The sequence below is a fragment of the Flavobacterium sp. 9 genome, from assembly GCF_002754195.1.
Lineage (GTDB): Bacteria > Bacteroidota > Bacteroidia > Flavobacteriales > Flavobacteriaceae > Flavobacterium.
The window spans coordinates 5,188,446-5,303,788 of record NZ_PEEU01000001.1; the positions used below are offsets into that span (position 1 = coordinate 5,188,446).

106 protein-coding genes and 1 pseudogene (1 of these 107 only partly in view) are annotated in these 115,343 nt (G+C 32.6%); 39 read left to right on the forward strand and 68 right to left on the reverse strand.

Annotated elements, in window-relative coordinates; genetic code table 11:
• Positions 1-73: 73 nt before the first annotated feature.
• The 14 genes from CLU81_RS21660 to rsfS form a co-directional block, all read right to left on the reverse strand.
• The gene (locus tag CLU81_RS21660) at positions 74-1,786 is read right to left on the reverse strand and encodes a hypothetical protein (protein WP_099711714.1); all 1,713 of its coding nucleotides are present in this window, start codon (positions 1,784-1,786) and stop codon (positions 74-76) included.
• A gap of 14 nt (positions 1,787-1,800) precedes the next feature.
• Entirely contained in the window at positions 1,801-3,087 is a 1,287-nt protein-coding gene (locus CLU81_RS21665) for an MFS transporter (protein WP_099712830.1), read from the reverse strand.
• Positions 3,087-4,145 carry a glycoside hydrolase family 130 protein gene (locus tag CLU81_RS21670; protein WP_099711715.1) on the reverse strand — a complete coding sequence of 353 codons (1,059 nt, stop codon included), beginning with the start codon at positions 4,143-4,145 and terminating at the stop codon, positions 3,087-3,089. The genes CLU81_RS21665 and CLU81_RS21670 overlap by 1 nt, the downstream gene beginning before the upstream one ends.
• A gap of 74 nt (positions 4,146-4,219) precedes the next feature.
• Positions 4,220-5,770, reverse strand: coding sequence for a RagB/SusD family nutrient uptake outer membrane protein (locus tag CLU81_RS21675; RefSeq protein WP_199174586.1), 1,551 nt, complete (start codon positions 5,768-5,770; stop codon positions 4,220-4,222).
• Between the two features lie 10 nt (positions 5,771-5,780).
• A complete protein-coding gene (locus CLU81_RS21680; protein ID WP_369804820.1) occupies positions 5,781-8,657 on the reverse strand; it encodes a SusC/RagA family TonB-linked outer membrane protein in 2,877 nt (958 codons plus the stop codon).
• On the reverse strand, positions 8,594-8,818 hold the full coding sequence (locus CLU81_RS27175) for a carboxypeptidase-like regulatory domain-containing protein (protein ID WP_233209748.1): 225 nt from the start codon (positions 8,816-8,818) through the stop codon (positions 8,594-8,596). The genes CLU81_RS21680 and CLU81_RS27175 overlap by 64 nt, the downstream gene beginning before the upstream one ends.
• Positions 8,819-9,068: 250 nt before the next feature.
• Positions 9,069-13,286, reverse strand: coding sequence for a hybrid sensor histidine kinase/response regulator transcription factor (locus CLU81_RS21685; protein ID WP_099711716.1), 4,218 nt, complete (start codon positions 13,284-13,286; stop codon positions 9,069-9,071).
• A gap of 218 nt (positions 13,287-13,504) precedes the next feature.
• A complete protein-coding gene (locus CLU81_RS21690; protein ID WP_099711717.1) occupies positions 13,505-14,287 on the reverse strand; it encodes a superoxide dismutase in 783 nt (260 codons plus the stop codon).
• Between the two features lie 8 nt (positions 14,288-14,295).
• The gene (locus CLU81_RS21695; protein ID WP_099711718.1) at positions 14,296-14,565 is read right to left on the reverse strand and encodes an acyl-CoA-binding protein; all 270 of its coding nucleotides are present in this window, start codon (positions 14,563-14,565) and stop codon (positions 14,296-14,298) included.
• Complete coding sequence (locus CLU81_RS21700) at positions 14,566-15,219, reverse strand: phosphatidylserine decarboxylase family protein (RefSeq protein WP_099711719.1); 654 nt, start codon at positions 15,217-15,219, stop codon at positions 14,566-14,568.
• The gene (locus CLU81_RS21705; protein WP_099711720.1) at positions 15,209-16,096 is read right to left on the reverse strand and encodes a phosphatidate cytidylyltransferase; all 888 of its coding nucleotides are present in this window, start codon (positions 16,094-16,096) and stop codon (positions 15,209-15,211) included. Before CLU81_RS21705 ends, CLU81_RS21700 begins: the two co-directional genes overlap by 11 nt.
• A 1-nt stretch (position 16,097) precedes the next feature.
• Complete coding sequence (locus CLU81_RS21710) at positions 16,098-16,703, reverse strand: lactate utilization protein B/C (protein ID WP_099711721.1); 606 nt, start codon at positions 16,701-16,703, stop codon at positions 16,098-16,100.
• Between the two features lie 114 nt (positions 16,704-16,817).
• The gene (ftsH, locus tag CLU81_RS21715; RefSeq protein WP_099711722.1) at positions 16,818-18,743 is read right to left on the reverse strand and encodes an ATP-dependent zinc metalloprotease FtsH; all 1,926 of its coding nucleotides are present in this window, start codon (positions 18,741-18,743) and stop codon (positions 16,818-16,820) included.
• 15 nt (positions 18,744-18,758) lie between these two features.
• On the reverse strand, positions 18,759-19,130 hold the full coding sequence (rsfS, locus tag CLU81_RS21720; protein WP_007809313.1) for a ribosome silencing factor: 372 nt from the start codon (positions 19,128-19,130) through the stop codon (positions 18,759-18,761).
• Positions 19,131-19,223: 93 nt separating this feature from the next.
• Between rsfS and CLU81_RS21725 the strand changes: the two genes are divergently transcribed.
• A complete protein-coding gene (locus CLU81_RS21725; protein ID WP_099711723.1) occupies positions 19,224-19,964 on the forward strand; it encodes a biotin--[acetyl-CoA-carboxylase] ligase in 741 nt (246 codons plus the stop codon).
• A gap of 194 nt (positions 19,965-20,158) precedes the next feature.
• Here the strand turns inward: CLU81_RS21725 and CLU81_RS21730 are convergent, their stop codons facing one another.
• The 3 genes from CLU81_RS21730 to pyrE all read right to left on the reverse strand — a co-directional run bounded on the left by CLU81_RS21730 (position 20,159) and on the right by pyrE (position 22,327).
• A complete protein-coding gene (locus CLU81_RS21730) occupies positions 20,159-20,815 on the reverse strand; it encodes a hypothetical protein (RefSeq protein ID WP_099711724.1) in 657 nt (218 codons plus the stop codon).
• A 341-nt stretch (positions 20,816-21,156) separates the two neighbouring features.
• The gene (locus CLU81_RS21735) at positions 21,157-21,549 is read right to left on the reverse strand and encodes an orotate phosphoribosyltransferase (protein WP_099711725.1); all 393 of its coding nucleotides are present in this window, start codon (positions 21,547-21,549) and stop codon (positions 21,157-21,159) included.
• Positions 21,550-21,679: 130 nt separating this feature from the next.
• On the reverse strand, positions 21,680-22,327 hold the full coding sequence (gene pyrE / locus CLU81_RS21740; RefSeq protein ID WP_099711726.1) for an orotate phosphoribosyltransferase: 648 nt from the start codon (positions 22,325-22,327) through the stop codon (positions 21,680-21,682).
• Positions 22,328-22,334: 7 nt separating this feature from the next.
• Between pyrE and CLU81_RS21745 the strand changes: the two genes are divergently transcribed.
• Entirely contained in the window at positions 22,335-22,943 is a 609-nt protein-coding gene (locus tag CLU81_RS21745; RefSeq protein WP_099711727.1) for an NUDIX hydrolase, read from the forward strand.
• Positions 22,944-23,082: 139 nt separating this feature from the next.
• On the opposite strand, the gene CLU81_RS21750 is transcribed toward CLU81_RS21745, so the two are convergent.
• Positions 23,083-23,766: a Crp/Fnr family transcriptional regulator gene (locus CLU81_RS21750; RefSeq protein ID WP_099711728.1), complete on the reverse strand. Its 684-nt coding sequence runs from the start codon at positions 23,764-23,766 to the stop codon at positions 23,083-23,085.
• A gap of 176 nt (positions 23,767-23,942) precedes the next feature.
• On the opposite strand from CLU81_RS21750, the gene CLU81_RS21755 reads away from it, so the two are divergent.
• From CLU81_RS21755 to CLU81_RS21780, 6 genes are all read left to right on the forward strand, one after another.
• Positions 23,943-24,323: a glycine cleavage system protein H gene (locus tag CLU81_RS21755; RefSeq protein ID WP_099711729.1), complete on the forward strand. Its 381-nt coding sequence runs from the start codon at positions 23,943-23,945 to the stop codon at positions 24,321-24,323.
• Positions 24,313-24,909, forward strand: coding sequence for a methyltransferase domain-containing protein (locus tag CLU81_RS21760; protein WP_099711730.1), 597 nt, complete (start codon positions 24,313-24,315; stop codon positions 24,907-24,909). Before CLU81_RS21755 ends, CLU81_RS21760 begins: the two co-directional genes overlap by 11 nt.
• Before the next feature lie 249 nt (positions 24,910-25,158).
• The gene (locus CLU81_RS21765; protein WP_099711731.1) at positions 25,159-25,389 is read left to right on the forward strand and encodes a DUF4287 domain-containing protein; all 231 of its coding nucleotides are present in this window, start codon (positions 25,159-25,161) and stop codon (positions 25,387-25,389) included.
• A gap of 405 nt (positions 25,390-25,794) precedes the next feature.
• Positions 25,795-27,372, forward strand: a complete 1,578-nt coding sequence (locus tag CLU81_RS21770; RefSeq protein ID WP_099711732.1) for a GLUG motif-containing protein — start codon at positions 25,795-25,797, stop codon at positions 27,370-27,372.
• A 398-nt stretch (positions 27,373-27,770) separates the two neighbouring features.
• Positions 27,771-28,190, forward strand: a complete 420-nt coding sequence (locus CLU81_RS21775; protein WP_099711733.1) for a helix-turn-helix domain-containing protein — start codon at positions 27,771-27,773, stop codon at positions 28,188-28,190.
• Between the two features lie 179 nt (positions 28,191-28,369).
• Positions 28,370-29,302 carry a hypothetical protein gene (locus CLU81_RS21780; RefSeq protein WP_144444539.1) on the forward strand — a complete coding sequence of 311 codons (933 nt, stop codon included), beginning with the start codon at positions 28,370-28,372 and terminating at the stop codon, positions 29,300-29,302.
• 180 nt (positions 29,303-29,482) lie between these two features.
• Here CLU81_RS21780 and CLU81_RS21785 read toward each other — a convergent pair whose 3' ends face one another.
• The 6 genes from CLU81_RS21785 to CLU81_RS21810 all read right to left on the reverse strand — a co-directional run bounded on the left by CLU81_RS21785 (position 29,483) and on the right by CLU81_RS21810 (position 36,380).
• A complete protein-coding gene (locus tag CLU81_RS21785) occupies positions 29,483-29,860 on the reverse strand; it encodes a hypothetical protein (protein ID WP_099711735.1) in 378 nt (125 codons plus the stop codon).
• A 15-nt stretch (positions 29,861-29,875) separates the two neighbouring features.
• On the reverse strand, positions 29,876-30,220 hold the full coding sequence (locus CLU81_RS21790; RefSeq protein WP_099711736.1) for a cyclic-phosphate processing receiver domain-containing protein: 345 nt from the start codon (positions 30,218-30,220) through the stop codon (positions 29,876-29,878).
• 172 nt (positions 30,221-30,392) lie between these two features.
• A complete protein-coding gene (locus tag CLU81_RS21795; protein WP_099711737.1) occupies positions 30,393-30,896 on the reverse strand; it encodes a hypothetical protein in 504 nt (167 codons plus the stop codon).
• A gap of 87 nt (positions 30,897-30,983) precedes the next feature.
• Complete coding sequence (locus tag CLU81_RS21800) at positions 30,984-32,432, reverse strand: hypothetical protein (protein WP_099711738.1); 1,449 nt, start codon at positions 32,430-32,432, stop codon at positions 30,984-30,986.
• 525 nt (positions 32,433-32,957) lie between these two features.
• A complete protein-coding gene (locus CLU81_RS21805; protein ID WP_099711739.1) occupies positions 32,958-34,685 on the reverse strand; it encodes a M14 family metallopeptidase in 1,728 nt (575 codons plus the stop codon).
• Positions 34,686-34,967: 282 nt separating this feature from the next.
• Positions 34,968-36,380: a PLP-dependent aminotransferase family protein gene (locus CLU81_RS21810; protein WP_099711740.1), complete on the reverse strand. Its 1,413-nt coding sequence runs from the start codon at positions 36,378-36,380 to the stop codon at positions 34,968-34,970.
• A 100-nt stretch (positions 36,381-36,480) separates the two neighbouring features.
• Here CLU81_RS21810 and CLU81_RS21815 point away from each other — a divergent pair, with 100 nt between their 5' ends.
• The 4 genes from CLU81_RS21815 (at position 36,481) to CLU81_RS21830 (ending at position 40,188) form a co-directional block, all read left to right on the forward strand.
• Positions 36,481-36,939, forward strand: coding sequence for a cupin domain-containing protein (locus CLU81_RS21815; protein ID WP_099711741.1), 459 nt, complete (start codon positions 36,481-36,483; stop codon positions 36,937-36,939).
• Between the two features lie 17 nt (positions 36,940-36,956).
• Complete coding sequence (locus CLU81_RS21820; protein ID WP_099711742.1) at positions 36,957-37,838, forward strand: dihydrodipicolinate synthase family protein; 882 nt, start codon at positions 36,957-36,959, stop codon at positions 37,836-37,838.
• A gap of 206 nt (positions 37,839-38,044) precedes the next feature.
• Positions 38,045-39,394 (forward strand): DEAD/DEAH box helicase, encoded by a 1,350-nt coding sequence (locus tag CLU81_RS21825; RefSeq protein WP_099711743.1) that lies wholly within the window; start codon positions 38,045-38,047, stop codon positions 39,392-39,394.
• 347 nt (positions 39,395-39,741) lie between these two features.
• Positions 39,742-40,188, forward strand: coding sequence for a hypothetical protein (locus tag CLU81_RS21830; protein WP_099711744.1), 447 nt, complete (start codon positions 39,742-39,744; stop codon positions 40,186-40,188).
• Between the two features lie 230 nt (positions 40,189-40,418).
• Here the strand turns inward: CLU81_RS21830 and CLU81_RS21835 are convergent, their stop codons facing one another.
• From CLU81_RS21835 to CLU81_RS21845, 3 genes are all read right to left on the reverse strand, one after another.
• Positions 40,419-40,997 carry an alkylphosphonate utilization protein gene (locus tag CLU81_RS21835; protein ID WP_099711745.1) on the reverse strand — a complete coding sequence of 193 codons (579 nt, stop codon included), beginning with the start codon at positions 40,995-40,997 and terminating at the stop codon, positions 40,419-40,421.
• A gap of 219 nt (positions 40,998-41,216) precedes the next feature.
• Positions 41,217-41,675, reverse strand: a complete 459-nt coding sequence (gene coaD / locus CLU81_RS21840; protein WP_099711746.1) for a pantetheine-phosphate adenylyltransferase — start codon at positions 41,673-41,675, stop codon at positions 41,217-41,219.
• 166 nt (positions 41,676-41,841) lie between these two features.
• Complete coding sequence (locus CLU81_RS21845) at positions 41,842-42,813, reverse strand: D-alanine--D-alanine ligase (protein ID WP_099711747.1); 972 nt, start codon at positions 42,811-42,813, stop codon at positions 41,842-41,844.
• A gap of 419 nt (positions 42,814-43,232) precedes the next feature.
• Here CLU81_RS21845 and CLU81_RS21855 point away from each other — a divergent pair, with 419 nt between their 5' ends.
• Positions 43,233-43,856: a PASTA domain-containing protein gene (locus CLU81_RS21855; protein ID WP_099711749.1), complete on the forward strand. Its 624-nt coding sequence runs from the start codon at positions 43,233-43,235 to the stop codon at positions 43,854-43,856.
• Positions 43,846-44,889 carry an RluA family pseudouridine synthase gene (locus CLU81_RS21860; RefSeq protein WP_099711750.1) on the forward strand — a complete coding sequence of 348 codons (1,044 nt, stop codon included), beginning with the start codon at positions 43,846-43,848 and terminating at the stop codon, positions 44,887-44,889. The genes CLU81_RS21855 and CLU81_RS21860 overlap by 11 nt, the downstream gene beginning before the upstream one ends.
• A 353-nt stretch (positions 44,890-45,242) precedes the next feature.
• On the opposite strand, the gene CLU81_RS21865 is transcribed toward CLU81_RS21860, so the two are convergent.
• The 7 genes from CLU81_RS21865 to CLU81_RS21895 form a co-directional block, all read right to left on the reverse strand.
• A complete protein-coding gene (locus CLU81_RS21865) occupies positions 45,243-45,857 on the reverse strand; it encodes a hypothetical protein (protein WP_099711751.1) in 615 nt (204 codons plus the stop codon).
• Between the two features lie 9 nt (positions 45,858-45,866).
• The gene (locus tag CLU81_RS21870; RefSeq protein ID WP_099711752.1) at positions 45,867-47,108 is read right to left on the reverse strand and encodes an ATP-binding cassette domain-containing protein; all 1,242 of its coding nucleotides are present in this window, start codon (positions 47,106-47,108) and stop codon (positions 45,867-45,869) included.
• A 132-nt stretch (positions 47,109-47,240) separates the two neighbouring features.
• On the reverse strand, positions 47,241-48,098 hold the full coding sequence (locus CLU81_RS21875; RefSeq protein ID WP_099711753.1) for a sulfurtransferase: 858 nt from the start codon (positions 48,096-48,098) through the stop codon (positions 47,241-47,243).
• A gap of 43 nt (positions 48,099-48,141) precedes the next feature.
• On the reverse strand, positions 48,142-48,948 hold the full coding sequence (locus CLU81_RS21880; RefSeq protein WP_144444540.1) for a hypothetical protein: 807 nt from the start codon (positions 48,946-48,948) through the stop codon (positions 48,142-48,144).
• A gap of 78 nt (positions 48,949-49,026) precedes the next feature.
• Positions 49,027-49,881, reverse strand: coding sequence for a ThuA domain-containing protein (locus CLU81_RS21885; protein ID WP_099711755.1), 855 nt, complete (start codon positions 49,879-49,881; stop codon positions 49,027-49,029).
• Positions 49,882-49,915: 34 nt separating this feature from the next.
• Complete coding sequence (locus CLU81_RS21890; RefSeq protein WP_099711756.1) at positions 49,916-50,305, reverse strand: DUF1398 domain-containing protein; 390 nt, start codon at positions 50,303-50,305, stop codon at positions 49,916-49,918.
• Positions 50,306-50,442: 137 nt separating this feature from the next.
• Entirely contained in the window at positions 50,443-51,432 is a 990-nt protein-coding gene (locus tag CLU81_RS21895; protein WP_099711757.1) for an alpha/beta fold hydrolase, read from the reverse strand.
• A 305-nt stretch (positions 51,433-51,737) separates the two neighbouring features.
• Here CLU81_RS21895 and CLU81_RS21900 point away from each other — a divergent pair, with 305 nt between their 5' ends.
• Positions 51,738-52,430 (forward strand): hypothetical protein, encoded by a 693-nt coding sequence (locus CLU81_RS21900; protein WP_099712832.1) that lies wholly within the window; start codon positions 51,738-51,740, stop codon positions 52,428-52,430.
• A gap of 262 nt (positions 52,431-52,692) precedes the next feature.
• Here CLU81_RS21900 and CLU81_RS21905 read toward each other — a convergent pair whose 3' ends face one another.
• From CLU81_RS21905 to CLU81_RS21935, 7 genes are all read right to left on the reverse strand, one after another.
• Positions 52,693-53,538: a mechanosensitive ion channel family protein gene (locus tag CLU81_RS21905; protein WP_099711758.1), complete on the reverse strand. Its 846-nt coding sequence runs from the start codon at positions 53,536-53,538 to the stop codon at positions 52,693-52,695.
• An 88-nt stretch (positions 53,539-53,626) separates the two neighbouring features.
• On the reverse strand, positions 53,627-54,064 hold the full coding sequence (locus CLU81_RS21910; RefSeq protein WP_099711759.1) for a thioesterase family protein: 438 nt from the start codon (positions 54,062-54,064) through the stop codon (positions 53,627-53,629).
• Between the two features lie 185 nt (positions 54,065-54,249).
• Complete coding sequence (locus CLU81_RS21915) at positions 54,250-54,636, reverse strand: RDD family protein (protein WP_099711760.1); 387 nt, start codon at positions 54,634-54,636, stop codon at positions 54,250-54,252.
• A 359-nt stretch (positions 54,637-54,995) separates the two neighbouring features.
• Positions 54,996-56,225, reverse strand: coding sequence for an RNA polymerase sigma factor (locus CLU81_RS21920; RefSeq protein ID WP_099711761.1), 1,230 nt, complete (start codon positions 56,223-56,225; stop codon positions 54,996-54,998).
• Between the two features lie 67 nt (positions 56,226-56,292).
• Positions 56,293-56,637 (reverse strand): YciI family protein, encoded by a 345-nt coding sequence (locus tag CLU81_RS21925; protein ID WP_099711762.1) that lies wholly within the window; start codon positions 56,635-56,637, stop codon positions 56,293-56,295.
• A gap of 110 nt (positions 56,638-56,747) precedes the next feature.
• Positions 56,748-57,200 (reverse strand): carboxymuconolactone decarboxylase family protein, encoded by a 453-nt coding sequence (locus CLU81_RS21930; RefSeq protein ID WP_099711763.1) that lies wholly within the window; start codon positions 57,198-57,200, stop codon positions 56,748-56,750.
• 170 nt (positions 57,201-57,370) lie between these two features.
• Positions 57,371-58,639, reverse strand: coding sequence for a Na+/H+ antiporter (locus tag CLU81_RS21935; protein WP_099711764.1), 1,269 nt, complete (start codon positions 58,637-58,639; stop codon positions 57,371-57,373).
• A gap of 380 nt (positions 58,640-59,019) precedes the next feature.
• Between CLU81_RS21935 and dnaK the strand changes: the two genes are divergently transcribed.
• Both dnaK and CLU81_RS21945 read left to right on the forward strand, forming a co-directional pair.
• On the forward strand, positions 59,020-60,903 hold the full coding sequence (gene dnaK, locus CLU81_RS21940) for a molecular chaperone DnaK (protein ID WP_099711765.1): 1,884 nt from the start codon (positions 59,020-59,022) through the stop codon (positions 60,901-60,903).
• Between the two features lie 306 nt (positions 60,904-61,209).
• Entirely contained in the window at positions 61,210-61,782 is a 573-nt protein-coding gene (locus CLU81_RS21945; protein WP_099711766.1) for a DUF6252 family protein, read from the forward strand.
• Positions 61,783-61,851: 69 nt separating this feature from the next.
• On the opposite strand, the gene CLU81_RS21950 is transcribed toward CLU81_RS21945, so the two are convergent.
• Positions 61,852-62,496, reverse strand: a complete 645-nt coding sequence (locus tag CLU81_RS21950) for a carboxypeptidase-like regulatory domain-containing protein (protein ID WP_099711767.1) — start codon at positions 62,494-62,496, stop codon at positions 61,852-61,854.
• A 32-nt stretch (positions 62,497-62,528) separates the two neighbouring features.
• Positions 62,529-63,119, reverse strand: a complete 591-nt coding sequence (locus CLU81_RS21955; protein WP_158235356.1) for a carboxypeptidase-like regulatory domain-containing protein — start codon at positions 63,117-63,119, stop codon at positions 62,529-62,531.
• A gap of 214 nt (positions 63,120-63,333) precedes the next feature.
• Between CLU81_RS21955 and corA the strand changes: the two genes are divergently transcribed.
• The 13 genes from corA to CLU81_RS22020 all read left to right on the forward strand — a co-directional run bounded on the left by corA (position 63,334) and on the right by CLU81_RS22020 (position 84,733).
• Positions 63,334-64,404, forward strand: a complete 1,071-nt coding sequence (corA, locus tag CLU81_RS21960; protein ID WP_099711769.1) for a magnesium/cobalt transporter CorA — start codon at positions 63,334-63,336, stop codon at positions 64,402-64,404.
• 46 nt (positions 64,405-64,450) lie between these two features.
• Positions 64,451-66,544 carry a phosphate acetyltransferase gene (pta, locus tag CLU81_RS21965; RefSeq protein ID WP_099711770.1) on the forward strand — a complete coding sequence of 698 codons (2,094 nt, stop codon included), beginning with the start codon at positions 64,451-64,453 and terminating at the stop codon, positions 66,542-66,544.
• Between the two features lie 92 nt (positions 66,545-66,636).
• Positions 66,637-67,821 carry an acetate/propionate family kinase gene (locus CLU81_RS21970; protein WP_099711771.1) on the forward strand — a complete coding sequence of 395 codons (1,185 nt, stop codon included), beginning with the start codon at positions 66,637-66,639 and terminating at the stop codon, positions 67,819-67,821.
• A 46-nt stretch (positions 67,822-67,867) separates the two neighbouring features.
• The gene (locus tag CLU81_RS21975) at positions 67,868-68,365 is read left to right on the forward strand and encodes a hypothetical protein (RefSeq protein ID WP_099711772.1); all 498 of its coding nucleotides are present in this window, start codon (positions 67,868-67,870) and stop codon (positions 68,363-68,365) included.
• A 129-nt stretch (positions 68,366-68,494) separates the two neighbouring features.
• Positions 68,495-71,239, forward strand: coding sequence for a histidine kinase (locus CLU81_RS21980; RefSeq protein WP_099712833.1), 2,745 nt, complete (start codon positions 68,495-68,497; stop codon positions 71,237-71,239).
• A gap of 243 nt (positions 71,240-71,482) precedes the next feature.
• Entirely contained in the window at positions 71,483-74,485 is a 3,003-nt protein-coding gene (locus CLU81_RS21985) for a SusC/RagA family TonB-linked outer membrane protein (RefSeq protein ID WP_099711773.1), read from the forward strand.
• 4 nt (positions 74,486-74,489) lie between these two features.
• A complete protein-coding gene (locus CLU81_RS21990; protein WP_099711774.1) occupies positions 74,490-75,953 on the forward strand; it encodes a RagB/SusD family nutrient uptake outer membrane protein in 1,464 nt (487 codons plus the stop codon).
• Between the two features lie 74 nt (positions 75,954-76,027).
• Positions 76,028-77,395, forward strand: coding sequence for a glucoamylase family protein (locus CLU81_RS21995; RefSeq protein ID WP_099712834.1), 1,368 nt, complete (start codon positions 76,028-76,030; stop codon positions 77,393-77,395).
• Position 77,396: 1 nt separating this feature from the next.
• Positions 77,397-78,110 carry a prolyl oligopeptidase family serine peptidase gene (locus CLU81_RS22000; protein WP_099712835.1) on the forward strand — a complete coding sequence of 238 codons (714 nt, stop codon included), beginning with the start codon at positions 77,397-77,399 and terminating at the stop codon, positions 78,108-78,110.
• 10 nt (positions 78,111-78,120) lie between these two features.
• Positions 78,121-80,421 carry a beta-glucosidase BglX gene (gene bglX / locus CLU81_RS22005; RefSeq protein WP_099711775.1) on the forward strand — a complete coding sequence of 767 codons (2,301 nt, stop codon included), beginning with the start codon at positions 78,121-78,123 and terminating at the stop codon, positions 80,419-80,421.
• 98 nt (positions 80,422-80,519) lie between these two features.
• The gene (locus CLU81_RS22010; protein WP_099711776.1) at positions 80,520-81,305 is read left to right on the forward strand and encodes a glycerophosphodiester phosphodiesterase family protein; all 786 of its coding nucleotides are present in this window, start codon (positions 80,520-80,522) and stop codon (positions 81,303-81,305) included.
• Positions 81,306-81,329: 24 nt separating this feature from the next.
• Complete coding sequence (locus CLU81_RS22015) at positions 81,330-83,249, forward strand: discoidin domain-containing protein (protein ID WP_099711777.1); 1,920 nt, start codon at positions 81,330-81,332, stop codon at positions 83,247-83,249.
• Positions 83,250-83,344: 95 nt separating this feature from the next.
• Positions 83,345-84,733, forward strand: coding sequence for a M20/M25/M40 family metallo-hydrolase (locus CLU81_RS22020; protein ID WP_099711778.1), 1,389 nt, complete (start codon positions 83,345-83,347; stop codon positions 84,731-84,733).
• 58 nt (positions 84,734-84,791) lie between these two features.
• On the opposite strand, the gene CLU81_RS22025 is transcribed toward CLU81_RS22020, so the two are convergent.
• The 11 genes and pseudogenes from CLU81_RS22025 to prmA all read right to left on the reverse strand — a co-directional run bounded on the left by CLU81_RS22025 (position 84,792) and on the right by prmA (position 93,324).
• Entirely contained in the window at positions 84,792-85,097 is a 306-nt protein-coding gene (locus tag CLU81_RS22025) for a hypothetical protein (protein WP_099711779.1), read from the reverse strand.
• A 4-nt stretch (positions 85,098-85,101) separates the two neighbouring features.
• Positions 85,102-85,554, reverse strand: coding sequence for a hypothetical protein (locus tag CLU81_RS22030; RefSeq protein WP_099711780.1), 453 nt, complete (start codon positions 85,552-85,554; stop codon positions 85,102-85,104).
• A gap of 95 nt (positions 85,555-85,649) precedes the next feature.
• Positions 85,650-86,336, reverse strand: a complete 687-nt coding sequence (locus CLU81_RS22035; protein ID WP_099712836.1) for a YiiX family permuted papain-like enzyme — start codon at positions 86,334-86,336, stop codon at positions 85,650-85,652.
• Between the two features lie 165 nt (positions 86,337-86,501).
• Positions 86,502-87,407, reverse strand: a complete 906-nt coding sequence (locus CLU81_RS22040) for a hypothetical protein (protein WP_099712837.1) — start codon at positions 87,405-87,407, stop codon at positions 86,502-86,504.
• Between the two features lie 19 nt (positions 87,408-87,426).
• The gene (gene kdsA / locus CLU81_RS22045; RefSeq protein ID WP_026982277.1) at positions 87,427-88,245 is read right to left on the reverse strand and encodes a 3-deoxy-8-phosphooctulonate synthase; all 819 of its coding nucleotides are present in this window, start codon (positions 88,243-88,245) and stop codon (positions 87,427-87,429) included.
• Positions 88,246-89,124: 879 nt separating this feature from the next.
• Positions 89,125-89,439 (reverse strand): hypothetical protein, encoded by a 315-nt coding sequence (locus tag CLU81_RS22055; protein ID WP_099711782.1) that lies wholly within the window; start codon positions 89,437-89,439, stop codon positions 89,125-89,127.
• Positions 89,440-89,484: 45 nt separating this feature from the next.
• The gene (locus CLU81_RS22060; RefSeq protein WP_099711783.1) at positions 89,485-89,937 is read right to left on the reverse strand and encodes a 2-dehydro-3-deoxyphosphooctonate aldolase; all 453 of its coding nucleotides are present in this window, start codon (positions 89,935-89,937) and stop codon (positions 89,485-89,487) included.
• 128 nt (positions 89,938-90,065) lie between these two features.
• Entirely contained in the window at positions 90,066-90,743 is a 678-nt protein-coding gene (locus CLU81_RS22065; protein WP_099711784.1) for a lysoplasmalogenase, read from the reverse strand.
• A gap of 7 nt (positions 90,744-90,750) precedes the next feature.
• Positions 90,751-92,015 (reverse strand): annotated as a pseudogene (locus tag CLU81_RS22070) (sterol desaturase family protein).
• A 64-nt stretch (positions 92,016-92,079) separates the two neighbouring features.
• Positions 92,080-92,355, reverse strand: coding sequence for an ATP-dependent Clp protease adaptor ClpS (locus tag CLU81_RS22075; protein WP_099711786.1), 276 nt, complete (start codon positions 92,353-92,355; stop codon positions 92,080-92,082).
• A 135-nt stretch (positions 92,356-92,490) separates the two neighbouring features.
• Positions 92,491-93,324, reverse strand: coding sequence for a 50S ribosomal protein L11 methyltransferase (gene prmA / locus CLU81_RS22080; protein WP_099711787.1), 834 nt, complete (start codon positions 93,322-93,324; stop codon positions 92,491-92,493).
• Positions 93,325-93,437: 113 nt separating this feature from the next.
• On the opposite strand from prmA, the gene CLU81_RS22085 reads away from it, so the two are divergent.
• Both CLU81_RS22085 and CLU81_RS22090 read left to right on the forward strand, forming a co-directional pair.
• Positions 93,438-94,574, forward strand: coding sequence for a hypothetical protein (locus tag CLU81_RS22085; RefSeq protein WP_099711788.1), 1,137 nt, complete (start codon positions 93,438-93,440; stop codon positions 94,572-94,574).
• On the forward strand, positions 94,534-96,870 hold the full coding sequence (locus CLU81_RS22090; RefSeq protein ID WP_099711789.1) for a hypothetical protein: 2,337 nt from the start codon (positions 94,534-94,536) through the stop codon (positions 96,868-96,870). Before CLU81_RS22085 ends, CLU81_RS22090 begins: the two co-directional genes overlap by 41 nt.
• Before the next feature lie 142 nt (positions 96,871-97,012).
• Here CLU81_RS22090 and tpiA read toward each other — a convergent pair whose 3' ends face one another.
• From tpiA to CLU81_RS22120, 6 genes are all read right to left on the reverse strand, one after another.
• Positions 97,013-97,765 carry a triose-phosphate isomerase gene (gene tpiA, locus CLU81_RS22095; protein WP_099711790.1) on the reverse strand — a complete coding sequence of 251 codons (753 nt, stop codon included), beginning with the start codon at positions 97,763-97,765 and terminating at the stop codon, positions 97,013-97,015.
• An 83-nt stretch (positions 97,766-97,848) separates the two neighbouring features.
• Positions 97,849-98,343, reverse strand: coding sequence for a TlpA disulfide reductase family protein (locus CLU81_RS22100; protein ID WP_099711791.1), 495 nt, complete (start codon positions 98,341-98,343; stop codon positions 97,849-97,851).
• A gap of 403 nt (positions 98,344-98,746) precedes the next feature.
• On the reverse strand, positions 98,747-99,415 hold the full coding sequence (locus tag CLU81_RS22105; protein WP_099711792.1) for a DUF2974 domain-containing protein: 669 nt from the start codon (positions 99,413-99,415) through the stop codon (positions 98,747-98,749).
• Positions 99,416-99,501: 86 nt separating this feature from the next.
• A complete protein-coding gene (locus tag CLU81_RS22110; RefSeq protein ID WP_099711793.1) occupies positions 99,502-99,957 on the reverse strand; it encodes a DUF2750 domain-containing protein in 456 nt (151 codons plus the stop codon).
• A gap of 79 nt (positions 99,958-100,036) precedes the next feature.
• Positions 100,037-101,158: a BT_3928 family protein gene (locus CLU81_RS22115; protein ID WP_099711794.1), complete on the reverse strand. Its 1,122-nt coding sequence runs from the start codon at positions 101,156-101,158 to the stop codon at positions 100,037-100,039.
• 70 nt (positions 101,159-101,228) lie between these two features.
• Entirely contained in the window at positions 101,229-101,768 is a 540-nt protein-coding gene (locus tag CLU81_RS22120; protein ID WP_099711795.1) for a DUF1599 domain-containing protein, read from the reverse strand.
• A gap of 229 nt (positions 101,769-101,997) precedes the next feature.
• Here CLU81_RS22120 and folP point away from each other — a divergent pair, with 229 nt between their 5' ends.
• Both folP and CLU81_RS22130 read left to right on the forward strand, forming a co-directional pair.
• Positions 101,998-102,822 (forward strand): dihydropteroate synthase, encoded by an 825-nt coding sequence (gene folP, locus CLU81_RS22125; RefSeq protein WP_099712838.1) that lies wholly within the window; start codon positions 101,998-102,000, stop codon positions 102,820-102,822.
• 147 nt (positions 102,823-102,969) lie between these two features.
• On the forward strand, positions 102,970-103,602 hold the full coding sequence (locus CLU81_RS22130; protein ID WP_099712839.1) for a hypothetical protein: 633 nt from the start codon (positions 102,970-102,972) through the stop codon (positions 103,600-103,602).
• Positions 103,603-103,645: 43 nt separating this feature from the next.
• Here CLU81_RS22130 and rlmH read toward each other — a convergent pair whose 3' ends face one another.
• From rlmH to CLU81_RS22170, 8 genes are all read right to left on the reverse strand, one after another.
• Positions 103,646-104,119, reverse strand: coding sequence for a 23S rRNA (pseudouridine(1915)-N(3))-methyltransferase RlmH (rlmH, locus tag CLU81_RS22135; RefSeq protein ID WP_029269532.1), 474 nt, complete (start codon positions 104,117-104,119; stop codon positions 103,646-103,648).
• Between the two features lie 90 nt (positions 104,120-104,209).
• Positions 104,210-104,833, reverse strand: a complete 624-nt coding sequence (locus CLU81_RS22140) for a hypothetical protein (RefSeq protein ID WP_099711796.1) — start codon at positions 104,831-104,833, stop codon at positions 104,210-104,212.
• Between the two features lie 63 nt (positions 104,834-104,896).
• Positions 104,897-105,199 (reverse strand): antibiotic biosynthesis monooxygenase, encoded by a 303-nt coding sequence (locus CLU81_RS22145; RefSeq protein ID WP_099711797.1) that lies wholly within the window; start codon positions 105,197-105,199, stop codon positions 104,897-104,899.
• Between the two features lie 166 nt (positions 105,200-105,365).
• Complete coding sequence (locus tag CLU81_RS22150; RefSeq protein ID WP_099711798.1) at positions 105,366-106,781, reverse strand: adenosine deaminase; 1,416 nt, start codon at positions 106,779-106,781, stop codon at positions 105,366-105,368.
• Positions 106,782-107,026: 245 nt separating this feature from the next.
• Positions 107,027-107,311: a GNAT family N-acetyltransferase gene (locus CLU81_RS22155; protein ID WP_099711799.1), complete on the reverse strand. Its 285-nt coding sequence runs from the start codon at positions 107,309-107,311 to the stop codon at positions 107,027-107,029.
• 6 nt (positions 107,312-107,317) lie between these two features.
• Positions 107,318-107,713: an OsmC family protein gene (locus tag CLU81_RS22160; RefSeq protein ID WP_099711800.1), complete on the reverse strand. Its 396-nt coding sequence runs from the start codon at positions 107,711-107,713 to the stop codon at positions 107,318-107,320.
• 2 nt (positions 107,714-107,715) lie between these two features.
• Positions 107,716-108,597 carry a pirin family protein gene (locus CLU81_RS22165; protein WP_099711801.1) on the reverse strand — a complete coding sequence of 294 codons (882 nt, stop codon included), beginning with the start codon at positions 108,595-108,597 and terminating at the stop codon, positions 107,716-107,718.
• Positions 108,598-108,949: 352 nt separating this feature from the next.
• Positions 108,950-110,050: a DNA alkylation repair protein gene (locus CLU81_RS22170; protein ID WP_099711802.1), complete on the reverse strand. Its 1,101-nt coding sequence runs from the start codon at positions 110,048-110,050 to the stop codon at positions 108,950-108,952.
• A gap of 350 nt (positions 110,051-110,400) precedes the next feature.
• Here CLU81_RS22170 and nadC point away from each other — a divergent pair, with 350 nt between their 5' ends.
• The 5 genes from nadC to priA form a co-directional block, all read left to right on the forward strand.
• Positions 110,401-111,258, forward strand: a complete 858-nt coding sequence (gene nadC / locus CLU81_RS22175) for a carboxylating nicotinate-nucleotide diphosphorylase (protein WP_099711803.1) — start codon at positions 110,401-110,403, stop codon at positions 111,256-111,258.
• A 70-nt stretch (positions 111,259-111,328) separates the two neighbouring features.
• Entirely contained in the window at positions 111,329-112,252 is a 924-nt protein-coding gene (locus CLU81_RS22180; RefSeq protein ID WP_099711804.1) for a YihY/virulence factor BrkB family protein, read from the forward strand.
• A 1-nt stretch (position 112,253) separates the two neighbouring features.
• Positions 112,254-112,685, forward strand: a complete 432-nt coding sequence (locus tag CLU81_RS22185) for a DUF2147 domain-containing protein (protein ID WP_099711805.1) — start codon at positions 112,254-112,256, stop codon at positions 112,683-112,685.
• 17 nt (positions 112,686-112,702) lie between these two features.
• A complete protein-coding gene (gene bla-B1-FLAV, locus CLU81_RS22190) occupies positions 112,703-113,449 on the forward strand; it encodes a subclass B1 metallo-beta-lactamase (protein ID WP_099711806.1) in 747 nt (248 codons plus the stop codon).
• Positions 113,450-113,476: 27 nt separating this feature from the next.
• A protein-coding gene (gene priA, locus CLU81_RS22195; protein ID WP_099711807.1) for a primosomal protein N' crosses the window boundary here: on the forward strand, positions 113,477-115,343 show its 5' portion. 584 nt of this gene lie beyond the right edge of the window; the window shows 1,867 of its 2,451 coding nt (coding positions 1-1,867); it begins with the start codon at positions 113,477-113,479; its stop codon lies off the right edge, out of view.

Sequence of the window (115,343 nt, forward strand, 5' to 3'; positions counted from 1 at the left end):
GAGGCGCAAAGAAAAAAGTTTATAAAACCTGACTTTACAACTCTGCGTTTTTGTATGAGAATTTAGAAATAAGCTACTTTTTTTGTTGTGATTTATAATCTACGATAATACCATCAACTAGCATTTTTTCACCTTCATATGTTATTTTTCCGCTTGACGGAACAATTACAATTATTGCTGCATTTAATGGATCAATTTTTATTTTAGAGGAAGAAGAAACATTTCTTGCTATAAAAGTTCCGGAAACGGTATTGTATAAATCTACTTTTTTGCCTTTTTCAGTTTTTATAGTAACAGTTTTACTTGTTGTATATGGATTATAATATAAGTATGATGGATAAGCTTTATCGTGATAAAAATCTGTGGCTAATAAATCAAGTTGCAATATTCCTGTTACGTTTGTAGCCTGAATAATACTTCCGAAAATCCCAACATGACCACTTCCATAAACGCTAAATTGAGATTCTTTTGGATTTTCTCCCAATACCCAAAGCGGACCGTCGCCTTGTGCTACGGGACCTTTTAAGTTTTCGTATTCTTTATAACTTGATTGTTTTATAATTCCTTCATAACCAATTACTCCTTTGGTAACTTCGGCAAGTTCAGGAATAGTCTGATGTTCTTTTGGCATATATTGCGGATAAAAAAAGCGTGAAGCATTTGCAGCGTTCAACATCCATTTGCCAATTGCAGTTGCATAGGATTGATCGTATCTCACCATTGGTACTAATGGCCAGGCAGCATCATAAGTATTCATTAAAAAGCCATATCCGCCATGATCTACAGTGCTTCCAAAAGTTCCTGAAATGTCAATTCCGTTCCAGTTTCCAACTAAAGCTCCCCAGCCTTCACGACAGATTGGTGTTCCGTCAAATGTCCAGTCAAGCATTTTGTTAGTGTTGTATTTAGTTCCATTTTCGGCATTAATTCTGGCGGCTAAATAAGCTCCAAAAGGCATTAAAACTTCATAAGTTGGATTTTTTGATTGTGATTCTAAAGCTGCTAAAGCACTTTTTGCTCCCTTTAAATATTTAGCATCTCCAAACTTTTTATACGCCATATACAAAACCCAAGCATGTCCTGCTGCTGCGTCAGGTTGTGTACAAATATGATTTGTCATTGGCGTCATTTTGTTGTAATCAAAATAGGAATATTCATAATTGCCATTTAAAATTACATCGGCTTCATAAAACTTGTCTGCAATACTTTTAGCGATTTCGGTAAAACCGGGTTCGTTAGGATATTTATCATAAACGGCAAAGAATAATAGATTCGGATATACATCATACCACCAGTCACGACCGTAACCACCGCCCAAAAGTGCAACTTCTGGACAGGTATTATTCATCATAATATTCCAATTCGTTTCCTTGTTGAAATAGTTCTTAAGCATTCCAACATAGTTTAGGTTTGGCTGGTTTTTGTCGATTCCAACCAAAGTTGCGCCTAAAGTTGCTCCCATTGTTGCAAGCGCTTCATGAAACATTCCGTTGTTATGATCAGGTCCTTGTCTTACATCGGCCACAGCCGTATATAATCCTACAACTTTTTGCGGGAAATTTTTCTGGGTATCATCCATCCAGACCATTGGCCAAAATTTACCTTTGGCATTAAAATCATAAACGGTTTTATCAAAATCTAAAGCCAGTTTTTTATAATCAATTATTTTTAATGGTTGTGGTAGATTTGGCATTTGATCTACACGAGGAATTTTTTGTTGTTTTACCTGAGCTGTGAGGCCTAAAGTAAACAAACAACAGACAGTAATTTTTATAAATGTATTCATTTTATGTTTTTATTTTAAAGTAGTTCTGCAGCTACTTTTTCTAGTACTTTTTTGTTTGTTTCAATTTCCGGAGAAAGTTCCAGTCCTTGTTTTATAATTTTTTTGCTGATAAAAATCGAGCATAATTGTAATAGTGCGATGATTCCTATGGCGTATCTTAAAGCAAAATCTTCTGAAACTACATAATATAAGGTTAGGAAAGTTCCGGCTCCAAAAAGTCTTCCAATATATAAACCTGCTTCATGATTTAAGATATAGGTAAACTCACCTCTTTTTTCGATGCGGGATACAATATCAATTACTTTTAACTGAATAGGGAAGTAGGCTAAATCCATCAAAGGTTTTGCAATAAGCAGCAATAATAGAAAGAGTATTACGCCGGTTTTATCAAAGAATAATCCGTTTATACAAGCTCCTAAAGCAAATAGAATTAGTCCTGCTGAAAAGATTTTGATTCGATCTGATGGTTTTGAAAAACGTCCGATAAAATAAATGATGATGGCGGCTAGTATTGCACCTATTGATTGTGCTTTGCCTAATGCGCCTTCTTCTCCTAATATTTTAAAAATAAGCATTGCAGGAGCTGTAACAAGGAATCCTTGTGCTAAACCTTTGAATGTAGCAAGCGACAATAGTTTATACCATAAGGGATGAAATTTGAAAAAGATGTACTTTTTTTGTGTCGGATTTTCAAATTTACCTCTGTAACAAACTATTGAAGCGGCGATTGTAATCAGAAAAACGATTCCTGTAATGATTACGTAGGCTTCGTGTTTTTGATCTTCACCTGTTTTTGACTGTATAAACCAGCCAATTGTTGCCGGGATTGCAATTGCAATTATGGTATAAATAAAGGTTTCTAAACCGTAATAATAGTTTCGGTTTTCATCGTTTGTAATTGCCAAAGCAAGATAATCTCTATTTGCCCAATACAAACCAAATGAAAGCCCCATAGTAATACCTGCGATACCAATTCCGGTAAGATCAAGTGTTTTTAAAGACATCATGATTATCATCGAAACACCGCTAAGCATCATTCCAATTGAATATAATTTTTTGATATTTAAATGTTTCAATAAGAATCCATTTAACAAAAATGTAAGCGGGATTCCGGTATAAATTGCTAATTGATAAATGACAACTTTTGAGGTATCATTTGAATTCCTCATAATATAAGCGGCAACAAAAATATCGATTACAGGCAATACCAGTGCATAGACCAGATTTGTGAATATTAGTATACGAAAATTATGGGTTTGGCTTTTAAAATGATCAATTTCTGATATAAGTTTTTTAAACATTAGTTGTTTTTTAGAAGTAAAAGAATCTCTTTGATCGAAAATTGCGCTCCACATACAAATTCGTCCGAAGCGCCATAATAGATCGTAACAGTATCGCCGTCAGGTTCAATAATATGACCATTTGTAAATACTACATTTCCAAAAAATCCGCTTAGTTCATAACTTGTTGTGGGGATCATAATTGGTTCTTCGGTTCTTGCGATTACTTTTGTCGGATCGTTTAAATCCATTAAAAATGCTCCTAAACAATATTGATGATTTTCATTGGCTCCATGATAGATTTCCAGCCAGCCTTTATCTGTTTTAATAGGCGAAGCTCCAGCGCCAATTCTTTTACTGTCCCAAAGTCGTTTTCGTGTTTTAAGAATACAATGATGATTTCCCCAGTGAATACCATCCGGAGAAGATGCGATCCAAATATAATTTCCGCCAATATCTACGCTGCTCGGGCGATGTAAAGCATAAAATAAGCCGTTTATTTTTTCTTCAAAAATGGCGCAATCTTTATTATGTGCCGGTAATATCATACCGTGTTTCTGGAAATTTTTCCAATCTGTTGTGGTACGTAAACCTACACCAACGCCATTATCTGATACTGAAGTAAAGGTCAAATAATAAGTTCCTTCGATTAAGGAAACACGACAATCTTCTATCCCGAATGTTTCTAAAATACCTTCTCCAACTAAGGATGGATAATTTTCAGGTTCATAAAAATCACGTCCATTTTCACTGCATAATAAACGCAAATGCGATAGCGTAGTTAAATAATCATTTCCTTTATAATTAATTACTCGTGCATCTGTTGCGATTAAATCAGGATCATCTTTTGGAATTTCGATAATAGTAATCTCACCTGTTTCAGTTAAGATTGGGAATGAAATTAAATTTTCTTTCTGTTTTGGTCTTTCTGCAACACGTACCCCTAACCAGGTTTTATTTTGGTATTGAAATACGCCCGGATTCAATAAACAGGTAATTTCTAATCCTTCTCTGCTTGCTGGTATATCTGTAGGTGATAATAACGGGTTTTCTGTAAAACGTTTTGCTATATCTTTCATGATTTTAGTTCTATATTATTGTGAATGGAGACCTAACAGGCTTTTAAACCCGTTAGGTCTAATATTTTAAAAAATTAATATCCGGGGTTTTGAGTTAAAAGCCCCGCAGAAGCATCTATTTCTGATTGTGGAATTGGATACAACATATGTTTGTCTAAGAAATTTTTTCCATGAGCAGTCATTACTTGTTTTGCAATTCCCCATCTTTTTAAATCACCCATTCTATGGCTCTCAAAACCAAGTTCGGCTCTTCTTTCTGAGATTAACCATCCTTTTACAACCGTTTTATCTCCAGAACTAGGTCTGTCCGGCAATGTTCCGGCAGGAGGCGGAGGTCCAACAGAAGTAACTGCAATTGTTTTGGTTGGATCATCTGGAAAATCAGGATCTTGAATTTTAACTGTAACGGTTGTTACTGTATTTCTGGCTCTTGTTCTAATTTGATTGATAATCCCAATTGCTTCTGAATAATTACCAGTTTCATTAAGTGCTTCTGCTTTCCAAAGTAAAACATCGGCATAACGAATCAATACTTTATTGTTTGGTGCATCATCATCGCCTTTATTCCCTCCGTTTGTAGTTCCTAAAAGTTTATTTACCCATTGTTCCGAAACATTTACGGTATATAATTTTCTCGGATCATTTGGTTCAAATGATGCTAAAAAATCTGTACTTGGAGCAAAGAATCCCCACCCAAGAGGTGCGCAAATTCCATTTCCTCGTCTTGGATCCGCTTGTTTAACGTGGTTATAAGAAAAAATAACTTCGTTATCTGTATATTCCGTATTCATACTAAAGTTATCAAAATAATTGGTATCTAAATTATAAAAACCGGTTGTTTGCAATTCTGATACTGAACTTATTACACCTGTCCAATCCTTGTTGTATAAAGCAGTTTTAGCTAGTAAAGCAATAACAGCTCCTTTTGATACTCTCCATGGCTCTTTATCAGATGAATATTTTGAATTTGGCAGCAATGTTTTAGCTGTTTCTAAATCGGTTTTAATTTGTTTCCATACTTCTTCTTTAGGAGCTCTTACGGCTTTGTCAAAAGCTTCCTGATATGTTTTTATTGAAGAAAGAATTAAAGGAACATCGCCAAAATTAGTTACCAGTGAAAAATAATAATAAGAACGTAAAAAATAAGTTTCACCTAGTAATTGATTTTTTCTTTCTGTAGTTATTCCCGTAATAGATTCAATATCTGGGTTTAATAGAAAACCCAGCGCTATGTTTGTTCTTATTATGCCTTCATAATTGTATTTCCATAATCCGTTTGGGCCTCCGTTGGTAGACGTAAAAGTAAAATTGTTGATTTCATCCATCCATGGCTGATCTCCATCAGGAGACCATTTTTTTTCCATATCATCAGATGCTATATCTTCTATTACAATATCATTTTGAAATACTAAACCTGCATTCCAGTCCCAATTTGCTAATTGATTTAACTTATTGGATAACATATCGTAAGATGAGGTTACAGATGTTTCTATAGATTTTAATGTTGGTTTAGAATTTGCCTGTTCAAGAGTCTGCCCGCCTACAGGATCTGTAGTTAGTTCATCCTGACAGCTTGTGAATGTAAGTAGCGAAATCATAATCGCTGTTATATATATCTTTTTCATGGTTAGCTTATTAGATTTTGAATTTTAATCCCATTAGTATTGAAGTAGATTGCGGGTAAGTTCCCTGATCTATTAAAGAAGTTGATTCCGGATCTAAACCTGTATATTTTGTAAAAGTCAATAGGTTTTGACCAGATATATATAATCTTAAATATCTGTCGCCAATTATTTTAGGGTCTAATGTGTATCCGATTTCAAGGTTTTTTAATCTTAAATAAGACGCATCTTCAACAAATACGCTTGAAATTTGACTTCCACCATTATCATTCATTGTATTTCGGGGAGTTGTATTACTTGTGCCTTCTCCGTTCCAAGCGTTTAATACTGCGGTTGTTGAATTGAAAGGACGGCTGTCATAATCTAAAATTTGTTTTAGATCATTGTATCGATCTACGCCTGAAACTCCTTGAAAAAGAAATGACATATCAAACCTTTTATATTCTGCATTAAATGAGAAACCGTATGTTATTTTCGGAATTGGACTTCCTATAAAAGTTCTGTCATTGGCGTCGATTTGTCCGTCTCCATTAAGATCTTTAAATTTCATATCACCTGGTTTTGCTCCGTTTGTGTTTGAATACAGAGTAGAATTTATTTCTGCCTGATTTTGATAAATACCATCAAATTTAAGTCCGTAATAAGAGCTTATTGGCTGTACTACAACTGTTTTAGTATGTGTTTTATCATCGGTAATCTCGGTAACATATTGTTGTAGCTCTTCAACATTATTTTTTAGAGTTGCGATGTTTCCGCTGATTCCGTATTTAAATTCGTGATCGTTGTTTTGAAAATTAGCTCCAAACTCAAATCCCTTATTGCTTACAACTCCTGCATTAACATATGTTTTATTGATTTGACCAACAGTTGCTGATGGTAATCCTACGGCTAATAAAATATCATTGGTAGTTTTATCAAAATAATCAACAGTAAAAGTCAGTTTGTTTTCGAAAACCCCTAAATCAAGACCCAAGTTAGTTTGCGTAGTAGTTTCCCATTTTAAATCCGGATTACCATAACGAATTACTTTAATGATTCCTCCAGTTTCGGTAACAAGAGTTTCGTAAGCATTATTAGGGATTTCCTGATTACCGGATTGACCCCAGCTGGCTCTCCATTTTAAGTTAGAAATCCATTTTGTGTTTTCCATGAATTTTTCTTTAGACATTGCCCAGCCTCCAGAAACCGAAGGAAAAAATCCCCATTTGTTATTTGGTCCAAAACGAGACGAACCATCAGCTCTTACAGTCCCTGAAACAAAATATTTATTGTCATATCCATAATTAGCAGAACCAAAGAAGGAAATTAGATTCCACATTTGAGCAGATCCAGAACTATTTTTATCAGTATCGCTTCCGTAATCAAGATAACGGAAAGGATCAGTCGTATTATTGTAATTTGTTCTGCTTCCGCCTACAGCAGATTGATTGTAATTAACAGTTTCTTCTCCTAATAATGCATTAATGCTATGTTTCTCTGCAAGAGTTTTAGTATAGTTTAACGTATTTGTAAAAGTAAAAGTTGTTGCTTCTCCGCGGTTTTCGTTTAAGTTCGAAGGTCTGTTTTGTCTGCCTTGACCCGGATATAATTCGTTTGGATCATTGTCGCTATCATCGCCATAATTTTCTCCAAAAGCTTTATTATGGTCAAAAGTGATTTCTGCTCCAAAATTACTTCTGAATTTCAATGATTTATCAGCTAAGAAAGTATATTCTCCGTATACATTTCCAAACGTTTTAAATAGAGATCTTACATCATCTGTATAATTAACTATCGCAATTGGATTTGACGTTAGTTCATAGTTACGACTCCAACCGCCATTAGGATTGTTGTTTAAGTAGAACGGAAGATCTGTATAAGGATTATTTGCTTTATATGTTGGATCATTTACATCCTTATAAACTCCTAATACAGAAGGACGCAATAAAGCGTGTCTAATGACTCCCGGAGCGTCTCCGCTTGAAGACATTTTATCTTGTTTGCTGCTTGTAATTTGAAAGTTTGTTCCAACTTTAAAACGATCAGTAACTTCGGTATTAATATTTGCTCTGAAATTTATACGTTGATAAGTGTCTTTATCTCCTACAACAATACCGTTTTGTCCAAAATAACCACCAGATATTAAATACTGTGTTTTTTCTGAACCTCCGCTAAACGAAAGCTGTAGATTGTCTGTTTTTCCTGCTCCAAATAATTGTTTTAACCAATTTGTGTCTGACAATGGTATTCCGTTAACTTTTCCATTGGCTCTGTCAATACTATAAGGACTTGCAGCATTTGCAGGATTATTGTTAGAATTATGCCAAGCCTGATCCATTACGGTTAGATACTGATTTGCATTTAGCATTTTAGGCAAGTTTGTGGCAAAGCTGGTTCCTGAATAGTATTCGATATCAATATTCGATTTTCCTTTTAGACCGCTTTTGGTAGTTAGGATTACAACACCTCCTGCAGATCTTGAACCATAAATAGCGGTTGCGGCAGCATCTTTTAAAACTGTCATTGATTTTACATCAGACATATTCAAGAAAGAAATATCTCGTGTGGCAACACCGTCTACAACATACAATACTTCATTGTTTCCCAATGTTCCTTCACCTCTAATACGTATTTTAAGTCCGTCACCAGGCGCGCCAGTATTTGCCGTAACTGAAACACCGGCAACTTGTCCCTGTAGCGCCTGACCAACATCGGCCACTTTTGCCTTGGATAATTCAGTCATGTTTATTGTAGCAACTGCACCTGTTATTGAAGATTTTTTTTCGCTTGTATATCCTACGATAACAACTTCGTTTAAAGTATTGGTATCTGTTGTAAGAGTAACATTTAGTTCTGTTTTGCCAGCTGTAGATATTCCAGAGTTTGGTAGCCAATATAACTGAAAATCAATACAGCATTTGAGCTTGTGGTTTTAATGGTATAATTACCATCAAAATCAGTTGTCGCATAATTTGAAGTCCCCTTTTCATTCACATTTACTTGCGGCATCAGTCCGTCGACATCTGAGACTATACCTTTAACAGTTTGGGCTTGTATAATGCCACCCAGCATAATCGTTCCGAATAGGAATAATTTGAATATAATTTTTTTAATCATCATAAAGAAGTGTTAATTGAATTACTAGTTAGATTGTTTTTTTTGTGGTTTTTTAAGGTTAATTCTGTTTTGTGGTTTTACGATAACGTTTGAATTAATTATCGTTTATAAAATTAGTTTGAGGGTATAGCAAATCATGTACACTATTTCTTCAAAAGTGTACACTGCTATTTTTGTTTTTGGAAATCAGTTGTTTAGTGGATTTTCAGCTCTTTGATATGTATTTGAGCTGATAATTTTTGGGTGTTAAATCGTATAGTTTTTTAAACTCACGATAAAAATAAGAGCGATTATTAAAGCCGGATTGATAACATACTTCAGATACCGTTAATTTGTTTTTTCTTAACAATTCGGCAGCATATTTCAATCGAATGGTACGAATTAAATCACCCGGTGTAAAACCAAAAAGTTGTTTGGTTTTTCGGTACAATTGTGAATTACTGATTCCTAATTCTTTTTCGATAAATAAACTTTGTAGGTTTTCATTATCAATATTATTACGAATAAGTTCAATAACTTTTTTTATAAAATCTTTTTCCTCGTTATTTATGTTCAGATTGGGTAGGTTTTCGGTAAGTGTATCTTGTTTAAAATACCTTGAAATCAATTCTTTTTCTTCTAATAGCTTTTGTATTCTTATAAGTAAATGATCAGGATAAAATGGTTTTGGAATATAAGAATTCGCACCGCTCTCTATTCCTTCGATTCTATGCACAACAGAGTCTTTTGCTGTTAGCATAATAAAAGGAATATGACAGGTTTTAAGATTAGTTTTGATTTTTTTACAAAACTCAACGCCATCCATAAAAGGCATCATTACATCGCTTATAATAATGTCTGGAAGAACATCTTCAATAATTTTTAAAGCTTCAAGGCCATTATAGGCTAGTAAAAGTTTATATTTCTCACTAAGTAATTCGTCAAGAAGTACATGAATATCTTTTTCATCTTCGACTATTAGTATTACTTTTCGATTGTCTGTAAGTTCTTCGAGCGACAAAATTTTATTTGGAGTATCTTCCGGTTTAACGGGATTTTCTTCCAGAATATTTTTTAAATGTTGTGATATTAAAATAGGACTTATCGCTGTGTCTAATTCCTTTTGGCTAAAAGCTTCTTTATGGCAAGGCAATAAGATTGTAAAGGTCGTTTCTTTATTAAGAGTGCTTGTAACTTGTATCTCGCCTTTTAATACACCAACTAATTTTTTTACATATGCAAGACCAATACCAGTTCTAAACATATTGTTATCAGTTTCTTTAGTATTTGTATCGGCTAAGAAAAATTGAGTAAATAAAGAATCTAATTCTTCTTTCGGAATTCCCTTTCCTGTATTTGTGATAGTTATGTTTAGCTTTTTAGAATCATTATCCTGAATATAAAATTTAAGATCTATTTTACCATTTACAGGAGTATATTTAAAAGCATTTGACATTACATTAAATACTATTTTTTCAATCTTATCTTTGTCGAACCATCCTGGTAAAGTAGGAGGGATGCTGAGGTTGTATTGAATGTTTTTTTCTAAAGCCCATTCATCAAATAACTCGGCAATTTGTTCGATTAGGTTTACCAAATCAAATTTTTTCACCGTTACTTCGAGATAGTCATATTCGGCTTTTCTAAATTCAAGTAATTGTTGCGTTAAGAATAATAAACGCGAAGAATTTCGTTGAATCATTTGTATAAATTTCTGATTTTTTTCGTTGAGATTTGTAGCTTCTGAAAGTTTTTGGATAGATCCCACAATTAATGTCAGCGGTGTTTGAAATTCATGGGCAATATCAGTAAAAAACGTAAGTCTGTTTTCGTGAAGTTCTTTTTCTCTTTGTCTGAAAAGAATATTTTGCGTCAATGACTGACGTTTTTTGTAATAACTAAGTACAAATAATGCAAAAGCCAAAAACAATAAAGAATAGATTATAAAAGCAAGATTTGATTGCCAAAATATTGGTTTAACACAAATATCAATAGCATGTACCGGTTTACTCCAGACACCATCACTATTTGACCATTTTATCCATAAAGAATAATTTCCTTTAGGCACATTTGTAAAAGAAATAATTCGTCGGTTATTAATTGTATTCCAGCCTTTGTCAAAATTCATTAATTGATAAGCATATTGACATTTTTCAGTATTGATATAAGTTAAAGCAGTAAGTTCAATATCAAAAAAGTTTTGATTATGGTTTAAAACAATTGATGGATGAGTATTTGAATTGGGTGTAATAACCAATCCTTGATAATACGGAATAGGTTGATTTTGACCACTAATTTTATCAATAAAAAGATCCGGAATTATAGTAGATTCTTTTATTTTTTGAGGCAGGAAATAATTAAAACCTTTAATTCCGCCCATAAAAATAAATTCAGAATTTAAGTCCTGATAGAAGGCGCCATCTGCAAATTCATTATTTTGTAAACCTTCATTTTTAGTGTAATTGGTAAATTTTAATCGATTAGGATTAAAATTAGACAAACCAAAATTGGTACTTAGCCAAAGATTGTTTTTTTTATCGACGACAATTCCGTGAATCGTATTATTGGGAAGCCCATCTTTTACAGTAAAGTTTTTAAAGATTGCTTTTGCATCCTTTTTTACAGGATTTAATAAATTAAGACCAAAACTGGTTCCTATCCAAAGTCTATTTTGGGTATCAGTTTGTAAACACAAGATATCATTATTAGATAAACTTGTAGCATCATCAGGATTGTTTTTATAAACTGTAAAATGCTCTGATTTTTTATCGAATAAATTTAAACCGCCCAATCGGGTTCCTATCCAAAGTTGATTTTTATTCTTGGGAATTATAGAGAAAACAATATTACTGCTTAAAGTGTTTTTCTGATTATTAGTAGCAAGATATCGTTTAAAATCAGTGATCTTCAAATTCTCTCCAGACCGATCGATCTTGCAGCGAATCATTCCGTATCCGTTAGTTCCGAGCCAAATAAAACCTTCTTCGTCCTGATAGATCGAGTAGATAGATTTAAAGTAATCACAGTCTTTATTACCTGCAATATTGATCCAATTAATTAATTTAGATTTTTTTAGATCAAAAATAGAAATTCCTTCACCATCAGTTCCAATAAAAATAAGGTCGTCTTGTCCTTTACATAAAGAAAATACGGCATTGTTAATGGCACTATTATTCTCGTTATAGTTTTTATATTTCAGTGGTTTTTCGGGATTGAGATAAAAGCTTGAAGAAAAACGGAATAAACCTTTTCCTTTTGTACCCACCAAAAAAGAGTTTTTATCTACTTGGAGAAACGTTCTAACAATCGCTCCGTCTAATTCCGGAACCTGAGATTTTGCAATAAGATTAAACGATTTCTTGAGCGGATACATTTTAATAATTCCGTCGCCGTCTGTTCCTGCCCAAAGGATATTTTCATTTCCTTTAATTATTGTAGTGGTTTTTTGCTTGTCTAGATGTTTTAACCAGTTATGATTAATTACATTACCTTTAATATCAATAATGTAATGTCCGGTTTTACTTGAAACAACAAGTCCTTCGGGAATATTACCAATACTATTTTCAATATCTTTTTTAGGAAGTAAAATGTTTTCTTTAGTAGTAAAAGAATATAAATTACTATTTCCGGTCACGGATACGGTGCATATTTTTTCTTTCGAAACGATTCCGAATGTTCGAATGTTATCCGAGACCAGTTCTATTTTAGAAATAACAAGTTTTTCGGTTGGTTTATTTTTAAAGGATAATGAATAGAGTTTGTTATCTTCAAATAACACCAGTAATTTACCGTTTAAAGTAAACTCCATTTTTTTTACGGCTTTTTTCGAAAGCTTTTCAGTGTTTAATAATTGGAAAGTATTACCATTAAAATAACCAATTCCCCAATCTTTTACAGCACAAAATACTCTTTTAGAAGAATCAAGCGCCATATTAAATTCAGATTCCGATAATGGCGGAATGTTTTCTCTTGAAAAGTAATAATGCTCAAATAAACCTGTTTTTTTATCATACCGATTAATTCCGTGTATGGTTAATATCCAAATTCTTCCCACGTTATCCTCCTCTATTTTGAGAATAACCTGATTGCTCAGACTATTTTTGTTATTTAATTCAGGCCTGAAAATTTCAAAGTTATTTCCATCATATCGATTTAAACCATCCCAGGTTCCTATCCAAAGCAAGTTTTCAGAATCTTGAAATATAGTATTAATAGAACTATTAGATAAACCCTTTGTATTGTCTAATTGTTCTAAAGAGTATTCAGCATTAACTTTTTTTACTGTATCAAAAAGTGATTCAGAATTTTGATTTTGAATTTTTAATTGAGAAGTTTCAGATAACTGATCAGTTGTAGATTTATTACTAGAAAATGTATTCTCTTTATTTTGACATGAAAAGGATATTATATAAATGAAGTAAAGAAGGATGGTTTTAATTTTCAATTTTTTTATTTATATCCGGTAGAATAATTTATGCATTTTTTCCTTGTGAAAAAACACGCTGATTTAAGGTCTTATTTTGTTGTTACTAAGGTAAGTAGATGTGTGGCATAAATGCATGACTTTTGTCATATTTGTTTTGCTTCTATCAACCAAAAGAATTGTAGGATACAATTTAAGCAAAAAAAAGCTGATACTTATTGTATCAGCTTTTTTGTGTTTTATACTTTTTTGACTTTCTTTAAAGCCTCTATGTAGTTTTCGTTTACTTTTTCCCAATTTATATGTTGATAAAAAGCATCAATATAACTTCCTTTTCTGTTTTGATAATCTAAGTAATAAGCATGTTCCCATAAATCAATTCCTAAAATAGGAGTTCCGGGAATCAAAGCGTTTTTCATTAACGGATTATCTTGGTTGTCAGTCGTTGTTACTTGTAGTTTTCCGTATCTGTCAACTACTAACCAAACCCAACCAGAACCAAATTGCTTTGTTGCTTGGCCTTTAAACTGATTTGTAAGGTTGCTAAATGAACCAAATTCTTTATTTATAGAACCAACCAAAGTATCTTTTGGAGTTGTTTCTTTTGGAGTCAGAATATTAAAATACAAAGTGTGATTGTAATATCCACCAGCATTTTGACGAAGTTTTGCATTGTTGAGATCCATTTTTTTTAAGATATCTTCAATTGGCAAGTTTTCAAATTCAGTATTTAAAATCTCCTTATTTAGATTATTCGTATACGTTAAATAGTGCTTAGAATAATGCGTTTCCATTGTAAGTGTTCTTATTGCCGGCGCTAATGCGTCATAAGAAAAAGGAAGTTTTGTTAACTCAAAAGATCCCGGATCTGCTTTTACATCATTTGGAGATCCAATCGTTATTTTTTCTTCTTTTGTAGGCAAAGGAACTTCTACAACTTCGGTTAGCTTATTACTATCATTACAAGAAAATAATAATAAAAATGAAGCTAAAATGCCAAAACGGGTAATGTTTTTCTCCATAATGTTAGTTATTTTGATATTAATGAATTAATAATTTCTATGTAGCATTCTTTAGCCTCATCGATTGATATACGACTTATTTGCATCCACGCATTTGTTTTGAAAGCATCGCGTAAATCAAAATTCTCAGATTGATTGTAAACAGCTGATCCAAAAGTTGCCTGTTTGTAATAAGCATAGAGCCTTAACTGCACATCTTGTGGCAGTGAGGCCTGAGTCATTTTTAAAGCAGTTTCTACAGCCTCTGAAAAACGAGTATCTAAATCTTTTTCGGTCATTTAAGCTTTTGTAGCAATAATGGTTTTTCCTCCAATTGCTTTTTGGTTTAATACCACATTAATTGGAGTACCTAAAGGTAAAAATAAATCTACTCTTGAACCAAATTTAATAAAGCCGGCATCAGTTCCCTGAACAACCTGCATTCCTTCTTGTGCATAATTTACAATTCTACGTGCTAAAGCACCTGCAATTTGTCTGTATAGAATTTGTCCGAAAGTTTCGTTTTCAATTACAACAGTTGTTCTTTCATTTTCCTCACTTGCTTTTGGATGCCAAGCAACTAAAAACTTACCAGGGTGGTATTTACTAAATTTTATAATACCGTCCATAGCATAACGTGTAACGTGTACGTTAATTGGCGACATGAAAATAGAAACTTGTAAACGCTTGTCTTTGAAGAATTCACCTTCATAAACTTCTTCTATAACCACAACTTTTCCGTCAACAGGAGCAAGAATATGATCGCTGTTTCTGATTGCAATTCTTTTAGGATTTCTAAAGAATTGTAAAATAATAATCAAAACCAATAAACCTGCCAGTTGCACTAGTATTCTTAACCAACTGATATCAATAAATTTTTCAGCAAGCAAAATTACGGCAACAGCAAATACAGTACCTAATAAAATGGATGGTCCTCCTTCTTTATGAAACATAATATAAAATTTGATAAAATAAAAATATAATTGGTGCTACAAATATAACACTATCTAGTCGATCTAATACACCTCCGTGGCCAGGCATTATCGAGCCACTGTCTTTTACACCTGCAACTCTTTTGAATTTTGATTCGATCAAATCTCCAATAGTTCCAAAGATGCTAACAATTAAAGCAATTATCATCCAGATTAAGATCGATTTACTGCTAAATTCAGGTTTAGGCTGTATGTATAATTTTGATATTAAAAAACCGGCAAAAGCAGCAAAAACAACTCCGCCAAGAAAGCCTTCTATTGTTTTTTTAGGAGAAATACGTTCAAATAATTTGTGTTTACCCATGGATTTCCCAACCAGATAGGCAAAAGTATCATTGGTCCAGATTAAGACAAATAACCCAATAATAATTTTTGGATTGTAATCTTTGATTCCGAAAGAAATTTTTGTGATAAAAAGAAAAGGCAACATGATATACCCAATCAAATAGATGTATTTTGAAACTTTACTAATGTTTTGAGTATCATCAAATAAAAAGAAAATACATTTTATAGAGACAATCAGAGTGATTATAAGTAAAACAGAAAATAATTTATCTGTATCAACTGTAATTTGGATATTATCTTTTAGAAATTTGTTGATGTAATTCTCTGTTTCAGTTCTGTAAAAACTAATTAAAGAAACCGTAGAGTAAAACACTGTAACAAATAAAATAGAAGCAACTTTATTGATGTTAACTAAATTGCAAAACTCATAAGTTGCAATAATTAGAAAAATACCAAAAAGAATGATAAAACTCTCTGTCGAAAACAGAATAGAAGTTAGTAATAAAGCGATATAAACAGCACCAGAAATGGTTCTCTTGAGTGTTTCATTCATCTTAAAGATCTTCTAAGAGCAATAAATAAAGATTCTTGGCAACACTTCCGTATTGTGTAAAATCTTCTTCTTTCGCTTTTTCGAAATATTTTATTGTGGTAATGTTAGTAGGATAATCTCTTTCGTATTTACGTTTAATGGCACTTAAACCATCACTTTTTATAGAAAGGATCTGACTTGTTGTAGCAATAATTACAATATTTGCGGGTAATTCGTTTGGTTTGTTTTGTCTAATTTGTTTTGAAGAGAACAAAATAGAACCTTCATCAGCAATTAGATTTTCGCAACTTGCTAAAAGGAATTTTGGTTTTGTTGGTGCAATATAAAGTAACTTGTTTTCATCTAATAAATGAAAAAGACCAGGTTCATAACAAAGAACTTCATTTTCGAACCAATCATTTTCTTCTAAAATATTTTCAAATTGTTCTGCTACTTCTTGTTTGTTTTCACAATACAAAAACTTTCCACCGTTTTTCTTAAAATTGAAAATGAACCTTTCGTCTATAGACAAATGGCTATCCTGAATGGAATTGCCTGCATATTCGCTTTCATTCTCTTCGTCAGAAGCGGCATCACTTGAACCAAATATTTTTTTGAAAAAATTCATTTTTATATGAAATACTTTACATGTTAATTGAAAACGTTCAAAGATAAAAAAATCTTAATTCAAAAGGCTATTTTGAATTAAGATTTTAAAAAATATTGCATATTTCTGAATAATTTACGAAACCACTTCTTCTAAATTTTTATCAAAAGTACGTTTTCCGAAAATTGTTTCTAAGTCATCTTTAAAAATAACTTCTTTTTCAATTAGTATATCAGCAAGCTGATTTAACTTGTCTTTGTTTTCTTCTAAAATTTCAATTGCTCTTTGATATTGACCTTCAATTAATTCTGAAATTTCTTTATCAATGATTTTTGCAGTTTCATCAGAATAAGGTTTAGAAAAGTTGTATTCACTTTGTCCTGTTGAATCGTAATAAGTAACATTTCCAATTTTATCATTCAAACCGTAGATTGTTACCATTGCACGCGCCTGACGTGTAACTTTTTCTAAATCGCTCAATGCGCCAGTCGAAATTCTGTCAAAAGTTACTTTTTCAGCAGCTCTTCCACCCATTGTTGCACACATTTCGTCTAACATTTGATCTGTTCTTACGATTTGTCTTTCTTCTGGTAAGTACCAAGCAGCTCCTAAACTTTGTCCACGAGGTACAATAGTTACTTTAATAAGTGGTGCAGCGTGCTCTAACATCCAGCTTACTGTTGCGTGACCAGCTTCGTGAATTGCGATTGCTCTTTTCTCTTCTGGAGTAATAATTTTATTTTTCTTTTCAAGACCACCAATAATTCTATCGACAGCATCTAGGAAATCTTGTTTGTCAACTGCAGTTTTGTTATTACGAGCGGCAATTAATGCAGCTTCGTTACAAACGTTTGCAATATCAGCACCAGAGAATCCCGGAGTTTGTTTTGCTAAGAAATCAAGGTCAAGACCTTCAACTTTTTTGATAGGTGCTAAGTGTACTGCAAAGATTTCAGCTCTTTCGCGAATGTCCGGTAAGTCAACAAAAATTTGTCTGTCAAAACGTCCAGCACGCATTAAAGCTTTGTCAAGAACATCAGCTCTGTTTGTTGCAGCCAAAACGATTACGTTTGAGTTTGTACCAAAACCGTCCATTTCTGTCAGTAATTGGTTCAATGTATTTTCTCTCTCGTCGTTTCCGCCTGACATATTGCTTTTTCCTCTTGCTCTACCAACAGCATCGATTTCATCGATAAAGATAATAGCAGGAGATTTTTCTTTAGCTTGTTTGAATAAATCACGAACACGTGAAGCACCAACACCTACAAACATCTCTACGAAATCAGAACCTGACAAAGAGAAGAAAGGAACCTGAGCTTCACCTGCAACCGCTTTTGCAAGCAAGGTTTTACCAGTTCCCGGAGGACCTACAAGTAAAGCTCCTTTTGGAATTTTACCTCCAAGATTAGTGTATTTTTCAGGGTTTTTCAAGAATTCTACAATTTCTTGTATTTCTTCTTTAGCACCTTCTAAACCTGCAACATCCTTAAATGTAGTTTTGATATCAGTTTTCTCGTCAAATAATTTAGCTTTAGATTTTCCAATGTTAAAAATTTGTCCGCCACCGCCACCTGCGCCACCTGACATTTTACGCATAATGAAAATCCATACACCAATAATAATGATGATAGGAAGTAAGCTGATTAAAATATCAGTCCAATTGTTAGCCTCTTTAAAGTCGTAATCAATTAATTTCTTTTCGGCTTTAGCTCTGTCAAGTTTTTCCTGAAAAGATTTTAAATCACCAAACTTGGTAGTATAATGTGGTCCCTTATTTGGCCTGTCAAACATATCTTTAGATACCTTTTTATTAGCAGGATCTTTAAGTCCGGCGTCAGAAAGGTAAATTTCAGCATCTTTATTATTAAAAATAATAACATTTTTAATTTCTCCTTTAGTCAACATATTGTCAATGTTAGAAGATTTAAGCTGAGCTGGTTCGCTCATACTTGATCCTCCTGTTGCAAAACTTATAAATAAAAAAACTAAAAGTATTGCAGTGTATATTAACCAAGGACTTATTTTAAATTTACTCGGATTTGGATTATTATCTTTAGCCATTAGAAAAAATTTTCTTTAGTATTTGTTTTCGATTGTAGTAATTTTGGCGTCACCCCAAAGGCTTTCGATATTATAGTATTCACGAATGTGTTTCTGGAAAACATGTACTACGATATGCACATAATCCATTAGAACCCATTCTGCATTATCGGTTCCTTCTACGTGCCAAGGTTTGTCTTTTAAATCTTTGGATACTGTTTTTTGAATTGAGTTTACAATGGCGTTAACTTGGGTATTAGAGCTTCCGTTGCAAATTACAAAATAGTCACAAACAGCCGTGTCTATTTCTCTTAAGTCAAGAATATCGATATCATTTCCTTTTACTTCTTCAATCCCTTTGATTATGTTCGCCAATAGAACATCATTATTAATAGTCTTTTTCGCCATGAATTATTTTATATGAATTTGTAAAGTTACCAAATTTTGTGATTATTTTTGAACCTTAACAAAATATTAAATTAAGTTATTTAAATTACTTAAATGAAACTAATCAAACTCGATGCCATAGATTCAACAAATGATTTCTTAAAATCATTGTCAAGCCAAGATGAGCTTGATAATTTCACTGTCGTAACGGCTGAAAATCAGACAAAAGGAAAGGGACAGATGGGAGCGAAGTGGCAGTCGGAATCAGGTAAAAACTTAATTATGAGTGCCTTGGTTAAGGATTTTTTATATGATAATGAACAATTTTTTAACCTGAGTATAGTAGTTTCATTAGCTGTAATTGAGGTATTAAAAACGTTAAATATTTCTGATTTAAGTATAAAATGGCCAAACGACATTATGTCATACAATAAAAAAATTGGTGGCATACTAATCGAAAATACCATAAAAAGTGATGGCAGGATCGTGTCAGTTGTCGGATTAGGACTAAATGTCAATCAAACTAATTTTGATCAATTGCCAAATGCTTCTTCCTTGTCAGTTATCGCAGGACATTCTTTTGATAAAGATGCTTTGCCTGTTTTAATTATCGAAAAAATGAAAGAAAAAATCGAATTATGGAACACTAATTCAGAGGATTTCTGGACAACTTACTTTGATACTTTATTCCGAAAAGGCGTTCCAATGCCTTTCAAAAATCTCAATTCTGAAAACTCAGGACAGAATTTTATGGGAATTATTCAAGGTGTTTCTTCCGTTGGAAAAATTCAAATTTTGCTTGAAGATGATTCTGTTTCAGAATTTGACATTAAAGAAGTTCAGATGCTTTATTAATGGTTCTGAGGTTTTGAGTTGCTAAGGTTCTAAGGTTTTTTATCGAATTATAATACGTCTGTCATTGCGAGGAACGAAGCAACCACGATATCAAATTACTTATCGATTCACAAAAGTGAGATTGCTTCGTTCCTCGCAATGACTAAAATCAGCATAAATCCGTTTAATCTGCCAAATCCGCGGGCTATTTCTTTTTAAACCTCAACTACTTTTATTGGTTTTGGCGCTATTTTTCGGTTCCAATAAATAATATAAAAAGTTCCTAATATTGAAGGCGTTATCCAGGCGATTACATTTCCAATTCCAATTCCGGCAACAATAAATGCGGTTACTGACGCAATTAAAGCTCCAATCATTTTTCCGATGTGTTTAGAAAGCCAGTTTTTATTTGATACTGAAAGCTTTTTGAAGAAAATGAAATCTTTAACTGTCATGTAAAATCCAAAACCACCAAAGAAAGTAAACAAAATACCATTTTCAATAGCATTTAATTGGCAATATATTCCAATAGAAATCATTATTACAGAAAAGAACAACATACTGCCGGAGATTAATTTATCTGTAAAATCAGCTTTTGATTTACGTTTAAAACTTAACGCTCGGTTTCCGGAGATAACCAGATAAATAGTAAACAATCCAATCAGGAATAAAAAGATATTCTGATGATTTGGCATCCAGCAAATCGGAATCGAAATAAGAGAGCTTGTAACCATTCCTATAGAAAATAGTTTACCCATTCTTTGGTGTAATACTCCACCTTTTTTGACCATAATACTTCCAATTCCTGTAATAAGTCCAATTCCGCCAAAGAAGGCATGAATGTAAATTAAAATCTTGATAGTTGCTTCCATAACTTGGTTTTTGTTAGTTGATGGATCAAACTTCGGTCAATAATTTAGGCTGGAATAATTAATAGTTCTGAACTGTATTTTTTTGAGGATGAAGTGTTTTTTTTAAGGTTCAAAGGAGCAAAGGTTCAGAGGTTCAAAGGTTTTCTGTAGAGACGCACAGCAGTGCGTCTTTTTTTTGATCTCGCAAAAAGATGCTAATTGTTTTTTTGAGGTTCTGAGACTCTAAGTTGCTAAGGAACTAAGCTTTTTTCTTTATGCATAAAAAAAGCCTGATCGTAAAATCAGACTTTTTAAATTTTATATAATTCGAAAACTAATAATTAACAATCAATAATCAATAATTATAGTTTTGTCATATTAGTTGCTAGAGTTTCGATGAATTTGCTAATTGGTCCTTTGATCATCATAGCCATCATAGCATTAAATTCTCCTTCGAATTGAAGTTGTACAGCACTTTCAGTATCAGAAACACTATCAATGTTTGAAACCAAAGTAAATGGAAGTTTATCACTTGCAGCTCCAAGAACAATTTTGTTTGGTGCTACTTTCTCCTTCATTTTTAGTTTTATTTCCGGCATACCTTTCAATCCAAAAATAAAAGCATCTTCGCCTGTTACTTCAAATTTAGCAATATTATCCGGCATTAATTTTTCAAAATTCTTAACATCAGTCAATAAATCAAATAAATCTTGAGCTGATTTCTGAACAGTAACTTTTGGACTTTCTAAGTTCATATTTTATTTTTATTTAAATAATATCGTGTTTTTTACCGCAAAGTGCGCAAGGTTTTTTTTATGTTGTAAACTTTATAGAAACGAAAAGTTCGCAAAGCTTTATCTTGAAAATTAATTTAGCAATCTAAAATTATTCTTCCTGTCCCCAAGTCGATGGAATTGCATTCCATTCCTGCAAAGTCGATTGTTGTTCTTCGGTAATGTATTGTTTTTGAACCGCTAATTCTAATAAGTTTTCATAATTACTTAATGTATACAAATCGATATTAGCATTTTTAAAGTTTTCTTCGGCAACACCAAAACCGTATGTAAAAATCGCTGCCATACCTTTTATATTGGCACCTTCGTTGCGTAAAGCTTCCACAGCCATTAAACTACTGTTTCCTGTGCTGATTAAATCTTCAACGACAACAACATTTTGACCTTTTTGTAAAAAACCTTCAACTTGGTTCTGTCTTCCGTGTTTTTTAGCTTCCGGACGCACATATACAAATGGTAATCCAAGGCTTTCGGCAACAAGAATTCCAATACCAATGGCGCCTGTAGCAACACCGGCAATGACATCTGGTTTCCCAAATTGTTTTTCAATGTTTTTCGCAAACTCATCACGAACATAGTTTCGGATGATAGGAAATGAAAGAATTAACCTATTATCGCAGTAAATAGGAGATTTCCAACCAGAAGCCCATGTAAAAGGATTTTCGGGATTCAATTTAATTGCATTTATTTGCAAAAGCAATTCGGCTGTTTTTTCGGCAGTATCTTTATTAAAAATCATAGTACAAATGTATAAAGTTTTTGTGAACGACAAACCACTTTTTTTGACAAATGAAATCTCAAGAGAGACTAATTTTCAATTATTCCTATTAGAGAGTATTGATATCGAGCAGCTTATAGTGAAAATTTTTCAAAATAAAATTCAAAAGGCTTACTTATATCATCCTGACGAAAAGGAAATAATGAAAACATTAAAAGCCAAAATTCCTGTACAAAAAGCGGGCGGAGGCTTTGTGTACAATAAAAAAGGTGAGGTTTTATTCATCTTCAGAAATGGAAAATGGGACTTACCAAAAGGCGGAATCGAGAAAGGCGAGGAGATTGAAGCCACTGCAATGCGCGAAGTCGAAGAAGAAACCGGTGTAAACCAATTAAGAATTACGAATAAACTTCAAAAAACATATCACATTTTTAAACGCAACGGAAAATACAAGCTTAAAATCACACATTGGTTCGAAATGTTTTCAGATTTTGAAGGAATTCCAGTTGGTCAAGCCAATGAAGGAATCGAAAAAGTAGCTTGGTTAAATCCGGAACAAATCAAAGAAGCGCTTAAAAACTCGTACGAAAACATCAAATTATTGTTTGAAGAAGAGAATGAAGTTAAAGTAGAGTAACTTTATAGAAGCAAGAAAAAAGATTATAGAAGAAAGAAGCAAGAAGCAAGACTTGAGAGAATCAAGAAGAAAGATTTATAAAAAAAGAAAAAACTTAGCACCTTAGCATCTCAGAACCTCAGCACCTTTTCACAGAAGCTTAAGAAAAATTAGCTATTTGCGTTAATCTTTGAATATTTAGTAATTGTATCTTGCGTCCTTCCATCCAGATAAGATTATCATCTTTAAAATCGTGAAGAACTCTTGCCAGTGTTTCATTTGCTGTACCGGCCATGTTTGCTAAATCAGCTCGTGAAAGCATAATAAAAACTATTTTTTCAGTATCACATATTTTGTATTTATCATGCAATATCAACAAACTAAGAGCAACTCGTTCTCTAACTGTTCTTTGTGATAATACTGCCATAAGATTTACCATAACACTAAATTCGTGACTTAAACTTTTTAATAATAGTCTTGAAAATATTACCGAAGTATCAAGTAAGTCAATAAAATCATCTTTTGAAATAAATGAAATTACAGCATTTTCAATAGTCACAGTAGTATCGCCATAAGATTCTTCGCTTAAAATGGCAGAATATCCAAAAAATTCACCAGAATTGTAGATGTATATAATTTGTTCCCGACCGTCATTATCGACCTTATACTTTTTAACTTTTCCCTCTTTTACATAAAAAATACCTGTAGGCAAAGTTCCTTCGGTAAAAACAGCTTCATTTTTGCGATATTTTTTATGTTGCATTACTTTTTCGAGCGATTCCTTATCAATTTTAGGAAGCTCATTTAGAAGATATTGATTATTGAAAATAAATTTTGAAATCATAGATAATCAAAAATACACTAATTTTCTTTTTTACCCATTAGACTTGATTTAAATCAAATTTTAAAAACATATTAATCTGTATGTTTTACTTCTAATCAACTTACTTTTACTTTAACGAAAAGTTGTTTTAATGTTTTAAGTTTTGATAGAGAAAGATATCTTATAAAAAGCGGAATATGTTCATACCTAAAAGTCTTTACTATACTAAAAATCATTTATGGTTACGAAAAATTGGATTATGGGATTTCTATATTGGTATAACAGATTATGCCCAGAAGGAAATTGGCAATATTGAATTAGTAGAATTAGAATTGAAAGGTTTTAATATAAAAAAAGATGCAAAATGGGGATTAATTCACGCAACGAATCATAAATTAACCCTTATTGCTCCTTTAGATTGCAAAATTAAGGCAACTAATAGTATCTTGCAGGAAAATACATCTATAATTAATTCAGATCCTTATTGTCATTGGTTTTTAAGAGTAACGGTTGATAAACATGATCATTATTTTTTATCCAATGAAGAATACAAAGAACATACATTAAATGATTTTTAAATCTCTAAGAGAAGACATAGACATAGAAGACTGCAAGTTTAATATGTTATACTCAACCCGAATTAGAAGACTTTCAGAACGCCATTGGACTCCGGTTGCTATTGCCAAAATTGCAGCAGATTATCTGGTTGACAAACCCAACAAAAAAGTATTAGATATTGGAGCAGGCGTGGGCAAATTTTGTTTAGTAGGCGCAGCCACAACAAAAGGCTTTTTTTATGGAGTCGAACAAAGAGCATCACTTACAAAACTATCCCAAAAAATAGCAGAAAAGCATAGTGTCAAAAATGTTGAATTTATTCATTCAAATATCACTGAGATTTCCTTTTCAGATTACGATGCATTTTATTTTTACAATTCTTTTTTCGAAAATATAGACACATCTTGTCCCATCGATAAAATCGTGATTCCCTGTCGCGAATTGTTTGCTTCCTATTCTAATTATGTGAGAGAGCAGTTAAACAAGATGCCCAAATATACAAGACTTGTAACCTATTGGAGTACGTGGGAAGAAATACCCGAAAGCTTTGATTTAGAATATTCTGCCTGTGACGGAATATTAAATTTCTGGAAAAAGAGGTCTTAAATTATTCATCAAATATAGTTTTATAAGGAGTTTTACTTGGGCGTGCCACCACTTAAAAAAAGGCCTAAGAAACTTTACGCACATTAGGCCTTTTCTTAAATGCTGTCGGGCTATTCATACTGCTTCGGCAGTTTACTTCTATCCCTCACGCGAGCTGCACTTTGTCATAAAAACTAAGAATAATCTTAGTAAGATTTAAAATTAAATTGTATTTTCGTTTGTATAGATTAATCAACTAAATAAACATTTATGTCATTTCAAGCATATTTAAAAACCATAAAAGAAAAAACCGGCAACGGTCCCGCCGAATTTCGAGCATTGGCAGAACAAAAAAGCTTCACACAAGACGGAAAACTCAAACCCGATGTAAAAGCAGGAGATATTGTAAATTGGCTTAAAGCAGATTTTGAATTAGGACAAGGACACGCAATGGCAATTTATGCATTGCTAAAAGGAATAAAAGACGAAAATAGCCAGTAAAGATTTTAAAATAGTAACTTTATAGGAGCACTTCGCCATCAAAAAAAGCCTAATGAATACAAATATTCATTAGGCTTTTTTTTAAATGCTGCCGATCTATATGTTCCGATGTGGCGGATAACCTTTCGTTATAAAAACATGGATTACAGTTAATAATTTTTCATATTTATTTGTAACATTTCTTATATTTTTCTACTAACTAAGTTCATTGTGAAAACTTTTCTCAGAGATATTAAGTACTCTTTTTGATAAGAATTTTACTTTAAAATAAAACTAACCAACCACTAAATCCAAAAATAACCATATGAATTCATCTTAAAGAAATAAAAAATTAAGTTTTTAGAGCAAACTCAACCGTAACAGCTCTCATTTTCCATAAATTATCAAAATAAAAAAAATAAAAGAATGATTAAAAAATTAAAAATTACTGCACAGCAATTATTCAAATATACAGGCATGTTGGCATTATTACTTGTAGTTGGTTATTCATGTTCAAATGAAGGAATTGACGAAGGCGTAGTAAAACCATTAAGTAGTGCCAAAGCAATTATCTCTTTTTCATTTGTAAATCCTGTAGTAAAAGGAACCATTGATGAAAGTGCACATACCATTTCGCTTACATTTCCTTCGGGAACAGATTTAACTAATCTCGCAGCTACATTTACCACAACAGGAACTAAAGTTACTGTAGCTGACGTTGTTCAGGTAAGTGGTACAACCAAAAATAATTTTAGCAAAACCATAACTTATACCGTTACAGCAGAAGATGGTACGAAACAAAATTACACAATAACACCTCCTAATTCGGCAGATATATTAGGTTTTGCTTTTGAAGGTTCTAATGACGAAACATATTGGGAACTTTCTGGACTAAAAGAAGGAACAAACACAATTTACAATGCTCCGGCTGGTGTTGAATTTATTACAGGATTTCCAATTTTGCCTCCAGGAGCCGAAGTAACACAATCTGGAAACAACGAAGAAAGTGACTATAATACAACAGGATTTAGTTTTACAGTAACTGCCGGTGACGGAAAGACCAAAAAATCATATATTATCAAAATACCAGCTTACGACAAAGATGCAAATCCTTACGGAATCTATACTCCAACGCATCTTCTGGAAGTAGACAATAATCTTTTGGCTAACTTTAAAGTAATGAATGACATTACTATGCCTGCGGTTAATGGTACGGAAATATTGGCTCCGGATTATGCAACTTCAGGTTGGATGCCAATTGGAGATTTCGAAAGTTTCAGAGGAACTTTAGACGGAAATAATCACGTAATCAAAAACTTGACTATCAAGAGAACCAGCCATGACGATGTTGCATTTATTTCGACATTAGGCGCCAAAGGAGTTGTAAAAAATCTAGGATTAACAGCCGTAAACATTCAAGGTAGCGGAAACGTAGGCGCTTTGGTTGCTAATAATGTTGGAGGAACCATTTCTCACTGTTATTCTACCGGAACAGTTACTTCTACAGGACTTTCGACTCAGAATCACGTGGGAGGTTTGGTTGGAATCAATAATGATGCTAACGGAAAAGCCGGTAAACTTTTAAACAGTTATAGTACCGTAAATGTTTCAGGAAAAGATTCATTTGTAGGAGGTTTAGTAGGCTACAATTACCTTTGCGCAGTCGAAAATTGCTACGCTACAGGTTCTGTAACCGGACCATACAAAAACGGAGGAGCACTTATTGGCAAGAACGCTACCGAAATCATCAATTGTTACGCTACTGGAAAAGTAGAAACTGGTGGCGGATTAGTTGGTTTAAATTTTAACTGGAGTTCAGCACCAAATTGCTTTTGGGATACTCAAACTACAGGACAAACGACTTCGGACGATGGAGGAGATGCAGTTGGAAAAACAACGGCCGAAATGAAATCAGGAACTCCATATAGCAATACCTGGACAGCTGCAAATTGGATATTTACTTCAGGTAAATACCCAACATTAGTAGGAGTTGGAGGGCAATAAAAATCGCTTTTTCTTTATAAATATAAAACCTCGTAATCATTTAGATTACGAGGTTTTTTGCTTTTTAGAAACTCATTTTAATAATAATTTGGGCGTGCCACCACTTAAAAAAAGGCCTAATAAACTTTGCGCACATTAGGCCTTTTCTTAATTGCTGTCGGGCTATACGTACTGCTTCGGCAGTCTACTTCTATCCCTCACGCAAGCTGCACTTTGAGATTTTGCGTGTTCATTTAATTTTTTAGTTTTAATTATTTCACGTCTCAAAAATCGTACTTTTGTTTAGCACACAATAAGTAATAGATCGTTGCGCTACAAATCATTTTGATGGTATCGTACATCGCAAAAGATGTTTTTTATATATTGTTTGTTATTACCCTTAATATTATCTTTGAATTATGAGCACACTTACAAAATCAAACCATATAGGGCGAAAAATTAGCCGAATTCGTGAACTTCGTGATATGAAGCAAGAAGCTTTGGCACAAGCTTTAGGTACAAACCAACAAGCAATTTCTGCTCTTGAAAATAGCGAAACCATAAGCGATGAAAAACTTATTGATGTAGCAAAAGCTTTGGGAGTAAGTGTTGAAGCCCTTAAAAACTTTTCAGACGAAGCCGCAATTAATTATTTTAATAATTTCTATGATAATAGCGCAAAAGGACAAATACTAAATAATTCTTGTAGCAATCTTACTTTTAATCCTTTAGATAAGTTGGTTGAAGCTTATGAAGAAAACAAAAAACTTTACGAACGTTTACTTCAATCTGAAAAAGACAAAGTTGAGTTTTTACAAAATATATTAAAGGATAAATAGTTTTTATTCTTTTAAAGAAAAAGCCTCAATAAATTTGTGTTTATTGAGGCTTTTTTTATGTTATTGGCTGTACGTTTTCACTAGTTTTAATTCCGTTTTGAGCGCGGATTTTAAATCTGTACTATTAAGTTTGATCTTAAGAATGTATTATATTTATTTAAAAATTTAATTTTATTTATATGCGTCATTGGTTTATAATTTTATTTTCGTTTGTTGTTGTTTCTTGCATGAATAAGAAAACAGATCTTGATAAAATTGATACAAAAAAAACAGAAGTTGTTGCTAAAAACACCAAAATAAAAGAACTTGAAAATCAGATTTTTCATAAAGTTCTTTATCAAAATGAATATTGTTATTTCTTAGGGAAAAAAGGTGATTTTGAAGATGTAACACTGAATTTCAATGTTAAACGACTTATTAATGATGCAACGATTGATAATGTTTTTTATGATGATGAGGCAAATCCGTATCAAAATCAATTGTATAGAATTAAAGATCATAATATTAAAAACAAATCAAATTATGAGATAATAGTATTTGATGAATGGGAAAAAAAAGAGGCAAAAATCTATTTCTCACTTATTAATAAAAATGATAATCTTTGGGAATTCAAATTTCTGCCCTCGTGGAAAGAAGAGGAATCGAGAAGAGATTATCTTGATAATCTTCATTTACGTCAGCAATATTTGTTTATAAATCAAAAAAGCGTAGACTCAATATTTGTTTTGACTAAAGGCTTACATAATGACGAAATAGATGGTGAAGGAAATGCATATCCGGTTTGTTATGAATTGCCATATTACTTTAAACTAAAAGAAAAATACAAACATTGGAAGAACTACAATCCAATTCGTTTTGTTTCTTCAAAGGAGCAAATTAATATTTATGAAGAGCCAAATGAAGCGTCCAAAATTGTTGCGAGTCTTAAATATAATGACTGGATTATTATAAATGATACTGTAAAATCACAATCAAACGAGGATGAAGAATGGCTTGATATTTATGATAGGGCAAATATTGAGAAAGGCTATATTTTGAATAAAAACTTAGCAGAAAAGCCAACTTACAACTTGCCCATAAAAAAGGTAAGATCCAGTGAAGAAGCGGAATAATTTAATTTTTGGATAGTTCTTAGTTTTCCTTAATCACGCTGTACAAATGTGTCTGACTTTGCGCAGCTTTTCATAAGAAACAGATTGTAGAACGAGACTTTTTTTACTAAGATTGATTTAGTTATTTGAAATTATCTCCATGAAAAAACATATATCTACTTTGAAATTCTAATCTCATTTTTAGAAATTCTGTCTCAATAAGTTTATTAAAACACTATCACTTACATTTTTATAATTAGAGGGTAATATCAGTTTAAGATTCAGTTTAAACTTATTATTGAACGTATCTCTGATTGCTATTAATTTATGACGATCTTTATATCTACTTCTTTGAAAATAATCTTCAAGTTTTAATTCTATTTTATTTAAACTATCATATCTTTTTTTATAAAAACTATTTTCAAGAGATAAACTGACAAAGTAACTTTCTTGTGATTTAATTATTGTTTTTAGATCTTTATTGTAATTGTTTAATTCAGAATAAAGAAGTTTATTTTCATCATTATTTTTACAAGATGAGAATAAAATAAAAACTATAATCCATTTAAATAAATTCATATTAAGAGTTGTTATTTAATCATTTAAACTTTTCAAATGCTTGATATAATTATCTAGCAAACTTTGAATTTGTCGCGCTGCAACAGGATTTGCGGAGTGAACATTGAATTTCAGATTTTCTAAATCAAGACCAGATTCATAAACCAGCCATTTTGCTGCGGCGTAACCATCTTCGGCAATATTGTCATTTTCATCTAATCCCAAATCATTGTCAAAACTAATCAATTCAGGAAGTCCGTTTTCGATTATAATTTTTTTAAAATCATCAAAATTCCGAACTATAACAAAATCATCGTCAGTTAAGTTTTTGTAAACCATTTTTACATCTCGAATATCATCAAGAAAAAGCTTGTATTTCATTAATTATGTTTCTTTAGAATGTAATTGTTAATATTTCAACTTTGTCAAAGTTCAAAACTTTGACAAAGTTCTTTACGTAAAGCTTTGTGATTTCTACGTTTTTCAATTCAATCAAAATCAATGAAACTTTGCGAACTTTGCGGTTAATTAGCTAGGTTTTTATAAACTATTTTTACTTTACTGATTTAAACTGATTAAGTGTATCATCAACTAAATGTTCGACTTTCAAAAAATTATTAGCAAGTTTTAAAACCTCTTCTTGCAGGTTTTCTAAGTCTAATTTTATCCAGCCTTCCATCAAAGTCAAAGGACCATGATTTACGCTAATATTCTTCCAGTCGTTTTCATGATCTTTAAAACTTTCTCTAAATACCTCAGCAAATTTTCGACTTTGTATTTTATAACCGCTAAGTTTTCTTAGTTTCAAAGCATGAATATTGTACATGATTTTTTGCTTTTGCAAAGTCGAATCATTTACCCAAACCGAAAAGAAAATTCTTGATTCGGCAGTTAATGGTTCCTGAGAATTACTTGCCCAGGACTTTTTATACAATTTTATAAAAACGGAATCCAAATAAATTCCAACTGAAACTTCAATTGATTTTGTACTCAATAATTTTGAATCAAGCTGATCGACTACTTTTTGAAAATTTTCAAGATAAAAAGAAGTATCCATTTGTATAAAACTTATGTTAGGAAAAAAAATGTATTGCAATCAAAAATGCTTTATTTCTATAAAGAAAATAGAAATTAAACCTGATTTTTATTCCTTAATTTGTCCTTGCAATTGAAAGAATCCAGTTAATTGCATTCCGATTATAAGATTTTCAAAATTCATATTTTGTTTATTTACAAACATTTCAATCGTAAAGAAATCAGGATAATCTTCGTTCGTTATTAGTCTTACTTTCAAAATAAAACCTTCAGATTTTCTATTTTCCATTACCTCAATTTCTCTAAAGTCTTCGAGTACACCTATAAAATCGAAACAACCAAAATCGGACATTTCCTTATTGGGCATATACATCGTGAAGTTTTCGCTAAAATTTGGACCATCCGGAGTATTTGATTCTGAAATATTAGAAATCTCTAAATGATAAATTAAACCACTTAATTCAATGTTTAATTTTTTATTGGTTTTATATTTTTCTCTATTTAGAGCGTAGTCTGTCGCAAAATAAGTCAGTCCAAAAGTATCTCTTCCATTTCCTGTAATAACCGCTTCAAGATTATTTATATTTTCCCATTCGTTTATTTGTTTATTTTCGACATCAATAAAAATATCAGTTTTAAGCAAAGGATAAGTTGTACGGGTTTCATCATTAGTTGTTTTGACACCTCTAAAAATAATATTGTCGAAGTTCATCTCTGAAATTAAAACCTCATCATTTGATTTTACGGTTTCCTGAATAAAAACCATGGCAGCATTATTAAGAAGGAAATTTTGAGCTCCCTCTTCTCTTAATCGCTCAAAGCCAAAAATTCCAGCCCACATATCGCCAACACTTCCGTGATTGACTTTTTTTATTTTTAAACCAATTTCATTTTCAGTAATTGGTGATTCGATGGTTACTCTCTCTTGAAAATAATCTTTCCCTTCTTTTAATTGCGTATTTAATATGAAGTTATTTTGTTCTGGCGAAAAACCAGAAATACCTTGGAAACCAATATAATCATCTTCAAACAAATATCTCAAGCCTGCAAATCCGCTCAAATCTGATGTTTTATATTTTATAGAAATTGCATTAAAGTCGCCATTTCTCTTAGCAATTCCGTGGTCATTATCATCCTTAAACCTGGAATGGTAAAAGATGGTATAAGATTTTATCGTTTTTTCGCTGAGTCTTTTTTCAAATTCAATTTCCATATCCGAAATCACTTCTTCAATTGAACGATTATAACTCATATCTTTTGCGATATACAAATAACCTATTATTTCGCCATCTGTTTTTTCATAAGCCGCAATTGGAGAATAATTACCTTGCATTTGCATTCCCATAAACCGAACGATATATTCACTGTAAATTTTGATAAAATCAAAGATTTTATCGGGATTTTCGATACTAACATTATTTAGTTTCTCAGCGTATATTTCATTCATGGACTTTCCACTGTGTTTAATTGTAGAAACCGGATTTTCTTCAGTCTCAAGTATTTTATTATCAATTATTTCAGCTTTTTTATTTTTCTTTAAGAAGTCAAAAATCCCCATTTTAGTATGTTTTAATTAGTGATAGTTTTTCTGAATGTAATTAACTATTTCGTTGCGTTATCGATCTTTGTCAAAGTTTTAAACTTTGACAAAGATTTTAGCGCACAGTTTTGCGATTAATTACGTTTTCAAATGTAAATGATTTAACTAACACAATATTACGTGAAGACGTAAAGGAATAGTAAATTTAATCTTTGCCAAATTTCAAAACCTTGGCTGTAAGGAGCTTTAGTTTTTCCCAAAATAACCACAATGATTGTCATTTTGACGAAGGAGAAATCTCCGTAAGTAACTCCGTAACGAAAGGCCAATCTTTGTAGAGCTTCTCGCGAAGATTTCTCCTTTGTCGAAATGACAAAAATGCGCAGACCAATTTTAAATTAAGTTATTATCATCAAAGTTCCTTATAGCCAAAGTTTTGAAATTTGGCAAAGATTTAGACGTACAGCTTTGCGATCTTAACGTTTTTCAGCACAATCAAGATCAAAAAAACTTAGCGAACTTTGCGGTAAAATTAGTCATACTTTACAAAACGCGATAAATAGGATATTGCAAATGCGCTTTTTCATAATAAACCGAATGTTTGTAAATCCAATCTAATTGTGCTGCAGCATTTTTAGCAAATTCAGCATCAGATTGTTTTTTAGATTCTAATTCGGCTTTTAAAGTTGGATTTTCTTTTAGGAGTTTTGCGGCAGTATCTTCAAAAATGTATTCCGAATAATGTTCTTTTTGCTGTAAAATTGGATCGAAGAAATTCCAGTTGAAGAAAGAATCAACGCCTTCAGGTTCAAAAGCTTCAACTAAGTATTTTACTCCTTTTTGATTTGTAGAAACCAGATAATCCCCTTTGGCAAAAGCTATTTTTACAATTTTAGAATTTATATTGGTATTATAATGCAAATAATGTCCTTCGTAAGCATTTGGAACTGTTTTATAATCAGCAATTTTATAGCTTTCAACTTCAATAATTGTATCATTTTTAAGTTGAGAATAGCTGATGTTATTATTCTTCAAAAGGTCAATAATATTCCAATAACCACGCGGAATGATATAAGTAGACGGAATAACAACATCTTTTTGCGATTTGAATTCTTTGATATAAGGAACGTCTTTTTTATACGGTTTGCTTCGGTCGTAATACAAACGATTTCCTGTTGTAGCCTCGCTTTTTTTGTATCCGGCTTCATATCCCAAAAAGGTAAATTTAGTAGCTTTTGTACTGTCCAATTCCCATTTTAAAGTATATGATTTTTTAGGCTGATATTGCTCCAGATTTTTAACTCGAAGTTCTTTGATTTTCTGGTAATTAGCGTCAATAAAATCTAAAGTTGATTTTGTGTATTCGTACGTCATTTTTACACGTTCGGCATACTTTTTTAGCATATGCGTTTCAACCACAAAACCAATCGTGTTAAACAACGAAGTATAACCCGTTGTATATCTTGGACTGTCTACAAACTGTCCAAAACCTTTGTCTGGCGTATCTTTAAAAGAATCTACATAAGGCGTAGTTTCGATTTTCTTTTGTTGCAAATCTTTAACCAAAGCCGGCATCATTTCGGTATTCATAAAATCACCCAAAACAGTTCCTAATTTATTATGTTGTGTCATAATATAGGTAAGTTTGTATTGATAATCAGATCCGTTACTTACGTGATTGTCAATAAAAACATCAGGATTTATTTTCTGAAAAATTTCGACAAAGCTCTTTGTATTTCGAGTATCCGATTTCATCAAATCACGATTCAAATCATAGTTTCTGGCGTTTCCTCTAAAACCGTAAATTTCCGGACCATCCTGATTAGCTCTCGTAGTCGAATTTCTATTTAAAGCTCCGCCAATATTATAAACCGGAATTGTTACTAAAACGGTGTTTTTTGGCGCTTTTAATTTACCAATTGCAAGATCTCTGTAGAATTGCATTGTAGCATCGATTCCGTCAGGTTCTCCGGCGTGGATTCCGTTATTGATAAAAAGTACCGCTTTGTTTTTCTGAATTTTGTCGAAATCAAATTCCTTTTCAGGATTATAAACCACCATATGCAAAGGTTCACCAGAATCTGTCAAACCCATTTCCTTGATTTGAATCGTTTGGAAATCATTGGCTAAAAGTTTATAATACTTGATCGTTTCTTCATACGAAGCGGATTGGTTTCCGTTTCCTTTCTCAAAAAAAGTATCGTATTTTTTATTGTTTTGAGCGAAAAGGGTGACTGTGAAAAGTAAAATAGAAAGCGTAAAAAGTTTCATGGTTTGGGTTTTAATAGAAAAATCAAATATAGAAAATTTAGTTTCAGGTTTCAGGTTTCAAGTTGAAATGCGATTATGCTTTGTGCGTAGATTTTACCGCAAAGGCGCAAAGTTTTTTTGTTGTTGATTGTATTTATAAACGCAAAGTTCGCAAAGCTTTATAAATATAGCTTTGCGAACTTTGCGTAAAAACTTTGCGCCTTTGCGGTAAAAATTCAAAGTTGCTCTACTCGCATTTCAACTTGAAACCTGAAACAAACAAAAACTTGAAACAATTTAACGTTATAAATATTTCGAAATCTCAATTATTCCTTCTTCGATTTGTTTTTCGGTCAAAGAAGCATAACCAAGTCTGAATCCTGATATTGGTTCATCAAAACTGAATTTCTCCGGAGTCATTATCTTGATTCCTTTTAGGAGAAGTTTATCGGCAATTTCAAAAATATTGATGTCTGAATTTGGAACAATCCAAAAAGCCAAACCGCCTTCTGGTTTTATAAAAGTGGTTTTGTCTTTTAGATATTTATTGCAAATTGTTTCAAAATAATCTCGTTTGGCTTTATAAATTAGCGTCGTTCTTTTGAGATGTCTTTTAATTTCTCCTTCGTTTATGAGTTGCAAAACGGCTTCTTCCATAATATTGTCGCCTTGTACATCGATCATTTTTCTGTGTTTTCCAACTTTCAAAATAGTTTCGGAATTACTGACCAAATATCCAATTCGTAAAGCAGGCGCAACGATTTTGCTTAAAGTTCCGATATAAACTGTGTTTTTGGCATTGCTGTAACTCGAAATAGGTAAAATTGGCCGTTGTCCAAAATGAAATTCATTATCATAATCATCTTCAATAATCGTAAAACCATATTGATTTGATAATTCTATAAGCTTTAATCTTCTTTTTGAACTTAGTGTAACCGTTGTTGGAAATTGATGATGAGGCGTTACATAAATGGCTTTTATATTGTTGAATTTCTTCAGATATTCTTCAATTTCATCTATCAACAAACCATCTTTATCAACATTAATAGGAAGTAATTTAGCGCCTGAATTTTCAAAAGTTTCCCAAGCTGGTTTATATCCGGGATTTTCAATCATTACATAATCGCCTTTCGATAATAAACAACTTGCGGTCAAATACATTGCCATTTGACTTCCGCGTGTAATGCAAATTTCGTCTGGAGTAATATTCATTCCTCTTTTAAAATTCAGCATCTGAACAATAGCTTTTCTGAATTCCAAATTTCCAAATTCAGTACTATAACCCATAATTTGCCAACGGGATTTTCGATTAAAAATCTGTCTGTAAGCTCTTGCTAATTCATTCATTGGTGCGATTCGGCTGTCAGGAATTCCGTCATCAAAAACAATTAACGGTTTTGGTTCTTCCTTAATAGCATTTGTTTTTTGTTGTTGTTTTATGCTTTTTGTGGCAATTGGTAAAATGTCGGCTACAAAAGTTCCTTTTCTTTCCATTGTGATCAACCAACCTTCGGTGATGAGAACATCTAGCGCTTCAATAACTGTATTTCGATTCACTTTTAATAATTCGGCAAGTTGTCTACTTCCCGGTAAAGCATTTCCGCTGTTGAGCATTCCGGTTTTGATAGCGTCAATAATAGCATCGGCAATTTGCAGATAAATTGCTTTATCAGAATTGGTGTTTAATTGAATCTCTAATTTCCAAGGTCTTAACATCTGGACTATTTATTTATATAAAAACTGTGTTAGTTGAGTAGTCCAAAGTTAAAATAATTTTGGAGAGCAATACTGCAGAAAATTAAAATTTATAAAACTTATGGAAACTAAAAAACAATTTTCATCAAAAGACTTTCATGAAACTTTTGCCCGACCAACTTTTGTAATGCCGGAGAAACTAATTCACAAAAATGTGGAACAAGCCGGAGAACACAATCAATTTTCGACAGAGCGAAAACATCCGGTTTTCTTTGTTGATCTTCCAAGTAAAAATGTGAGTATGACTATTGGCGGTTTATTGCCGGATCAATTGACAAATAGACACCGTCATACTTATGAAACCGTTATTTATGTTATTGAAGGACATGGATATACCGAAATTGAAGATGTAAAAGTAGAGTGGAAGGCAGGAGACGCAGTTTATATTCCGAGTTGGGCTTGGCACAGACATCAGAATTTGAGCAGTTCAGAATCGGCTAAATATATCGCTTGTGAAAATGCACCTCAACTTCAAAATTTGGGCGTTGCATTGCGAGAAGAAGAAGGTAGAGATCTTTAATTTAAACTGGAAACAAAATGAAAAATAACCTATTTAAAGGCATTATTGCTTATCCTATAACGCCATTTGATAAAGACGAAAAGGTCGATATTGAATTGTATAAAACATTATTAGAAAGATTGATTGTTTCCGGTTCTCATGCTGTTGCGCCGCTTGGAAGTACAGGCGTAATGCCTTATTTAACAGACCAAGAAAAAGAAGCGATAATAATAGCAACAATCGAGCAGGTTAATGGCAGAGTCCCGGTTTTGGTTGGTGTGTCAAATTTAACGACGGAGAAAACAATTTATCATGCAAAATTTGCAGAACAAGCGGGCGCAAATGCCGTAATGATTATCCCGATGAGTTACTGGAAACTGACTGATGACGAAATTGTAGCACATTATAATGCGGTTGCCAATCAAATTTCGATTTCTATAATGGCGTATAATAATCCTGCAACCGGCGGAGTAGATATGTCACCGGCTTTATTGAAACGACTTTTGGAAATTCCGAATGTGACGATGATTAAAGAAAGTACGGGAGATGTACAAAGAATGCATTATTTAAGAAGAGAATTGGGCGATGATGTTGCATTTTATAATGGTTCAAATCCGCTGGCATTGGCTGCATTTTCTGCCGGAGCTTCGGGTTGGTGTACGGCGGCGCCAAATTTAATTCCCAAGCTGAATCTGGATTTACATCACGCAATTCAAAATAATGATCTGGATGAAGCTCAAAAGGTGTTTTATAAACAATTGAATCTTTTAAAGTTTATCGTGAATAAAGGTTTGCCAAGAGCGATTAAAGCGGGTTTGGAAATTCAGGGAATTAACGGAGGTTTTTTGCGAAGTCCGTTAAAACCACTAACAGAATCTGAAATAGTTGAATTTAAATTGATTTTGGAAGAATTGGAATAAGTTTCTTAACCGCAAAGCACGCAAAGATTTACGCAAAGTTCGCAAAGTATATAAAACATAGCTTTGCGGACTTTGCGTTTTTCAACACAATCAAAAATAAAAAACCTTTGCGCCTTTGCGGTAAAATCTCAAAGTTACTCTATTCTCATTTCAAACCTGAAACAAACAAAACCTGAAACAATCAGTATTTTGACTACTTTTGCAAAATGAATAAAAAACACCATTCCAATAACATACTTTCGAATTTAGGAATTGAGAGCCTAAACGAAATGCAAGAAGTAGCGCAGGATGCTATTTTAAACGATAACAATATTTTACTGCTTTCTCCAACAGGATCAGGAAAAACATTGGCTTTTTTACTGCCTGTTTTAGAATTATTACAACCGGAGATTCTTTCGGTTCAATGTTTAATTTTAGTGCCTTCGCGCGAATTAGGTTTGCAAATTGAGCAGGTTTGGAAAAAAATGGGAACGCAATACAAAGTAAATATTTGCTACGGAGGTCACTCAATTGATACAGAAATCAAGAATTTGAGTAATCCGCCTGCGGTTTTAATTGGAACTCCGGGAAGAATTGCAGATCATATTGACAGAGATACTTTTCGCACAGATAAAATCCAGACTTTGATTCTGGATGAATTTGATAAGTCATTGCAATTGGGTTTTCATGAGCAAATGTCTTACATCATTGGAAAATTAACGAAGCTGAACAAACGCGTTTTGGTTTCGGCGACTTCAGATATTGAGATTCCAAGATATACAAGAGTTGTTAATCCTACGGTTTTGGATTTTATTCCTGAGGAAGAAGAAAAAGCAAATCTTTCGATGAAAATGGTTGTTTCGCCAGCTAAAGATAAATTGGAAAGTTTATTCAATTTGATTTGTTCGTTGAAATCACAATCGGCTATTATTTTTTGTAATCATCGTGATGCTGCAGAAAGAATTAGTGATACATTAAACGAAAAAGGAATTTACGCAACCTATTATCATGGCGGAATGGATCAGGATGAACGTGAGCGTGCTTTGATTCAGTTTAGAAACGGAAGTATGAGTTACTTAATCACAACTGATTTGGCGGCTCGTGGCTTGGATATTCCGGAAATGAAACACGTTATTCATTATCATTTGCCTTTAAAAGAAGACGAATTTACACATCGTAATGGTCGTACAGCTCGTATGCAAGCTTCTGGAACTGCTTATATTATTATCCACGAAAGTGAAAAAAAACTGGATTATATTGACTACGGAATGGAAGTTCTAAAAGTTGATAATGCTACAACTTTACCCAAGCCACCAGAATATCAAACCATTTATATTAGTGGCGGAAAGAAAACAAAACTGAACAAAATTGATATTGTTGGTTTCTTTTCTCAAAAAGGAAAACTGGAGAAAGGTGATTTAGGTTTAATCGAAGTAAAAGATTTTATTTCGTTTGCCGCTGTAAGATTCAATAAAGTAAAAGACTTGCTTAAAAATATCAAAGACGAAAAAATGAAAGGCAAGAAATTCAAAATCGAAGTTGCCAGAAAAGTGGTGAAGAAAGAGGAGGAAAGATAGTTTTTTGTTTCAGGTTCTCTCTGGTTTGTCGTTTTTGTACGGACTTTTTTGTCAAAATTGTAAACTTTGATAGAATTTAGAAGGGAGATTTGTAGTAAAATTTCTTTAATTTCGATACGTTTTCACGTTTTTTCAGTGCTAAATTTAAGTCTTTATCTTATTCATTTTGATGAGTTAAGTTATGTTTAATTTATTGAATTTCAGTATTTTGATTGCTTGTTGTGTTGTGCTTAGCCTAATTTTGAACAACAATCTTAATTGAATGTTGATAAATTAATGATTAAGGTTTTAATTTATCATAAATTCTACGTTTCTTGTGGTGGTAAATAATAAACCCCAAATTAATTATGAAAAGAATTATTACGATTGCTATTTTGTTGTTTAGTGTTGTGTCTTTTGCACAAATTAAAGTTATTGAAACTGTACCAGTTGAAAAATTAGGAAAAGTAAATAACAACTATATTCAGAAAATTGGAGATGAGTATACTGTATACTACACAAGTATTCAAAATGATGATGAATCTTCTTCTTTGAGAAAATTTACATTTAAAAATGTTAATAATGATTATTCTAATCTTTATAACATTATTGTAAATGGTTTTACTGCAAATCCATTATACGATATCAAATTAGAATTACCTAATAATTATATCTGGTTACACTACACAGGAAGTGTTATTCCTGAGAAAGCTACAGTTCAGTTTATGGTTGGATCTAAAGACGCTTCTTCTGCAACAAGCAGTGTTTCTGAGCCATTTGTAAAAGATCAGATTAATAAATTATTCCAAAAATAAATTTTAGTTTCAGGTTTCAGGTTTTATTTGTTTCAAGTTTAAAACCTTATTTAAGAAACTTAAGATATAAAAAAGGCTATTCAGATTTGAATAGCCTTTTTTGTTTTGTTTCAAGTTTGAAAAATTTTGTTTCAAGTTTCAGGTTTTCTTTGTTTCAAGTTTTGACCTTTGACAAAGATTAGAAAAACTAAGTAGCTTAGAATCTTAGCAACTTAGAACCTAAAAAAAGATTAAATCTTTTTGACATATTGAGTGATAATCACAATTTGCTGACCGTCTACTTTTCCTTCGATATATTCAGCGTTTTCGTGGTCTAAACGAATGTTACGCACAGCAGTTCCTTGTTTTGCGACCATACTGGAACCTTTTACTTTTAAATCTTTAATTAAAACTACAGAATCTCCGTGTTCTAAAATTACTCCGTTACTGTCACGGTGAATGATTTTGTTTTCGTCTTCTTCGCCTTCGCCAGTTGCTTGTGCCCATGCCAGAGTATCTTCGTCTAAATACATCATGTCAAGTAATTCCTGAGGCCATCCTGCAGCACGCATACGGCTCAACATTCTCCATGCTACAACTTGTACAGCTACATTCTCATTCCACATACTGTCATTAAGACATCTCCAGTGATTTAAATCGACATTGTCTGGGTTTTCGATTTGGTCAATACAAGTACTGCACGCCATTATACTTTCGTCAAGTCCGCCTTTTTGAGTTGGTAATACTTGATATACTTTTAGGTTTTCCTCAGCTCCACAAAGTTCGCATTTAGATCCGCTACGTTTGTTTAATTCTCTTTCGATGCTCATTATGATTGTTTATTTAAAAATGCGAAATTACTTATAATTTACTTCGCTTGCAAGTTTATGTTTTATCTGGTTTTGAGCCATGGATTTTACGGGTTGAAATAGATTGACACGGATTTTCGTCTTTGCGAGGAACGAAGCAATCTCAGTGCTATATTTTTTATTAAGATTCCTCTTTTAGTGTGTTTGCTTCGTTCCTCGCAATGACTTTGTGTATGTTATTTACTTCTTCACCCTAACCGCATCAGGAACCAACATTTCATATTCTCCGCCATTTCGTAATACATCACGAACGATGCTCGAACTTATAAAAGATGTTTTTGCAGCGGTTAATAAAAATACAGTTTCAATTTTCGAAAGTTTTCTGTTAGTATGGGCAATTGCTTTTTCGAATTCGAAATCGGCAGGATTGCGTAAACCTCTTAAAATGAAGTTGGCTTTTTGTTTTTTTGCTAAATCTATTGTTAGACCTTCGTAAGTGATAACCGAAATTTTTGGTTCGTCTTTGAAGGTTTCTTCAATAAAGCGTTTTCTTTCTTCGAGTGAAAACATGTATTTTTTTTCGGCATTGACACCAATTGCAATTACGATTTCATCAAAAAGTGAGATTCCTCTTTTGATAATATCTTCGTGACCTAAAGTAATTGGGTCAAATGATCCGGGAAATATGGCTTTTCGCATCTTTTTTTTATTGAGGTTCAAAGGTTCAGAGTGGCAAAGGAACAAAGGTTTTTTAGACTTCGTCTTCGCTCAGTCTGACAAATATTATGTTGTATTTATATAGTAAAAAAATAAGGTTCTAAAATCTTAGTGCCTTAGCAACTTAGTATCTTAGAACCTTTTTTAGTTAAGCTAAAGCTAACTCAATCGCGTTGGTGAATAAATCTTCGAGAGATATTCCGGCTGCGTGCGCTTGTTGCGGAATCAAACTTTCGGTTGTTAATCCCGGAATTGTATTCATTTCAAGCATGTGCGGTTCGTTGTTCACGATAATGAATTCGCTTCTTGAGAAACCTTTCATTTTTAAAACTTCGTAAGCTCTTTTTGCAGTTTCACTCACTTTTTGAGTCAATTCGTCTGAAATTCTTGCTGGTGTAATTTCTTGTGATTTTCCTTCGTATTTGGCTTCATAGTCAAAGAAATCATTGTCCGAAACAATTTCGGTGATTGGTAAAACTTTGATTTCGCCTTTGTAATTGATTACTCCAACAGAAACTTCGGTTCCGTCAAGGAAACTTTCGATGATGATTTCGTTATCTTCTTTATATGCAACTTCAATTGCGATTGGCAATTCTGCTTCTGTTTTTACTTTTGAGATTCCAAAGCTTGATCCTGCTTTGTTTGGTTTTACGAAACATGGCAAACCTACTTTTTTAACGATTTCGGCAGTATTGATAACGTCACCTTTATTTAAGTAATAAGAGATTGCCGTTTTGATTCCGTATGGTTTTAAAACCGATAATAAATCACGTTTGTTGAATGTCAATGCTGCTTGATAATAATCGCAAGATGATTGCGGAATTCCTAATAATTCGAAATAAGCCTGCATTAAACCATCTTCTCCAGGAGTTCCGTGAATGGCATTGAAAACACAATCGAAAGTGATTTTTTCTCCGTTTACCGTCACAGAAAAATCATTTTTATCAATTGGAAATTCTGCATCATTTTGATCTACATAAACCCATTTTTCTTTAAAGATATGAATGCGGAATCCGTTGTATTTTGTTTTGTCAAGATATTGGTGAACGACGTTTCCTGAGATAAGAGAAATTTTATATTCACTTGAATATCCGCCCATGATGATGGCTATGTTTTTCATTGATTTGATGTTTAATCGTTTATTTGTGTATTTGTTTAAATCGTTTATTTGTTTCAGGTTTCAGGTTTCATGTTTTCTTTGTCATCTTGTTCTCTTTTTTGTCAGACTGAGCGGAGTGGAAGTCACGTTTGCTGAATCACTTTGCGGGACTTCGACTTCGCTCAGTCTGACAAAACGATGTTTTATAAAAAAGAAAAATGTTCTTATGAAACCTAAAGCCTTAGCCCTGATGGAAGCGGCATCCTTTTTATTTTTTCTTTAAAAATAAAAAGATACAGCGGACAGCAGGAAACAGCTCCTGAAAATTATCCTTAGACTTCGATCAGGATTGCAATTGCAATACTTTCTTGTTTAAAACAAAATTATCATTTTTTTTGAAACGAAATAGCTTTATCTTTGCCTCTAATAAAAATAAATTTATGAGTTTACGTAAGTATTTAACTAGCCGAGTATTTTTTGTGCAAGTATTAAGTGCGGCTGCTATAATTGCCGTTTTAGGTTATTTGTTTATGCATTGGTTGACTTTTACAACTGATCATGGTCATGAAATTGCCGTTCCGAATTTAACTAAATTGACTGAGGAACAAGTTGAGGCAAAATTAGACGATTTGGACCTTGATTATGTGCTTTTGGATAGTGTTGATTACCGAAGTGAATTTCCTAAATACAGTGTTGTTGAGCAAGATCCGTTGCCGGGAACAATGGTAAAAGTAGGAAGAAAAATATATATTAAAATTAATGCATCAGGATTTTCATCTGTTAAAATTCCTGATTTAATCGAAAAAACATACCGTGAAGCGGTTCCAACTTTGAAAGCTTTAGGGCTTGAGGAAGGAACAATCACTTATATTCCGAATCTTGGAAAAGATATGGTTTTGGAGATGCGTTATAAAGGTAGAAACTTAAAAGTAGGAGATCGCGTGCTGAAGGCTTCTAAAATCGACTTGGTTTTAGGAGACGGAAAAGCATCTTATGTAGATGAAAGTCAGGCCACAGATAGTTTAGCTGCGCCAACTACGGAAACCCCAAAAGATGAACAATAATATTGAAAATTTAGATCTGGAAGACGAATTATTCGAACATTTTAGATTTGAAGTCCCTAAAGGTCAAGCGCTTTTGCGTATTGACAAATATTTAATGAATTTGATTCAGAATGCGACGCGTAACAAAATCCAGAACGCTGCAACTGAAGGGAATATTTTTGTAAATGATATTCCTGTAAAATCAAATTATAAGGTTAAACCATTTGATGTGGTGACAGTTATGTTGTCGCATCCTCCGTTTGAAAATCATATTCTTCCAGAAGATATTCCGTTGAATATTGTATATGAAGATGATGCTTTGTTGTTGATTAATAAGGAACCGGGAATGGTTGTACATCCTGGTCACGGAAATTATAAGGGAACTTTGGTAAATGCATTGGCGCATCATTTTGATAATTTGCCAATGAATAGCAGCGAACGCCCAGGTTTGGTTCACCGAATTGATAAGGATACGTCCGGACTTTTGGTGGTTGCCAAAACGGAAGCTGCAATGACACATTTGGCAAAACAATTTGAAGCTAAAACTTCTGAACGTGAGTATATTGCTCTTGTTTGGGGAAATGTTGCTGAAGAAGAAGGAACAATTGAAGGAAATCTTGCAAGACACTTAAAAGATCGCATGCAAATGGCGGTTTTTGCTGATCCTGAAATTGGGAAACCTGCAATTACGCATTATAAAGTTTTGGAACGTTTTGGTTACGTGACTTTGATTTCTTGTAAACTTGAAACGGGAAGAACGCACCAGATTCGTGCGCACATGAAGCATATTGGTCATCCATTGTTTAATGACGAACGTTACGGTGGACATTTAATTTTGAAAGGAACGACGTTTACAAAATACAAACAATTTATAGACAATTGTTTCAAAGCTTTACCACGTCAGGCTTTGCATGCTAAAACACTTGGTTTTGTGCATCCTGTAACAGGCGAAATGATGCGTTTTGATACAGAATTACCTCAGGATTTTCAGGATTGTATCGAGAAATGGCGCAATTATGGGAAATCTCATAATATGGAAGATGATGAGAACTAATTTTAGAAATTAGATTTTAGATTATAGAATAAAGAAAATAGAGAAAAGATTTTCTTGTATAAACAAAAAAGCTCCTAAAAGGAGCTTTTTTGTTATATCATATTTCAAATATAGCCCAAGGTTTCAACCTTGGGAGACGTAGCCAATGTCATTAAGTTAAGCTTTTAGAAAATAAAATCCGTTTTTATCTGCGTTTTTACGAAGTAAATCTGTTTTATCCGCGTCAAAATTATACCCTGATTTTGCTGATTCGCTAAAGCGAAAACGCTGACAAAAACGGATTTTTCTAATTACTGTCTTGATTAAACTGTCAAGTAATTTTGTAGATTTTTTTTCTAATTGGGATGTATATTTTATTGAAGAGTTTTAATAGTTAAATCAATAACTTTTGCTTCTCCATTAGTTAAGAAACCTAGTTTTCCTTGTTGGCTTAGATTGCTTTTTTCAAGGGAACATTCTAAGAACGTTTCGTTATCGACTGAAAAGTATAATTGATTGTTTGTAACTCTGATTTTGACCGAATACCATTTGTTGTTTTCTAATTTCATTGTCTTTTTAAACAAAGTTGGCCCGCCACGTTTGCCGTATTCGTCACTGTTTTTATTGTAAGTTCCGTCTCCAATTACAATGTTTTGGTCGATTTGATACAAATAAGTTCTTATGTATTTGTTCTTGTTAATATTGAGCATAACCTCAAATAGAGATTCTTTGGTCATGTTTACTTTAAAGTCAATTTCATAGTTTTTAGGAAGCTTTCTTTTAGATTCTATAACACCCCAATGCATCGGACCTCCGTTTCCTGTTAAGGTATCTTTTTGAAGAAACCATTCTTTTGATTCGAAATTCCAATCTCTTTTTAATGGATTAGTTTCTGTTATTTTGTATTCTTTTTTTGTCGTTGAAATTGTGCCGGAACACGAAGTGATTATTAGCGATAATGCTAATAATGCGATATATTTAATTTTCATTTTTGTGTTTTAATTTAACTCAGAGTGGTATTTTATTTTACCGATTGATCCTGTTGGGTTTGGTAAAAGTTCAAAAACCGAAGTAGGAGCAAGGCCAGATTCTATACGATGTGAAACGTACAAAATACTCACGTTAGTTTCTTGTTTAATGGTGTTGATAAGCTGAATTACCAAATCTACATTTTCGTCGTCCAGACCTTCTACAGGTTCGTCGAGAATTAATAATGGCGGATGTTTTAAAACGGCACGAACAATCAGCGCAACTCTTTGCTGACCAATTGAGAGATCTATAAAACGTTTTTTTCTTAAACTTGTCATTTCAACAACTTCAAGCCATTGCGCTACATTTTGCTTTTGTAAAGTGGTTGGTTCGTTATATAATCCAATGGAATCAAAGAATCCGGACAGAATCATTTGCTCTAAAGTGTGACCTTTTTGAAACAAATCTGTCATAGAAGTGGCGAAGATTCCGATTTGCTTTTTGATATCCCAAACGCTTTCTCCAGTTCCTTTTTTTCTTCCGAATAAATATAAGTCCTGACCAAATCCTTTTGGATTATCTCCTGTAATTAAAGATAGAATTGTGCTTTTTCCTGAACCATTTGGACCAATTAATTGCCAGAATTCGCCTTGTTTTATCGTCCACGAAATTTGATCTAAAATTTTACGATCGTCATAACTTACCGAAACATTATTCATTTTGATTAGTACACTTTCGTGAAAGGAATGCGGTTCAATCGCCTTTGGAATTGCGGCTGTATTTAAAGTTTTAAAGTGATTTTCGGTTTTTAAAAGAGGATGTAATTCGAAAGAATTGTCTTTGATTTGTGCTTTATTCGGAACAAATTCTAAAACATCAACGGTACGATTAAGCAATTGAATAATCGCAATATTATCAGTTAGTTTCTCCAGTGATTGAGCTAGAACAACTCTTGAAGCCTGATCTAAATGATCAAATGGATTATCGAAAATTATAAAATCAGGGTTTTGATTGATGCAGTATTTCAGAAACTCTTTTTTGCGTTCGCCAGACGAGAAAGTTCTCAATTGTCTGTGTGATTCCGGAGAAGCTTCGACAGTGTCATATTGATATTCTTTTTCGATGAATTTTTCAATAGCAATATCTGAAAACAGAATTCCTTTTTGGTTGTTAAAAACCGCTAATTCTCCTTTGGCTTCACCGGAAAGTAAAGTGTCAATAAAGGCTTTTTTATTTACCTGATTCGATAAAAGTATGTCCCAATGCTGCATTTTAAAATGTATTTAGTTGTGTTTTTTTTGCCACGGATTTCACAGATTAGAATGATTAATCTTTTTAAATCTTTTAATCTGTGGCTAAAAAAAAATATGAAAAACAGACTTTAAAGTATGTTTTTGCTAAAGTTATTTAGTTTCTTTTGTTGCCAATTCGCGATCGTTTCGTGACCATTCGCTCCAGGAACCTACATAAAGTTTTGGAATCGAAATTCCGGCATAATCCATTGCTAATAAATTATGGCAAGCTGTAACTCCGGAACCACAATGAACAATTATATTTTCAGAATTCTTGTCTTTTATAATTGCGGAATATTTCTCTGCTAAAACTTCAGCGGATTTGTAAAATCCATCTTCATTTAAATTTTCGCTAAACGGAACATTTATCGCACCGGGAATATGTCCGGCAATTAAATCCAGCGGTTCTGTTAAACCATCAAAACGATTTTTATCTCTAACATCAATTACAATATTTTGATCGTTATTTCGGGCTTTTTCGACTTCGTCGATATCGGCCAAAAGTAATTTCCATTCTGATATTGGGTAATTTTCATTTGCATCAAAAATCTCAGTTTCTGAACTTGTTGGATAACCTGCTTTTATTGTCCCCTGTAAACCTCCATTTAAAACTTGAACTTTTTCGTGACCAATTGCTTTCAACATCCACCAAAATCTTGCTGCGGCATTTGATCCGTTTTTGTCGTCATAAATAATGACAAAACTAGAAGGCGAAATTCCAAGTTTAGAAAGCACTTGAGAAAATTTTTCGAAAGAAGGCAAAGGATGTCTTCCTCCGTTTGCTGGATCAGTTTCTACTGTCGCTAAATCTTTGTTCAAATCGATATATCTAGCGCCTTTTAAATGTTCGTTTTTGTAGTTTTCTTCGGCATTGATTCCGGCTCTGGCATCAATTAGAACAAACTCAGAAGTATTACTTATTTGTAACAATTCTTCAGGATTTATAAGTGGAGAAAGTTTAGCTGACATTTTATTTATCTTTTTTACTTATTATGAACTATTTTAAACTTTACTAATCGGCGAAAGCCTGACCGTAAAAAACTAAAAATGTATTGTTTGTTTTGTCGTATCGCAAACAATCCCAACTGTTGTAAACAGCGCTTGTAGCAATACAAAGTGTATTGTCCAAATTTGTTTTTGATACCTTTTTTGCAAAGCAACCGCTTTTTAATATAAAGTTTTCGTCTTTTGAGATATCGGTAATTTTAACGGGCGTGTATTCTAAATACGATTCGGTACTTTTTGCAAGAGATTCTTCATTGCTGAATAAAAATTCATTTGCAAATCGATAATCTAATGTCCCAAAAGAATAGAAATTGCAATTTGCATTTTTTAAGCCGTTTATAACTTTTATATCTTTATATAATTCAGCGTATGTATTGGTTGTTCCGTTATAAAGCAAAATCGAAATTTTCACATTCTTTTTGTCATACACTATAAAAACAAAGTCGTTGCTGTTTTCCTGAAATAAACTTCCTTTTGCTGTATAAAGCAATTCGTAATCCGGCTTTGTTTTGAAAAAAGATTGTTGTTCTTCGTTTATGTTTTGAATTAGTTTATTATGAATTTCTAAGAAGATGTTTTTTTCTGAAAGACGTTTTAAACTTTCTTTTTCTTTGCTTATTCGTTCAGCATCTTCAGGATTATCATAAGATGAAATTTGATATTGAATTGAATCAACAGTTTCAGTTTTTATGCTGCTGTCTTTTGTAATTTCTTTTTTAGTGTTACTTGCGTGATTTATTTTATTCTCCTCTTGTTTTGAGTTACAGGAAATTTGTAATAGTGTAAAAATAACTAGGACAATTTTATTTCTCATTGAATTATATTTTCTCGGCATTAATTTTAAAAGTTCTTTAGGATTTATAATTTAGAAAAGTTTGATATTTAAATGATTTTATTTTTTAGAATTTCCTAGCCAAAGCAAAGCATTCAAAATTAATTGGCTTTCTACTTTGTTTTCAAATGTATATGAGAGTGTTTTATTCGTTCCGTGTTCATAATCAATATCATTATGCCCCATATTTACATAAAGCATTTTGTAGTTTTTATTGGTCCAAACGACAGGATAGTAACCGCTATGCCAGATTTCATGCGCTTTTGGTCCGGTTCCAAGTGGGAAACTGCTTTCGTCGATTGCCAAAAGAATTTTTATATCCGGATTTTTGGTAAGATCGTTATTCCATCGATACCATTCGTTTGGCGCTGATGAAAATGTTTTAGGAATATTTTTAGTAACAGGATGCTGATTTTCTACTCGCAAAACCGCCGATGTAGGTCGCCAGGTATTGCTTCCGTATTCGCCGGAACCTAAGAAAGTATTGTGATACCAATTCCAGTTTTGAAGATAATCAGAATCGTTTAAGGCAAAAGCCGAAAAATGAAAACCTATAAAACCGCCGCCATTTTCCATGTATTTCTGAAATGCTTCTCGCTGATTTGGTGTTTCAGGTCTTGTATCCAGAAATAAAACAACTTGGTATTTTGCGAGGAATTTAGCGTTTAGATTGTCCCAATTGTTGGTAGAATCATATTCAAAATGATTTTCTTCGGCAATTTTAGGAAACCATTTATTCGCTTCATGAACAAAACTTATATGTGCCTGATCATTTTTTGCGGTATAAAAAGCAATTACTTTAAATTTTGATTTGCTTTTTTTCCGTTGAGAATATCCTGTAAAACAACTTAAAAAAAGTATTATCAAGAGACTCTTTACAACAAGAATAGAAGTTTTTTGATTAAAAATTGACATTGAATGTGGTTTGGTTGGTTAGTTAATTTTTTGATTAATCAGGAATTTTTTCGATCAAAATTTCATTTCCGGATTTGTCATAATACGTACATGTCATTTCGATAATATCAACTCTCCATTTTGCAATACCACATTGAGCAGCATGATTACAGAAAGTCAGATAATCCGTTTGTCCGCTTTGGTGCATTACCAAAAATTCAATAAAACGTTCTTTATTGGGAAGAGCAGCAACCTCAATTTCCGGATATCTTTCCTCTGCTGAAACGGTATAATTATTTACGCCATAATATTCGACATTACCATTATTTACAAATGTGTCGTAACCTTTAACGCCCAAAATGATTAGGTCTTGTATATAATTTGGGAAATCTGCACCGCTTTGTACTTTCGAATGCGCTTCTTTGATTTGTTCTAGTGTAAACATATATTTTAGTTTTAGATTATTGATTTTAAAAGTGTTACTGCGAATTCACGAATTTCAATTCTAAATTGTTTAAATATAATTTGTGAATTGCTCCGCCAGTTCGCTGTCGCTAGGGTCGTGGCGGAAAACCTTATTGTTTATTTCAAAAATACAATTAATGGTTTTATAAATTGATCGAAAGATTCAATATGTGGCAAATGTCCGGTATTTGGAACTTCGACTAATTTTGAATTCGGAATCGCTTTTTGTGTCTTTTTGCCTAGTTCTAAATAGTTTCCCATTGTTTTTCGAACTTCTTCAGAAACCAATGGTTTTCCTAAAGCTGTTTTATCTCTTGTTCCGATGATTAAAAGTGTTGGACTTTTTATGTTTTTAAATTCATATAAAACCGGTTGTGTAAAAATCATATCATACAAAAGTGCCGAGTTCCAGGCAACGCGATCATAATCCGGAGCAGTGGTCCATCCAGCGCCAAGTTCAGCCCATTTTTGGAAATCAGCATTCCATTTTCCATCATAATAATTGGTCATTTGATAGGTTTTTATGTTCTGATAGTTTTGTTTTAATTCAGATTCATACCACCAATCAACAGGTTTGTAAGGAACAACGAGTTTCCAGTCTTCAAGACCAATTGGATTTTCAAGAACTAATTTTTCGGTAGTTTCCGGATACATTAGGGCAAATCTGGTTGCTAACATTCCGCCCATTGAATGACCGAGAATGGTTGTTTTTTCGATTCCTAAATGATCTAATAATTTTTTGGTATTTTCTGCGAGTTGCTGAAATGTGTATTGAAAATTATCCGGTTTTGACGATTTTCCAAATCCTATCTGATCCGGAACTATAACTCGAAATCCTTCGGCGCTTAATGCTTTTATAGTAGTTTCCCAATAAGCTCCGTTGAAATTTTTGCCGTGAAGTAAAACGATGTTTTTGTTGTTGTAATTCTGCGGAATAATATCCATATAAGCCATTTTTAGATATTGGCGCTGATTGCTCAATTCTATGAACTTTACAGGAAATGGATATTCATAATTACTCAGATTAATATCTAATGATTTGATTTTTACTTCTTGCGAAAAACAGAAAACAGGAAATAATAGGACTATTAACTTTATAATTTTCATTTTCGGACAGATTTTGAATTTACAGGATTATAAAATTACCGTTAAGCATCTTTAAATGCAAAAAATAGAGTCTTAAAGTTATCAGAAAATCTGAAAAGAAGAGATTTTAAAACTGTTTGCTATTATTTATTGTTGAATTTTTGGCGGATAAAGCATTATATTTTGTAAATTTAATACCCCGTAAGACACTGATTGTGAAAATGTTGCTTTTTAACGAGTAATGCTGCACTTCAAAGAACTTCTTTTATTAACAGGAAAATAGTCTGTAAATTAGAGTAAGAATGTTGTATGCTAAAACTGGTATTATGAAAAAAACTATACTTTTACTCTTACTAACAGCGCCTATATTTGCTCAGGAAGTGAATACATTTGATTTCGCTGTTATAAATTCTACACTGATATCTCCCAATATTGATCTCGATAAAGGCAGGAGCGTTGTTGCTGCTAATAAAGATGAATATTCGTCTTATTTTCAGTACGCATTTGATATGTGTGACGAAGATATTATTCTAGGCGCGGGAATTGATAAATCTGAGATTGACCGAACTTATATAGGTTATATTGGAAAAATCTGCAATAAGTTTAGAGCGACAATTGGTATTGGTTATGTTGATTCAAGGAGTGATTATCAAGGAACTTTTACAGGATTTAGTGTTTCGTACCATTTTGGTGAAAACACTTTTGTAGGCGCAAGTTTAGAGAATTTGCATTCTACAAGTGTTGATTATGAAACTGATGAGAGTTTTGATTACTACAAAAAACTGGTTCCAAAAGTTTTTGCGAGTTACGAAATTATTCCGCATTTGATTGCTTTTGGACAATTGAGCAGCAGAGTCAATGATATTGCTTTAAAATATCAAGTCGATAGATTTTCGACTGGCGGATTTTATTCCGGACATGGAGTCGGAGGTATTTTTGGAACTGTTAACATCGGCAGGTTTGCCGTTTCTTGCAGTACTACTTTTGATAAAGTGAATTTTGGTTTGAAATTTCAATAAATTGCCCACAGATTTTACTGATTAAGCGGATTGTCGCGGATTTTTGGTTTGTAAACTATTGTCTATTGTATTTTGTTTTTGAATTTAAATTTTGGTTACGAGGCTTTTATAGCAAATGTTTTGTCATTTCGACGAAGGAGAAATCTCCACAAGTAACTCCGTAACGAGAATCAAATCTTTGTCGAGTTTCGTACGAAGATTTCTCCTTCGTCGAAATGACAATATTGTGTTTAAAGAATAGAGCCTTGTGATATTTGTAGGTTTAGTTTTCAGTGTTCTTAATCGTTATTACTCTTTGCGGATATGGGATATCGATTTTAGCTTCGTCAAAACGTTTTTTTATACTTTGTAATAAATCACAATACATAACAAAACCATCTGTTGAGTTTTTGGCCCAAGCCCAGGCTTTTAAGTTTACGCTTGAATCTGCGAGTGCAACAACTCTTGCTACAACCAAAGGTGTTTTTTGCTTTTTACTTTCGGCAGTTCTGGTGTCGATAAAAAGCGGATGTTTGGCAATTTCATCTTGCATGATTTCTAATGCTTTTTCGACATTGGATTCATAACCAATTCCAATTTCAATGATTTTGCAGCATTTGGTATCGTGCATATTGGTGTTTACAATAATCTGATTGCTTATTACGGAATTTGGGATTATGATTCGGTTGTTTTCGGCATCTTTCAAAACAACTTGTCTCAGATTAATATCTTCGACAGTACCTATAAAATTATTGATTGTGATTTTATCGTTGATTCGGAAAGGCTTAAAAATAACCAGAAAAATTCCGCTTACAATATTACTTAAAGCTTGTTGAGATGCTAAACCTGCAACTAACGAAATAACGCCGGCACCTGCTAAAAAGGAATGACCAATAACTTTGAATTCGGGAATTTGTATTAAGGCAAAGGCAAACCCTAAAATGTAAATTACGGTTATAATTAAATGCTTTAAAAATCTAAATCCTGTCGCATCATATTCTTTATCGGTTAATTTTCGATACAAAAAATAGCGAAGTACTTTGTCTGTAACAGCGCCCAAAACGATTGTTACAAACGCAATTATAGCGATTATGATAATTATTCTGAAGTCTTTTAAGTAATCGATCATGAGTTTTGAATTTAAAAAATCCAAAAAACATATATTTAAAATTATAGTTTTTTGGATTTTATAAAGTTATGAAAAATGAAGTTTGTTTTTATAATCCAACAAAATCTTCGCTTTTTGGGAATATGCTCAAAGCTTCAATAGCAATTTCTGGTGTTGGAGATGCTAATTTGCGTAGTTTGGTATCCATCCATGCGCCATCAACTGTAATTACTGCACAAAGTGTATCGTCTTCTCTTCTAAATTCGTGAATGATTGACCAACGCGAAGCATCTGGTTTCATTTTTGAAGTTTTGGTATGAAGGAATATTTTATCTGAAAGTTTTAGTTCTTTTCTAAAGACACATTCTTCTCTAAATAAAACAGGACCAAAACCTTGTGTTTGCATTACTCTTAAAGTCAAACCAAGTTCTTCGAGGATTTCGATACGATGTTGCGCACCAAAATCGTAATAAGCACTATGACGAACGTGAAAATTTGGGTCAAGATCTGACCAGCGAAATGAAATTTCTTTAATAAATGAAGCCATTTTATACTTGTATTTTAATTTTATTCTGAATGTTTTTATATTGATTATTACTTCATAAAAACAATCATTTTCAGAAAACCGAAATTACAAATAAAAAAGCAAATTGAGGATATAATGGTAAAAAGTATTATTCGTGCATAGTAAATTGTTTGATTTACAAACATCTATTTCTACATTATTTTTTACTAGACTTTTATCATTACGGTTCCGCTCAAAATATCATGAATAGCTCTTTTTTTTGTGCTTGAAAAAATACTTATAAAGGAAAGCCATCCAAGTAATAATTTAAAGAAATAACGAATTATAGCTTGGACAATATTAATTGATTCATTTTCATCAGAATTTTTTCGAACTCTGATTCCTTTTATATTATTACCAATTGTTCCTCCAAAAGTTGTCATAATAGGCTCATATAAAAATATCGATATTAGCAGAACAGCTCTTAACCAATCAGGAACATTTTTGAAATTGGATAAAACATCTGAAAAAATAATCATGCAAGCAATTATTAAAACAGAATCAATTAGAATCGATTGAACTCGTTCAAGTATAAATGGGTATTTTTCTTTCATATATTTTTTAACGAATATAGATTAAATTTTAATATTATTTGTAGTAATAGATTTTCTCATGAAAACGAATGTCCTAGCCCTGATGGAAGCGGCATCCTTTTTTGCCGGTCCCGAAGCTTCGGGAGGCATAAAAGATATAGCGGACAGCAGGAACTAGCTCCTGATTAAAAAACTTATATTCACCTCGTTAATTTGTGTAGTCCCTACGGGACAATATTATTCTTGTGTTTATCGATCTGTTTTCTACCGACCTGTAACTCCTAACGGAGTATTTTTTGGGGCGCTTAATATACCTCGGAGAGGTTAGATGTTGGTAGAAAATTTGACAAAGATGATCGCTTCATGGAATAAAATGAATATTATTTAATTGAATTTATGTTTTTGATTATTATGGCTTTGTCTGCTGGAGAATTAGTGATTTGCAGTGCTTTTTCGAAATTTTCTATGGCTTTTTTATTGTTTATATCGGTATAGAGATTGCCTAATAAAGAGTAATAAAAAGGATTATTGGTCAGATTTAGTTTTTCGGCTTCGATAATGGCTTCTTGTTTGCCATTGGTTTTGGCAAGGGCAAAAGTTCTGTTTAAAGCTGCGATGGGTGAGTATTCTAAAATAAGAAGACGATTGTAAAGTTGTAATATGTTTTGCCATTTTTCGGGCGTGTCTTCTTTTTGTGTGTGCCAATAAGCAATTCCAGCTTCGAGATGATATTTCGAAAGATGATTTCCTGTAGAAGCTTTAACTAAATAATGTTGTCCTTTTTCGATCAATTCCTGATTCCAAAGTGTTTCATCCTGATCCTGATACAAAATTGTTTCGCCATCTTCATTTGTTCTGGCGTCAAATCTGGAACTGTGAAAACACATTAGAGAAAGCAAAGCATTTACGGAAGGTAAGTTGGTTGTTGGATTTTCGATCAATAAAAAAGTCAATCGCATGGCTTCTGCGCAAAGATCTTTTCGCAGAATAGTATTTTGTGATGTAGAATAATAGCCTTCAGAAAACAATAAATATAACGTTGTCAGAACGGTTTCTAGTCTATTATTGATTTCCGAAACTGTTGGTTGTTCAATTTTAATATTGGCTTCTTTGAGTTTTTCTTTGGCACGATTAATCCTTTTATAGATAACTTCTTTATTGGTTAAAAAAGCATCGGCAATTTCCTGAATCCCAAATCCGCATAATAAATTTAATGCCAATGCAATTTGTGCTTCGCCTGAATTTTCAGGATTACAAACCGTGAATATCATTGCTAACTGACTGTCATTTATATTTTTGTTTGACAAGTCAATTTCAATTTCTTCAGATTTATTTGCGGTATGTTTTATTTCTACGGAAAGCTTTTGCTCGAAAACAGCATTTCGTTTGAGGTAGTTTTTGGTTTTGTTTTTAGCGACGGTATAAAGCCAGGCTGTTGGATTTTCGGGAATTCCTTTTAAACTCCATAATTCGGTTGCAGCGAGAAATGTGTCGCTTGTAATGTCTTCGGCAATTTCGATATTATCAATTCCAAATAAATAACAGAGCACCGAAACTATTTTTCGGTACTCTGTTCTGAATAAATTGGGTAAAAGCTGGCTTTCTTCCATAATTTTCTATGCCACTGATTAAAAGGATTTTTCAGATTATTTGCTTGTATGAAAAACAATAAAAAATTTATACTGTAACAGCCATACGTATTTCGACATTTCCGCCCTGATCTAAGATTGGACATCCGTTTGCAATTGCTACGGCTTCGTCATAATCAGTGGCTTTGATGATGATTAATCCTCCAATTGCTTCTTTGATTTCGGCATAAGGTCCGTTGATTACGCTTTTGTTTGTTGTTACTATTTTTCCTTCGCCGTCCCAGCGCTGCAAAGGTCTTGCTAGTTTGTCTTGCGCTGCAATTCCGCCTAGCCAATCTTGCCATAATTTAAGCGAATCTTGCAATTCTTGTGGCGAAGGCTGTGTTTCTTTTGTGATATAATCTCTACGAAATATTAATAAAAATTCGTTCATGATATTATTTTTTGAGTGTTATAAAATTTTCTTTTGATGTTTTTAAATCGGTTTTTCAGATTGATCTTTTATATATAATGAATCTGAAAAACCGATCGATAAAGTTTTAATTAACCAAATAAACCTACTTTGTAAGTTCCAGGTTCGTTAGGAAATGCAAGGTTAATACGGTTCCATGTATTAATGTTTGTAACAGCTAAAGTTAAATCAATTAATTCTTGTTCTGAAAATTCTTTTGCAGTTTCGTTGTAAACTGAATCTGTAACGTCGCATGCTGTTAAAGCTTCTGCCCAAGCAAATGCTGCTCTTTCACGGTTTGTGTAATATGAGGTTTCTCTCCAGGCGCTTAATCCGTATAAACGTTGTTCAGTTTCGCCTTTGTGACGCGCATCTTTATAATGCATATCAAGACAATAAGCGCATTTGTTGATTTGTGAAACTCTAAAAAGAACTAATTCTATAAGTGATTGCTCTAATGGAGATTTTTTTAGATATCCGCCAACTGGATAAAGTGTTTTGATTGCTTCTTGTCCTTTTACGTGAATGTTAATTCGATTTTCCATTTTGTTTAAATTTAATGTTTATAAATGTTGTTATAATGGAATAACAATCGAACTTTCGGAATTGGACAAAATTTTTATCTTTTTTTGAAAATATTTTTATTTTTTGTTTAAAAAGTTTGTAAAGGCTTGATATTACTGGTTTCGTTGAAATGAAATATTTTCTAAAATTTCTAATTATTTTCTCTGGCATTTAATTTTTTGACAATCCAGGGTAGTGTTAATCCCTGACCAATAAGTGTCAGTAATACAACGGCAACCGAAATAAAGATAATTACGGTTCGTTCCGGAAAAGGAGTTCCGTCTTCGAGTTCCTTTGGAATACCAATAGCAATTGCCAGAGAAACGATTCCGCGCATTCCGGACCAACTTAGAATGACGCTGTTATTAAAGTCTAAAAGAGCATCTTCGGTGACTTTTCTTTTTCCTTTATTTCGAGTGCTTTTGAAGGCTTTTTGAAGATTGATTTTCTGAAGAAATATTCTGACCATTCTAATCAGTAAAGCTACAATTGTGATAATAAATGCATATCCGATATAAGGTAATATCATGTCGTTTTCGATACCTTTTAAGATGTAACGAAAATTAAGTCCGATGAGGATAAAGATTAATCCGTTTAGTAGAAATATAATAATGTCCCAAAGGCTTCGGGAGTGGTTTTTGAGGCTTTCGGGGAATATTTTTTTACTGAAACGTGCAATGGCAAGACCTAAAATAACTACTGCAATTACTCCGGAAACATGTAATTCTTCGGCAATAAGATAGGTAACAAAAGGCATTAAGAGCATAAAACTTATGGTAACTTCCGGATTTTTCTTGTGGACTTTGCCTAGTATGAAAGCCAAAATTTTTGCCATTACAAAACCTACAAGAAATCCGCCTCCTAATAAAAGAATAAATTGCAGGGTTGCTTTCCAGATTATAAATGCTGATCCCATTACGGCTGCAACGGCAAATCGATAGGCAACCAATGCTGAAGCATCGTTAATTAAACTTTCGCCCTCAAGTATGGTTATGGTTTTATGAGATATTCCAAGTCCTTTTGTGATACTTATAGCGGCAACGGCATCTGTCGCTGACAGGATTGCTCCGAGTAAAAATGCCAATGGCCAGGTTATATTCGGGATCATATAATGTGCGACTACGGCAATCCAAAATGTGGTTAGAAAAACTAATGTTACTGCCAATGTACCTATGGTATTGATATTGGTTTTGAAATCTTTAGGCGAAATATTAAACGAGGCATCATATAATAATGGTGGCAGAAAGAGCAGAAATATAATTTCGGGATTAATTTCGATCTCGTTCATTGTTGGAATAAAACCAATTGCAATTCCTACTATAACGAGCAGAATTGGTTGTGGTAGTTTTATAATATCAGTAAAGGCTGAAAGTCCGATAACAATGGCGAGTATAAAAATAATGATGCTGTAGTTTTCCATTAACAAGTTTTAATTTAATTTTTGGGATAGGCTAATGTAAGGATTTCGGGATTTAATTGAAAATATTGAAGGACATTAAAACATTAGATTAAGATAATTTTCTGATGAAACTGAGTGCCTAGCCCTGATAGGAGCGGCATCCTTTTGTGGTGGGGTTCACCACAAAAGATATAGCGGATAGCAGGAAATAGCTTCTAATAATGACACGTAAAGTACTGATATGCCACGATTGTCAGGCTTAAAAAATGTCATGTTGTCAGATGATTATTGTCGTGCCAATATTAAAACTGACAATTTACTTTGGTTTTTTATATTGGCACAAAGATTGACTTATGCCACCTGAGTTATAAAATGTATATCAAAAATTAAATATATAAAAAATGGGTAAAATAATCGGAATTGACTTAGGTACGACGAACTCTTGTGTTTCTGTAATGGAAGGTAACGAAGCAGTTGTTATTCCTAACGCAGAAGGAAAAAGAACAACGCCATCTATCATCGCTTTTGTTGAAGGTGGAGAAATTAAAGTGGGAGATCCTGCAAAAAGACAAGCGGTAACGAATCCTACAAAAACGATTGCTTCTATTAAACGTTTTATGGGACACACTTTTGCTGAAACTCAAGAAGAGGCAAAAAGAGTTCCTTACAGTGTTGTAAAAGGTGACAACAATACTCCACGTGTGGATATTGACGGTCGTTTATACACTGCTCAAGAATTGTCAGCAATGACTCTTCAAAAAATGAAAAAAACTGCTGAAGACTATTTAGGTCAAACTGTAACTGAAGCGGTTATTACTGTTCCTGCTTACTTTAACGATGCACAACGTCAAGCTACTAAAGAAGCTGGTGAAATTGCTGGTCTTAAAGTTATGCGTATCATCAATGAGCCAACTGCTGCTGCACTTGCTTACGGATTAGATAAAAAAGGAACTGATCAAAAAATTGCTGTTTACGATTTAGGTGGAGGTACTTTTGATATCTCTGTTCTTGAATTAGGAGACGGAGTTTTTGAAGTATTATCTACAAATGGTGATACTCACTTAGGTGGTGATGATTTTGACCAAGTTATTATTGACTGGTTAGCTGACGAATTCAAAACTGAAGAAGGTATTGATTTACGTTTAGATCCAATGTCATTACAACGTTTGAAAGAGGCTGCAGAGAAAGCTAAGATTGAATTATCATCTTCTGCTGAAACTGAAATCAACTTACCTTACGTAACTGCTACTGCTTCTGGACCAAAACACTTAGTGAAAAAATTGTCTAGAGCTAAATTTGAGCAATTATCTGATTCTTTAGTAAAACGTTCTATGGAGCCAGTTGCTAAAGCATTAAAAGATGCAGGTTTATCTACATCTGATATTGACGAAGTAATCCTTGTTGGAGGTTCTACTCGTATGCCAAGAATCGCTGACGAAGTTGAAAAATTCTTTGGTAAAAAAGCATCTAAAGGTGTTAACCCTGATGAGGTTGTTGCTATTGGAGCAGCTATTCAAGGTGGAGTTTTATCTGGAGATGTAAAAGATGTATTGTTACTTGACGTTACACCTTTATCTTTAGGTATCGAAACTATGGGTGGTGTTATGACTACATTAATTGAGTCTAATACAACTATTCCAACTAAAAAATCTCAAGTATTCTCTACTGCTTCTGATTCTCAACCATCTGTTGAGCTTCACGTATTGCAAGGAGCTAGAGCAATGGCTGCTGATAACAAAACTATTGGTCGTTTCCACTTAGATGGTATTCCACCAGCACCAAGAGGAGTTCCTCAAATCGAGGTTACTTTTGATATTGATGCTAATGGTATCATCAAAGTTACTGCTACTGATAAAGGAACAGGAAAATCTCACGATATCCGTATCGAAGCTTCTTCTGGATTAACAGCTGAAGAAATCGAAAAAATGAAACAAGATGCTGAAGCTAATGCTGACGCTGATAAAATAGCTAAAGAAAGAGCTGAGAAATTGAACGAAGCTGATAGTACTATTTTCCAAACTGAAAGTCAATTGAAAGAATTGGGAAGTAAATTAACAGACGATGAAAAAACAGCTATCGAATTTGCTTTAACTGAATTAAGATTTGCTCACCAATCTCAAGATCTTGAGGCAATCCAAAAAGGATTAGACAATGTAAATGCAGCTTGGAAAGTAGCTACAGAAGCAATGTACGCTCAAGGTGGTGAAGGTCAAGAAGCAGCTCCACAACAAGAGCAATCGCAAGGTGACAATGTTGAAGACGTTGAATTCGAAGAAGTAAAATAAGCAGAAAACTCCCGATTTATCGGAATGTGAATCGCTTATCCCGATTTTGATCGGGATCTTTTGAAGATCATAAATAAGGAAAAACCGAGTCAGAAATGGCTCGGTTTTTTTTATGTTTTATGATTAAGTTGTTGAAAAACGAAATTGTAGAAATACAGTATTTTATTAAATGGTTTTTATGAATTCATCTAAGAAAATATTTAAAAATTTATTTTGTGTAAATGTGGTTTTCCTCATATATGCTAGGTTTTTTATTATTTAATTTGTTAAAAATTAATCTAAAAAAATAATAACTAAAACCAATTTATGAAAAAGATTCTACCTATTGCATTACTTGTATTATCTGTAGTTTTCACCGCGTGCAGCAGTGATGATAACAATAACAAAGATCCTGAAAGTTCATTTTCGGCTACCATTAACGGTAAAGAATGGAAGCCAACAAAAATTAATATGGTTACTTTGATAAAAGTTCCGGGTTCTGGTCAACGTTTTGATATTAATGTTCAGGATGATTCAATTTTGCTGGCATTGGCGTGTGAAAGCGAATCAACCACCAATGATGCAATGCCATTGAAACAATACAACTTTTTTGAAGATCCAACAGATACTCAAGTTAGTAATGCTTTGTTTCTAAATACTTATTTATATGCAAATGGAAATTCTTTGACAGAGCATTTTCCTGTATCAGGAAAAATTACAATTACTTCTATGGATGCTTCCAAAAAAACAGTATCGGGAACATTTAGTTTTAGAAATGAAAAAAGTCAGGATGAAGGAGCTAAAATAAAAGTTACAACAACTCCAACACCAACAGTAGTTGAAGTTACAAATGGAGTATTTACCAATTTATCATATACAGTAATTAAAGCTCAGCAATAATTTAAAAAACTTAATAAAGACAAGCCGGATTAGCAATAGTCCGGTTTTTTATAATTACTAAAGTTATATTCAATCTTCTTCTGTTTTTGCAGTAACTACTTCTCCTATAAAATAATAATCTTTCATTATTGGTTTAATTTTAAGATCATTTCCAAGTTTAAATTCAGTAGTTAAAAAACCTTCATATTGAAATATTAAAATGGCCCCTTTTTTTGCCTTTATTGTAAACTCTCCATCAAAATTAGTTTTAGTTTCAGTTTTACTTCGTTTTACTTTGACTTTAGCTTCCGGTAATGGATTATTTTGAGAATCATATAAAGTCCCTGTATAAGTTATGAGTTCTTTTTTAGATTTTACTTTTATGCTGTCAGTAAGTTGTTTGCGGTCTGTTTGTTCTATTTTTACTTTTCCTTGGGCATTAGCTATTTGATTTCCTAATCCTAAAAATGCAATTATCGAGGCAGCTGCAATCATCCATATTGATTTTTTTTCTTTAGGAATAATCATTTCACGATCTAATTGCGATATTCTAAATCTGCCGCACAGTTTTTCCTCTTTTTTATAGGCTAAAATAATTTCTCTATCAGAAGATTTTGTAAAATCAATTACATTTTTTTGACAGCTGCTACAAAATTTACCTTTTTCGGTTGGAGACATTTCATGCCAGTTTTCGTGACAAGGTTCTGGAATTGAGATTTTTATTTTGTTCGTCATTTTTTTATACTTTATGATAACTAAAATTATATTTAATCATCTTCTGGATCTCTTATAATTGAGAAACCTTGTAATTCCACTTCGTCAATTTTCATTTTGATGGTTAGATTTAGATTTTTTTTCAAATGAATTTCAACTTCTTTATAGCCTACATATAAAATTCTTAATACATCGCGTTTATCCGCTTCTATTGAAAATTTTCCGTCAATATCAGTTGAAATTCCGTTTTTTGTGTTTTTAATTGAGACAAATGCGCCAGGTAAAGGATTGTTCTTTTCATCATAAATTACGCCTGAATATTTGGTTTTATCATTAGATTTAGAATTTACTGAATCGCTAAGTTGCTTTTTATCTGTTTGCTCTATTTTTATTTTACCTTGTGCTTTTGCTGTTTGATTTCCTAAACCAAGAAATGCAATCAGTGAAGCTGCTGCAAGTATCCAAATTGATTTTTTTTCTTTAGGAAGAATCATTTCACGATCTAATTGCGATATTCTAAATCTACCGCACAGTTTTTCCTCTTTTTTATAGGCTAAAATAATTTCCCTATCCGAGGATTTTGTAAAATCAATTACATTTTTTTGACAGCTGCTACAAAATTTACCTTTTTCTGTTGGAGACATTTTATGCCAGTTTTCGTGACAAGGTTCTGGAATTGAGATTTTTATTTTGTTCGTCATTTTATTTTATGCTTTCTAGATATATTCTAAAACAAATTGCTGTTTATAAAAGTAATGATTATTTTAAATTACGAGACAATAGATTCCTGCCAAAATGATAAATGTCATTTCTCATTCAGATTCTTTTTCGTAATATTACTATTGAAAATATTATTGAATGAGAAAGATAAAATACAAGAAGGGACGCAAGCTTCAGCACATTACTTTAGAGTATACAGGATCGCATAAAGAGCATCAGACAGAGATGCAGCTTTTTGTATATGATGATAACGATGTTGTTGAATATGATAAGTTTACGGTTCTGGCATTAAATACCTGTATTGATTATAATAAAAATAATTGGCTGAATGTTCATGGATTAAATAATATAGATTTACTCAAAACTATTGGTTCACATTTTAAGCTTGATGATTTTTTATTGGCAGATATTTTAAATACTGCGAAAAGAACTAAGCTTGAGGAACAAAAAGATATCTTATTCTTTAATATAAAATCGCTTTTGCCTTCTGAATATTCAGATAATATTAGCGTTGAGCAAATAAGTTTTATTCTGAAAGACGGAATTCTAATTTCTTTTCAGGAAAAACGAAGCGATTTCTTCACTCATATTCGCGAACGACTTCGTACTCATGCCGGAATTGTGAGAACTAAAAAGGTTGATTACTTACTCTATTTATTATTGGATGCCGTAATGGAGAATTTCTATATTACGATTGAAGATGAGGAAGATAAAATCGAAGAATTAATCAATTTAACTAAGAAAGGTGCTGATCCGGTTATTTTGGAAAAGATTGAAAATCACCGCGATAATTTTAATTTTCTGAAACGTTCTATTGTTCCGCTTCGGGATTCTTTGTATTATTTAAAAACGATTAAAGACGACGATACTTATAATGGAATCCAAAAAGAAACTTTTAGTTTCTTTATCAGATTGCATCAAAAAAGCCTTGAATTACTAGAGCAAATCGAATCGGATATGAGTTCGTTAGAAAGTGCTTCAAACTTTTATTTCTCGGAGCAAAGCCGAAAAATGAATGAGATTATGAAAACCCTGACGATTATTTCGGCCATTTTTATTCCGCTTACTTTTATTGTTGGAGTCTACGGAATGAATTTTGACTACATGCCTGAACTACGAGCAAAAAACGGCTATTTTATTGTCATGGGAGCCATGTTTTTATTGGTTATAGCCTTGATTATTTATTTCAAAAAACGACGCTGGTTTTAGCGTTTATTGTGCAATTAAAGACTTGAAGAGTTTTAAAATATAAATTATGAGTAAAGCAATATATATAGCTACAAGCGATCAAAATAGCGGAAAATCAATTATTACACTTGGTTTAATGAGTATTTTGATTGGTAAAACAGCCAAAGTAGGTTATTTTAGACCCATTGTAGAAGATTTTGTTGATGGAGAATTAGACAATCATATCGAAACTGTTTTATCGCATTTTAATCTTGATATTAAGTTTGAAGATGCTTATGCGATTACCAAAAGCAAACTGATTAAAAAGAAAAATAAAGGTAAAATAGGAGAGGTTTTAGATTTAATTATTGAAAAATATAAAAAGCTCGAAGAACGTTTTGATTTTGTTCTTGTAGAGGGAACAAGTTTTACAGGCGAAGGAACTTCTATAGAATTAGATCTGAATGTTTTAATTGCGAAAAACCTCGGAATTCCAACAATAATAATGGCATCTGGAGTTGGAAAAACTTTAGAAGAATTAGTAGATAATTTGTATTTAGTTTATGATTCTTTCAAAGTAAAAGATGTTGAGGTTTTATCGGTTTTTGCTAATAAAGTACAGCCAGAGAATATTGAATTAGTCACTAAAAGTCTGCAAAAAAGTTTACCTGCAAGTGTATTAGTAAATACGATTCCGCTTATATCAAGTTTGAACAATCCAACAATGCAGGAAATTGTTAATGCACTCGATGCAAAAGTATTATTTGGAGGTAATTATTTGAATAATGAAATTGGGCATTTTAGCGTTGGAGCCATGCAATTGCATAACTATTTAGTGCATTTACATGACAATGCTTTGGTGATTACTCCGGGAGATCGTTCAGATATTATTTTGGGTGCTTTACAAGCCAACGAATCTGCTAATTACCCAACTATTTCAGGAATTATTCTAACAGGAAATATTGTTCCGGAAGAAAGTATTCTTAAGCTTATTGAAGGACTTTCGGCCATTGTGCCAATTATTGCTGTTGATGGAGGAACTTATCATATTACCAATAAAATTGGTTCTATAAGATCAGAAATCTACGCAAATAACACTCATAAAATTGAAACGTCAATAACTACTTTTGAAAAGTATGTAGAAGTTGAAGCTTTGTCTGAAAGATTAATCACTTTTGTGCCGGAAGGAATGACACCAAAAATGTTCCAGTACAATATGGTAAAAAGAGCGAAACAACATCGCAAACATATTGTTTTACCGGAAGGAAATGATGAGAGAATTATCATTGCTGCGTCAAGATTATTAGATATGGATGTGGTTGATATTTCGATTATTGGAGATAAAAAACAAATCGAAAGTAAAGTTGCAGAACTTGGAATTACATTTGATTTTTCGAAAGTAAATATTATCAATCCTATAGAATCGCCACTTTACGAAGATTATGCAAACACATATTATGAACTTCGAAAAGCCAAAAATGTGAGTATCACAATGGCAAGAGATTTAATGGAAGACGTGTCGTATTTTGGAACTATGATGGTTTATAAAGGTCATGCTGACGGAATGGTTTCCGGTGCTGCACATACTACGCAACATACGATTTTACCAGCTTTGCAATTCATTAAAACCAAGCCAAATTCATCTGTAGTTTCATCTGTATTTTTTATGTGTTTAGAAGACAGAGTTTCGGTTTTTGGTGATTGTGCTATTAATCCAAATCCAACAGCAGAACAATTGGCAGAAATTGCAATTTCATCCGCAGAATCGAGTTCAGCTTTCGGAATTGAGCCTAAAATCGCGATGCTTTCTTATTCGTCAGGATCATCTGGAAAAGGAGATGAGGTTGATAAGGTAAGAGCTGCAACAGAAATTGTAAAACAAAAACGTCCGGACTTAAAAATAGAAGGCCCAATTCAATATGATGCAGCGGTAGATCGTGCTGTAGGAAAAAGCAAAATGCCGGATTCTGAAGTAGCAGGGCAGGCGAGTGTGCTTATTTTTCCTGATTTAAATACAGGAAATAACACGTATAAAGCTGTTCAGAGAGAAACCGGAGCATTAGCAATTGGTCCAATGTTGCAAGGTTTAAACAAGCCCGTAAATGATTTGAGCCGTGGTTGTACCGTAGACGATATTATAAATACGGTTGTTATTACAGCGATTCAGGCGCAAGGACTTTAGTCAATTAAAAATCTGGAATTAAAAATTAAAAATATTGAGCTAATAAAGCTTAGCAACTTAGGGACTCAGAACCTTAGCAACTATAAAAAGTAATGAAAATATTAATTATCAATTCAGGAAGTTCATCAATAAAATATCAATTAATGGTTATGCCTACAAACGAAGTGATTTGTACGGGTATGATTGATAGAATTGGATTAGAAACTTCAAATGTAACATTCAAAAGTGCTTTAAATACAATAGAAGAAACATTGCCTATTTCGAACCATAAAGTAGGTTTACAAAAAGTAGCAAGTATGCTTTTGGATGCGGAAAAAGGCGTTATAAAATCAAAATCAGAAATTGGAGCAGTTGGTCATCGCGTTGTACACGGAGGAAGCGATTTTAGTGATACTGTAAAAATTGACGACAAAGTAAAAGCAAAAATCAAACAGCTTTTTGAATTGGCGCCATTGCATAATCCTGCGAATTTAGAAGGAATTAATGTTGCTGAAGAAATTTTTAGTTCGGCAGAACAAATTGCTGTTTTTGACACCGCTTTTCACCAAACAATGCCTGAAGTAGCTTATAAATATGCTATTCCAAATTATCTTCTGACAGAGAATAAAGTACGTGTTTATGGTTTTCATGGAACAAGCCACAAATATGTTTCTGAAAAAGCAATTGACTTTTTAGAAAAGAATTCCAAAATAATAACCATTCATTTAGGGAATGGCTGCAGTATGGCTGCGATTAAAAACGGAAAATGTATTGATACCACAATGGGATTTTCGCCTTCAAATGGTTTGATTATGGGAACACGTTGTGGCGATATCGATCAGTCTGTGGTATTTTATATGATTAAAAATTTAGGATATACACCAGACGAAGTAAATTCAATTTTATTGAAACAAAGCGGTATGCTTGGTCTTACAGGTTATAGCGATTTGCGTGATATTGAGTCAGAAGCCGAAAAAGGAAATAAAGATTGCCAATTAGCTTTATTTATGAATGCCTATCGTATTAAGAAATTTATTGGTTCTTATACTGCTGCTTTAAATGGTTTAGATGCGATTGTTTTTACTGCCGGAATTGGAGAAAATTCTTCGTATATGCGTAAATTAATCTGCACAGATATGGATTATTTTGGAATTGAACTGGATCAGGATAAAAATCAGATTCGTTCAAAAGAAATCAGAGAAATTAATTCGGCGAGTTCTAAAACAAAAGTTTTGGTAGTTCCAACAGATGAGGAATACGAAATCGCAAATCAAGTTTATCATTTACTTCAAAACTAAATTTTATTAGAGAAGTAATGCATAAAATAATAAATTCAGGATATAAATGCCCTTAACAAAAACTTCGCTTACAGATACTGATATAGAAGCTGTAAAAAGCAAAAAAAAGAGTAATTCAGAAAAAAGATTTTGGATCTCGTTTTTTTCATTATTAATTCTTCTCATAGTTTATTTAAGTTCGGGTTTTGATACTTCGGGTTCATTTTTTAATTTTTTTATAATAGTTGTAATTGTAATAAACTCATTTCTTATAATAAGTTCAGTTAGAGATACTAATTATAATACTGATTTAAGTGAAAAGCAAAAATATGTTGGACTGGTTAAGGTAAAGAAGAAAGAATATTTCTATGATAATGATAATAACAGCGAATCCCATATCATTAATTTTGATGATTGGAGAATTGGAGGAAAAACCTTTAAAGTAGAATATTGGAATAAAATAAATGAAGGTGATGAATTTTATGTTGAACAAGCCGCAAACTCAGGTGTCGTTTTTAGATTAGAAAAAGAAAATATTGATTTTAAAACAGGACTGGTTTTTTAAAGGCGTAAAATATTTGTAAGATTTGTTTTTAAGCACAAATCATAGCGATCAGGCTCCACAATCGTGGAGCTTTTTTTAGACCTGAAAATTAAATATTTGTCAGTATCTTTGAATATAAAATACCAAATTTTGAAATCGATACTTATAAAAACATTATTCTTCTTTTTCATTGCTTTTCAAATACAAGCACAAGAATTACTTCCTTTTGTAGAAAATTATAATAAATCAGATTACCAGGGCGATAACCAAATTTGGAATGTCGTTCAGGGAAAAGATAACGCCATGTATTTTGCCAATAACCATTATTTACTAAGATATGATGGGGTTCTTTGGGAAAAATATTCTTTGCCTAATAAAACCATCATCAGATCTATTTTAATCGAAGGTGATAAAATTTATTCGGGCTCTTATAAAGAATTTGGATATTGGTATCGAAAGGATGGTAAGATGCATTATGTTTCTATTACCAAAAACCTGCGTTTGTTTGATGAAAAAGACAACGAAGAAATCTGGAAAATTTTCAGATTTAATGGTTCTCTGTATTTTCAATCTTTCAATGATGTTTTTATCTATGATGGAAAACAAATCAAAAAAATCAGATTTCCTTTTTTAATTTCCTATTGTTTTGTTGTAGACAACAATCTTTATGTTGCTTCTGTCGCAAAAGGAATTTTTAAAATGAACGGTTCCCGAATTGCAAATCCAAAAGGATGGGATGTTTTAAAAAAGACGGTAGTTCACGCCATCGAAAAATATGAAGGTAAAACTTATGTATTTACTCAGAAAAAAGGAATTTTTATTCTTGAAAACGGAAGTTTGCAACCTTGGAATAATCCTTTAAATGAAACTTTTAAAGCTGCTACTATTAATGTTGCAAAATTTATTAAAAACAATAAACTGGTTGTAGGAACAGGAAACAGAGGTGTTTTTATTTACGATTTTAATACAAATACTTCTAAGAATATCGATCGGAACAATGTGTTGATGAACAATTCTGTTTTGAGCATTGGTTTTGATAAAGAGAACGATTTATGGTTGGGATTAGACAATGGAATTGCTCATGTTGAGGTGAATTCGCCAATATCATTTTTCTACGATAATTCAGGTATTTTAGGTTCGGTATATTCTGTTGCAACTACGAATAAAGGGTATTTGATTGCTTCGAATCATGGTATTTATGAGTTTTATGCCGGTAAATTTAATATGCTGCCAAATACTCAGGGACAAGCCTGGAATATTACAAAAATTGACAATAAATATATCATTGGTCATAACGATGGAACATTTTCTTATGACAATGGTTCTTTGGTTAAAATAAATAATAAAAGCGGCGGATGGAATTTAGCAAAAAGCAGTATTAATAATACTTATTTTCAGTCTACTTATGACGGAGTTTTATTGTATGATAATCCGGCAGATCTAACTCAGAGTAAAGTTATTAAAGACCTTTCTAAACCTATAAAATATGTAGCTCAGAATAAAAAGAATGAAATTTGGGCGGCAGATAATTATCGCGGATTGTATCGTGTTTTATTTGATGACAATTATAAAACTAAAAGGGTAGAAAACGTTACACAACAAAGTAAAATAAAAAATGATTTTGGAGTTAAAATTTTTGAATTCCGAAGTGAAATTCTTTTCCTTATAAATAATATATGGTATACCTATAATTCGCTTAGTAATAAATTGGAAGAAAATAAATTGTTTAATTCTAATTTCAAAAACATTAGTGATGTTGTATCAATTGATGAAGATCATTTTATGGTATTGCAAAATGGTATTTTGTATCATATTTATGCTGATGGAAATAAATTTCTATGGAATATTATTCAACAGAAATATTATAAAGGAAAACTGATCAATGATAATCTTAGAATTTTTAAAACTCAGAATCATTATTTATTGAATCTTGATGATGGTTTTATTTCGCTTCCTCTGAAATATGAAAATCACCAAAATTCAGATGTTAAAGTAGAAGCGTTTAACGAAGAAAGCTTAGTAGAACAAGATTCTAAAATCAAATTCAATACGGAATTAAAGATTAATGTCATTTCCGGAATTTATGGAGCCAGTAAACCAAATTTGTTTTACAAGCTTACTAATAGTAAAGATTATACTCCGGTTTTAGACGGATTAATTGTATTGAATAATCTAAGCAGCGGTTATCATTCGATAACTATATTTAATCACAATGGTGCCAATTACGAAAAGGTAGCAAATTTTGATTTTAAAGTTGCTGAACCATGGTACTTTTCAATTTGGATGATTTTTTTGTATCTATTAGCAATTGGAACAATTTTGTTTTTCTATTATAGATGGAATAAATTTCGATACATGCAAAAATTAAAATTGCAGGCTGAAGAATTAAAGCATCAAAGAGAAATTCTTGAAATGGAATTGAAAGCAGAAAATGAACTGAATGTTCAGGAATATGAAAAACACATTCTGGAACTTGAGTTGCAAACAAAATCTTCTGAAGTTGCCGGCAAATCTTTGTCTATTGCAAAACAAAGTGAAATGATCGAAAACATTCAAAGCATTCTTGATTCAGAAAAAGATTTTAATAAGCTTAAAAGCGAAATCAAAAAGGCGATTAAGATAAATGAAGTCAATAAACACGAATGGGAAACTTTTGAAACAAATCTGAATCAAATTCACAATGAGTTTATCATTAACCTTTCTAAGAAATTTCCAAATCTTACTCCAAAAGATATAAAACTGTGTGTTTATCTTAAAATGAACCTTTCATCAAAAGAAATTGCGCCTATGATGAACATCTCTTTTAGAGGTGTTGAGCTACATCGTTATCGCTTAAGAAAGAAGTTAAATCTGTTGCAGGAAGATAATCTGTCGAAATTTTTACTTAATATCTAATTTCTATTACGGAATACTGGTTATATTTTATTTTTTAACCACTTTTTTTACGGTATTGCAATACATCATTAGTACATCATAATGAAACGTTAAAAGCTAGTAATTAACATTTATGTTGTTGATTTGTAATTGTTTACATTAATATTTTAACATAATGATGTATCTATGTTGTAGTGCTTTTGATGTACTACAACGTTGTAATTGTTTAATTTGGTCGCACTAACTTAAACGATTACGAACTGTATGAAAAATTTTATTTTTAGCTTTTTAGCGCTCTTGCTGCTTCCTGCTTATATGTCAGGGCAAGCAATTAAAGGAAAAGTAGTAGACAGTAGCGGAATGGGAATTCCCGGAGCAGTTATTAGTGCCCCGCAATCCCGAACATCTGTTGATGCTGATTTCGACGGAAATTTTACAATAAACGCCAAAGAAGGTGAGTCTTTAAAAGTCTCAATGCTGGGTTTTGATGCTGTTACTGTAACAGCAACATCTGGTGCAATGGTTATTACATTAAAAGAAGCGGGTGACACTGCTTTAAAAGAAGTAGTAGTTATTGGATACGGAACCAGAAAGAAAATTGATAATACTTCAGCTGTTAGCTCAATCAAGTCTGAAGAAATTACAAAAATGAAGGTAATTAATGCTTCTCAAGCCATACAAGGTAAGGCTGCAGGGGTTCAGGTATCTACTTCAGATGCTCCGGGAAGTACTCCTTCGGTTGTAATCAGGGGAGCCGGTACTGCATTAGGAGGAAGAAATCCTTTGTATGTTGTAGACGGTATGCCAACTGATAATATCAACAACATTAATACTAATGATATTACATCTTATGAAGTTTTGAAAGATGCTTCTTCATTAGCTATTTATGGAACAAGAGGCGCAAATGGTGTAATTATGATTACAACCAAAGCAGGAAAAGGAAAACTTACTGTAGATGTTGAAAGTTTTGCAGGATTTAGAACTCCTCTAAAAAGTGTAAAAATGGCAAATGCTGACGAGTATGTTCGTTACACTAATGCTGCTTTTAGCAAAGATTATCCAAGTGGAAGATTCTCTGCAAATCAGCCTTATAACACTAATTGGTTTGATGAGATCACAAGAACGGGATCTTATACTCAAAACAATATTTCGATCTCAGGATCTTCAGAAAATGTAAAATACTTCTTTAGTGTTGGAAATTATGAAGAAAAAGGAATCTTAAACGGTTCTGACTACGGACGTACAACATTCAGAAACAATAACGAATTTAAACTTTCTGATAAAGTTAAATTAACTCAAAACTTTAGTGTAAGTAGTATAAAAAATACACCAATGCCTTTGAGTGCTTTTACAAATGCTTACAGACAATCTCCATTAGTTCCTGTGCGTTATGCTGACGGTAAATATGGTGTACCATTTGTAAAAGATGGAATTGTAGGTGAAACTGGTGACTCTTTTAATAATGTTGGAAATCCTGTAGCTCAATTGGATTATACAAATGAGCAACAACAAACGGTTACTTTACAAGGTGGTTTGAAATTAGATTATGATATTATCAAATCTTTAAAATTCACATCTCAATTTAATGGAGAATTTTATACTTACAAACAGTATAATTATGTAGATAATATAGCTCTTTGGTCTGCAGCTGATCCAACTCGTATTGTAGCGGATTATCCAAAGGATTTGAATATAAACACTTTGACACGAAGTAGAGATCAATATTTTAACTGGAATTTATCTAATTACTTGACTTTCAATAAAGTTTTTGCAGATATTCATGACATTGAAGTTACAGCGGGTATTGAAGCAAATGTACAAGGAACAAGAGAAAAGCTTACGATTGACAGAAAGAACGTAAATGCAAACTCAAATTATTGGTCTTTAAAAGATGTTAATGTGGCAGGTAATGTTACAGGTTTAAAAGATGAGGCTTTAAATCAAAGAAGATTAGCATCATATTTTGCACGTTTTCAATATAAATTGATGGACAGATATTTACTTACAGGTACTGTTAGACGTGACGGATCATCACAATTTGCTGACGACAAACGTTGGGGAACATTCCCATCTGTTGGTTTAGGTTGGATTGTATCTAAAGAAAGCTTTTTAAGCAATGTAGAACCAATTAATTTATTAAAAATTAGAGGATCTTGGGGTAGATTAGGAAATCAAAATGTACCTCTTAATACACAATTATTAACTTCTGGATTAGATTATTCTAATTTAGGTTCTGGTACTACAATAAATTCTCAGGTAGATCCTAATTTATCTTGGGAGATTGTTGAAGAACTTTCAGGAGGTTTTGATTTTGAAGTGTTGAACAGCAGATTAAAAGGATCTTTTGATGTGTATGATAAAAACACAACAAATACAATCTTAAATGTTAAGCCATATTCTACTTCTGGAATTACGGTTGCTACACCTTCACATATTGGAGAAGTATCTAACAAAGGTTATGAAATTTCTTTGCGTTGGGATGATAAAATAAATGACAATTTAAGCTATTGGGTAGGAGGAAATTTTTCTCATAATAAAAATGAGCTTACAAGTCTTAAAAATGTACAGTTAAATCCAATTATTGGAGGAAGTTTAGGAAATGGTCAAAATACCAAAATTCTTGATAATACTTCAGTAGGACAGCCTTTAGGTAGTTTCTTCATGTATGAGTATGCAGGAGTTGACCCAACAAATGGTCAAATGTTGTACTACAAAGCAGACGGATCTAAAGTTGCTCAATCAGGCTTAGATGAACTTAAAGACAAAAAATATGTAGGTTCTCTTTTACCAACTTCTAATTATGGAGTGACTTTAGGATTAAACTACAAAAACATTGATTTTTCTGTTGACGGTTATGGAACAGGAGGAGCAAAAGTATATAACGGTAAAAAAGCACAAAGATTTGGAGGAGAAAACATTGAAGCTTCTGTAGCTCGTGATTTTTGGACACCTACAAATACAACGTCTTCTAATCCTGCACCTTCAAACGCGACACCAGTTGCTTCTACTTATTACTTAGAATCAGCAGATTTTTTCAGAATCAATAACATTACTTTAGGGTATAAACTACCACTTAGAGACGATCAGTTCATTAGCTTTTGCCGAATTTATGTAAATGCAATTAATCCATTTATCTCACAAAAATTCTCTGGATTTTCACCAGATGTTACAAGTGACGGTAAACTTGTTGAAGGCACTCAAGGGGTTGAGTTAGATGCTTACCCATCATTGAGATCATTTGTTATTGGTGCTAATTTAAAATTTTAATATTATGAAAAGATTATATATATCAATGTTTGTACTATCTGGGATACTTTTTTCCGGATGTTCAAATGACTTTTTGGATGTAGAGCCATCAGAAGCTATTCCTGCAGATCCTGCGTTGGTAAATAGCGATGCAGGAGCTACAGGTTTTGTAACTGCAATTTACAATCAATTTTTAGGATGGGAAATGTCATCTTTTGGATGGAATGCAGTTTCAAGTATTATCACAGATGACGCTGATAAAGGTTCTGACCCAGGAGATGCGGGTGGAGATAAAGATATTGTTGATGCTTTGACTTATAATGCTTCAACTCCTTCATTTCAATCTACTTGGGAAGCTAATTACGCTGGGATAAACAGATGTAATCAAGCATTAGAAATGTTCCCTAAATTAGATAAGGCAACACCAAGTTTAAAAGCAAGATTAGTAGGAGAAACGAAATTCTTGAGAGCTTTTATGTATTTTACTTTAGTAAAAGGATACGGTGGAGTTCCAATTGTTGATCATTTAGCTCTTGTTCCAATTTCTGAAGAGGACAGAAAAATGCAATTGACACGTAAATCAGTAGCAGAAGTTTATGCTTTTATCGAAAAAGATTTAAATGATGCTATCGAAGCTTTGCCTTTAAAATCGGCTTACACTGGTGCAGATGTTGTGAGAGTTTCTAAAGGATCAGCATATGCTTTATTGGCTAAAGTAAATTTATACCAAAAAAATTGGCAAAAAGTAATTGACAATTGTGATAAAGTAACTGGTTATTCTTTAGTTTCTGATTATTCTCTACAATATAAAAAAGAAGGAGAATTTGGTCCGGAATCTATTTTCGAAATCAACGGAGTAGGTTCTACTTCTACCCCTGGATTTGGAATTGGAAATTACTCTGTTTCTCAAGCGCCTCGTGGAGCTGGAGGATGGGGTTGGGGATTCAACACACCAACTGAAGGATTAGCTAATGCTTATGAGCCAGGAGATGTTAGAAGAGCTGCAACCATTATTTTCAGAGGTTCAGTTTTATATGATGGTAAAGTAATACCATCAACTGTAGCAAATCCAAGATATAATTATAAAGCATATTCATCAGCTTTTTACAATCAGGAATTTACAGATACAAATCTTAGATATTTAAGATATGCCGAAGTTATATTAATGAAAGCAGAAGCTTTGAATGAATTAGGAGATACTGCAGGAGCTATTCCTTTAGTAAATCAAATTCGTAAAAGAGCAGGTTTAGGAGATACTCCTTTTACTTCTCAATCAGATATTAGAAAAGCAATCTGGAAAGAAAGAAGATTAGAATTTGCTTTTGAGCACGACAGATGGTTTGATCTTGTTAGAACAGGACAAGCAGAAGCGGCTATGGCAGCAGATGGAAAAACTTTCATTGTTGGAAAACATGAGTTATGGCCTATACCAACTTCATTCTTAAGAGAAGCTGGTGGACTTTCTCAACAAAATCCGGGAGGTTACTAATTAAAATTTCAAAATCACTCCTTTCAAAACTTAGAAAGGAGTGATTTTTATTAATGGTTTTTAAATTTTTTATAATGGTTAGAATTTCAGTTTTATTATTAGTTTTTACATTTTTTGGTTGCGGATCTAATTCTGATAAATCAAAAGAAAAAGAAGGAGAAAATGCTGTTGCTGTAAAATTAACAGATGAACAACTTTTAGCTACTGTTCAAAAACAGACTTTTAAATATTTCTGGGATTATGCCGAACCAAATTCAGGATTGGCAAGAGAACGTTTTCATCCTGATGGAAATTATCCTGAAAATGATGCTAACATTGTTACAACCGGAGGTTCTGGTTTTGGCTTAATGGCGATCGTTTCCGGAATGTCTCAAGGATATATTACAAAAGAACAAGGAGTTGAACGACTAAACAAAATTGCAGATTTTTTAGGCAAAGCAGATCGTTTTCATGGAGCATGGTCACATTGGATAGACGGAAATACCGGAAAAGTAAAGCCTTTTGGAACCAAGGATAATGGTGGAGACTTAGTCGAAACATCATTTTTGGTTGCAGGAATGATTACAGTTCGCGAATATCTAAAAGAAGGTTCAGAAAAAGAAAAAGCTGTCGCTCAAAAATATGACGCACTTTGGAAAGGGGTTGAATGGAATTGGTACACAAACAAGAAAAATGTATTGTACTGGCACTGGTCACCGACATACGACTGGCAAATGAATTTTGCACTTGAAGGATACAACGAATGTTTGATTACTTATGTAATGGCTGCATCGTCACCAACACATTCAATTGATGCAAAAGTATATCATGAAGGTTGGGCGAGAAGTGGCGGAATTGTTTCGGCAAAAAAGAAATATGATATTCCGTTAATTTTAAAACATAATGGAGCAGAAGAATTTGGCGGACCATTATTCTGGGCACATTACTCTTATGTTGGATTGGATCCAAATCAGTTAAGCGATAAATATGCGAACTATTGGGATTTGAATGTTAACCAGACAAAAATCAATTACGAGTATTGTGTTCAAAATCCTAAGAAAGGCTACAGCGCTGATTATTGGGGATTAACAGCATCTTATTCAAGAAATCCTGATGGATCGATTGGATATAATGCACACATGCCAAGCAACGATCAAGGTGTTGTGTCGCCAACAGCAGCAATTAGTTCTATTGCTTATACTCCAAAAGAATCAATGGCAGTGATTAGAAATTTATACGAAAATCATAAAAAAGAAACTTGGGGAGAAGCAGGATTCTATGATGCTTTAAGCTTACAGAATAATTGGGTAGAAAAACGTTATCTGGCAATTGATCAGGGACCGGAAGTAGTAATGATCGAAAATTACAGAACTGGTTTATTATGGAAATTATTCATGAATGCGCCTGAAGTAAAACAAGGATTAACAAAATTAGGTTTCCATTCAGGAAAATATGGAATTTAATATGAGATATAAATTTGCATTAATTGCGGTATTATTTTCTGTATTGGGATTTGCACAAAGCGAATCAACGGGAACTATAAAAACTGAGGTAATTGTAAAACATGAATTAGGTTATGCTTTACACAAACCCGCCAATACAAAAGAAAATAAGCCATTAATAGTTTTTATTTCAGGAGATGGAGAAAAAGGAACCGACATTGAAAAAGTAAAAATCAATGGACCTTTAAAGTATTTAAAAACACATTCATTAGATGCCTATGTTTTGGCTCCGCAATGTAAATCAGATGAAAATTGGGATATTGAATCTATTAATGAATTGATTTTAAAAATTCAAAAAGAAAATAAAATCGATCCTAACAGAATTTACGTAACCGGTTTAAGTTCCGGAGGTTGGGCAGCGTGGAATCTGGCTTTATCATATCCTGATAAATTTGCGGCAATAGTACCAATTTCAGGTTTTGTTGATTTGATAGAGTTAGAAAGTGCTTGTAAGATTGCTAATATTCCAACCAGAATTTTTCATGGATTATTAGACGATGTTGTAAAAGTAGATTACGCTATAACAATTTACAAAGAATTAAAAAAATGCAATGCCAAAGATGTTCAACTGACCATTTTTGATGATGCAGGTCACGATAGTTGGACACGAGTTTATGACAATCCCGAAATTTATGACTGGATGTTTAAACAGATAAAAACAAATACGAACAAATAAATATAATAGAATGAAAAACAAATTAGTCTTACTTTTTTTAGGATGTGCTGTTTTGGGTTATGCTCAAAAAAAGACCACTAAAAATACAGTAAAAATTAAACCAAAATCAGAGTTTGTAGCTGAACTATTGTCAAAAATGACATTAGACGAAAAATTAGGGCAGCTTAATTTACCAACTTCTGGAGATATTACGACAGGACAAGCAAACAGTTCTGATGTGGCTAAAAAAATTGCTGAAGGTAAAGTAGGAGGTTTATTCAATATTAAATCTGTTCAAAAAATTAGAGAAGTACAAAAGATTGCTGTTGAAAAAAGCCGTTTAAAAATTCCATTGATTTTTGGTATGGACGTAATTCACGGTTACGAAACAACATTCCCAATTCCGTTAGGATTATCATGTACCTGGGATATGGGTTTAATCGAAAGAAGTGCTCAAATTGCCGCTCAGGAAGCAAGTGCTGACGGTATTAACTGGACATTCTCTCCAATGGTTGACGTTTCTCGTGATCCTCGTTGGGGAAGAGTTTCTGAAGGTTCAGGTGAAGATCCATATTTAGGAAGTCAAATTGCAAAAGCAATGGTAAACGGTTACCAACAACACGATCTTTCTAAAAATAATTCTATCATGGCATGTGTAAAACATTTTGCTCTTTATGGTGCGCCAGAAGCAGGACGTGATTACAACACAGTTGACATGAGTCATATTAGAATGTTCAACGATTATTTTCCTCCTTACAAAGCAGCAGTTGATGCTGGTGTAGGTTCCGTTATGGCTTCTTTTAACGAAATTGACGGAATTCCTGCAACAGGAAACAAATGGTTAATGACAGATGTTTTAAGAAAACAATGGGGTTTCAAAGGTTTTGTAGTAACAGACTTTACAGGAATTCCAGAAATGATCGAACACGGAATGGGTGATTTACAAGCAGTTTCTGCTTTATCACTTAATGCTGGTGTAGAAATGGATATGGTTGGAGAAGGTTTCTTAACGACTTTGAAAAAATCTTTAGACGAGAAAAAAGTAACAATCGAAACAATCGATAATGCAGTAAAACTTATTCTTGAAGCAAAATATGACTTAGGATTATTTAGTGATCCATATAAATATTGTGATGCTAACAGAGCAAAAACTGAAATCTTTACAGCAAGCAGCAGAAAAGAAGCAAGATCAATCTCTGCACAATCATTGGTTTTATTAAAAAATCAAGGTCAGGTATTGCCACTTAAAAAATCTGGAACTATTGCTTTAATCGGACCATTGGCAGATGCCAAAGAAAACATGCCGGGAACTTGGAGCGTAGCTACAAAAATGGAAAATGCTATATCATTATTAGCAGGAATCAAAGAAGTAGCAGGACCTTCTGCAAAAGTGTTATATGCAAAAGGAAGCAACTTAGATTACGATGAAACTTTTGAAACAAACGCAACAATGTTTGGTAAAACTTTACACCGTGATGGACGTTCAAAAGAAGAATTATTGGCAGAAGCTTTAAAAGTAGCGAACCAATCAGATGTAATTGTTGCTGCACTTGGAGAATCTGCAGAAATGAGTGGAGAATCAAGCAGCCGTACGAATTTAGAAATTCCACAAGCGCAAAAAGATTTATTAAACGCATTATTAAAAACAGGAAAACCAGTTGTTTTAGTATTATTTGACGGTCGTCCGTTAGTAATTAAAGAAGAAAACGAAACTGTTCCTGCAATTTTAAATGTTTGGTTTGCAGGTTCTGAAGCAGGTTATGCTATTGCCGATGTTTTATTTGGAGATGTAAACCCTTCAGGAAAATTAACTTCAACTTTCCCAAGAAGCGTTGGACAATTGCCAATTTATTACGCACACAAAAATACAGGAAGACCACTTTCTAATACAGAAGGAAAATTCGAAAAATTCAGATCTAATTATATCGACGAAAGAAATGAGCCATTATTCCCATTTGGTTTCGGATTAAGTTATACTTCTTTTGAATATTCAAACTTGAAAATTTCATCTGATAAAATGAATTTCAACGGAAAATTAAAAGTAACTGTTGATGTTGCAAACACAGGAAACTATGACGGAAAAGAAACCGTTCAATTATACATTAGAGATTTAGTAGGTTCAGTAACAAGACCAGTTAGAGAATTGAAAAATTTCCAAAAAATTACACTTAAAAAAGGTGAAAAACAAACCTTGACTTTTGATATTACGGTTGAAGATTTAAAATTTTATAACTCTGATTTACAATTCGTAGCAGAGCCTGGACAGTTTGATATTTTCGTTGGTGGAAATTCAAATGCCGACAAGAAAGTTAGTTTTGAATTAGCTAAATAGTTGGTTTATTTATTGTAATTAGCCCTTCGTATTTGGTTGACGAAGGGCTTTTTTTTAGTCTTTAGTTTTATAAAAAATATAAATTAAATTTCTATCTAATGAATAAAAATAAAATTTCTAAGACACTTTTTTTAATGTCGATGATGGTTGTTTTTTCATCTTGTAGTGTCAGTAAAAATGCTGTTGTAGCACATCGGGGAGCATGGAAAAAGAATAATTTGCCAGAAAACTCAATCGCTTCTCTTAGACACGCTATTGATTTAAAACTTGCAGGTTCTGAATTTGATGTTTGGAGAACAGCCGACGATTCACTTGTAATCAATCACGATGCACATTGTAATAAATTACTGATTGAAGACACAAATTATGCTGATTTGATAAAGTTTAAACTTTCAAACGGAGAGAAACTGCCAACTTTATACGAGTATATTAAAGAAGGGAAAAGGAACAATAAGCGAACACTATTAGTCTGTGAAGTAAAGCCTTCGGAAATAAGTAAAGAAAGAGGAAAAGTAACAGCAGTAAAAACGGTTGAAATAATCAAAAAACTTAAAGCAGATAAAATAACGTGTTACATAAGTTTTGATTACGAAATTCTGAAGCAAATTCAGCAATTAGATCCAAAAGCAGGATTGCAATATCTCGAAGGAAATAAGTCTCCAGCCGAAGTCAAAAAAGATAATATTTCTGGAATTGACTACCATTATTCCGTTTTTCAAAAGCATCCGGAATGGATAACAGAAGCAAAAGACAACAAGATTACGCTAAATGTCTGGACGGTAAATGATGCTGAGGTTATGGATTGGATTATTGGAAATAAATTTGATTACATCACAACCAATGAACCGGAATTACTTAAGGAAAGATTAAATAAAAAGAATTAACCTCTTTTTACAAAAAACAAGATTATGAAAAAATTATATTTAATACCTGTTTTGCTAATGATTATTGGTTTTAATACTAATATCATAGCGCAGAATACCATTCCCGGTAAAACAGAATGGTTTGACCCAAACAAACCCGCAACAACATATTGCAATCCAATTAATATTGGATACAATTATACAACGCATAATCATAACGGAATTCCCGAATCGCGTCGTTCAAGCGCAGATCCGGTAATTATTACTTATAAAGGCGAATATTATTTATTTGCAACCAATCAGGCAGGTTTCTTTTGGAGTAAAGATATGTCAGACTGGAATTTCGTTTATGGAAGTTTTCAAAGGCAACCAGGCGACGATGACCAATGTGCGCCGGCTGCGTGGGTTGTAAATGATACTTTATTCTACGTTGGTTCAACCTGGAAAAGAGATCATCCAATCTGGAAAACAGCTGACCCAAAATCTGGAAGATGGACACGTCACGTAGACAAAGCAATGTTGCCAACTTGGGATCCTGCGATTTTTCAGGATGATAATAAAAAAGTATATATGTACTACGGATCAAGCGGAAAATTGCCACTTGTTGGTGTAGAAGTTGATTATAATACATGGTTGCCAAAAGGAAATCAAGCAGATTACGCTCAATTATATAAAGCAACTGAAGTCGAAGATATTCAGCGTCCATATGGCCAAGTAAAAGAAGTGGCTATTTTAGATCCTGCAAATCACGGTTGGGAACGTTTTGGTCCCAATAATGATATGGAGCCAGCGCCTTGGGGAAATTTTATTGAAGGAGCTTGGATGACCAAACATAACGGCAAATATTATATGCAATACGGAGCTCCGGCAACTGAGTTCAAAGGTTATGCAAATGGTGTTCATGTAGGAGATAATCCGTTAGGGCCTTTTGTGTATCAAAAACACAATCCAATGTCTTATAAACCCGGAGGATTTGTAATTGGAGCCGGACACGGAAATACTTTTGCAGATAATTACGGAAATTATTGGAATACAGGAACCTGTAAAATCTCCATAAAAGACCGTTTTGAGCGTCGTATTGATATGTTTCCTGCAGGATTTGATAAAGATGATGTGATGTATTCTATAACTTCTTATGGAGATTTCCCGATTGTACTTCCAACTTCAGAACGCAATCAGGAGAAAGGAGCTTCTTCAGGATGGATGTTACTTTCTTATAAAAAGCCGGTAACAGTTTCTTCTTCAGAAGAATGTATGGAAGTAGAAACCCACAGAATGGATAATGGCGGTAAAAAAGTATATGAGAAATTTTGTTACGGAGCCAATAATCTAACCGATGAAAATATTCAGACTTATTGGTCAGCAAAGACAGATAAACCGGGCGAATGGCTGCAACTTGATTTAGGCAGACAAATGCAAATAAAGGCGTTGCAGATTAATTATGCAGATCATAAAGCAACGCAATACAATAAAGCAATGGATATTTATTATCAGTATAAAATATTCATGTCTGACGATGCTGAAAACTGGACATTGGTTGTCGACAAATCTCAAAATGCAAAAGATGTTCCGCATGATTATGTTGAATTAACAAAAGCAATAAAAGCACGTTATATCAAAATGGTCAATATTCATAATGCTTCGGGATTATTTGCGATTTCAGATTTTAGAGTTTTTGGAAATGGATTGTCAGAAAAACCAAAACCAGTTTCGAATTTTAAAGTAGATAGAAATGCAAAAGATTCGCGAAACGCAATGATTACATGGAAAAAACAAGCTGATGCAATTGGTTATAATATTTATTACGGAATAAGCCCTGACAAATTGTACAACAGTATTATGGTGTATGATGAAAGTTCTTATGATTTTAGAGGTTTAGACAAAGGCACTAAATATTATTTTACAATAGAAGCTTTTAATGAAAATGGAATTGGAGAAAAAAACAAACTAAAAGAAGTAAAATAATTATAGTTTATTTTGAGAAAAAGGTGCAGAAAAATCTGTCGCAATTCTAAAGAATTTTGTTCCTTTGTCTTACAACCCAAAATGCTATAAAAACCATGAAAAAAACGATTCTTTTGACTGTTTTGGTCTTAAACGGATTGACATCATTTGCACAATCAAACGATGGAAAAAACATTAAATTATTTTATAAAAAAGCCTTAACCGAAGCGAAATGCTACAGTTGGTTAGAATATTTATCTAACGATATTGGTAGTCGTTTATCAGGTTCTGCAAGTGCCGAAGAAGCAGTTCAGTACACAAAAAGACAATTAGAAACCCTTGGACTTGACAAAGTATATTTACAAGATGTGATGGTTCCGCATTGGGTTCGTGGCGAAAAAGAAACGGCTTATATCTTAGACGGAAAATTAAAAACTGTAGTGCCAATTTGTGCTTTAGGAGCATCTGTTGCAACACCAAAAGCAGGAATTACAGCGGAGATAATTGAAGTAAAAAGTATTAAAGAATTAAAAGAACTTGGAGATAAAGTAAAAGGCAAAATTGTGTTTTACAACAGACCAATGGATCCTGAAAATATACCAACTTTTATATCTTATTCAGAAGCTGGAGATCAAAGAAGAAGCGGAGCTGAGGAAGCTGCAAAACTTGGCGCAGTTGGTGCAATTGTTCGTTCTTTAAATCTACGATTAGATGATTTTCCGCATACAGGAAATCAAAGTTATGGAGATTTACCAAAAGAGCAATATATCCCGGCAGCAGCAATTAGTACAAATGGAGCTGAATTATTAAGCAAATCATTAAAAAGAAATCCGGGTTTGAAATTTTATTTCAAACAATCTTGCGAAACATTGCCTGATGTATTGTCACACAATGTAATTGGTGAATTAACTGGAACAGTAACTCCGGAGAACATTATGGTTGTTGGAGGACATTTAGATTCTTGGGATTTAGCAGATGGTTCTCACGATGACGGAGCAGGAGTAGTGCAAAGTATGGAAGTAGTTCGTATCCTTAAAAACCTAAACTACAAACCTAAAAATACAATTCGTGTTGTATTATTTATGAATGAAGAAAATGGTGGAAAAGGCGGAGCAAAATATGAAGAAGTTTCTAAAGAGAAAAAGGAGAACCATATTTTTGCTTTAGAAAGTGATTCAGGCGGATTCACACCAAGAGGATTTACAATAGAAGCAGACGATGCTAACCTAAAGAAAATTCAAGGATACAAAGACTTTTTCGAACCATATTTGGTTAATACTTTTATAAAAGGACACAGTGGTTCAGATATTGAACATTTAACTTCTAAAGCAATTGTAAAAGCAGGTTTAATGCCAGATTCACAACGTTATTTTGATTATCACCACGCAGCAAATGATAAGTTTGATGCAATAAACAAAAGAGAATTAGAACTTGGAGCAGCAACAATGACCTCATTAATTTATTTAATGGATCAAAACGGAATTGTTCTTCCAACAGTGAATTAATCAAATTAGTTTATAAAAAATTAAAGCCCTTCGAGAAATCGGAGGGCTTTTTTTTATGCTACATTTTCGTTACAATATTATAGTATAAATACACAATAGGAATATTAACCAACAGAATTAATATTTTGTTGAGGATATATTTTCTTTGATTCGGTCGTTTTATAAAATTGTCAACCAAATGAATAAACATGATAAAATTGACCAATATTGCCGAAAACGCAAAAGGCCATGCAATAACCAAAATATTTGGACTTTCATTTGAAGCAACATAAAGTATAAATAGAATTGTGCTTATAACAAGAGTTCCAACTGCTAATGCGGTGGCGTTTTTTTCTTCAAAAGGTTCTTCGATAATAGTTTTCATAAGTTTAAATTTTAAAGGTTTCCTGAATAGAGTGAATTGGAGTAAATAACATTTTTGAAAAATCCAGATAATAAAACGGAAGCGCTTGCTTTCCTCGTTTGTATTGTTGTAAAAAATAAGAGAATTGATTAGGATAAAATGGAGTGCCGGAAAGTATAACGACAAATAGATACAAGCTTTTTTTTCCGTTTCCTAAAAGATAATATTGCATTCCAATTTCTTCCGTTACAGATACTCCTGTATTAGTCAAAACATGAATAATATCATGATCTTCGAGTTTTGGCTGAATATCAAAATGATTTTTGGACAGAAACGTGCCTAAACCAAATCCTAAACTTTCTTTAGGATATTGACACAATTCGGATTGATTAATTTCCCAAGGAGTATTTTTCTTGAAATATTTTTGATATGGTTTTCTAGTCCATTCATACATCTTTTCTACAAGAATATCTTTCATATAATTAAAATTAAAAGTTCTTTGAAATTCAAAGTGAAATAATAAATAAAAAAGCTAATTGTTCTGAATTAGCTTTTTTGATAATTCTTAGTAACTTAATAGTTGTCTATAATAGTTTTTAATAAATCCGAATCGGCAAGATCAACAGGAGCGATCACTTTTTCTTCTAGCGGAATATTATTGCCATATCTTTCTTTTAATATTTTTTGAACTCGAGCATCGGTTAAATTAAAATCTTTCAATTCTCTTAATTTTGAAAGCTCAATACCAGCCGCATTTTTATATATTTTCCAAACCAGTTCAGAGCAATATATTTTTGTATCGGTCCATTCAAAATAAGCATCATATTGTTTTCCATCAAACTGCTGACTGTAATTTTGCATCTTTTGCACTACAATCGGAGTCAAAACCTGATCAGCATTTTTTAATCGTTTTACAACATATTTATTGTCTTTTCCGTGTTGAATCCATTCGTCAAACGGAGTCAGTTTTACCGGTTGAACAGCTTCAAAAACAAACCATTTTCCGTCTATATTGTAGATAATTCCGCAATGAGAAAATTTTGAATTAGTCGCAATTCTTACCGCTTCACATTGAGGAGATTGTGAGGTTTGAAAAATAATATCACCGTCTTTGAGTTTAGTTTCTGCGACATTTTCAGTTTTTTCCTTCTTAGTTTTCGAAAATGGATTATTCGGAAAAACAGACATTGCAACAAATAAAGCAAGACCAAAACTTAGCAGAAATGTAATTCCCAGAAACAGATATTTTTGTTTTTTCATCTTTTTATTTTTGAATTCTAAAAGTACTTTATTACGCTTTATGTCAATTATCTTTTTTAAATAATTTAACACAACATAAAAAGAACTTTGAGTTACAAAGTAAAACATAAAAAAAATAGCTACCAAATAAATGATAGCTATTTTTAAAAGTATTTTTAAGAAATATTAGATTCTGAAAATTCCACCCACAGCGATAATTCTTTGGAAAAAGAAGAAATCTTGCGAAGCTTTGTCTTCATTGCTTGTTGTAGTTCTAATATCCTGCATGTTGATATAACCGCCTTTTAACTCACCTTGCAAATAGAAATATTTGAAGAATGTAAAGTTAATTCCCGCTTTCGCAGATAAACCGTATCCAGAAATGTGAAAATCATCATGACGTTCCATTCCTAATAAAGTTGTATTTGTTTTTGGGTATAAAAGTCCCGCACCTAAACCTTCAGTTAAGTTAATCTGAACTTTATCTGTATTTGGCAAACCAAACCATTTCGAAATATCGTCATGTCTGGAAACCTCAGTATTGATATAGTTCAAACCATCTGTATGTTCGTACATTAAAAACGCAGTACCATTTGGATTAGTAACACCTTTATCATAACCACCTTCAATAGCACCACCTTGAGACATATCTACAGGAGTATTATTGTAAACTCCGTTGTAAATAGATCCAGCCTGATCAGCAGGTAAGTTAATATAACCAGTAACATTTGCTGTCTGATTCTGAGTCATCACATATTTCATGTGATCCCAACCAATCGAAACACTGTAATGATCGTTAATGAAATACCCCATTCTAAAATTAGTTTGCGGAATCGTCATGTTTGCCGGATTTACATAATCAATATGATACCCTTTTGGTTTATCATGAGCTTTCATATCCGCAACGGTAAAGTTGTAATCCTTACCTCTGAAATTTACATCAGATTTAGTGTAACTGTCTCTATTACCACCCCATGAAATGAAGAATTTACCTTTATTATGTGCTGTGTATTTTTCTACAGCGATTTGTTCTTGCGCAAAAGTGTTTAATGAAAAACACAATAAGGCGAAAAATAAAAATTTAGTTTTCAATGAACGTAATGTATTAAATTTAAAATGAGTTAACTGTTTTTCTGATAGCAACCAACTTGGTCATTAGGCCTTCAAAATAGTCTAAATGAAGCATGTTAGCGCCATCACTTTTTGCATTAGCAGGGTCAAAATGAGTTTCGATAAAAATACCGTCAACACCAACAGCGATTCCCGCTTTGGCAACAGTTTCGATCATATCAGGTCTTCCGCCCGTAACACCTGCAGTTTGGTTAGGTTGCTGCAACGAGTGCGTTACATCAAGAACCGTAGAAGCATATTGTTGCATAGTAGGAATTCCTCTAAAATCAACAATCATGTCCTGGTATCCAAACATAGTACCACGATCCGTAACCATAACATTCTCATTATGACAATCTAATACTTTTTGAACCGCGTGTTTCATGCTTTCCGGACTCATAAATTGTCCTTTTTTCAAGTTCACCACTTTTCCAGTATTTGCAGCCGCCACAACAAGGTCAGTCTGGCGAACAAGGAAAGCTGGAATTTGCAATACATCAACGTACTGCGCAGCCATTTCAGCATCTTCATTAGTATGAATATCTGTTACAGTTGGAACGTGAAAAGTTTCAGAAACTTTTCTTAAAATTTTTAATGCTTTTTCGTCACCAATTCCAGAAAAACTATCAATTCTAGAACGGTTGGCTTTTTTAAACGATCCTTTAAATACATAAGGAATCTGAAGTTTGTCGGTAATACCAACTAATTTTTCAGCAATTCTAAGAGCCATTTCTTCTCCTTCAATAGCGCAAGGTCCCGCCAATAAAAAGAAGTTTCCACTATCAGTATGCTTAATTTGAGGAATATGTTGTATGTTCATAATATGATTTTTTGACAGTGCAAAGGTAGTTATGATTTATGAATAGCGGATTAAGATTTAAGTTTTTTTTAAGAATCCCGATAGCTATCGGGACTGCCCGTTGCAATCTTTTTTTCTAAACCCTTTTTTTCTTGGCACTTGCAGGAGCTTCTTCTGGTCGCTCTGCAAAAACCAGAAAAAATAGGCTTTCTCAAAAAAGGATTTCCTCCCGAAGCGTCGGGACTATCAGGGCTAAGACTTTACTGGAATTATAGTGTTTATTGAGCAATTTTTTTATATCCATATATATGTTTTAAGAAAGAACAATGTTAAGATATTACAAAAAAGCAATCCATGATATTTATCAGTTTTTACCTGTTTTTTTATATTTTTTTAAACGCTTTTCTTTTGATATACGTACAAAAATTTTCGGCGCTATTTCTCGATAACAATTCTGGTTCTTTGTAGTTTTATATAAAATATCCAAAATAAAATCTGCCCAATAAAAAACAGAATATTAAGAAGCATATTAATATATACGACTTTTTTAATTTGAGATAGAATGATATCCGAATCGTTTAAATTAAGAGGAACAAGTTCATATAAGTTTAATTTAGCAACTACAACCGCTGGAATTGTCAAGGCTAAATGGATAATAAATTTTTTTAACTTTATTTCATTACTAGTTTTTGAAAGTTTCCAATAGTAAAAACTAACAATGCTTAAAATTATAAACTTAACTAGATTTGAAATTAATCTTACAGGAATTATAGTAGTATTCCAACCAGGAATTATCGAATTAAAAAAATCAGAGTTAATAGAAAGAACAAGAATATAATATGGAAATATAATTGTCGATAAAAGCAAGAAAATTATAAAAGCTGTTTTTGTTTTGATCATTTATTCCTCGTAAGATTTTTTAATATAATACTGTACAATTATAACAATTACAAGGATTATTGAAAAAAGGAAAGAAATCATAAAGATTCCTATAAATCCCATTCCACATCTGTAGGGTTGACCTTGAAGTTGCTCTTGAAAGTTATTTGAAGAAATTATAAATGCGATAATTGTTAATGCAATTTGTAAAATAACGCTGATCATAGAAACAGTTCCAAATTCTAATGTAATAGATTCAGCAATTGCTTTTCGACCAAATATAATCTGAAAAACTAAGGGTAAAATGATTAAAATTAATGGAGATATTCCGAACATTTCTGGATCGCTATTTATTAAATATTATTCTTAGGTTTGAAAAAACTATTCTTTCTTCAAACCTAATCCCATTGGAACCATTAAAATTCCTTTTTCGTAAATATTCAAATAAAGAGTAACAGGTTTCTTTTGACCTTCCCATCTCAGCTCATAAACATTTAAAAAACCAGCGCCCATATTACTTCTTTTAGTTGGAAAAGGACAACAGGTTTCTAATCTTTTATAGGTTATTTTTTCACCATTTGGACCGCAAAGAGCATTTAAAAAACGAGTTTCATTCAAAGCTTCATCAGCAGTATTTCTATAGAAAATATTAACGGGATAATCAGGGTCATAGCCGTATTTTTTGTCTTTACTAAAAAGAGTAATGGCAAAAGTATTGTCTTTTTTCAGAACTAGATCCGGCGCATTATCATCTACATTTTTCAAAGTAGATCTTGTACTCACACAAGAAACTGTAGTAATAAGTAAAACAATAAAAAGGGCTATTTTTTTCATGGGTTATGGTATTGGTCGTACAAATATAAAAGTAAATTGGTTTTTGCCACAGATTAAAATATTAAAAAGATTATTGATTTAGAAAATCTGTGCAAATCCGTTTTATCAGTTAAATCCGTGAACTATTTTTATTCTGCTTTTTTAGGATTCAGTTTTAATATACCAACCACAATCAGATATTGTGCCACAAGATACGTTAGCATAATAAAAAAAGAACTTTTCTCGATTGGAGTATGAAATTTATTTACAGCCAAAATACTATCAGAAAGAACAAATACAATTGCACCCAGAAAAACATAAGAGTTTCCAGGTTTTTTCCAGACTAAAAAGCCATTAAATGCAAACAAAAGCATAATCGAAATCACAGAAGCATATACCGTTACCGGAATTTTTAAATCGCCTAAAGTTGGCAATAAAACAGAAAGCATTCCGATGAGATAACAAGCGATTAAAATACTTCCGATACCAAAAGCGGCAATATTTTTTTTGATTGTTCCTTTAATTTGCTTGTTAAAAAGGATACAATATGTGATATGAGAAATCAGAAAAGCAACTAATCCCAGAATAAAATAGATCTCGGCAATATCAGTAAAAAGTAAAATTACATCGCCAATCCATGAAAACAGTAAAGCGGTTAGCAATGTGTTTTTTGAAGGGAACTTTCGATAAAAATAAACACCAAAACCTAATAACGGAATCAAAAGTGGCTTTAAAAACAGGTTTAAGCTTTCATATCCCCAAAATAATACAAGCAAATAGAAAGCGCTAAATGCAATATAGATTTTAAAAAATGTAGAATTTCTCATAAGCGGTTTATGAATTGATTGGTTGAAGTTGGTTAGTTCTAAAATCTATTTTTACAAAGTAAATCGCAGTTAGTAACGATAAACTTAAATAGGTCAAAATGATATAATTGCCAAGGTGTTATTTAAACCAAACCAATCGCCATAATAAGATATAATTCCAATTGCAACGGCTAAACGCAAAGCTTCCCAAAAAGGAGCATATTTACTTTTATCCATTAACTCTGTATAACTGTAAATCGTTAATAGAATAAAAAAGCCGTAGAGAAAGATATTCGGCAAACCAATTTTTGCAATATTATCAAACAAGTAACTCACAAATAAAAGTGTAATTAAAACCTGCGTAACAGACCAATAAATTAGTTTTTGAGAGTTTTGTGTGCCATATTTATCAAAATCAAAAACGTTCTCGATTTTATTTACTGGATATTTTTCTTCAAAATTTTCCGGACGCCAACCTGTTGGTTTGAACCAAATTGTGAGTTTGTCCTTCCAGTTTTCTGCTCTCCATGCGTCTTTGATTAACAAACTAAGATGCTGAAAATTAATCCGGATTGGATTCCAGGTTTGTGCCGGTCTTGTGATTCCAAAAACAGGCGGAACATCTTCTAATTCAGCTTGAAAAGTACCAAAAAGTTTGTCCCAGAAAATAAATATCTGCGAATGATTTTTGTCTAAATATTCGGGATTTATCGCATGATGAACGCGGTGATGCGAAGGCGTAACGAGAATGTTCTCTACAAATCCCATTTTTTTAATATGCTTGGTATGATACCAAAATTGAAGAAATAAATGCAATGGCAAAGTAATCGCAATAACCGATGCAGGAACACCAATTATAGCTGCGGGAATCAATAAAAAAGTAAAGAGATTCACTAAACTTGCAATAGGTTGTCGCAAAGCGCAGGCAAGATTAAATTCTTCGCTGCTATGATGAATGGCGTGTTTGTTCCAAAGAAAATTGATTTGATGTGCCAGTCTGTGGCTCCAATATCCATAAAAATCAATGACGAAAAAAGCGATGCAGTAGGAGAGAACATTAGCTTCGAGATGGTAGATTGCTAATTTAGAAACCAACCATTCATAAGAGATAAAAGTCAGACTTAACCCCAAAACATCCTTTACAGAATTGGTAATTCCAGAGCTTATGCTCGACACGCTGTCTATTAAAGGCGCAGTGTCGTCTTTTTTATAAATGCCGTATGCTTTTTCGATTATAATTAGTACTAAAAAAATCGGCATGGCGATAATCAATATCTTTCCGTATTCTTCCATAAAAAAAACATTCTATTTTATCCAAATATAGAATAAAATAGAATGTTTTTTAAATTATTTGCAATTAAACAATTTCAGCGCTTAATCCGGCTTCTAAAAGTTGGGTGCATTGCGGTTTTAATTTGTCAATTGGACCAGTCTTTACGGTGCATTTTCCGTTGTAATGTACAATTAAGGAACATTGTTCTGCTTGTTCTGCCGTATGGCTGCAAACGCGCATTAATGTGTCAATTACGTGATCAAAAGTGTTTACATCGTCGTTATAAACAATGATTTCGTTATTGAAAGCTGTAGCTTCCTTTTCGCGTACTCTCTCTCTTACTTTTTCTTTAGTACTCATTTTTTTAAGGTTTTTGTACTGATGTAATTAGTAATTTTCTCGCCACAGATTTCATAGATTAAAAAAGAATAAAACCAATGTAAACTCTTTGATAGTTCAATCTGTGAGCTATTTAATAAACAGATAATCAACTATCTAATTTACGTATTTTAATGAAACCCAGTTGTTTCTTTCAAATTTTTTAACATATGTTAAGCCTTTTTCCGTGCAGGAAGCATCAATAAATGGAATGTCTTCTACATAGAAACCGCTAAACAATATAATGCCGCCTTTATTTAAGCAATCAACATAACTTTGCATATCATTCAATAAGATATTTCGGTTGATGTTAGCAATGATTAAATCATATTTTTTACCGGCTAATAAAGCTGCATCGCCTTCATAAACGGTGATATGTTTGCAATTATTGCGTTCAGCATTTTCGATAGAATTCAAATAACACCAGTTGTCAATATCAATAGCATCGATTGGCTCAGCGCCTTTCATTTCGGCAAGAATAGCTAAAATAGCAGTTCCGCAACCCATGTCTAAAGTTTTTAAACCTTTGACATCAATTTCTAATAAATGCTGAATCATCATGTGAGTCGTTTCGTGATGACCAGTTCCAAAACTCATTTTTGGTTCGATTACGATATCAAATTCAGCATCAGTTTTTTCGTGAAAAGGAGCGCGAACATGACATTTTCCGTCAACATCAATTGCTTCAAAATTCTTTTCCCATTCCTCGTTCCAGTTTACCTGATCGATTTCTTCAATTGTATATTCAATTTTAAACTCCTCAGATTCTAAGATATAAATGTCATCAAGAATATTTTCGTCCCATAAATCTTTTTTCACAAAAGCAGAAATTCCAGTTTCTGTTTCTGTAAAAGTTTCAAACGCTTTTTCGCCTAATTCAGCAATTAAAATTTCTGAACCCGGTTCTTTTGGTTCAATCGTAAAATGGTATCCTAAATATATATTTGACATAAAAAAAATTTTTGCAAAGGTAAGAATAGAAAAGAGAAGTTGTTCATAAATAATCCATATCCTTACATATATTAATGTTAATTTTGATCAGAATTTGTAAGGATTTTTAAAATATGAAGAATATCATTTTTATTTTGCTCTTTGTGGTACTTAATGGAGCAACTTGTGAGAAAGAACACGAAATAGTCAGATCGTTTTGTTATTGGAAAACCGATTTGAATTTTGAAAATCAAGATGATTCTCTATTTAAAGATTTGAAAGTACAGCATATGTATGTACGTTTTTTTGATATCGATTGGAATCCGTATGCCAAAGAACCTTTGCCCGTTGCAACAATCAGAAACACAAGTCTTAATGAAAGTAATCCTGAAATTACACCAAGTATTTTTATTACGAATGAAGTTGTTTTGCAAGCCAATAAAAAACAATTGGATAGTTTGGCGGTTAGAATTGCAAAACGCGTTGAACAGATTGGTGTAAATATAAAAGAAGCTAAAGCCGATAAAATCGCCAATGCAATTGTCTATCCAAAAGATTATTACAAGCAGGAAAACTATAAACGCATCAATTATGATTCTGTAAAATCGATTGAATTAGCAAAGCTAAAAGTTGATTTTAAAGAAATTCTGATCGATTGTGATTGGTCCGAAAAATCAAAAGACAATTACTTTTATTTACTGAAACAAATCAAAAAAGGATTTCCAAATGCTCAGATTTCGTCTACAATCCGACTTTGGCAATATAAATATGCTTCAAAAGCTGGAATTCCTCCAGTAGACAAAGGTTTATTAATGTGTTATAATTTGGCGAAACCAGATGATTTTAGCACTAAAAACTCCATTGGAACAAGCGAAGAATTGGCGCAATATATTACGCACGATCAATATAAGTTACAATTGGATATTGCTTTGCCGCTTTATAGTTGGGCAGTTGTTTTTAGAGGAAATCAGTTCAAAGGGATTTTATCAGATTATGACCAATTACGAAATGATTCTATAAAATTGAAGAAAGTGTCCAACACTAAATATGTTTTGCAAGATGATATTTTGGTGGGACAAACTTATTTGAGAAACGGAGACGAAATTAGAATCGAGAAAATTTCTGAAGAAGAACTTGAGAAAATGATTTCTATTGTGAAAAGTAAAATCAAGATTGATAATCAGACCAAAGTGACGTTTTTCTCTTTCGATAAAAAATACATCAACGATTATGGAACCCAAAATATATCCAGCTATTATGAAAGTTTTTAGTAGTTTATTTTTAGTTTTTAGCATTCAGGTTTCTTTTGCCTGCGGTTGGAGTGTTTCGCCAGAAACCAGTCGGCTAGCATTGTTTAAAGCGCAAAGAGAAGGCTTTTTTAAACTGACACCGTTTTATTATTCGGCAGATTATTACTATTCGACCAATACAGTTTCGGGTGTTGATCAGGAATTAAATTGCTTAGAATGGAAGAAAAAATTAGGTAATAAAGTCGATCCAAAAGATGTTCATACTATTTTGTATGAAACAGATTCAGAACAATTTGAAAATGCTTTTGAATCTAAATCACTGAAAAAAGTATTCGGAAAAAACACCTTTATTGAAGCGTTATTATTATCGAAAAATAAAGCTTTTCTAAACTACATTTTATTTGCTAAAAAACTCGAATACAATAGTAATCAGGATGTAAAATGGGAATCTTGGGAACAAATAGGTTACGGAAGTAAAGATCATAAACTTGCCGATGTAAATAATTTTGAAAAGAAAATTAATTCAGCGAAATATTCTTTTTTGAAAGAACGTTACGCATTTTTAATTCTAAGATATAGTTTTTACGCTCAGGATAAAGCAGAAGTTATTCGTTTGTACGACACTTATTTTGCCGATAATAAAAACACCATTTTGCAACCTTGGGCTTTGTATTATAAAGCTTTATGTATTGAAGATTTTCCGTTACAGAATTACTTATTGAGTAAAGTTTTCGCTTCATGCGAAGAAAAATCTTTTGCCGTTTTACAACATTATAATTGGAAATTAACGGAACAAACTTTGGCTTTGGCCCAAAATGACGAAGAACGAAGCGTGATTCTTTCAATCGAAAGTTTCCGTAATCCTGCACCGGATTTAAAAACAATTGAAGAAGTTTATAAACTAAGTCCGAATAGTATTAATTTGAGTTTTTTGATAGGAAGAGAAATCAATAAACTCGAAGATTGGATTTTTACGCCACAATATACCAATAACGGAAGTCCGTCTATAACATTCGAAGGCACAGATTGGTATGGAGATTATGCTAAAGCCAAAGAGGAAAACTTAAGTAAAGACATTTTGCATTTAAGAGCATTAGAATATTTTTTAATTTCGATAAGAGAACAAACTTCAGGCGAGCAAAAAGAATATATCACGTCGGCAATTGCACAACTTTGTTTTATGGATGATGATATTGAGTTGGGTAAAAAATATACCAATATGATCACGGATAAAGCTAATGCATCGATACAAATGCAAAAGAACATTCAATTGGCTTTGGTTTCTTTAAAGCAAGACGATTTAAAAAGTGAAAAAGTTCAAAATCAGCTTTTTAAATATTTTGATTCTATCGAAAATCTGGTTGAAACAGATTATGGTTTATTTAAGAATCTGTATAGTTTATATAGAATTGCAAGCGCTGATTTTGCTAAAAAAGATGATCGCGTTACAGCAGGATTATTAATGATGAAATCAGATCTTAAAAACGAAGGAGAATATTCAGCTTACAATAATCCTTATTTCTATAGTTATATTGGTTATTTTGACAGAATTGCAACTGTCGAAGATGTAGATCGTTTGATCGCTTTACAGCAAAAGGAAAATAAAACACCTTTTGAGAAATACATTTGTTCCGGAACAATTTCGCCAAATATAAATTATTATAAAGACCTAAAAGGAACAATTGCTTTTAGAAACAATAATCTGGAATTGGCTTATGAAACCTTTTCGTCAATGCCAAAAGATTTCTGGGATAAGAATTATGCGTACAAAGATTATTTAAATGAAAATCCATTTACGCCTAAAATTCTGCAAAATGATAAAGAAAGAAAATTCGATTATCATTTTAATAAAGCTGAGTTTATTGCAAAACTAATTCAGTTAAAGAAACAAAATACGGCAACAAGTAATTTGCAATTGGCGCACGCCTATTTTAATGTTTCGTATTTAGGAAATTCCTGGATGATGGTTGCTTACGATTGGACATCTGGAGAATCGTATGTTGATTATGTTTATGGAGATAATTCTGAGAATGAAAAAACATATCAGAAAGGCAATTATTACAGCTTAACAATAGCTAAAATGTATTACGAGAAAGCCTTGAAAATGTCTAAGAATAATAATGAAAAAGCAATGGCAAGTTTAATGATTTTCGAATGTAATTATTACAATCATTACGCAAATATCATTTCTGCCGAAGAAGAAGCTAAAAATCCGTTTAAAGCAGGGAAGGAGTTAGTCAATTTCTATTCGGTTTACAAAAACACACCAAATTTCAGAAAATACAATTGCCCTTTGTTAAGAGCATTTATAAATTAAGTTTTTCACCATATAAGGGATATAAGAAAATTTAAGCTTGACTTTGCGCAAAACTTTAAATGAACTTAAATCACTTATATGGTAAAAAAAAACGTTCGCTGATGCGAACGCTTTTATTATTTTATCTTTTGTTAGATGTTTCTTAGATAGCAGTAACAATTGCTAAAAAGTCATCTGCTTTTAAAGCAGCACCACCAATTAAACCACCGTCTACGTCTGGTTTACCAAAGATTTCTTTAGCGTTGTCTGGTTTTACAGAACCACCGTATAAGATAGAAACTTCGTCAGCGATTTCAGCTCCGTAAGCTTTACGAACAACTTCTCTGATGAATTCGTGCATTTCCTGAGCTTGTTCTGGTGAAGCAGTTTCTCCTGTTCCAATAGCCCAAACTGGCTCATAAGCCAAAACAATTTTAGACCAAGATTCTTTTCCAATTTGGAATAATCCGTCACGTAATTGATTTTCAACAATATTAAAGTGATTTCCTGATTGACGATCTTTTAATTCTTCTCCAAAACAGAAAATTACAGTTAAGTCATGTTTTAATGCAGTATCAACTTTACTTGCGATTAAAGCGTCAGTTTCGTGAAAAATAGCGCGACGCTCAGAGTGACCAAGAATTACGGTGTTTACACCAATGCTAGTTAACATATCAGCAGAAATTTCTCCTGTAAAAGCTCCACCTTCAGCTTGGTGAACGTTTTGAGCAGCAACACCAATAGTTGTGTTTTTTACTTTAGCAACAGCTGCTTGTAAGTTTACAAATGTTGGAGCAACAATTACCTGAGCAGTAGTTTGTGCTGGTATTTTAGTAATTAATTCGCTTAATAATTCTTCAGTTTGAGCTGCGTTTTTATGCATTTTCCAGTTTCCTGCAACAATCTTTTTTCTCATTTTGGTAGTTTTTATTTTTTTGTTTTATTGAAGTAAAGTCAAAAAATGATATTGATTTTTGACATTGATATTTTTATTGAAAATTATTTTAAACCTTTTAAAGTTTCGTTGATTTTATCAAAATCAGTTTCAATGGCACGGTACAATACAATTTTTCCTTTTTTGTCAACAATGATGTATCTTGGAATCCAATCTAAATCAATTGCTTTTCCAAAAACACCTTTCATACCGTCATTCATCATAAAATGATCGCCTTTTAATTCGTGTTTTTCGATTCCTGCTTTCCATTTATCAGCCGTTTTATCAGCAGAAAGGAATAAGTAAGAAACATCAGGATTGTTGGCTTGTAATTCTTTTACTTTTGGCATTGCTTTTACACAATCGCCACACCATGAAGCCCAAACCTCGATTACCAAAGTTTTACCTTTGTATTTTTTTAAAATGTTTTTGAAAGAAGTCTGACCTCCGTCAACGGTTAATAATTTTTCAGACAATGCCTCTTTAGAAAATTCTGTTTTCTGAGCCTGAGTGCATGAAAAAGTAATAAATGCAATAACAACTAAAGCTATTTGTTTCATATTATAATTATAGTTTTTAAATATTATGAATTGTCTTTCCTGAACTGAATCTGCAAATTCAAATCAGAGCAATTTCATAAATTAAGGTTCCGAACAAAGTTAAACAAACAAATCGAAAGCCAAATGGAGATTAACAAAATTTGAAGAGTCGTTTATTTTATCACAAATCTGGAAATTTCGGTTAGAAAAAATGGAATGAAAACGTAATAGTTCTTTTAGAAAACTTCATTTTTTAATGATTTTTCAAAATCAACTTTTCAAAAGCTTAAAAAAGAAGCACTTTTTTAAAGAAAAAAATCATTTTGAAGGAAGAAAAACGTCTGATTTGCATTAAAAAAGCCTTCAATATATTCTAAATTCAGAATATTTATTGAAGGCTTTTTTTGCGTTTATTTTCGAAAATTTAATTCAGATCGTAATTTCCATTTGCCCATTTTTTACATGGTACAATCCAATTGTCAGCAGCTTTGTATAAAAAACCATGTTTTAAATTGGTGTTCAATTCAATTTGTTTGAAATGATTTATTTTAAGTTTCGAAGTTTCTTTTCGTTTGGTAGCATCAACACCATTAATATCTGATTTTTCATAAATTGTCAAGATATTTCCACAGTAATTAATGTCCGGAATTTGTTCTATATCAGTATCAATAAAACATCCAATAAAGACAAAATTTACATCAGGATTTGCTAAAAATGTTGAAACAAATTGTGCTATATAACCGCCTTTTGAAGTTCCGATTACCGTAATTTTATTTGGTGGAACTCCATTTTTAATCTGCTTTTTAATTTGTTTTGCTATTTTTTCAGCGTAGTCATATGCATTTGTGTTTTTCTTTCTGATTTCGCTAAACACAATAAAATTATCTTTTCTAAATGAAGCTAAAATCTCGTTGTATTCTGCTTTTCCATATTCCGGATGCGCAACATCTAAAGCATTTTCTTCAACAAATTTATTATGGAAAAAATAAATATAACGTTGGTCTTTGTTTGGTGTTTTATTTTGGCTAAAAGCTGTAAAAGTGCTAATTAAAGTGAATAAGAAAGCAAAGAATAGTTTTGATAATTGATTCATAAGATTAGTTTGTTTTTTTAAAATGGTTTCGACAAATGTAAAAAACAAAATGCTCTGTTTTAATATTTTTCTTACGATTTGTATTTTTATTCTAAAATATTTTTAATTTGAACTTCTAAATCTTCAATACCTTTGAACTTTTGAAATTCTAGTTCTTTTTGGGACTTTTTTAATTCTGTAATTAATTCTAAGATTAAATCATAACCTTCGATTTCGTAGCCAAACATATTTTGGTCGAAATTTATTCCAATAAGTAATCCATCATTATCAATACCAATGCACCAGTTTTCAATAAAATCATTTAGTTCTATTTCAACAGTCTTATAATTTTCCCAACCATTTTTCGCACAAATTCTCGCTCTAATTTCTTCTGACCAAAAGCATATTATCTCAATCGGTTCTCCATCTTCTTCTTCAAGTTCATTAGAATTGGAAGTTGCAAATCCAACTTCGTTTTTTAAACCATAAACGATATTTGTTTCGCAAACTTTTTTTATGAATTTTTCGTGATTTATTTTTATATCAAGATGGTTTTTAAACATTTCAGTGAAAGTTTGATTAGAAAAAAACGCCAATAAATCTAAGTTAGAAATATTGGCGTCCTTTATGTTTTATTATTTTTTAAAGATCATACGATACATCAGATAATTTCAAATCGTCGATATCATTATAATGTACTTTTTGAACAATAGTTCCTTTGTGTATTACAACAATACTTGGATTTGCTCTTTCGACAGTTTTTAAAGCTGTAGCATCGCAGAAATAAAAGTCAACATCTAAACCATATTGTTTTTTAGCTTTCGCAATTTCATCAGCTCCAGAAGCTGTCATTGCAATTACTTTGTATCCTTTTGCCTTAGCATCTTTGGTTAAACCTTGTAATTTTTTCATTCCGTCAGGATTAGATAAAGCCAAATCATAAGTTACATAAACTAGTAATTTAGGCTCTTTTAATAATTCTGCTTTATAATCTGAATCTTCTTTTACCATTGTAAAGTCATGAATTGGCGGAATATAACCTTCAGTAATTACTTTGTCTTTACGATCTACAAATGTTGCTCCTTCAGGAATATTTCCAAGGTCTTTTTCTGTGAATTCTTTATCAACTCCATTTACTTTGTAGATAAAAATCATTTCAACTACAGATTTTGGAGCTCCTTCCGGAATTTCCATTCCTTTCTCGATGTTTGTTCCAACTTTATAAGGACGGAAATCTTTTATAGGATTATGATTCAATACCCAAACTGCCATAAATACACATAAAATTATAGCAAGAAGCGTAACTAAATTGGTTGCCATTTTTGGAAATAAAGGTTTTACCAGTTTTTTATTGATGAATAAAATCACAATAAAGAATAGTAAAACAATATCTTTTGTAAATGATTGCCAAGGTGTTAAATGCAATGCATCTCCAAAGCAACCACAATCTTTAACTACGTCAAAATAAGCAGAGTAGAAAGTAAGGAATGTGAAGAAAACAATCAATAATAATAAAGCCCAAATAGTAAGTTTAGATTTGTAACCTACTAAAAGCATTACACCCAAAACTACTTCCAGAATTACTAAAAAGATCGCTAAACCTAAAGCTAATGGCTCTAAAAATGGCATGTTAAAAACCGGTTCGCTAAAATATTCGGCTAATTTATAAGAGAAACCAACCGGATCATTTAGTTTAATTAATCCTGAAATTATAAAAAGAACGCCGACAAATAATCGGGAGAATTGAGTAATAATGTTTTTCATATCTTTTATTTTTTTGCCACGAATTTCACGAATGAGCACGAATTAATTTGTGTTAATTCGTGGCTTATTTTTATTTAAGTGGATTTAATATTAAAGCAAATACAGAATAATTGATCATATCCTGATAATTAGCATCAATGCCTTCAGAAACTAAAGTTTTACCTTTATTGTCTTCAATTTGCTTTACGCGAAGTAATTTTTGCAGAATCAAATCAGTTAAGGAGCTTACACGCATATCACGCCAAGCTTCACCATAATCGTGATTTTTGGCTTCCATTAACTCTTTGGTTAGTTTAATTTTAGCATCATATAATTCCGTTGCTTTTTCAAGATCCAAATCCGGCTGATCAACAACGCCCAATTCTAACTGAATCAAAGCCATAATCGAATAATTGATGATTGCAATGAATTCTCCTTTTTCATCTTCATCAACTTTGCGGACTTCATTTTCCTGAAGACTTCTGATTCGTTGTGCTTTTATAAAAATTTGATCCGTCAATGATGGCAGTCTTAAAATACGCCATGCACTACCATAATCTTTCATTTTGTTGATAAATAAAGTCCGGCAAACCGTAACTACATTATCATATTCAAGGGAAGTATTCTTCATTTTATTGCTGTATATTTGCTAAAATTTCTTCAAAAATAAGGATAAAATTAACGAGTTTCAAGTTTCGGGTTTTCTTTGTTTCAAGTTTTTTCTAAACAAATTGTTAATGCCAATAACTTGACAACTGTAAAAAGTTTCAAGTTTCAGGTTTTCTTTGTTTCAAGTTCAAGTGCTTGCGCAATCTAAGTCAACCTGAAGCTTGAAACCTGAAACAAAAATAACAAAACATATGCTAATTAACTGCAAAGGCCAACTTATAGATTTGTCGATTCCTAAAGTAATGGGAATTCTAAATGTTACGCCCAATTCTTTCTTTGATGGCGGAAAATATAAAAACGAAGATGAAATTATTTCTCAAGTAGAAAAAATGCTATCTGAAGGCGCTACATTTATTGATATTGGTGCTTATTCGAGTAAACCAAGCGCTGAGTTTGTGACTGAACAAGAAGAGATTGACCGAATTGTTCCGGCAATTGAATTGATTCTAAAGCATTTTCCGGAAACTTTATTATCGATTGATACTTTTAGAGCCGAAGTTGCAAAAGCGAGTATAGAAAGCGGTGCAGCGATTATAAATGATATTGCAGCGGGAGAATTAGACGAGAAAATGTTTGAGGTAATTGCAAAATATAATGTTCCGTATATCATGATGCACATGCGCGGAAATCCGCAAACGATGCAAAGTCTCACAGAATATGATGATATTGTAAAAGAAATGCTGTTCTATTTTTCAGAGAAAGTAAAAAAGGCAAGAAGTCTCGGAATTAACGATTTGATTCTAGATCCAGGTTTTGGATTTGCAAAAACAACAGATCAAAATTATGAAGTTTTACAAAAAATGGAACTTTTTAATTTACTGGAATTACCAGTTTTGGCAGGAGTTTCAAGAAAATCTATGATTTATAAAACACTTGACATTACGCCACAAGAAGCCTTAAACGGAACAACGTTTCTTAATACAATTGCATTAACAAAAGGCGCAAAAATCCTTCGCGTTCATGATGTAAAAGAAGCAATGGAATGTGTTACTTTGTTTGAGAAATTGAGTTTTTAATATTAAGAAATCGCGTAGTTTGTTATTTCGACGAAGGAGAAATCTTCGTTGCTAGATCGCCACAGATTGTATTCTCGTTGCGGAGCTACTTGTGAAGATTTCTCCTTCGTCGAAATGACAAACCTCGTGCAAAAAATAATAAATAACATGAAATATTTTACTATAATTTTAGCTTTCTTTCTTTTCTCCTGCGAAGAAAAAAAAGATGTTCTACTTCCAAAATCTAATGTTTCTATTGTAAAAGATGTACAAGATCATTCGCCAATTTACATTTTTTTTAAAACAGAAGGAAAAGATACAATTGCCGATGTAAATAGAAAAAATAGTATTATTTCGACCAATTGGATTTTCAATATAGACAAACGTTTGCCTTTAAGATTGGTAATTCCGGAAGTAATAAAACTTCAGGAAAAAAAGCGAGCTGAAAAAGCACACAAAAACGAAAAAGCCGAAAACTACTATTCTTACGCAGATTCTATTGGAAAAAATATGGCTTTTCTACCTTTCACGAAAGTGTATTATAAAATGCAAAAACCGAGTAGGGAAAATTTTGTCTTTTATTTTAGAAAAGGAAAAGAATATGTTTTGATGGGAAATAAGGAAATAAAAAAATCAGAAATATTACAACATTTTTATAGTCTAAAATTTGAAAAAGTACCAAATGTGGTATTTTTATTTGATGAGGATATGAGTTACGAAGAATATATCCAGAATAAAATTTTACTGCAAAAATATGTGTCTTATAATCTTGATAAACTTCCAGTAGAATTTATTTTCTAAAACTTGAAACAAAGAAAACCTGAAACAAAAGAAACAATTTTTTTTACTGATGATGATAAGGTTCATTCCTTAAAATTGTAAAACCACGATACAATTGTTCGATAAAAAATAAACGAACCATTTGGTGTGAAAACGTCATTAGCGAAAGCGAAATTTTGCCTTGCGCTTTGCTATAAACCGTATCTGAAAATCCATAAGGACCGCCAATTACAAAAACAAGAGTTTTGATTCCAGAGTTCATTTTCTTTTGTAATTCTTCAGAAAAACCAACGCTGGAGAAGTTTTTGCCGTTTTCATCCAATAAAATCAACTGATCCGTTGGCGTTAATTTGGACAGAATCAATTCGCCTTCTTTTTCCTTTTGCTGACTTTCAGATAAGTTCTTTACGTTCTTAATATCCGGAATAATCTCCAAATCAAATTTGATGTAAAACGACAAACGTTTGGTATAATCGTCAATCAAAGTCTGAAGCGATTTATTATCTGTTTTGCCAATGGCTATAAGTTTGATATTCATTTGTTTGTTTTTTTTGCCACGAATTGCGCGAATTTGTACAAATTTTAAATTTTAAAATGAATACAAATTATTGTGAATATTTTTTTGTTTTTACAAGAGTTGGTCAAGCCAAGTTTCTCTTTCTTTTACTACTCCAAGATTTTTATGATACCTTAAACCTGAAATTTCAGCAGTAGCATTTTGTTCTGCTAATCCAGCATACAAATTTGCAAGCTCTTTATTCCCGTTGAATTTGTTTATGATTGATAAAATAGAATTTACTTTATACTTTTCAATTGGAAACAATAGTTTAGGTTGTCTCTCTAATAAAATCTTTTCAAGTTCTCCAAAACTTGAGGTCTTATTTGTTTTAATAATTAATTCAGAATAATCTAAATAGGCTTGAGTTTTTACATTTGGATAAACAATTTCAAAGTCGAGAGCTTTTTTATAGTAGTCAATAGCTGTTTTTTCTTCTTCAAGTTCTCTGTAAATGTTTCCAAGTGTATGAAGTGCAGAACCTTTATTAAAGTTATCATCTGGATATTCTGTCAACATTTTGTTAAGCAATGTTTCGGCAATTTTTAAAAGTTTTTTATCTTTAGTAGCTACTAATTCAATAGCTTGGATTTTTAGGTATTGTGCTCGACCATCCTTTCTCGCACGTGAAAGTTTCGCAAAGAACTCTTCTTCGTCAGTTTTTGTCCAAGTTTTTCTCCTATACCAATCTACCATTATTATATCTTTTTTTAAATAAAAAAATCTGTGTTCATCCGTTTAATCAGTATAATCCGTGGGCTATTTTTTATTCTCAAAAACTGTTTCAAAATGTTCTACAACAGGAAACGGTTCATAATAATGATGCAAGATCTTTTTCCATTCCAAATAAGCTTCAGAAGTTCTAAAACCTACGGTATGATCTTCGAGTGTATTCCAATCTACCAATAAAAGATACTTATTTTCGACTTCAAGACATTTCTCTAAACGATGCCCAAGATAACCATCTATCGAAGAAATATATTGACTTGCTTTTGCAAAATCAGCTTCAAATTGAGTTGCTAAATTTGGTTTTACATAAAGAAATGCAGCTTCTAGAATCATATAAATTATTGTTTTTTTATCTGCTCGATGTGTTAAATCTGCGTGAGATAATTTTTTTCTTGCAGATTTAGCAGATTTTATTTTAAGTATTCATAAACAAAAAAATCTGCGTTAATCCGCATTAATCTGTTTAAATCTGCGTGCAATTTCTCAACGATTAAACATTTTAATTCTTAGAAAATTTATCTTCAAAAGTTTTAAATCTTGCATCTAAATCTTTCACTAATTGTTTTTTTACTGATGCATCCTGTATAAAACTATAATTGATACTGTTGTAAACATATTGTTTTATGATTGCATACGAAACATCAGGATATCTTTTTGCCAATAAAACATATTGTTCAGTCATATTTGTTCTTAAGATTCCAGCGTCGTCAGTACTAATTACAATTGGCACATTGAATTCTTTGTAAAGTGTAAAAGGATGTCTGTTTTCTTTTACTTTCAAAATGAATTCATTACTCGTTAAATTAATCTCAATCGGAATGTTGTTTTTTGCCATATAACGCAACAAATCATATGAATTTGCTTCGTAAGCGATATCAACTCCGTGGCCAATTCTGTTTGCTCCGGCAATGTGAATGGCATCGTTTATATGCCACGTTAAATCTTCGGGCTGAACTAATCCTAAAGTTAATTCTCCCGCATGAAGCGTATATTTTACGTCTGGATATTTAGAATGACAGTATTTAAACATTACCATGTGTAACCAATAATCTTTCATAGAGTTTTCGCCATGTTCTGGAGAAACAATGTTTACACCGGCAACCAATTTACTGTCGTTTGCAGAGATAAAAGCGATTGTCAGATTTTTGAATAAATCAACCGGATCCATAAAACGAAGTACAAAATTTTGATAACGCATTGTAAAACGGTCATCGTCAATTTTTAAGTCTTTATGCAGTTTTGCTATGAAATTAGTATTGAAATCTGCAGCATATTTTTTAGCATCTTTTTGTTGAAGTGATTTATACAATTCGTCTAAAAGTTTTAGAACTGCTTTTTCATCTTTTTGACTTGCCGCCTTGCGTAATTTTGTGTTGAAATCTGTTAAGTCAGAAACATTCATATCACACGGAATCGTTGATAATTGGGTTTCGATATAACTTACATTTTCAGCAAGAGCACGTTTTTTTAATTCTAACATTCCTTCAGCAAAATGACCTTGGATTGTAGTTTCGAATTTCATAAAAGAATCAAAAAACAAATCATCAGAAGGTACAGAACCATTATAATCTTTAGCCGACCAGGTTTGCATTACTTGTTGCTCGTATTGTTCAAGTTTTCCGTTGTTTTTAAGAGAAGAAAATGTTTCCCAATTGCCTTTTGCAGGTTTTGTTTTAGAAACTGCCATTGTTTCTAAATTTAAATAAAAATCTTCTGCAATTGCTCTTTCTAGAAGAGGTTCTGCATAAATTGATCCTGAAAAATGATGGTGTAAATCGCCGCCTTTTGGCATTTGTTGAAAGAAAGCTGTTAAGAGAGCTTCGTTATTTTTGATCTTTTGTAAATAATTTTCAGCCGTTTGAGAAAAGCCGATTTGTGCTATGAAAATACAGAAAAGTGTAATTATCCTCGTCATACTCTAAGTTTAAATTACATGCAAATATACAAGTTTCTGCGGAGATTTTAAAATTCAATTTTTTGATGTTGAGATTTAACCGCAAAGAACGCAAGTTTTTTTATCTGCCAGGCTTAATACAAACGCAAAGTTCGCAAAGCTTTGTATAAAAAACTTTGCGAACTTCGCGTAATTCTTTGCGCGCTTTGCGGTTAAAAAAAACTTAGTCCCGAAGCTTCGGGATAGCAACTCAGAACCTTAGTAGCTTAAGAAAAAAGCACATCTCGAATTTCCTCTGTTTTATCAAAAACGCTTTTTGTAAAAGGGCAAAGCGGAATAATTTTTACATTGTTGGCTCTGGCGTAATCTACGGCTGCCATAACCAGTTTTTTGCCAACACCTTTTCCGTTAAAATCAGGACTTACTTCGGTGTGGTCGATGATAAATTTTGAATCTCCAGCCCAAGTATATGTCATTTTTCCTGCTTCTTTTCCGTCTTCGATGGCTTCAAAATAGCCTCTTCTTGTATCGTTTGTTTGTTGAATTTCCATGAATAATTATATTAATGTAGTTTTAATTTCGATTGAATGTGTAAGTGTTTTATGAATTGGACAACTGTTTGCAATGGTTTCTAATCGTTGTCTTTGTGTTTCGTCGACTTCACCAATTACTTCGATTTTTCGGGTAAATACGGATACACTTCGCTCAGAATCTCTTTCAAAGTCAATTTTTACATTTATTTCTGATACGTCCCATTGTTTGCGATTGATGTACATTCTCAACGTAATTACGGTGCAAGAAGCCAATGATGCTGCTAGAAGTTCGGTTGGGTTTAAACCTAGATTTTTGCCTCCTAATTCCTGAGGTTCATCGGAGATTAAAACATTTTCACTTGCTGATGTTATTTCCGTTCGATACAAACGAGTATCTATTTTTGCTGATATCGTATCCATATTTATTTAATTCTGGGTTGAGGTAAAGGCACAAATTCAGTTTCGCCCGGAACTTTTGGGAAAGTTTGTTCGGTCCAGTCTTTTTTAGCTTTTTCGAGTAGTTCTTTGTCTGAGGAAACGAAATTCCAAAAGATAAAATGTTCTTCCGGAAACGGAGTTCCTCCAAAGATATAAACGGTAGAATTTTCGGCTAATTCAAATTCACACAAAGTACTGTCATTTGTAATAAGAATCTGTTTTGGATCGTAAACGTGTTCGCCGCTTTTAATGCTTCCTTCAAGAATATACAAACCGCTTTCGCTAAATAAGTCTTTACCAATATTGATCTTTTTAGCTTCGGTACTTTTTATTTCTATAAAATATAACGGACTATAAACTGGAACCGGTGATTTTTTTCCGAATGCTTCTCCAGCAATTAATTTATATGAAACTCCATCTTCTTCCCAAGACGGAATATCATCTGCTTCGACATGAGCAAAATTCGGATCCATTTGTTCGAGTTCTTTCGGTAACGCAACCCAAATTTGCAATCCGTGAAGCATTTTATCCGAATGTCTTAAATATTCAGGCGTTCTTTCAGAATGTACGATTCCTTTTCCGGCAGTCATCCAGTTTACGGCGCCAGGTTTTATTTCTAATTCGGTTCCTAAACTATCGCGGTGCATGATGCTTCCTTCAAACAAAAAAGTCAGCGTCGAAAGTCCGATATGTGGATGTGGCGGAACATCCATATTCTCGTGATCACTTAAATGTGCCGGTCCCATATGATCGATGAAAACAAAAGGTCCAACAGCTCTTTTTTCACGGAATGGCAATAAACGACCTACCATAAAATTGCCAATGTTGGCAGCACGTTCTTCGATAATTAAACTAATATTTGACATGGTTATTTTGATTTGATTTGAAAACAAAATTACAGTTGTGATAGAAAACTGTAACTTAATTTAGATTAAGAAAACTTATTTTTAGTATTATTTATAAAAGTAAGGAAAATGTGGAATAATTCAAATTCATTTATTTGATGCAGTTCTGTTTGTCATTTCGAGGAACGAGAAATCTTAGCAAGTAACTCCGTAACGAAAATCTAATCTTTGTCGAGCTTCTCGTGGAGATTTCTCCTTCGTCGAAATGACAAAAATGCGAGCAAAATCCGTGTAAATCTGCGTTTTCGCGATAGCGAATCAGCGTTATCCGCGTGCAATAAAAGCACAATGACAAAACTGTGAGAATTGGTATTTAATCAATAAGTTCAAATTCCAAAACTTCACTTTCAGTTCCGTTAATAATAATCGACAATTTATGTATTCCGGTATGGAAAACACGCGTTGTAATTAGTTTGAAAGATTGATTTCGATCAACTTTAATTAATTGATTTGGCTGATAAATTTTCTCGCTGATTTTGAAGACTTTTTTAGCCAAATGTCCTTTTGATTTTTTGTAATGAACGGCGTATTCTAAACGAACGGTTTTGGCTTCTTCATTTTTATTATTTAAGTGAAATTGAAATTGCAGATAATCTCCAATTTTCACGATTGGTGTTTTAATTTCGAAAGAAGAAAGTTCAATATTAGTACTTTCTAAACCATAATGACTTAGAACTTCCGGATGTCCTTGTTTTAATAAAGTTCGGCAACCATGTTTAATAATTCCGTCGGTTTCTTTACTGAAACCTTTCCATTTGCTGGCTATTTCAAGTACAATTTGCGGATTATCTTTTGCGATATCATTTAAGTTATTGGCAACGCTTCGGCGAACATATTCGGAAGGATCATTTTTCAGGTTTTCTAAAATGGGAAGTATAGAAGTTGGATCTTTCTTTAAATACGGAATTGCCATTGCCCACGGTAATCTCGGGCGGCTTCCTTCGCTTGATAATCTACGAACGTGATGATTTTCATGTAGCGACCATTTGATCATTTCGTCAATCATTTCTTGTTTGTATTTTAAAACAAAAGGACGAACGGCAAATTCGCAGCTTATAAATTGAGTTATGGAAACAAAGGCTTTCGCCGAAGTTTTGAAATCGTCTAAACCGTACATTTCGATATAATCGGCAAAAAATATGAAAGCGAGATTTCCGTCTGTAAAATTATTTTTCTTGAGATTATTAATGATTTTATCAATCAAAGCGACGGCTTCGGGAAAATTTTGAGGCATAAACTGATGCAAAACAACAGTGGTATGTTTCATGCGATCTTTCCATTCTTTTTGAGCAAAATCGCCTTCATAAATGGTTTCGATAAATTTTTGTTTGTCGAATTTTGGATGCACTTCGGCAACAGCCTGACCAAATTTTTCGTAAAATGTAACCGAGTAAATATCTTTAATTAATCCCATGATTTTGTTTGAATGAACTTCAAAGATATTTAATGTTTCTGAATAAAATGGAGAGATTTAAAATGAAATTTTAACGCATAGATACATAGAATATAAAGGATAAATTGTAGATGGTTTTAAAAAATCAAGATTTTATCGCATAGATATTCCCGAAGCATCGGGATGAATTTGAATTGATTGAAACGCCTTATATATACAATCAAAAACTATGTTTCTGTGTGTTAGGGAATTTTAATACTTTTCTTCCAAATATTTTCAGATATTTTGATGTTTATAAATTTTTGGCAGTCGTTTAACTTTCAAATGCCCAAAATATGTCCTACTTTAGCATCTTATAAAATTTAAGAAAAATGATTAGCGAAGTACAATTTCAAACAGAATTAGAACTATTGATTAGTAATGCAATTCGCGAAGATGTAGGCACGGGAGATTATAGTTCATTGGCGTGTATTCCGGAAACGGCACACGGACAAGCTAAATTATTGGTGAAAGATCAGGGAGTTATTGCTGGTGTTGCACTGGCAAAAAAGATTTTTGAATTTGTAGATCCAAAGTTAAAAATCAAGACTTTTATTGAAGATGGAACGCATGTAGAATATGGTGATGTGGTTTTTGAAGTTTCGGGAAGTTCTCAGTCTATTTTAAAGTCTGAAAGAGTGGTTTTGAATACGATGCAACGTATGTCTGCAATTGCAACAAAAACAGCTCAATATGTACAGCTTTTAGACGGAACAGGAGCTAAAATATTAGATACTCGCAAAACAACTCCAAATTTCAGAGCTGCTGAAAAATGGGCTGTAAAAATAGGAGGTGGAGAAAATCACCGTTTTGCACTTTATGATATGGTGATGCTTAAGGATAATCATATTGATTTTGCAGGCGGAATTACGCTTGCAATTAAGAAAACTAAAGAGTATTTGACAGCAAATAATCTGGATTTGAAGATTATTGTTGAGGCAAGAAATCTGGATGAAATTCGCGAGATTCTTTTAAGTGACGGCGTTCACAGAATTTTGATCGACAACTTTAATTATGAAGATACTAAAACTGCTGTTGCGTTGATTGGTAAAAAATGCCAAACTGAATCTTCTGGAAATATCAACGAAAAAACGATTCGTGAATATGCTTTATGTGGCGTAAATTATATTTCATCCGGAGCATTGACGCATTCAGTTTACAACATGGATTTGAGTCTAAAAGCTTTTTAAATTAATTGTGAATTGAAAGTTATGAGTTTGTAAATCTAAAATCTGAACTCAAAAATCTAAAATTATAAATATGTCTCAAGAGATAGAAGACCGGATTGAAAGAATTCCTATAGTACGTCATTTAGTCCGGTTTTTAAAAAGAATAAAACTGCCTTGGCTGGAAGGTTTTTCGTTGTACGATTTACTCGAAATGTATACTATTGGTATCATTGACGGTGCATTTTCGTATCATGCGAGTGCGGTTTCTTTTAGCTTTTTTATGGCTTTGTTTCCTTTTGCGCTGTTTATTCTGAACTTAATTCCGTTTATTCCGATTGAAGGATTCCAACAGGATTTTTTGCAATTTGTGCAGCAGGGAGTTCCGCCAAATACTTACGACGCAATCAGTAAAATTATTAGTGATATTTTAAATAATAGTCATTCGGGATTGTTGTCTTCTGGATTTTTGCTTTCTATTTTTTTGATGGCAAATGGTATTAACGGAATTCTAAGTGGTTTTGAATCTTCGAAACACGTTTTTGACAAACGAGGTTGGTTTAGTCAATATTTAGTAGCGCTTGCAATATCGCTTGTTATGACAATTATATTGTTTATAACGGTGGCAACAATTGTCGTTTTTGAGGTATTTATTCAAAAAACCATCATTCAGGATGTGTTGAGTGATCGAATTCCGCTGATTATTTTGGGACGATATTTGTTTGTTGTTTTGATGATTTTGATAACATCTTCAATATTATTACGTTATGGTACTAAGCAGTATAATAAAGTGCCTTTTATAAGCATTGGATCTGTTTTTACAACCATCTTAATTGTTATATCTTCGTTCTTTTTTGGGATTTGGGTTATAAAATTCTCAAAATACAACGAACTTTATGGCTCAATTGGTACATTATTGATTCTAATGTTTTATATTTGGATAAACTGTATGATTCTGCTTTTGGGATTTGAATTGAATGCCTCTATCAGAAAATTAAAACAAAAAAAAAATAAATAATATGAAAAATTGGATGTTAACAATTGGTGTTTTCTTTTTAACCTTAGGTACAATTCAAGCCCAAAGCGTTATTGGAAAATGGAAAACAATTGATGATGAAACAGGTGAAGCAAAATCAGTTGTAGAGATTTATGAGAAATCTGGAAAACTTTATGGTAAAATCGTAGAAATACTTCGTGCCGATCATAAAAAAGATGCTTGCGTTAAATGTGATGGTGCTGATAAAAACAAGCCAATTTTAGGGTTAGTAATTATTAACGGACTTAAAAAAGACGGTGACGAATATAGCGGAGGAACGATTTTAGATCCTACAAACGGTAAAAAATACAAATGTTATATTGCTTTAGAATCTGCAGATAAACTTAAACTGCGCGGTTATGTTGGGATTTCTATTATGGGAAGAACACAATACTGGACAAGAGTGAAAAATTAATTTTTTTGAAAATAAAAATGCGAAAATTAGCATCGATAATTTTATTTCTGACAATACTAACCAATAGTTTTGCTCAGTCTAAGAATTCGCCATTACAAATAAGTCATCTTACAGGTGACTTTTATGTTTATAAGACGTTTCATGATTATAAAGGAACATTAATCTCTGCAAATGCCTTGTATCTGGTTACTAATAAGGGAGTTGTTTTGTTTGATGCGCCTTGGGATAAAACACAATTTCAGCCTTTATTAGATAGTATAAAAGTAAAACATCATAAGGAAGTTGTGATGTGTTTTGCGACGCATTCTCATGAAGACAGAGCAGGAGGTTTGGGATTTTATGGTAAAAAAGGAATCAAAACTTATACTATAAAATTAACGGATCAGATTCTTGAAAAAAATAACGAACCAAGAGCTGAATTTGTGATTTCAAATGATACAACATTTACAGTTGGACAACATACTTTTGAAGTTTATTATCCTGGAAAAGGTCATGCGTCTGATAATATTGTAGTTTGGTTTAATAAAGAAAAAGTACTTTATGGCGGTTGTTTTGTCAAAAGTATCGAAGCAACAGACTTAGGATATTTAGGCGATTCTGATGTAAAAGAATGGGAGAAATCAATAGCAAAAGTGCAGTCGAAATTTAAAAATCCTAAATATATTATTACGGGACACGATGATTATAAAGACCTAAATTCTTTAAAACATACACTGAAATTGGTTAAGGAATATAATACTGCAAAAACTTCAGATAAAAAATAATCTTTCAAATCTTATACTATCATTTCCATGTTTTTTGTCGAAGTCGTTTTACCACTTTCCCTAGCCAAAACTTTTACTTATCGTATTTCAGAGGCCGAATTTCATTTCATTAAAAAAGGAATGCGCGTTGCGGTGCCTTTTGGAAAAAGTAAAATATATACAGCATTGGTGATTGATATGCATCAAAATGAACCGAGTTTATATGATGCTAAAGAAATTCATCAAATACTGGACGAAAAACCTATTGCAACCGAAACTCAGATTAAACACTGGCTTTGGGTTGCAAATTATTATATGTGCGGAATTGGCGATGTATATCGAGGCGCTTTTCCTAGTGGATTATTGCTTGAAAGTGAAACCGTTATTTCGCATAAAGTTGATGTTGTTGTAAATGAAAATGAACTTTCTGATGAAGAATTTTTGGTTTACGAAGCTCTACAACATCAAAGCTCTCTTAAAGTTCAGGAGATTATTTCGATATTAAATAAGAAAAATATTCTTCCGACGCTACAAAAAATGATTGCTAAAGATATCATTGTTTTAGAAGAAGAAATTAAGGAAGGTTATAAGCCTAAGTTGGTTCGGTATGTAAAATTGCATGCAAAATATGAATCCGATAATGGCCTAGGAGAATTGCTGGAAGTACTGAAAAGCGCTAATAAACAAAAAGAAATTGTTTTGGCATATTTTCAAATCATGGCTTCTGAAAAGAAACCAATTACGGTAAAAAAACTTGTTGAGGTTTCAAATTCAACTTCGGCGACTGTAAAAGCTTTGATTGATAAAGAAATTTTTGAAGAATATCTTTTACAGCAGGATCGCGTTTCTTTTACTGGTGAAGCTTCAGAAAAACAATTACTTTTAAGTGAAGCTCAGGAAAATGCTTTTACAGCAATTAAAAATAGTCTTTTAGAAAAAGAAGTTTGTTTGCTTCATGGCGTAACGTCAAGCGGAAAAACAGAAATTTATATCAAACTAATTGTGGAATATTTAGCAACAGGAAAACAAGTTTTGTATTTGTTGCCTGAAATTGCTTTAACAACACAATTGGTTTCGCGTTTGCGACTTCATTTTGGAGATAAAGTTGCAGTTTTTCATTCTAAATACAGCAATAATGAAAGAGTAGAGGTTTGGAAACAAACACTTGAAAATTCAGAAAAAGCGCAGATTGTAATAGGAGCGAGGTCGGCTTTGTTTTTGCCATTTAGTAATTTAGGATTGTTGATTGTTGACGAAGAACACGAACAGACTTTTAAACAATCAGATCCTGCGCCGCGTTATCATGCGCGAGATTCTGCTATTGTTTTGGCTAATTTTCATAATGCAAAAGTTCTTTTGGGATCTGCAACGCCAAGTATTGAAACCTATTTTAATACACAAACAGATAAGTATGGTTTGGTGTCGCTTACGGAACGTTATAATAATGTTCGAATGCCGGATATTGTTTTGGTTGATTTGAAAGACAAACATTTCAGAAAACGAATGACCGGACATTTTAGTGATGTTTTAATCGAAGAAATTACAGAAGCTTTGTCTTTAGGCGAACAAGTGATTTTGTTTCAAAACAGACGTGGATTTTCGCCAATAATAGAATGTATGACTTGTGGTCACGTTCCGCATTGTCAGCAATGCGATGTGAGTTTGACTTTTCATAAACATAAAAATCAATTGCGTTGTCATTATTGTGGTTATTCGATTGCAAAACCTACGCATTGTCATAGTTGTTCAAGTATTGATTTAACGACAAAAGGTTTTGGTACAGAACAAATTGAACAAGAATTAATGTCTCTTTTTCCGAAGGCTAAAACCGGAAGAATGGATCAGGATACGACTCGTGGGAAATATGGTTTTGAAAAGATTATTGATTCTTTTAAAAACCGTGAGATTGATATTT

Bases quoted from the DNA above. Each gene is read 5' to 3' on its own strand.
- CLU81_RS21660 (WP_099711714.1), bottom strand. From the start codon at position 1,786: ATGAATACATTTATAAAAATTACTGTCTGTTGTTTGTTTACTTTAGGC.
- CLU81_RS21665 (WP_099712830.1), bottom strand. From the start codon at position 3,087: ATGTTTAAAAAACTTATATCAGAAATTGATCATTTTAAAAGCCAAACC.
- CLU81_RS21670 (WP_099711715.1), bottom strand. From the start codon at position 4,145: ATGAAAGATATAGCAAAACGTTTTACAGAAAACCCGTTATTATCACCT.
- CLU81_RS21675 (WP_199174586.1), bottom strand. From the start codon at position 5,770: ATGAAAAAGATATATATAACAGCGATTATGATTTCGCTACTTACATTC.
- CLU81_RS27175 (WP_233209748.1), bottom strand. From the start codon at position 8,818: ATGCTGGGTGGCATTATACAAGCCCAAACTGTTAAAGGTATAGTCTCA.
- CLU81_RS21690 (WP_099711717.1), bottom strand. From the start codon at position 14,287: ATGGAGAAAAACATTACCCGTTTTGGCATTTTAGCTTCATTTTTATTA.
- CLU81_RS21695 (WP_099711718.1), bottom strand. From the start codon at position 14,565: ATGACCGAAAAAGATTTAGATACTCGTTTTTCAGAGGCTGTAGAAACT.
- CLU81_RS21700 (WP_099711719.1), bottom strand. From the start codon at position 15,219: ATGTTTCATAAAGAAGGAGGACCATCCATTTTATTAGGTACTGTATTT.
- CLU81_RS21705 (WP_099711720.1), bottom strand. From the start codon at position 16,096: ATGAATGAAACACTCAAGAGAACCATTTCTGGTGCTGTTTATATCGCT.
- CLU81_RS21710 (WP_099711721.1), bottom strand. From the start codon at position 16,703: ATGAATTTTTTCAAAAAAATATTTGGTTCAAGTGATGCCGCTTCTGAC.
- ftsH (WP_099711722.1), bottom strand. From the start codon at position 18,743: ATGGCTAAAGATAATAATCCAAATCCGAGTAAATTTAAAATAAGTCCT.
- rsfS (WP_007809313.1), bottom strand. From the start codon at position 19,130: ATGGCGAAAAAGACTATTAATAATGATGTTCTATTGGCGAACATAATC.
- CLU81_RS21725 (WP_099711723.1), top strand. From the start codon at position 19,224: ATGAAACTAATCAAACTCGATGCCATAGATTCAACAAATGATTTCTTA.
- CLU81_RS21730 (WP_099711724.1), bottom strand. From the start codon at position 20,815: ATGGAAGCAACTATCAAGATTTTAATTTACATTCATGCCTTCTTTGGC.
- CLU81_RS21735 (WP_099711725.1), bottom strand. From the start codon at position 21,549: ATGAACTTAGAAAGTCCAAAAGTTACTGTTCAGAAATCAGCTCAAGAT.
- pyrE (WP_099711726.1), bottom strand. From the start codon at position 22,327: ATGATTTTTAATAAAGATACTGCCGAAAAAACAGCCGAATTGCTTTTG.
- CLU81_RS21745 (WP_099711727.1), top strand. From the start codon at position 22,335: ATGTATAAAGTTTTTGTGAACGACAAACCACTTTTTTTGACAAATGAA.
- CLU81_RS21750 (WP_099711728.1), bottom strand. From the start codon at position 23,766: ATGATTTCAAAATTTATTTTCAATAATCAATATCTTCTAAATGAGCTT.
- CLU81_RS21755 (WP_099711729.1), top strand. From the start codon at position 23,943: ATGTTCATACCTAAAAGTCTTTACTATACTAAAAATCATTTATGGTTA.
- CLU81_RS21760 (WP_099711730.1), top strand. From the start codon at position 24,313: ATGATTTTTAAATCTCTAAGAGAAGACATAGACATAGAAGACTGCAAG.
- CLU81_RS21765 (WP_099711731.1), top strand. From the start codon at position 25,159: ATGTCATTTCAAGCATATTTAAAAACCATAAAAGAAAAAACCGGCAAC.
- CLU81_RS21770 (WP_099711732.1), top strand. From the start codon at position 25,795: ATGATTAAAAAATTAAAAATTACTGCACAGCAATTATTCAAATATACA.
- CLU81_RS21775 (WP_099711733.1), top strand. From the start codon at position 27,771: ATGAGCACACTTACAAAATCAAACCATATAGGGCGAAAAATTAGCCGA.
- CLU81_RS21780 (WP_144444539.1), top strand. From the start codon at position 28,370: ATGCGTCATTGGTTTATAATTTTATTTTCGTTTGTTGTTGTTTCTTGC.
- CLU81_RS21785 (WP_099711735.1), bottom strand. From the start codon at position 29,860: ATGAATTTATTTAAATGGATTATAGTTTTTATTTTATTCTCATCTTGT.
- CLU81_RS21790 (WP_099711736.1), bottom strand. From the start codon at position 30,220: ATGAAATACAAGCTTTTTCTTGATGATATTCGAGATGTAAAAATGGTT.
- CLU81_RS21795 (WP_099711737.1), bottom strand. From the start codon at position 30,896: ATGGATACTTCTTTTTATCTTGAAAATTTTCAAAAAGTAGTCGATCAG.
- CLU81_RS21800 (WP_099711738.1), bottom strand. From the start codon at position 32,432: ATGGGGATTTTTGACTTCTTAAAGAAAAATAAAAAAGCTGAAATAATT.
- CLU81_RS21805 (WP_099711739.1), bottom strand. From the start codon at position 34,685: ATGAAACTTTTTACGCTTTCTATTTTACTTTTCACAGTCACCCTTTTC.
- CLU81_RS21810 (WP_099711740.1), bottom strand. From the start codon at position 36,380: ATGTTAAGACCTTGGAAATTAGAGATTCAATTAAACACCAATTCTGAT.
- CLU81_RS21815 (WP_099711741.1), top strand. From the start codon at position 36,481: ATGGAAACTAAAAAACAATTTTCATCAAAAGACTTTCATGAAACTTTT.
- CLU81_RS21820 (WP_099711742.1), top strand. From the start codon at position 36,957: ATGAAAAATAACCTATTTAAAGGCATTATTGCTTATCCTATAACGCCA.
- CLU81_RS21825 (WP_099711743.1), top strand. From the start codon at position 38,045: ATGAATAAAAAACACCATTCCAATAACATACTTTCGAATTTAGGAATT.
- CLU81_RS21830 (WP_099711744.1), top strand. From the start codon at position 39,742: ATGAAAAGAATTATTACGATTGCTATTTTGTTGTTTAGTGTTGTGTCT.
- CLU81_RS21835 (WP_099711745.1), bottom strand. From the start codon at position 40,997: ATGAGCATCGAAAGAGAATTAAACAAACGTAGCGGATCTAAATGCGAA.
- coaD (WP_099711746.1), bottom strand. From the start codon at position 41,675: ATGCGAAAAGCCATATTTCCCGGATCATTTGACCCAATTACTTTAGGT.
- CLU81_RS21845 (WP_099711747.1), bottom strand. From the start codon at position 42,813: ATGAAAAACATAGCCATCATCATGGGCGGATATTCAAGTGAATATAAA.
- CLU81_RS21855 (WP_099711749.1), top strand. From the start codon at position 43,233: ATGAGTTTACGTAAGTATTTAACTAGCCGAGTATTTTTTGTGCAAGTA.
- CLU81_RS21860 (WP_099711750.1), top strand. From the start codon at position 43,846: ATGAACAATAATATTGAAAATTTAGATCTGGAAGACGAATTATTCGAA.
- CLU81_RS21865 (WP_099711751.1), bottom strand. From the start codon at position 45,857: ATGAAAATTAAATATATCGCATTATTAGCATTATCGCTAATAATCACT.
- CLU81_RS21870 (WP_099711752.1), bottom strand. From the start codon at position 47,108: ATGCAGCATTGGGACATACTTTTATCGAATCAGGTAAATAAAAAAGCC.
- CLU81_RS21875 (WP_099711753.1), bottom strand. From the start codon at position 48,098: ATGTCAGCTAAACTTTCTCCACTTATAAATCCTGAAGAATTGTTACAA.
- CLU81_RS21880 (WP_144444540.1), bottom strand. From the start codon at position 48,948: ATGAGAAATAAAATTGTCCTAGTTATTTTTACACTATTACAAATTTCC.
- CLU81_RS21885 (WP_099711755.1), bottom strand. From the start codon at position 49,881: ATGTCAATTTTTAATCAAAAAACTTCTATTCTTGTTGTAAAGAGTCTC.
- CLU81_RS21890 (WP_099711756.1), bottom strand. From the start codon at position 50,305: ATGTTTACACTAGAACAAATCAAAGAAGCGCATTCGAAAGTACAAAGC.
- CLU81_RS21895 (WP_099711757.1), bottom strand. From the start codon at position 51,432: ATGAAAATTATAAAGTTAATAGTCCTATTATTTCCTGTTTTCTGTTTT.
- CLU81_RS21900 (WP_099712832.1), top strand. From the start codon at position 51,738: ATGAAAAAAACTATACTTTTACTCTTACTAACAGCGCCTATATTTGCT.
- CLU81_RS21905 (WP_099711758.1), bottom strand. From the start codon at position 53,538: ATGATCGATTACTTAAAAGACTTCAGAATAATTATCATAATCGCTATA.
- CLU81_RS21910 (WP_099711759.1), bottom strand. From the start codon at position 54,064: ATGGCTTCATTTATTAAAGAAATTTCATTTCGCTGGTCAGATCTTGAC.
- CLU81_RS21915 (WP_099711760.1), bottom strand. From the start codon at position 54,636: ATGAAAGAAAAATACCCATTTATACTTGAACGAGTTCAATCGATTCTA.
- CLU81_RS21920 (WP_099711761.1), bottom strand. From the start codon at position 56,225: ATGGAAGAAAGCCAGCTTTTACCCAATTTATTCAGAACAGAGTACCGA.
- CLU81_RS21925 (WP_099711762.1), bottom strand. From the start codon at position 56,637: ATGAACGAATTTTTATTAATATTTCGTAGAGATTATATCACAAAAGAA.
- CLU81_RS21930 (WP_099711763.1), bottom strand. From the start codon at position 57,200: ATGGAAAATCGAATTAACATTCACGTAAAAGGACAAGAAGCAATCAAA.
- CLU81_RS21935 (WP_099711764.1), bottom strand. From the start codon at position 58,639: ATGGAAAACTACAGCATCATTATTTTTATACTCGCCATTGTTATCGGA.
- dnaK (WP_099711765.1), top strand. From the start codon at position 59,020: ATGGGTAAAATAATCGGAATTGACTTAGGTACGACGAACTCTTGTGTT.
- CLU81_RS21945 (WP_099711766.1), top strand. From the start codon at position 61,210: ATGAAAAAGATTCTACCTATTGCATTACTTGTATTATCTGTAGTTTTC.
- CLU81_RS21950 (WP_099711767.1), bottom strand. From the start codon at position 62,496: ATGACGAACAAAATAAAAATCTCAATTCCAGAACCTTGTCACGAAAAC.
- CLU81_RS21955 (WP_158235356.1), bottom strand. From the start codon at position 63,119: ATGTCTCCAACAGAAAAAGGTAAATTTTGTAGCAGCTGTCAAAAAAAT.
- corA (WP_099711769.1), top strand. From the start codon at position 63,334: ATGAGAAAGATAAAATACAAGAAGGGACGCAAGCTTCAGCACATTACT.
- pta (WP_099711770.1), top strand. From the start codon at position 64,451: ATGAGTAAAGCAATATATATAGCTACAAGCGATCAAAATAGCGGAAAA.
- CLU81_RS21970 (WP_099711771.1), top strand. From the start codon at position 66,637: ATGAAAATATTAATTATCAATTCAGGAAGTTCATCAATAAAATATCAA.
- CLU81_RS21975 (WP_099711772.1), top strand. From the start codon at position 67,868: ATGCCCTTAACAAAAACTTCGCTTACAGATACTGATATAGAAGCTGTA.
- CLU81_RS21985 (WP_099711773.1), top strand. From the start codon at position 71,483: ATGAAAAATTTTATTTTTAGCTTTTTAGCGCTCTTGCTGCTTCCTGCT.
- CLU81_RS21990 (WP_099711774.1), top strand. From the start codon at position 74,490: ATGAAAAGATTATATATATCAATGTTTGTACTATCTGGGATACTTTTT.
- CLU81_RS21995 (WP_099712834.1), top strand. From the start codon at position 76,028: ATGGTTAGAATTTCAGTTTTATTATTAGTTTTTACATTTTTTGGTTGC.
- CLU81_RS22000 (WP_099712835.1), top strand. From the start codon at position 77,397: ATGAGATATAAATTTGCATTAATTGCGGTATTATTTTCTGTATTGGGA.
- bglX (WP_099711775.1), top strand. From the start codon at position 78,121: ATGAAAAACAAATTAGTCTTACTTTTTTTAGGATGTGCTGTTTTGGGT.
- CLU81_RS22010 (WP_099711776.1), top strand. From the start codon at position 80,520: ATGAATAAAAATAAAATTTCTAAGACACTTTTTTTAATGTCGATGATG.
- CLU81_RS22015 (WP_099711777.1), top strand. From the start codon at position 81,330: ATGAAAAAATTATATTTAATACCTGTTTTGCTAATGATTATTGGTTTT.
- CLU81_RS22020 (WP_099711778.1), top strand. From the start codon at position 83,345: ATGAAAAAAACGATTCTTTTGACTGTTTTGGTCTTAAACGGATTGACA.
- CLU81_RS22025 (WP_099711779.1), bottom strand. From the start codon at position 85,097: ATGAAAACTATTATCGAAGAACCTTTTGAAGAAAAAAACGCCACCGCA.
- CLU81_RS22030 (WP_099711780.1), bottom strand. From the start codon at position 85,554: ATGAAAGATATTCTTGTAGAAAAGATGTATGAATGGACTAGAAAACCA.
- CLU81_RS22035 (WP_099712836.1), bottom strand. From the start codon at position 86,336: ATGAAAAAACAAAAATATCTGTTTCTGGGAATTACATTTCTGCTAAGT.
- kdsA (WP_026982277.1), bottom strand. From the start codon at position 88,245: ATGAACATACAACATATTCCTCAAATTAAGCATACTGATAGTGGAAAC.
- CLU81_RS22055 (WP_099711782.1), bottom strand. From the start codon at position 89,439: ATGTTCGGAATATCTCCATTAATTTTAATCATTTTACCCTTAGTTTTT.
- CLU81_RS22060 (WP_099711783.1), bottom strand. From the start codon at position 89,937: ATGAAAAAAATAGCCCTTTTTATTGTTTTACTTATTACTACAGTTTCT.
- CLU81_RS22065 (WP_099711784.1), bottom strand. From the start codon at position 90,743: ATGAGAAATTCTACATTTTTTAAAATCTATATTGCATTTAGCGCTTTC.
- CLU81_RS22075 (WP_099711786.1), bottom strand. From the start codon at position 92,355: ATGAGTACTAAAGAAAAAGTAAGAGAGAGAGTACGCGAAAAGGAAGCT.
- prmA (WP_099711787.1), bottom strand. From the start codon at position 93,324: ATGTCAAATATATATTTAGGATACCATTTTACGATTGAACCAAAAGAA.
- CLU81_RS22085 (WP_099711788.1), top strand. From the start codon at position 93,438: ATGAAGAATATCATTTTTATTTTGCTCTTTGTGGTACTTAATGGAGCA.
- CLU81_RS22090 (WP_099711789.1), top strand. From the start codon at position 94,534: ATGGAACCCAAAATATATCCAGCTATTATGAAAGTTTTTAGTAGTTTA.
- tpiA (WP_099711790.1), bottom strand. From the start codon at position 97,765: ATGAGAAAAAAGATTGTTGCAGGAAACTGGAAAATGCATAAAAACGCA.
- CLU81_RS22100 (WP_099711791.1), bottom strand. From the start codon at position 98,343: ATGAAACAAATAGCTTTAGTTGTTATTGCATTTATTACTTTTTCATGC.
- CLU81_RS22105 (WP_099711792.1), bottom strand. From the start codon at position 99,415: ATGAATCAATTATCAAAACTATTCTTTGCTTTCTTATTCACTTTAATT.
- CLU81_RS22110 (WP_099711793.1), bottom strand. From the start codon at position 99,957: ATGTTTAAAAACCATCTTGATATAAAAATAAATCACGAAAAATTCATA.
- CLU81_RS22115 (WP_099711794.1), bottom strand. From the start codon at position 101,158: ATGAAAAACATTATTACTCAATTCTCCCGATTATTTGTCGGCGTTCTT.
- CLU81_RS22120 (WP_099711795.1), bottom strand. From the start codon at position 101,768: ATGAAGAATACTTCCCTTGAATATGATAATGTAGTTACGGTTTGCCGG.
- folP (WP_099712838.1), top strand. From the start codon at position 101,998: ATGCTAATTAACTGCAAAGGCCAACTTATAGATTTGTCGATTCCTAAA.
- CLU81_RS22130 (WP_099712839.1), top strand. From the start codon at position 102,970: ATGAAATATTTTACTATAATTTTAGCTTTCTTTCTTTTCTCCTGCGAA.
- rlmH (WP_029269532.1), bottom strand. From the start codon at position 104,119: ATGAATATCAAACTTATAGCCATTGGCAAAACAGATAATAAATCGCTT.
- CLU81_RS22140 (WP_099711796.1), bottom strand. From the start codon at position 104,833: ATGGTAGATTGGTATAGGAGAAAAACTTGGACAAAAACTGACGAAGAA.
- CLU81_RS22145 (WP_099711797.1), bottom strand. From the start codon at position 105,199: ATGATTCTAGAAGCTGCATTTCTTTATGTAAAACCAAATTTAGCAACT.
- CLU81_RS22150 (WP_099711798.1), bottom strand. From the start codon at position 106,781: ATGACGAGGATAATTACACTTTTCTGTATTTTCATAGCACAAATCGGC.
- CLU81_RS22155 (WP_099711799.1), bottom strand. From the start codon at position 107,311: ATGGAAATTCAACAAACAAACGATACAAGAAGAGGCTATTTTGAAGCC.
- CLU81_RS22160 (WP_099711800.1), bottom strand. From the start codon at position 107,713: ATGGATACGATATCAGCAAAAATAGATACTCGTTTGTATCGAACGGAA.
- CLU81_RS22165 (WP_099711801.1), bottom strand. From the start codon at position 108,597: ATGTCAAATATTAGTTTAATTATCGAAGAACGTGCTGCCAACATTGGC.
- CLU81_RS22170 (WP_099711802.1), bottom strand. From the start codon at position 110,050: ATGGGATTAATTAAAGATATTTACTCGGTTACATTTTACGAAAAATTT.
- nadC (WP_099711803.1), top strand. From the start codon at position 110,401: ATGATTAGCGAAGTACAATTTCAAACAGAATTAGAACTATTGATTAGT.
- CLU81_RS22180 (WP_099711804.1), top strand. From the start codon at position 111,329: ATGTCTCAAGAGATAGAAGACCGGATTGAAAGAATTCCTATAGTACGT.
- CLU81_RS22185 (WP_099711805.1), top strand. From the start codon at position 112,254: ATGAAAAATTGGATGTTAACAATTGGTGTTTTCTTTTTAACCTTAGGT.
- bla-B1-FLAV (WP_099711806.1), top strand. From the start codon at position 112,703: ATGCGAAAATTAGCATCGATAATTTTATTTCTGACAATACTAACCAAT.